Raw genomic sequence first — 115343 nt, 5'->3', positions numbered from 1 at the left:
CTCAACTATCCCATTGATACTTACTGCTTTGGTAAGCAGATCAGGAGAAACAATCTGTCGTGTTAGTGTTTGCTGTGCAGGATAGTAAAAAACGGTGAAAATGGAACGAACCATTAATGCTAACAAAAGCCAATGAATATTTTGGACAAATAAAAGAACAATTGTTAATAAACCAACCATTAGATTACAAAACATCATAATTGGAATTTTTCTAAAGCGATCAGCAATCACGCCTGCCCATGAACTAAATATAATCCCAGGAAGTGCATACGCAACAGGAATTAATCCAATCATGATGGGGTCTACTTCCCATTCAAAACTAACAATGGTCATAATGGCTAACATGTCAATAAATACTCCGAGCATAAGCAGTGAATATGCAGAGAAAACTTGTAAATAAATTGTATTTCCCCATAGACTTTTTGATTCGGTAGTTTTCATAAAAACGAGCTCCTTAAGTTTACTAAATAGGGACGATAGAAACTAATTGGGTGGAATAAGAGACTTCTCCCGCCTCTTCAACCCTATTCTTTTTTTGCAGTTCGTTTGTGATGGTAATGAAATCAATAGCTTGCTTAGACTTTCTCACAGACACTAACGCTCTAAAAGTGAGATATTGACTAACAATTAAATCATAACACTCCTATTAATGGGATTATTTTCTAAAAATAATATAGAAAACAATGAATATTCCGATTATTTTTTCTGAAAACCAGAAATATTTCTATAAAACAACTAAATTAAGATTAAATCGTATCGCAGATTTTAAATAATATTAATAAATAGAATCTATTTTGAACGTAAGAAATTTGTAAGGAATGGGTAAGGAAAAAGAGAGTTTCATTGTATAGGATAAAAATATTACGAGGCGTGAAAGGCGGAACAGATATGACTTATATATGAAAAACAAACTAGTAACAAAAGTGTTTCAAGGAAAAGAAGTAATTTCTGTGGTTTACAAACATGTGGAAAAAGAGAGATTTACCGTTTGTTAGGGCAGAATGGCGTTGGTAAAATAATACTTATGAAGATGATTACAAATTCAATGTTGACCTTTTGTAATCGGTGAAGATGATAGCTGTGTGGTTAGTATGAAACAGCAAGCAACCACCTATACAATATGAATAGAGGAGAGGAATGCCTTATGAAAACACGTAGTCAAATTACATTTGCAAGTCTTGCCATTTTAATAGCTGGGAGTTCCCTGTTATACACAACACCAACATCAATTGTAACAGCAGAGTCCACTGAAAATGTATCTAGTTCCTCACACACAAGCACTCAACGAGATCGTAATTCCGTCAAACAAGCAATGCGAGATACATTGCATCTTGGATTCCCGGGGATACTTGTTAAAACCTATGAGGGTGGAAAAACGTGGGGTTATGCCGCTGGGGTAGCGAATCTGAGCACCAAGAAACCAATGAAAACAGATTTTCGCTTTCGTATTGCCAGCGTAACGAAGACGTTCACCGCAACGGTTGTACTTCAATTAGCTGGAGAGAATCGCCTGAATCTAGACGATTCCATCGAAAAATGGTTGCCTGGTGTTATTCAAGGAAACGGATATGATGCTAAACAGATTACTATCCGGCAGATATTGAACCATACAAGTGGTATCGCTGAATACTCAAGGACAAAAGAAGCTGATTTTTTTAAGAATAGAAATAAATCGTTTACTGCTGAAGATCTAGTGAAGTTGGGACTTTCGCTGCCCCCAGACTTTGCCCCAGGAAAGGGCTGGTCTTATTCAAACACAGGATACGTATTACTGGGTATCCTTATCGAAAAAGTAACTGGAAACAGCTATGCGGAAGAGATTGAAAATCGAATTATTGAACCACTTGAATTGTCAAATACATTTCTACCTGGCAATTCAAGCGTTATTCCAGGCACCAACCATGCCCGTGGATATTTCCAACCAGACGGAGCAAGTGAGCTAAAAGACATTACGTATTATAATCCAAGTATAGGTAGCTCGGCTGGAGATATGATTTCTACTGCTGACGACTTAAACAAATTCTTCTCTTACTTACTCAGTGGTAAATTACTGAAGGAACAGCAACTAAAACAAATGCTTACTACAGTTCCTACAGGAAGTGCTGAAATCGTCGGATATGGTCTTGGAATCTATGAAACTAGGCTTCCAAACGGTGTCTCGATATGGGGGCACTCAGGTGGCATTCCAGGGTTTAGTACTTTTGCTGGAGGTACACTTGGAGGTAAGCATACGTTAGCTGTCAATTTTAACAGTTTAGGAAAAGCTGACAATCCTGATCCTTTTAAAAATATTTTACTTGCTGAATTTAGCAAGTAGGAAAAAAGGAAAAATTTATCGTAGTTTTCATAGTTAAAAATATACTTTTCTGGTTCAAGAGCCCTAATTTATTTTCAAGAAAAATTTGGGGCTTTTTTTTGTTTTGGTGGCGTTTATTCTTCTTAAGTTGATGGATGTACGGTGCTACCCCATGCCCATCAACTTAAGAAGTTGGTTGTTCCCCAAAATGAAAAAATGAATTGAACTTTCATAAATAACTGTAGGGATATAAAATTTTCGTTTTGGGGGTTATTTCAAAATCTTAGGTTGATGGGTATGTGGTAGGGCCCTGTATTTGACTCTTTTTCTACACCTAGATATTCTAGTGTTCGTTCTAACACAAGTGCAGCCTGTTGATGTGTGAGTGTGCCATGTTGGTTAAACTTAGTAGCCGAAACACCTCGGATAATTCCTGCATCGTATAGGGCTTGTACATCATAATGCCGGCTGCGAACGTATTTACACCGAGAAGATGAGTGGGGCAAAAGATGATTGCCCAGAACTGGTATGCTAGCTGTTCTTGCAGAGTTTGAGCGTGATATTATTCGTGGAAAGCCTCTTCGTAAAGATCATACGTAAATACAAACAAAACCAGCAAAACACCTCTTCTGTGTCGTACTGGTTTTGTTGAAGTCCATCTAGAATTGTAGCTAGTTCAACGTGATTGCAAATTCCGAGTTCGGCGCGCCAGCAAATACAACCGTTCCGTTCTTCGGCAGTTTTACTTTGTTATTGCCGCTCACAACGGTAAAATTGACACATACTCCCTTCTCATGATTCTGGTGCAAAAATAAAATATAGGAGAATAAAGCACATATATTCCTAACGGAATCGTATCTTATGCTGCAAGTCCAAACAATTGATGGATGAATTCTTTCTGATTTTGGACAGACTGGTCCCGTAAATCAAGCTGCTCTTTTTTAATCATATGCATGGCTTCTACTCCAGAAAGAACGGATGTAGCTGTGTCAAACATAGAACGGATTCGCTTCTTTATAAAGCGATGATCTTGTTCTACTATGTTATTCAAGTACTTTTGTTGTCTAAATTGCATACCATCAGGTATTCTTTTTTCTTTTTTCAACTGTTCAATTGCTATAGGATAAGCCGGGTTCTTATCGACTGTTATAACACGTGGCTTTGAAACATGAAAAGACCGCAAAGCTTTCTTGAAAAAGCGCTTTGCAGCCTTCTGGTCTCTTGTTTTGTTTAGGAAAAAATCAATTGTGTTTCCTTTCGAATCAACAGCACGATACAGATACATCCATTGACCTTTTACTTTGATATATGTTTCATCGACTCTCCAAGAGTCATTTGTTTGTTTGAGGTGACGGCGGATTCGTTTGTCCAATTCAGGACCATACTGATGAACCCAACGCATAATCGTTGTATGAGAAATGGATAAACCCCGTTCTTCTAGCATTTCCACCAAATCACGAAAACTGAGGTTGTACCGTAGGTACCATCTTACCGTTAACAAAATAATATCAGGCTGATAATGCTTCCATTTGAATACATTTTCCTTTTCCATACCAATCACGCACCCTTTTTAAAGTCATAGTAACAGTATGTCCAAGATTTATAGATTCATTGCAATTGTCCTTAAGTTTTTGCACCAGAACCAACGAACGCGTTTTGAGAGAGTATCTCCATGTTTTAAATACCTTCGTTGCCTTAAAGAAGCTGTTCTTTATTCAAGAATAGCTTCTGGTTGTTTAATAATTTTTATCCAAGAACAAAAGTAGATAACTACCTGCACAAAGAAAAAATGCAACTCGGGTTATGATATAAATTGAAAATTCAAATGAAGTTAGTATTCTTTCTCTCTTAATCTTTTTAAAATGCCTGTAATAATAAAATGAACATAAGAGTAGTATTATTGCTGATAATTGGAATGTATTTTCCAATAGATTAACCAAAAAATCAACTCTCACAATGACGGTAGAATATGTCCTATTACAATAATCCACTCGTAAAATCCTGCTTATTTCTAATCTAGTCCTAAAATAAGCACAATATAATAAAACAAATGAAATTACAAATATTGTTCGTTTAGACCAGATCTTAAGTATTAGGGCGATTATCCCTAAAATTAAACTGCTAATGCTTAAGGCTAATTCGATGTATGCAACCGCATATATACTAAACTGCTGCGAAAATAAACTTTTGAATAGAAGTTTACTTTCCAATAATCATTAAAACGGACGTATACGTCATATGTATCAAGCCTTTCTTTTTTGGTGTAAAAATTGTTTTATCACATTAAGAGCATCCTACACAAGGATTCTCTTAATGTGATAAGGAGTTAGATATGAGTGAATAAGGAACAACGTAGGGTTGTCCCTATACTTGTCCTTATCAAAAGGTGACATAATAACAGCACTCGTTTCCGCGGGTACTTTGGTAAAAAAGGGATTAGATGAAATATAACTTGTTTTATACTATATGCTTGTCTCCTTTAAAGTGTGAAAATGAAAAAGAGCACTCTCCTTAAGTGCTCTCTCGCAAAGAATATCGGTAATTATATTTGCAACCGTTCTATATAAGTGTATGCCTCTGAATTATCTTTATGTCTGAAATTGTTATTATATAATCCATTACGGCAGGTGATATTTCGTATAAAAAAGAGCAACCATACATCACTTGCTCTCATACTGTTTACTTTTAATATATATTATTATATTTTAGTAAACAAAACTACTAAAGGAGGAAATCTATGATTAACGCAATAGGTATAGCTTTCATTATTTCCTACGATTTGGCTAATACAGATAGTTTTCAAATCGAACAAAGTAATGCGCTTATTGAATCCATCAGTTCTCGAAAAATGATAAATAATGAAGGAAAGCCTGTATTAGAAATAGCATGTAAATATAACATTCTAATGAATGAAGATACTGAATGCATAACTATTAATGATTACACAGGAAAGATATCACCTTTTCTTCGTTCAATAGTAGGACCAGGTCTTGTCATAACTGAAAATTATTATTTAAACCATGTTGATAAGCCCACTAAGCATATAAAAGAAATTATAAAGGAACTTTTAGAATAATAAGGGCAACCATGCATTCGGTGCCCTTTCGTCAAATGTCTATGTTATTACTATAAATCATTTTTTCAATAGGTAACATTCACGGAACCCAACATTGGAAAACCACTTTATTTTATTGGCTGTAATTTCCGTTTTGGAGGCACTTCAAAATGTTAGCTTAATGGGAATGAGGGAAACCCCATAATTACCCTCAACATTTGGGCGTAGTTTCAATATATATTAGACCCCTATGTTAGTGGCTTCCATAATGCCAAAGCGAATATCCAATTTGAGTCACCATTTCCTTGATGATTTTGAACAGCTTCATACACTTTCCCTTGATGTTCTACTTTGTCGCCCTTTGTATATGCCTTCCTCGGATCCCATTTTTCATAAGATACATTTTGATCTTTTGTTTTTATCAGAAGAATGTTACTTTGATTTGATGTATTTCCAGCTGTATCTACAGCCTTCACTGCATATTTATATTCCTTATTAACTTTTAGGTTTTGATCAGTAAACGTCGTTCCTTGTACCGTTTGAATCAATTGTCCATCACGTAATACCTGATATTCTTTTACACCTACATTATCTGAAGAAGGATTCCAATTTAGCTCTACACTGTTAGAAGTAACATTGCTTGCATATAATCCTTGTGGCTGTGTTGGAGCCTCTGTATCTGGCTTAGGATTAACAATTTGATTTACTTTCTTCAGGCCATCCTTTGTAACCTCATACATTACCTTTTTATCAAAGCTTTCGTGCTTATTATTATCTAAATTTATTAACGTTGCTCTCTCTTCACCTTCTAGGTGTGTAAGTTCAATAAAATCGCCCACTTTTACTGGGACTGTTTTTGATTCAGCATTTTGCTGTTTATTCCCATAAACCTCTTTGTTATAGACCAATTTACCTGATGTGTTTTGCACTTTAATACTTGCATATGTGCCATCAAAGTAATGGTGTGGTACACCTGCTTTTAGGTCAATTTGCATTTCTTCTGTTGATTTATTTAAATTTACTTTTGCGAATTCAAAATCTCCAATCCCTTTCAGTGACCATGAAAACTGTTTTCCTTCCAAGATATCATCTGTATTTGGTACATGGCTTTTTATTTGAGTAAGAAGATCCATCATCGGTCGCGGTTCATTCGCAAAAACAGAAATGATACTGTTATTTAATTCTTTCCACTCAGCATCTGTTACATTTGGATTTTGTAACATAAGAGAAACGTAATCTTTCCATACTAAAAAATTGATTGGTAAAATATTGGTGGATATTTTATAAATTGCAATTTTATTATCTGCTGAAGTGATCGCTTTCGCTAACCAGCGTAATCGCTCTGATTGATCTAGTTTTACTGGGTCACGTTCAGCATTTTCAAATAGTAGCATATACGGTACTTGATTTGTCGGGCTATTATCTGACCAAGGAATAACAGTTGCATCATGACGGCTCGATTCACCCCATCCGGATATATCATTTCCTAAATTCCAAGAAGATGGTTTGTTATTCCATATGAGTGCACAATGTCCAGGTTGTCCAACAGGCATAGCTGCCACTCCAAAGGCTTGGCTTACTTGCGTACCAAACTTCGAAATATTACCGCATACCCCGCCAAATCTGTAAATGGAAGAAAGATTCCAACCTAAACCGTAGAATGCATCATTTCCAGCGTGAATGCTAACTCCATCTTTGTTATGGGTTACATAATTAATCAAATATGCACTTTCCCCTACCTTATCTTGATTTTTAAGTTCTGGATGTTCCGTATTAATCATATTCCTTGCCCAAGTTAAATCTTCTTCTGGTGACCAAGTATTCACTACTAACCTTAAATGCCAAACATCATATGTTCTAAAGCAAGGAAGTAACTCATTATTTTGATCTGCTGATTTATAATGTTGGTACCTTGTTAATGGATTAATAGGTTGATTGTTTGTCCAATATTTTATAGGTTCAGCATGAGCTAACGATGTAGCTATCGCTAGTTTTAAATACAATCCTTCGTGAGAATTTGCATCCGCATTCCAGATTGTATTCCATATCTCAAGTGCATTTACAGGATTTTTTCCAGTTGGACTACCACCTTCAAGATAGGTATTCATGACACCTGTATTTTTCATAGCCCAGCCAAGAAATTTCTGATGGTTAGCATCTTTTTTAGCAAATGTAGCCATTGTTGCAGCACCTGTTTGTGATATGAATTGCCACTGAGCCAAAGCTGCTGCAAATACTGGGTCTGCAAGCTTCTTTTTCAAGTTCTCTTCAGTCATACCCCCAACATTTCCATTCAAATATGCTGTGAGATTATTCAAATGAGCTTCAAAATTACCATTTGTAATTGCTTGATCCGTCTGTTGGTTCAATGTTTCTAAAGTGAATGTTTCTTGATTGAATGATATTGTTTCGGCTGAAACCTTTGTATGCGGAATCGTAGCAATACTTCCTAAAATAATCGGCATTGTTAATAATAAAGATGAAATCCTTTTCAAAATAATTCCCCCTTTTTTGTTTTTGACCTTTGACTGCTGCATGATTCTCGTTTATATAAAATAATTTCCATACTTAAAGGCATGAGGAATTAAACAGCCAACATGAATATAATTTGGTAGTTTCCTAACCTTTCGCAACTGGCTGACATAGTGGAATGCACCTTAGTCCCTATAACTTTCACTAATTTTACCTTTATCGAATTTCATTTTATAACGTGGTATTCCCACGCCCATCAACTTAAAAATTCAAAGTAAGTGGTTTCCATAACGATAAGGCAAATATCCAATTCGGATCACCATTTCCTTGATGATTTTGAACAGCTTCATACACTTTCCCTTGATGTTCTACTTTGTCGCCCTTTGTATATGCCTTCCTCGGATCCCATTTTTCATAAGATACATTTTGATCTTTTGTTTTTATCAGAAGAATGTTACTTTGATTTGATGTATTCCCAGCTGCATCTACAGCCTTCACTGCATATTTATATTCCTTGTTAGCTGTTAAGTTTTGATCAGTAAACATCGTTCCTTGTACCGTTTGAATTAGTTGTCCATCACGTAATACCTGATATTCTTTTACACCTACATTATCTGTAGAAGAATTCCATTTTAGCTCTACACTGTTAGAAGTAACGTTACTTGCATATAATCCTTGTGGTTGTGTGGGAGCTTCTGTATCTGGTTTCGGATTAACAATTTTATCTACTTTCTTCAATCCCTCTTTTGTAATCTCATAGACCGCTTTATTCCCAAAACTTTCCCGAATGTTCTTTTCCATATTTGTAATAGTAGCTCGGTTCGCTCCTTCTAAATGTGTGAATTCGATAAAATCGCCTACTTTTACCGGAACTTTGGCTTGCTCAGCATTTTGTTGCTTATTTCCATAAATCTCTTTGTTATATACTACTTTACCTGATGTGTTTTGCACTTTAATACTTGCATATGTACTATCAAAGTAGTTATGTGGTACACCTGCTTTTAAATCAATTTGCATTTCTTCTGTTGATTTATTTAAATTTACTTTCGCAAATTCAAAATCTCCAATCCCTTTTAGCGACCATGCAAATTCGTTACCTTCTAAAATGTTTGGAGATTCATTTTTGATTTGTACCTTTTTCTCAACAGTTTGATCAAATAAATCTGTTAATATAATTTTTGCATAAGCATTTGTAGATAATAGTATAGATTGACTAATCTCACTTTGATAAGATTTAATATTATCAATTATCTCGATTGGTTGTCCTGTCATATTTTCATCATTATAAATTTCAATTTTACCTTTAAATTGTGGTGTGCTATTTTCTTTTAGTTTCCAGGATACATTTAATTTTTCATTTTCATAATATATAGATTGTATATCAAAATCTAGTTTTCCTATTTCAGGTTGAGTAGGTTGATTTAGTGTGAATATTTTTCCTGTTCCAATGGTAGATTGAGTATTACCTCCTGCTTTGACCCATACATATTCTGAAGTCGCTCCTCCATCATATTGATAAGAAGTATCATGCTGTCCAGAAATACTTTGATTATTCCAAGAATTCCATTGTTTATCTAATAACTTTCGACTATAACCATTTTTTAGGCGTGCTTCTCGAACATCCTGTCCATTACCAGCCCAGTCTTCTTGAAACATTCCTAATCCATGATTAAATGCAACATTAGCAACCGGAAAGTCCATAATTGCAATTAGATGCCATTTATTCTTTGTTACATCTTTCATCCATTGTCCAAATTTAGTATGACCATTTTCTTGCCATGAACGCATTGTCATTCTGTACCAATTGTGGTCTTTCCAACCATAAGTTGTTTGAACCTTCAGTCCTGTTCCTTCTCCTCCAAAGAGTCCAGCTTGTGAATTCGGAGATAAGTATTCGGCCTTTATTGCTTCTTTAGAGGCAATTGGATCCCATAAGGCAAAATGTAAAGTACGCTTTCCTTTTTCATCAGACCCACTTTGTTGTTGAAAACCAGCATATCCTCCAGCTTCACCACCTGCATTCCAGTTGTGTACAGCCCAATACGTATAAGGTGCAGTCTGAACTGGTGACCAGTCTATACTAATAATATCTGAGGAAGCTGTATTTTGTGGACTCACATAAACTGAAGGAGCAGCTGAACGTGTTACTGCTTTAGTGTGCGAAATAGACGTTCCAAACATAGAAAACATGCTACATGCTGCGGTAATTATAATAACTTTATTAAATCTTTTTTTCGTTTTCTGACTAATCACTAATCTACTTCCTTTTCTAATTTTTATTATTAAATAATAACTTAGTAGAGAAATCTATCAAAATTCAAGCAACATCCAGTAATTCTTTAAAATACTGCCCCAATCTATGATGTTCTATATTCACATCTGATTCTTACATATTAATTGATTGTAAGTGGTTTCCATAAAGATAACGCAAATATCCAATTCGGGTCACCATTTCCTTGATGATTTTGAACAGCCTCATACACCTTCCCTTGATGTTCTACTTTGTCTCCCTTTGTATATGCCTTCTTCGGATTCCATTTTTCATAAGATACATTTCGATCTTTTGTTTTTATCGGAAGAATGTTACTTTGAATTGATGTATTTCCAGCTGCATCTACAGCCTTCACTGCATATTTATATTCCTTGTTAGCTGTTAAGTTTTGATCAGTAAACATCGTTCCTTGTACCGTTTGAATTAGTTGTCCATCACGTAATACCTGATATTCTTTTACACCTACATTATCTGTAGAAGAATTCCATTTTAGCTCTACACTGTTAGAAGTAACGTTACTTGCATATAATCCTTGTGGTTGTGTGGGAGCTTCTGTATCTGGTTTCGGATTAACAATTTTATCTACTTTCTTCAATCCCTCTTTTGTAATCTCATAGACCGCTTTATTCCCAAAACTTTCCTGAATGTTTTTTTCCATATTTGTAATAGTAGCTCTGTTCGCACCTTCTAAATGTGTGAATTCAATAAAATTGCCTACTTTTACCGGAACTTTTGCTTGCTCAGCATTTTGTTGCTTATTTCCATAAATCTCTTTGTTATATACCACTTTACCTGATGTGTTTTGCACTTTAATACTTGCATATGTACTATCAAAGTAGTTATGTGGTACACCTGCTTTTAGATTAATTTGCATTTCTTCTGTTGATTTATTTAAATTTACTTTCACAAATTCAAAATCACCAATCCCTTTCATCGACCATGCAAACTGGTTTCCTTCTAAAATATTCGAAAAATTCGGTGTATCCGGTTTAACCGGATTAGAATCTGTACTTTTCCAAATTTCAGCCGTTAAATTTGGATACCCTAGTGCCGCTACTTTTTGGATTGTATCATTATTTGGGCGTAATCCCCATTTCTCAAAAAACGGAATTAAATTTTGTTTTGCTGCCTTTGATGCTGAAATCATAAATAATTGTTTTTTCGTTTCATCAGTTTGTGGAATCTCATTTGAAGGCATGTCTCTATACAGCTGATGCAACTTAGGATAGAAGTCTTCTCCGTACGCTAGTTGTAATTGCCAAAGCATTACAACTTTAACAAAAAGGTCACTAATGTCATCATAATTTTTATTAGGTTGTTCTAAGTATTGAAATGCCTTAGTATAAGCGCCCTCTTGTTGCAATCTAAAAGGTTGATTAGATGTAAATGCTTTTTCTACAGCAAGGCTGTAAAGATTGACTTGTACCTCTGTCATATTTTTAAAGTTCCAAGGCGTTTGTTGTCTCATATGTCCTGCCTCATGCCAAGGTCCCCATCCATCATTTGTAAATTTATTAATGTCTAATACATGTTGGATTGCATCTCCTACATATGCAGTTCTGTGAGGATATGCATACATATAATAATCCAGAGAATGGTTATCCTCCACATAATGCAGATAATGTTTATCTACTTGTTCTTCAGATAATCCAGATATTTTATCTTGAATTCTAGTAGCCTCATCCATTTTTTTTAAGAGTTGTACAGGATCTGTGTTAGAGTCTATCAAATATTTTTTAACACGAACTGGGCTAGCAGTAATCAATACGCGCTCCCCTTTTAATTCCACCGCATGTGCATTTGGATATTGATTGAGCATATTTATTAAATCTTGTTTCGTATGCTTTCCAAGTTCAAAGAGAGGAGTAGCCGTTCCGCCTGTTATTACTGTTGTTTGAATGGTACCACCTTGTTGTTTATTATAAAAATAAATCATTCCTCCATTTGGAGATTGAATTGTGTTTGTACCTGGATTTAAAGTAAATGATTTAATTTTGGAATCTTCCCTCCAAGAAGCATCGAACGAGAAAGTTCCAATATATGCTTGTATACTTTGATTTCCTTGTACCTGAATTGTTATTTGTTCATTTGGCTTAGCATATAACCCTGTTGGCTCGTATGCACTAAAATTTCTTTCCCTTCTTTCAATATTTTGAAGTTGGGAGACATCTCCTTTTCCTGGAACTGCAAATACTCGATTTTCCACATTAACAGAATTTTCATTCTGTAACGTTGTAGATACTTTCTTTTGCTGTGCTTGTTCTTCCGCAAAGACTTCTAATGAAGGCGTTATTCCAGTAGCAAACATAGATAATGTGGCAGTTATCATCACTAAATTTTTTGTTTTTTGTTGCTGTCCCCTTTTCATAATATCCCTCCGCTATATTTCCAAATACTTATAATATGAATATATAAGTAATATCTATTACTTATATATTCATATTATCTATTGACACATATTTACACAATTTAACATAAATATACTCATTTATATAAGATAATGAACATATTTCAATTCACTTGATAAGAAGAATAATCAACTGAATGTATGAGAAAAAGAAGGATTTTAATACGTTTATTATTAAAAACGTATTAAAATCTTTAAAAATGTCAAAATATTAATACATTATGTTTTGGTACAAAAACTTCCAAGCAGTTGTAACTAATCACCTAAACCCGGATATACCAGTACTTTTAACGAATTCCTCGAAAGAATTCTCCTTCCTCAAGCGCGTGAAGGGCGTAGCCCAGCGGTAGGTGGGTGATGAATTTCGGTTTGGCGTAGCCAAAAGGCTTTGCTTTTTATTTTGCCTCTGATATAATCAGTCTTATAAAGTATAAGTGTTGGTATATCAATGAAATTAGACAGCAATAATCATTCAGTGTTCTTGTTGTATTATCATCTTGTGTTGGTCGTAAAATACAGAAGAAATGTGTTTGATGATGATATGTCAGATTATGCAAAAGACATGTTTATCAGGTTATCCGAGAATTACAACATAACACTGGTAGAGTGGAATCATGATGTAGATCATGTTCATATTTTGTTCAAGGCACATCCGAATACAGAAATGACAAAATTCATCAATGCTTATAAGAGTGCAAGTTCTCGACTAATCAAGAGAGACTTTCCACAAGTGAAAACGAAACTTTGAAAAGAGATGTTTTGGTCAAGAAGTTTTTGCTTACTAACTACTGGTGGTTCGCCAATAGATGTAGTAAAGAAATATATTGAAAATCAAGATGAAAAGTGAGGTGAAATGATATGACAAAGCATAATAAAGCATATAAATTCCGTTTGTATCCAACAGAAGAACAAGCATATCTTATGCGTAAAACCTTCGGTTGTGTACGTTTCGTGTATAACAGAATGTTAGCTGAACGGAAAGAAGCGTACGAAAAATACAAAGATGATAAGCAAGAACTAAAGAAACAAAAGCTTCCAACTCCTGCGAAATATAAAGCAGAATTTGAGTGGTTAAAAGAAGTTGATTCATTAGCTTTGGCAAATGCTCAACTACACTTGCAAACTGCCTATAAGAATTTCTTTAGTGGTCAAAATGACTTCCCAGCATTCAAAAGTAAAAAAGACAGAAAGTCTTATACAACGAATGTAGTAAACGGAAATATTATGTTGCTTAATGGTCATATCAAATTGCCAAAACTGAAAATGGTACGTATCAAACAGCATAGAGAGATACCACAAGATTATATGATCAAGTCATGTACGATTTCTATGACACCTACTGGTAAATACTATGTGTCCATCTTGACTGAATACGAAAAAGAGATTGTACAAAAAGAAGTAGAAACAGTTGTTGGATTAGACTTTGCGATGGATGGATTATATGTTAGTTCTGAGGGTGAGAAAGCCAATTATCCTAAGTTCTATCGTAAAATGTTAGACCGATTAGCAAAGGCACAACGAGTATTAGCAAGACGCAATAAAGGGTCTGGGCGTTGGAATAAACAACGTATTCGTGTAGCTAAGTTACATGAGAAAGTAGCTAACCAACGTAAGGATTTCCTTCATCATGAGTCTAAAGAGTTGGCTACTCATTTTGATGTTGTAGCTATTGAAGACCTAAACATGAAAGGAATGTCGCAAGCACTTCATTTTGGAAAAAGTGTCGCTGATAATGGGTGGGGTATATTCATTTCTTTCTTAGCTTATAAACTAAACGAACAAGGAAAACAACTTGTGAAAATAGACAAATGGTTTCCTTCCACAAAAACATGTAGCAGTTGTGGAAATGTAAAAAATATGTCATTGTCTGAACGAGTATATTCTTGTATATGCGGTGTAAATCTCGATAGAGATTATAACGCAGCTATCAATATCAAAAATGAAGCAATACGTCTATTAGTGTTAGCGTAAATAGCAATAAAATAACCTTTGGAACAAGGGAGTTAGCTCGGCTGTCTTAAGACGAATTCGTTAGCTATCAAAAGTAACGACTAACCGAGAAGCCCCCACTTCAAACAGTCCGTTAGGACGTTAAGTGGCGGGTAGTTCACAAGAACGTAATCCTAATTGGGGTCACCATATCATTTCGATAAATTTGTACGCTAAGAAATTTATAAAGGTTGTAGATGTTTAATAAACGTTTAAAAATATTTTATAACACATCTTTAAACATGATAATCCTTGACTATATAAGTAATGTCTTTAAAGGTATACTTCTATAAAAATTTTTGAGGGAAATGAATAAGTTGTGATAAACCTAATTAAATAAATGATTTGAAAGTAAACTAAACGGCTAAAAGTTTACTTTCATTTTTATTAAAAAAAGAACATGTAGAAATTACTACATGTTCTTTTTGAGTTGATGGCAATATTACAACTTGTTTATATTAGTTTGCTACTTTCATACTTTTGTAAAACTCGTTTTCACTATATGGTGCCCCTAATATCCTGTTTACATTTGTACATATTAACAGATTGGTATTGCATAGATCGTAAAATTTGCCTAGGTAGAGCTAAATACTTTATGGTATTACTTAATGATTGTAGAGATGGCTTGTTTGTATACCAGTTGTTGTTTACCATGAACCATCATTAAGACAGTAAATTTATCTGTTGCAAGGATCTGCCCACGTACTGGAACGCCATTCTTTAAAAATACAGTAACTTCCCCTTTTTTCTCTTTCAATTGTTCATACATATCTTCTTGTAAATTAAACATGAAATGCGCCCCCTGGTTTGTTTGTATTTACTTTTCTTCTCATACCTGCTGCTTTTCACTGTTGGATATATGTGATTCCCATTCACTTTCTATTTTTCTAAACCATTTTCCTATTTTGCTTAGATAATATCTTTTTACTTCACCATAAAGAATCCAAATTTCACGTTCCTGCATTTGAATCATCACTTCATGAAGAATCTCATCATGTTCATACTTTCTAGGTTTTCTATGATGTGTTTTTAAAAACTGTGTATATTCTCTACGTAACCAATTAGAAATATGTTCTTTTTGTTTTCGCTTGAGATGTGACCATTTTTTATTTGTTTGAAGGATTTTTCCATTTACTTTTTTGTGGTTTTTCATCGAAACTCATCTCCTTTTACTAGCAAAACGAATATATAACTATCGTATCACATTTAAATTGAAATACTGCTTTAGGGACATATTTCGCAAGAAATCTATGCAAAATAAACAATACATGATCCATTTAGCGGATTAATTCAACATAAAAGTAAATGTAGACTATTTGTGTGGTGTTTTATCTTTTATTAATTATTACGGTACGTGAAATTATAATGTTAAACCTAAAAAAGCCCCTTGAAAGGAGCTTCTTATTTTACAAGGTATTGTTCTATTTCTTTTATTAATAATTCTGCACCTTCTGGACTTAATGCTATCTTACCATTTGCTAATGATATGTTACGATTTGACACTTCTTCTGTTAACGCACAAACACCACCCGGCTGATACCTCTGTAAAATAATGTCTTCACCTTCTACAAAGATCTCTAATGGTGATTTTTCTTTCATACCTAGCGTATTTCTAAGTTCCTTTGGAATTACCACACGCCCTAATTCATCTATTTTTCTAGTTACTCCGGTTGCTTTCATCTAATATCTTTCCCCATTTCATTATCAATTGTACCCAAGTTATTCTTTACTATTGTAACAAGCTTTTCCCATACATGAAAATTTATTTGCATTTACAAAAGAACAAGTAAAATAAATAGAGGATTTTTGGCACGATAACAAGATAAGTAATTGAAATGAAGCAGTTCGTCAGCTCGTAGAGAAAGCGTTACGTCTTAAATAATGACTATCCTTTTTATTACCCCTGATTTCTCCCTGTTAATCAAAACTTCCACTGCAGCATCTGCAATATCCCGACAGTCAATAAAAGATGAATGTTGAAAAAAGAAAAAGACATTTTATACTCTTTTAAATTACTTATAGTATGGTAATCCAGACTTTCCCCATGCAAGGAATCCTCCTTTTAAATTGACTACACCCTTTAAACCAGCTCTTTGCAAAATACTAGCAGCTATAGCAGAACGTAAACCCGTCCGGCATTGTAAAACTATAGGACAACCTGTAGGAACTTGATCTAGCTGCTCAAATAAATTACCTAAAGCAATATGTATTGCATCCTGAAGGTGTCCTTCATCCCATTCTTTTTTACTACGCACATCGATAACCTTAACACTTCCATCCTTTATTAACGGATATAATTCATCTGATGTTTTTTCCTTATAACTCTCTAAACTATGGAATCTTTGAATTACTTTTGAAGGTGCAAAAGCAATAATATTATCTAAGCCAATAGACTCAAAGTCTCTAATAACTTCCTCCACATTAACTTTTTCCATATCTAAAATGATTAATGTTTCTTTTTTATAGTCTAATAACCACCCACACCAAGTTGAAAAAGAATTGTTATACGGAATATTAATGGATTTTTCAATGTGACCCGCAGCAAAACACTCTACATCCCTTATATCAACAATTTGCTGAACTTTTTTAGTGATTTCTTGGAACTCTTCAAATGTATTAATGCTAATAATATCTCTCTTCTTACGAATTGGTGGACCCAATTTATTTAAATACTTCATTAATGAAAAATACTTCGGAGGATCTGGCTGTCCCGTCAATAGAGTAGATATAAAATTACTTTCTTCATTACACTGAAATGCCCAATTGAGCATCTTTTCATAACCTAATGTAGAAGTTGGAATTGCCCCTAATGCTTTTCCACATGCACTTCCTGCACCATGCGATGGCCAGATTTGTAAATAATCAGGTAGTTTTTTTATTTTTTGTATAGAATCAAATAGTTGCTTTGCTCCTTTTTTAGTAGTGTCTTTAATACCAACAGCTGTTTCTAATAAGTCTGGTCTTCCTACATCGCCTACAAATACAAAATCACCCGTGAATATTCCAATAGGTTGTTCATTTGTATAATTATTCTGGCTCGTGTCAGTTACTAAAAAAGAAATGCTTTCAGGTGTGTGGCCTGGAGTATGAATTACTTTAAATTTTATATGACCAATTTTAAATTCAGTTCCCTCTCTGACAAGATGGTATTGAATCTCATTAAGATACTGATATTTCCAATCACAATCACCTTCATCAGATACATATAAATTTGCTTTATAAAGATGAGAAAGTTCTCTAGCCCCAGAAAGAAAATCAGCATGAATATGTGTCTCAGCCGCAGCAATTATTTCCATTCCCTCTTTCCTAGCATATTCTATATATTGTTCTATACAACGGCTTGGATCAATTACAATTGCTACTCCTTCCTTCTGACAACCAACTAAATAGGAAGCATGTGCTAATTTTTCATCATAAAAATATTTTAAGAGCATGGCTATTCCCTCCTATTTCTTATTTCCTATTACTTTTCAGATTTTAAAACAACTTTTTATCTTTCCTCTATAAAATTCCTTTCAACATAAAATTCCAATACATATATGGCAACATATATCTTTTTAGCAAAAACATGCTATACCGTTCTTCCGCTTGATTAAACGGAAACGTTTCTTGAGGCTCATGTTCATAGTTAAATTCAGCTAGTATAAGACTTTTATACCCTGTAACAATTGGACAAGATGTATACCCATCATATTTAGCCTGCATATCTCTTCCATTCAGTACGTCCATAATATTTTGTTTTAAGACAGGTACTTGTTTTCGAATTGCCGCTCCAGTTTTAGATGTGGGTAAATTTGTACAATCCCCTAGTCCAAAAATATTTTTATAACGTACATGCTGCAAAGTATAAGGGTCTATATCAACCCAACCTTGATGATCGCTTATTTCACTATCTTTTATAAAACTAGGCGGTCCCATTGGTGGAACAACATGTAACATGCTATATGACACACTTTCTTTTTTTAGTGTTTGCGTATCCTCAAAAATAGCTTCTCTCTTTTCGGCAATAATTTCTACTAAATTTTTATTATAATTCGTTATAATTTGCTTTCTTTTTAACACCTTATCTAGTGTATCTGCATATCGTGGAACCTGAAATATGTTAGGGTTTGCAGAATAAAACATAACTTCGCTATTCTTTCTTACTTCACTATTACAAAAATGCTCCTCGGCTAAGTACATAATTTTTTGTGGGGCACCACCGCATTTAATAGGGGTGTTTGGGTGGGTAAAAACAGCATTTCCTCCTTTAAATCTTTCAATTTCTCTCCAAGTAGAATCAACATATTTATAGGAATAGTTACTACAAACACCATTAGTCCCAATAGATTCTTTCAACCCTTTAATACCACCCCAATTTATTTGTATACCGGCTGCTACAATAAGAATTTCATACTCAAGCATAGTTTCATCATCTAAAAGAATCTTATTTTCAGATGGGAACAACTTAACAACACGTTTAGGAATCCAGATCGCACCATTAGGAACAAGTGATTCTTGATCACGCATCGTAGACTCCTTTGAAACAATTCCACCACCCACTAAACTCCACAGAGGTTGAAAATAATGTTTTTTAGATGGATCAATAATCGCTATACTTTCTTTAAATAGGGATACATTACGTAATAAATGTGCAGTAAAGGACAGTACCGCAGTCCCGGCACCAATTACAATGATTTTATAACTATCTTTAGTCTTCATTATCCTCTTCCTATCTAAACTTAACTGTTATGAAAAATAGTTATTAGCCTTTTTTAATCGCATTAACATAATTGTAAGTTAAAATCTTGTCATTTTTATCTGATTAAAATGAATTTTTTGTTAATTTTAGCCATTAACATTATTTTATATGCATGAAATCCTTACATTACTTCTATATTTCGTTTAAAACACAAAAAACTTATGTGTTTCAATGTCGCACTGTATCCAACCTCTCTTACATTGTATTTCTAAAGACGATGGGGGTTTCTTGTTCGAAAAGAGCGATAGGGTTACTCAATCCGCATCCATATATGTTTTATTCTTTTTCTTTACTAAATTTGAACTACTTAATTATCTATGAATACCGTATAAACAGAAAATTAGTCACCAAAAACAAGGGCATCAAGCCGTACATGCGAGAACCATTCTATAAAAATCATATATGTAAAAGGAATTTGGACAATTTTATCGAATGGATTTATCTATGAAAACAACACTTTCACATCCAAATCAACCCACAATTGAATCACTTCAAGCTCAAATAGAGGAGCTCACGGCAAAAGTGAGTTGGTATGAAGAACAATTTCGTCTCAGCCAACAAAAACAGTTTGGTACGTCTAACTAAAAAAACCTAATATACCTTATAATATAATTAGTATATATTGGTGATATGATGATTGAACAATTTAGAAAAATCCTCTAAAGTCTTTGTAATTTTTTTTATTTTGCATGTGATATTACTTATATTTTCTCCAAATAGAATAGTAGGTAGGTCAGCTATCCAAAAAGATGACATAAAATTACACGTATACGCACAAGCCATTACGGGAGCACCTCAAAAAATAAGTAAAAGTGATTTAGCTATATTAAAAGAAAAAATTAAAGATACATATCCTAATATAAAATCTACGGACATTGAGCTTGAAGGTGACACACCGTTCCGTCATGTTGATGATCCAGCTTATATCGGAGAATTTACTGTATACAGAAAAGTTATAGGTACAACACTAAATGAAACATCGAGAGAAAATACAGTTGCAGTTTTAAAAGTTTCATATTGGGACATGCCGATGATTCAATACCTGTTTTATGAAGAGGCTATCGCTTATAATTTTGTTACCTATATTTTTTGTTGCACTTTGCATCCTTTGTTTATGTCCTAAGAAAAGCGACCGCCCGTAATAGGCGGTCTTTTTACGTTTACCTGTAACGCCTGCCTTTCGAGTTCGTCTAACTTTTTTAGGAATGTCAATTCCGCTTCTAAAAACGCAATACGTGCTTCCTTTCCCACGGCGTTCTGTATAAAAGCCTTCCTCACCAATCACAGCTAAGTTAAACCCATTCTCTAAAAAGATTTGGATAGGACCTTTTCCTTGTTGATTTTCTTTTACCGCTCTTACTTTGAAATCTGAACAATAGCTAATCTAACATTCCGACATTTTTAATGCATTTTTATTTTTTTCTAGCTGTTTCATTTGAATTTCGTTAAAAATAATCTTACTCATTCTCCGTACCTCATTTCTATCGTTGGTTCCGGTTTTTTGATAAAAATACAAAAAAAACCGAATCATGGGGCTTTTTTTAAGTGTCCATGATTCGGGGTACAGTTCATATAATTATTAGTCTTGGATTAGTATTAGGTGTATTTTTATAGAAAATCATTGAATTACCTAAGAGTCCTGGTCTCAATATCACATCAGATTTGCATCAAAAATGTAAATCAGTATTTTTCTGTTGTTGCTCTTTATTAAGACTTTGTCTTATAAATAATTCGGCAATAATTAAATTTGGCAACCACGCTAACCAAGCAAACAGGTCACCACAAAAATAATGATAAAATGAAATTTTTTGTTTCAAGAAGGCTTTAAAATTTCGTTCTGGGGGTGCCACAAAATTTCAAGTTGATAGCGATGTGTTGCTATCCCAATGAATAAAATTTGATTATATAAAAATAATAAAAACACGACCGTTATACGTAAAGAGGTGTAAATCATGTCTTTAAATGAAAAGAACTTAGAAACCATGGAAAATACCATTGTTGAAACTATCCAGACAAATAATTTACAAGAAATTAAGAATACATTAGAACAGATCTTTGATATTTGTGCCGATTTAGTTGAACATCCATTACAATTAAAAACAAAAACGAATATTTTACTATATTATTTTGAAGGTCTGACAGATGGTTTTGCACTAAAAGGAAATGTCGTTACACCATTATTACAAGAAGTAAATGAAGACAGGCAGGTATTTAATTCTAATATTATTGCTACTTATACAAAAACAGTATATACATGGAATGAAATTAAAAAAGGGCTGCTCGAGGGACAATGTGTACTGTTTATGGAAGGGGAAAAGAAAGCCCTTCTCATAAATACAAAGGGATGGGCAGAAAGATCGATTCAGGAACCTATTTCAGAAGTTACCATTAAAGGTTCTCATGATGGGTTTATTGAGAATGCCACTAAAAACATAGGTCTCATTCGTAGATATATTCCTTCTACTGAGTTAAAAATCAAAAAATTGACAATCGGAGAACGGGCCACTACTTTTGTATATTTACTTTACTTAGGCGATGTAGCTAACGAAGATGTGGTACAGGAAGTGGAGACAAGAATCTGTAAAATTAAAACTGATACAGTATTGAGCATAGGAGAATTGTCCAACTTTACAAAAGATCAAAATTGGACTCCCTTTCCACAGGCTTATTTAAGTGAACGCCCAGATGCTATTTCTAATCATATTCTTGATGGTAAAGTAGCAGTGTTAATTGATAGATCTCCTGGTGCAATGATCGTTCCAATGAATTTAATTGGATTTTTTCAGACTCCCGATGATTATAATGTACATTGGCTGATTGCATCATCTTTTCGCTTATTACGATTTTTAGGATTTATTATAGCTATATTTTTACCCGCAATATATATTGCAATGGTTTCATTCCACTTTGAAATCATTCCTTTAGATCTATATACTTCTATTGCAACGTCAAGAATTAAAGTCCCTTTCTCGCCTTTACTAGAAGCATTTATTATGGAAATCACATTAGAAATGCTTCGTGAAGCGGGTATTCGTCTACCACAACCAATTGGACAAACAATTGGAATTGTTGGAGGTATTGTAATTGGACAAGCAGCTGTTCAAGCAGGACTTGTGAGTAACGTTATGGTTATTATCGTATCTATTACTGCCATTGCATCATTTGTTGTTTCTAATTATGATTTATCAAGTTGTATTCGGCTTATTCGTTTTCCAATGATGTTATTTGCCTACTTTTTTGGAATTGTAGGTATTGTTAGTGGATTAATGCTCTTATTTGCTCATTTTGTTTCATTAACTTCCTATGGTTCACCATATGGATTGCCAATTGCACCATTTCGTCTCCAAGAGTTAAAAGATTCTTTTGTAAGATTTCCCATTTCTATGATCACCACCCGCTCGAGCACGGGACAGCCGAAACAAAGAAAGAAAAAAGAAGGTGGTTCGCATGGGGAATCTTAAATTCCAAAGTATAACCTTATTCGAATATATTGTTTTCATTCATTCACTGCAACTTGCATCAGGTATGTTAATTATGCCAAGCCCTCTTGCCACTACCGCTGGTACAGACGGCTGGATTTCTATCATTCTGGGATGGATAATTACTTCTATAATTGGCGTAATTATTATATTAATGTTACAAAAAAATCCTAACAAAAATTTCTCTCAGATCTTAAATGCATACTTTGGTAAATGGCTAGGGACAATTTTTCTTCTTTTATATGCCTTTTATCTATTTTTTGCTGGTTTTAATACTTTATTAAAGGCAACTGATATTGTAAAAGTGTGGATATTCCCTTCCACTCCTGCTTATCAAATTTCCATATTATTACTATTACCTTTTATTATTTTATCACTGAGTGGGATAAGGGCTCTTACTAGTTACTCTATGCTTGTTTTCTTCTTCACTACTTGGATGCCAATCTTTCTCCTTTTCTCATTACAGAGTATTTACAATCCTTTACACCTACTACCTATTTTTAAAGATGGCTTATATCCTATTGTAAAGGCAACAAAAGAAACCATTACTCCTTATGCGGGCTTAGAAATTGCATATTTTATTTATCCGTTCTTACAAAAAAAACAAAAAGCCATAAAAGGAATACTAATAGCGAATACTGGAACCATGTTTTTCTATCTATATGTGACTATTCTTTCTTATATATACTTTAGTCCGGAGGGGATAAAAGAAGTAATTTGGCCAGTATTTCATCTGTTAAAAGGAGTTCGTTTTTCTTTCATAGAACGATTAGAAATTTTATATATCGCTTACTATTTGATTGTATTTTCCACTACAATATATCCGTATTTATTTTTCAGTTTCGAATCTGTGACCATTTTATTTCAAAAAACCGTTCGCAATTGGGTGCTGGTTGGTTTTATGGTATTAATAGTCGGCTTATTCGTTTTTCTAAATCCCGATGTGGATCAATATTTGTTTATATATTCTCTTATGGATATCTTAAATATCATTTTCTTTATTCTATTACCAATCTTCTTTTTCGCTTACAGCATTGTTTTTACTTGGTTTACTAGGAGGAAACAGCTTTGATTCGAAAATGGATATGGATTGTAATCTGTTGTGTATGTTTAATTGGTTGTGGTCAGAGAATTCCTCTTGAAAAAGTTTCTTTAATCCTTTTAATCGGCTTAGATAGTACTTCTAATGGAAACATAAAAGTGGGCACAAGCATACCACTCTTTCATCATAAACAGCAAAGCAGTACTGTAGAGCATTGGGTTCAGGCGTCAACCATATATGATGGATTTAGCAAAATGGATACGAAATTAACAGGGTATGTGACATCATCCAAAGCTGAAGTTATTTTAATTGGGGATAAATTAGCACAAGAAGAAAATTGGATACAGGCGCTCGATTCCTCTTACCGTGATCCTTACGCTACCATCAATGCTAAAGTGGTGCTTGTTGATGGACCGGCAGAAGATATGTTTAAAGTTAATAGGCCTGATAAGCCATCACTTCCATCTTATATAAATGGTGTAATCGAGTCTTCAATTCAAAATAATCAATCCGTCTCTTCTACAATTCAACAATTAATGAGAGAAAAAAATGAACAGGGAATGACGCAAACTGTTCCCATTATCAAGAAAACAAATAATGAAATTGATACGGTAGGAATTGCATTTTTAAATCATCAAGGAAAGTACTTAACGAAGATTCCTAAAACCGATGTGAAGTTTTTCAACCTTATTAATAAGTCAAAAAATACAGGTCGGATGATACTACACCTTGTTCTTTCTCCAAAAAAATCTGATAAAAAGCCAAATACGTCTGTTTTCGTACAAAATGCAAAGAGAAAAATTAGTGTTGATTTCCAAAAAGGTAAATTTATTTTTAATATAGATGTAAGTATGAATGTATCCTTAATTGAAAAAACCAACGGAAACTTAACTAAAACTCGTTTACATGGTAATAAGAATATAGGTAGATTGGAACATGAAATCCAGGAAGAGTTCAATAAAAAATTACAAGGCATGTTACAGGATATGCAGAGAAATAAAATTGATCCAATTGGTTTATCGTTACACGCTAGAGCTTTTCAATATAAAGAATGGAAAAAGGTAAAAGAAGATTGGTTGCGCGCTTTTTCAAAAGCTAAAATACGTGTGAATACACATGTTAAAATAAAAGATACAGGAACAATTAGGAATTAAACTATCTAGATTATTTTTAGCCAAGAAAACTTCCCCCTCAATTTGTGTGAAGGTGCAAAGTTTCTCAAGAGATAAACAGAGGCATGAATATATGAGGAAATATTATGAGGCTACTAGTAATTCCTGTAATTCATGATATACCGAAAAGGCGAAGTCTCCAAAGAGACTCCGCCTTTTCAACGTACAATGAACTTCAACAAAATGGTTTAGTTTTAAAGCCATCGATTAAACTTCCTGATGTATATTTTCTTTATAATTTCAGTAACTAGAGCATATATTGTTAAAATTCCAAATAACCACGGGAAATAATACAACGGAAGTGGAGTTAAGCCAATTTGGGTACTTAACCTGGTAAATGGAAGGGAAATCCCTATAATCATAACTAAACCTGTAAGTATCAAAACAGGTCTAGCAGCCGTACTTTGTAGAAAAGGAATATGTTGAGTACGAATCATATGCACAATTAATAATTGTGTTAGTAACCCTACTACGAACCAACCCGTTTGAAATAAGGATTGCATTTCAGGAATATTTGCACCAAATATATTCCACATTACAATAAAAATGATTATATCAAAAACACTACTTACCGGCCCAATAAAAATGATAAAACGAAATAAATCTTTTGTATCCCAACTTCTTGGTTTCACTAAAAATTCATTATCTACTTTATCCCATGGAATTGAAAGTTGGGATAAATTATATAGTAAGTTTTGACATAATATTTGAATTGGTAACATTGGAAGAAAAGGAAGAAATGCGCTAGCAATTAATAAACTTAATACATTTCCAAAATTTGAACTTGCTGTCATCTTAATATACTTCAGTATATTTCCAAACGTTGTCCGCCCTTCCACAATAGCATCTTCTAATACATGTAAATTCTTTTCTATAAGTATAATATCTGAACACTCTTTAACGATATCATCTGCTGTATGGATAGATACACCAACGTCAGACTGTTTTAAAGCAAACACATCGTTAATTCCATCCCCCATAAATCCAACTGTATGGCCATTCATTTGAAGTGCCTTAATAATACGAAATTTTTGACTAGGATTTAATTTTGCGAACACACTTGTTTTACTTGCAAGTTTTACTAATGCTTTATCAGGAAGACTATCAATTTCATAACCCAGTACTGGTTCTCCTATATACAAGCCCATTTTCCTACATACATTTCTTGTCACGGACTCATTATCACCAGTTAAAATTTTCACTTGTACCCCTTTCTTTTGTAGAGTATGCAGTGCAGCCATAGCCGATTGTTTGGGTGGATTTGAAAAACCAACATATCCAGCAAGTATCATATCTGATTCATCATCAATAGAGTAACTCCCCACTTTATCACTCTTCAACTGCTTATATGCAACTGCAACAACACGCATCCCCCGTTCCTGCCAGAGTTCAATTAAGTGTTTATTTTTACGTTGGATTTCATCTGTAATAGGAATTATCTTATTATTTTCTTTTATATAACTACAAATTGATATAACTTCTCTAACAGCACCTTTACATAGCATTATTCGTTCGTTAGCATTTGTTTCTACAACAACTGAAATTCGTCTTCGATTAAAATCAAATGGGCATTCATCTATTTTTGAGTATTGAGATATATCATATTCACTACAATCTCTTACATAACGCATAACCGATAGATCAATTTCATTTTTATATGCTGTATGAAAGTAACTATTTAAATACGCTAATTTCAAAACCTTATCCGACTTTTCTCCATTTGTATCTGTATGACGTACCAGGTCCATTTTATCTTCTGTCAACGTGCCTGTCTTGTCGGTACAGAGAATATCCATAGCTCCGAGATTATGGATAGAAGATAGTTGTTTTACAAGTACCTTCTTTTTACTCATATTAATAGAACCTTTAGCCAAATTAGCGGTTACAATCATTGGAAGCATCTCTGGAGTAAGTCCAATCGCTACAGCTAAAGCGAATAAAAATGCCTCATACCAATTCCCATTTATAACTCCATGTATCATCATAACAATAGGTGTCATGATAATCATAAATTTGATTAATAGCCAACTAACTTTGCTTACCCCTTTATCGAATCTAGAATCAGATTTCTTGTTCAGTTTAAATTGATTCTTTGCTATTGAACCAAAGTAAGTATCTGTTCCAGTACCCACAACTATTGCTTTTGCGGTACCACTTATAATATGAGTTCCCATAAAACAGAGATTTTCCAATTCGATCAAATTTTGGATTTTTCTAATTTTACGTTTTTTGTACATATGGAAATACTGATTTGTTTTAACAATGGGTAATGCTTCCCCTGTTAGTGATGATTGATTTACAAGTAAATTTTCCGATGAGATGATTCGTACATCTGCAGGTACAATATTCCCGGCAGATAATTCTATAATATCCCCTGGTACAAGATTCTCAAGAGCAACTTGTACCTTTCCACTTTCTTCTAATACCGCCCTCTTATTTTCCTTATATAAAACATCTCCCCCCCTCAGAACAGTTACCTTTTCATATACAAGATTTTTTAATTTTTCTATAGACTTCTGAGAACGAATTTCTTGTATGAACCGAATTAATACACTTACAGCCACCATAATCCCTACAATAATAGTACCCTTTATATCATTAGTAAGAAAAGATAACATCCCTAATATTATTAGAAGAGAAATAAACGGACTTCTAAAAGAATTAAATAATGTTATATACCATTTTATTCTTTTTTGATAAATCACTTTATTTTCCCCATATACTTCAAGCCGCTTAGTAGCTTCTTCCTGAGAAAGTCCATGAGACGATGTTTTAAAAAAAGCTAACGTCGACTCAACATCACTTTTTGCAATTTCACTTAGCATTTTATAATTTTTTCCTAGTACTTCCTGATTATAAAAAGATTTTTTTTTATTAGATCGCAACAACTTAACCTCCTACCCATTAAATAAAATCCCCCTGTTTTTTCAAAATATAATTTTAACGAATTCCCCGAAAGAATTCTCCTTCCTCAAGCGTGTGAAGGGCGTAGCCCAACGGTAGGTGGGAGATGAATTTCGGTTTGGCATAGCCAAAAACTTTTGATAAACTAGCTATATGAAGTTCTTTGATAACTTGATATATGAGGTTGCAGGAAGAAAATAGAGTGCGAAAACCAAGCCATTCGGTTCCTGCGTAAAATATCAACCGTACCAAAAGAGCGTCCAAGCGTTGGACATCTAGGGGTGGAACACCCCGAAGTAACGCTCAGGGAGACGAAAGGGTACTTTCGTCGTGGAACTGAGAAGCTCCCACTTCAAGCTTTGCTAAGTGGCGAGTAGTTCACAGCTACATTTTTATAATCACCCTGAATTTTTAATCAAATTTAGAAGTGCAATTGCACTTAAATAGTATTATTCTCACCGTAAAAAGTAATTTTTATTTATAAGTTTCCTATTATTAGCAGCAAAACTTTTGAATATAATGTGGTCTGTCGCAAGTATAATAGTGTAGACGCTTTATTTATTATTTTTGAAGTTAGTTTTAACTATATAATGGATTATGAAGGCCCACAAAAATCCTAAAACAGCTCCTATTAATACATCCAGCGGATAATGTACTCCTACCCAGACCCTTGAAAAAGCAATTAAAAAAGCTAACAATAAAAATGCTTTCCCTAAACGTTTTTCATATAAGCATAAAGTTATAGCTATTGCGAAGGCACTTGTAGCATGATCACTAGGAAAAGAAGCATTAGCGGTATGCTCAACAAGTTGTTTTATATTCAACTGAGAAACAAATGGTCGTTCTCTATAAAAAAACAATCCAATAATTCTATTCAACACAAAAGCAAAACAGCATGCTATTATAGCTTGAATTACACAGGTTCTATTTTTATATTTTTTGTTTAACCAAAGAATCATAAATAATAGTATGAACATATACTGAGCATATTCAGCAAAAAAGATCATTAAATAATCGATGTATACATTTCCTTTCACATGCTCATTTATATACCGAAATCCATTATAATCTAGATTGTTTATTAAATTTAACATTTCTCCTCCATAAGCAAATATATTATCTGTTTTTTTATTGAAAATTGAGATATTTATTAACAGTCCCATTGCTATTAAATTAGCCATTAAAGAACTTCCACCAAAACTAATAAATGGAAGGGGGGTGCCTGTAAGAGGGAACATTCCCGTGACACCTCCTAAATTAGCAATAGATTGAAGACCTATCATACTCCCGATTTCTATTGATATTAGACTTCCAAATTGACTTTTACACTCTTGAACAATCTTAAAAGAGCGAAGTACTATAGTTAATAAACCAGTTAATATGATTAGTACCCCTATAATTCCAAGCTCCTCAGATACAATTGACATAATAAAATCAGTATGAGGCTCAGGTAAAAAACCTTCCTTTTGAATACTATTTCCATATCCACGTCCACTAACTCCACCAGATCCTATGGCAATAAATGAATTTACAAGTTGGTAACCATCCCCTTTTGCATCAAGAAATGGATTGAACACCGTTGTAATACGTGCCATTTGAACATCAGATAAACCAAACCTAAAAAGAAAGTATAAAGTCGGTACCCAAACAATTGAAGTAACAGCTATCCATTTCATTAAAATAAAAATGTTTATTCCAGAACATATAAACATACTTGCCCCTATTCCTGAAATTAATAATGCAGAACCTAGATTGGGTTGTTTGTATATCAAAAAGAACGTAAACATTAAAAGCAAAATAACTTTACCACTGCCTTGCCAATATGATTTTTGCACCTCTTGACGCTTTGAAAAAAAACCTGCTAGTACAATAATCACACCCATTTTAATAAGTTCTGCAGGCTGTATTCCAAATATCCAAGATTGTGCATTATTAACAACTTTCCCTTTCCATAAAACTAAAAATAGTAATACAATACTTACAATTACAATACACACGGAAACTATGCGTTTTTTCCATATATGAAAAGGTAGTCCTATACAAATTATTAACCCTATTACTCCTAAAAAAAGTTTATTTAATTGAGAGCGAAAAAAGAAATCACCACTATAACCATAATTTTTTACTGCAACAATTGAGCTAACACTATACATCATCAAAATTCCAAATATAATTGTAACGATAAGCGAAAACACCAACGGATAATCCAGTAACTTGAATACTTTTTTCATTTCTATTCTCTCTTTCTCCATGCCTCCCACAATCTTGTCTACAAACTTTACGGGAACGAACCTAGGTATAAAAACTTAATATAAATTTTTTATAAGCCTAATAACATTTTTGCAATGGTAAAGTACAGAATTAACCCCGTCCCATCGACTAATGTCGTAATGAACGGACCTGAAATAACAGCTGGATCCAACTTTAACTTATTTAGAATCAAGGGTAATACAGATGAAACAATAGACGACCAAATAACAATGAATAATCCAGTTATAGCTACAACTTGTGCGACTTCTGTACCTACGCCTAAAGTGTACGCACGAATTAATGCCGCAACGGCTAATGTAAGCCCGAGTAAAATACCTACTAATGCTTCTTTTTTCATAACACGAAATATATCTTTAAATTTCACCTCATTTAGAGCTACAGCACGAACCAATGTAGTTACGACCTGTGTGCCTGTATTTCCACCAGTTCCAATTAACAATGGAATAAAGAAAGCCAGTGCAACTACATGAGTCAAAGTTTCTTCATAATGTCGAAGTACAGAACCAGTATATGCTTCTGCTACAAACAGAAGTAATAACCAACCTATACGTTTACGGTATATTTGCCAAATAGAGGTTTCGAAATACGGCTTATCTAATGGGGTGCTCCCTCCTAATTTTTGAATATCTTCAGTTGCTTCTTCTTCGAAAACATCCATTGCATCATCGAAGGTTATGATACCTATCATCCGATTATCCATCGTTGTTACAGGTATAGCGGATAAATCATAATCCATTAGCTTTTGTACAGCTTCCTGTTGGTCTAGGTCCACTGAAACTGAAATAACATCCGATGCCATTATTGATGATAAAGTTTTATCATCTGAAGCTAGCAATAATTCACGAATAGAAACAATTCCATTAAGCTGACCACGCGTATCAAGAACATAAATATACGAAATTGATTCTACCCCTGCCCCAATTTTTCTAATATGCGACAGCGTATCTTTCACTTTCCAATTTTCCCTGGCAGCAATATAGTCAATTGTCATCAAACTACCCGCTGTTCCAGATTGAAAAACCAACAGACTTCTAATTCTTTGTTGAGATTCTTTAGACAAAAGTTGTATCAGTTTCTCAGCCTGTAGTGGATGAATTGAAAGAATTACATCAACAAGGTCATCAATAGATTGCCTAGCTAATAGCTCTTCCCCTTTATCCACAGGCACGTTGGTGCAAATATTATATTGCTCCTCTGGAGTAAGGTAACTAAGAATTTTCGCACCTTTTTCAGCAGGAAAATATTTCATTAAAGATATCTGATCTTTATGGTGAAGATCTTTCATTTCCATCGCAATATCATAGGATTGAATTTTTATTAGCTCTCGCACTAAATGTATATCTTTTGTTGCTAATAATTGTTGTAAACATTTTTTCATCGTAATTCCTCCTTAAGGACAGTAGTACTATTTATTCATTTTCCCACTTCTGGGAAAACAAATTTCTTAATAAATATGGGATCAATATCATCAATCATTAGTTTTCCCCCTTTTTTAAGAGATTTATTACAAATAAAATTTTGCATATAAAAAACCTCCCCTAGTGATTCAACTAAAGGAGGTTGATTTAAAAAAGACATAGCTAAATAAAGCTCATTCCCCCTAGTTGAGTTTTGGCACTATACAACGTAAAGGATGAATCATTCATCACTTAGCTATCTTAAGAAGAGCCTTAATCCGACAATTCCTGTTCTACCCATTGGCATCTTTCGATATTTTTGGGCAATAGCCTGTGTTTGTATAGGAGCCTCACCTAACAGGTTATAAATATTTAAAATTTTTGTTCGTTTCGTGTTAAAGCATATCCACTATTTTTGAGCTTGTCAAGTAATAATAAAACTTATTTCTTCATTTTTTGATATCATACCATTCCCAAATCATAGATATAAACAACTGTATACTAATTTATATTTATACAACGAACTTTACAATTCATGCGCTAAATTTTCTAAACTATAAACTATTAAATTAATTTTTTTTATTATTACACGTGTCCTGACGCTTTATAATTGAATATTGGTGTAAAAATAAAATATTTAAAACAAAAACGTCCGATAGATAACAAAAATTTCAACTTGATTTCCTCTCACTTTCGATATAATCTGTATCTTGAAAAGGGATGAATTTTAAACTTATTATTTTCACATTAGATAAACACACAACATTTAATTTGCTTATTAGTGCAAATAAAATATGTCTCTGTTAGGTGAGGCTCCTGTATAGAGAAACGCTGCTACCCAAAAATGTCGAGAGACGCCAATGGGTCAACAGGAACGGTCGAATTAAGGCCCTTCTTAAGGTAGCTGGTTTTAAACCTATGCTGTACAGTGCTAAAACTCAATGAGGGGGACCTTTATGATAAAACGACTTGTTTAGCTTTTTCCTAACAAGGTTTCTTTGTCTTGAAAAAGGCCTTTACTCATATGAGTAAAGGCCTTTTAAATGTGAATATAGTACAAAAAGAAAGGGTGAATCTTCATGAAAAAAATTCAATCTATCAAAATGAAATAAAAGTTCTCCCTCCTCTTCCCATATTCATATTTCTAATAATTACACGCATTTTAGAGTAGCGTATAAAAAAAGAACTACAATGATAAAGAATAATTTACCTCTTGAATTTCAGAGTTTAACAAAATTTTATGCAGTGAATATGGGGAAATTATGTCCGTTATTCGAATTCTAATATTTATTTATAGTAATTATATATTCAAAATAAAATTAACTTATTCAAAACAATATGTAAAATTATTCAAAAATATCATAACCACATTTTTTACTCAATACGCGTGAGAATTGCTCAATGTTTAGAATTAATAATTGAAGTACATATTATCTATGAGGTGCCTGTTCACTCTATTTAGTATGTTTTTTGATTTTCATTATTTAGAGACCTCATAAGCAAGTGGTGATAACGATCACTTGCTTTTAACATTATTATATTCTTAATATGTGATTTATCACATTGATGATACTGCTCACCAAATGTTCACAAAAATACTTACACAGTATTTTTCCGTTCAACTGGGCTTACAAATAAATATATAAATAATATCAATTTTCCATCCCAATTTATTATGTCATTTTTACTTAATCACTTAAAGAAAGCGAAATTACAGCCAACTAACCAATCCATTGAATTCGCCTCTTTTTGCTCGAAAATTGTTCTACAACTATTACTCAAAATAACGTCTATCAAAACATTTCATTATCGAGCAGTTACATTCTACATGAAATTCCTTTCTAATATTCCTCGGTATTGTTTTGTATTCTTCTGCTATAATTCCTTCACTTATGAATGTAATTATCCGTTCTAATTTTAGGTTTTTTTGTAAAAAAACAAAAAATAAGAGCGTATATTGCAAAATAATTCAACATACACTCTTATAAAACCTTATGTGTTTTAATAATTTCAATAATTTAAGGGTATACCAAAATTTTACATTTTAAATCCACCTATTAACTCCTGTAATTCTTCGGCCATTTGTGCTAATTGAATTGCTGAAGAATTTATCTCTTCCATGGAAGCATGTTGTTCTTCGGATGAACCAGCTATAGTTTGCATACTTGTGGTGTTCTCTTTTACAGCTACTGCTATTTGATTAATAGATGTATCGACTTGCATTGCATCAAATGTCATCTTATTTGATAGGTCCACCATACCATGTACTTTGGAAACGATATCATTCGCTGAATTTGAAATCTCATAAAAACTTTGTTTTGTATCATTCGCTACCTTAATTCCCGACTGTACTTCTATTCCTACTTCATTCATAGCTTTTACAGTCTCATGTACATCTAATTGTATTTCTTTAATTAATTTTCCAATTTCCATTGAAGATTGTCCTGATTGTTCCGCTAATTTCCCAACTTCATCCGCAACAATTGCAAATCCACGTCCCTGTTCTCCTGCCCTAGCCGCCTCAATCGCCGCATTTAGTGCTAATAGATTTGTTTGTTCAGCAATATTTTGAATCGCTTCTAATATAGTGCCTATTTGCTGCGATTTCTTATCTAATAATTTAATTACATTATCGGATTGGGAAACAGAATTATGTATAGACTGCATTTGTGTTACAGTTTGTTCTACTAATTGTTCCCCCTCATATGCTTTTTGTTTTGTGTATAAAGATGAGGTCGATACTTCAGAAGCATTATCAGCTACACATTGAATATCTCGTGTTACATCACCTATTAATTTAGCTCCGGACTCAACTTCATTATTTTGAACTTCTGCACTATGTGAAATTTCTTCCATTTCTTTTGTAATTTGTTCTGTTGCAACACTTGCTTGCTCTACACTAGCAGTTAGTTCCTCAGAAGAAGCTGCTACATGTCCTGCAGATGTGTTAATTTGTGAAATAATATTGCGTAAAGACTCTGCCATTGCATTGAAACTATCACCCAATTGACCAAGTTCATCCTTTGAACGAATATCAATTTTCTCCGTTAAATCTCCTCGACTAATTCTTTGAGCTGAAATAACTAATTGTCTTAGTGGATTAATAATAGATCTAAGAATGAAGAAAATTATAATTCCACCTAATAATAAAGAAGCTCCTATTATAGCAAATGTTTTATAAAAAATAGGATTGGTAGCTTCTTCAATTTCTTTCGTAGGCATTACACCAGCTATTTTCCAACCTGTTTTTTTATTTGTCTTAAAGCTTATGCTTCGATCCTCACCATTGAGGCTATACGTAATCTCTCCATCTTCTTTCTTATAAAGTTCATCTGCTAAAGATTTCTCTAATTTTTCACCAGGTTTTAATGTTGGATGAACGACTATAGTTTTATCTTGCCCCACTATAGCTACAAAACCTTGCTTTCCTATTTTTATCATTTTAGATGTTTTTACGATATCATCAATATTCAAGTCCATACCAATGACACCACTTTTATCTTCATTTTGTTTAGCAACTGCTATTACCATATTTCCAGTAGCCTTTGATTTATACGGAGATGAAACAATAATTTCACCATTTGCTTTTACAGCATCCTTATACCAACTACTTTCTAACGGATTAAATCCTTCTGGTATTTCTCCAACAGGCGCATGAATAAATTGATTGTTACTGGATGCGGAATAAATTGTTTCTATCTCTGGATGTAACTGTATATATTGTTCAAATTTACTCTGCACATTTTGTAATTGATCAGGATCATAATTGCCTTGTGTGAGTAATTTTGCAAAATAAGTTACATCTATATATTTGTTTTCTAATTCATCATCAACAATCTTATCTAAAATACTTACATTATCTTTTGCTGTTTGTAGAATTGTTTCATTAAGATCTGTTTTCGCCTCATCATAAGATGTTATTCCTACAATAAGACTAGGTATAATTAATATTGCAATAAATGCCATAGACAACTTCGTTTTTAGCTTTATTTGTTCCAATCTTTTTTTTATATTAAACACGATTTTCTTCTCCTTTTCATTCTTACAACTCATATTATTTATTTAAATGTTTACTCCTTTATCTTTTTCTACAATTATTTATGGTATCATTTGAAATGAACTTACTACTATATCCTTTTACATGCATCTTCAGAGATAGCAATTTAGCTTTCACAAGCGGAGTTTTATTTATCCCCCTTTCAAGTATGTTATTTTTCTATTTTAAGCAAATATAAAAATAAGAATTATTCCAAATAAACCGTATTAAATATATACTTCACTCTATTAAAATGGTTTTTAGTTTTGATTGGATAAAAGGTTTAATTTAGGCCTAATTAAATTGTATGAAATCCTTACCATAAGAAATTCTCTAAAACTTAACTAAGTGAATATATCCCCTGGATAATTCTACTTAATGGCTTTTTAAACTACTCTACATTCTTCACTTCATTAATAAATCTAGTTACTACAGCCACTTTTTTATTGGATTACTGAACCATAAATTCTAAATAGAAGAATACAATAAATTGGAGAACTATATTGTAACATGTATACATAAGTTTTAAATATTAAAATCAAAAAATATATAAATTTTTAATTATACGCATCTTCATATATTACAAATTATTTAGTATGAATTTTAATTTGCTACCATCTATATAGAAAAATACTAGCATTAGAATATATAACCGCAGGAACCAATATGTATTTTGGAGAATGGAACACATCGCTAGCAAGCTAAGGTTTTGAAGTACCCCCTAAACGAAAATTTTCCTTCTCTACAGGTAGCTACTTTGAGAAGTCAGTTCATTTTTTTCGTTTTTGGGGCGTTTATTTTTCTTAAGTTGATGGGCATGGCCTCACCATATCCAAAAAAGAAAATTGTACGTTTATACACAAAATTAACACGTTTCGATTAGTTCCCTGTACGTTAAAGAATTAGTTTGTATAATTGAGGAGATGTATAAGACAGGTGTAAATGTAGGGGAATCCAATATTTTCTATTCAAATATGATAGAATAGAAAGAAATCTAAAACGGAGGAAAAACAACTGAACTCAAACACAAAACAGTTTATTTATGATATCAAGCAAAGAAAGAACAATTATATGGAAGATATAGTGAACTACTCGCCACTTAGCAAAGCTTGAAGTGGGAGCTTCTCAGTTCCACGACGAAAGTACCCTTTCGTCTCCCTGAGCGTAACTTCGGGGTGTTCCACCCCTAGATGTCCAACGCTTGGACGCTCTTTTGGTACGGTTGATATTTTACGCAGGAACCGAATGGCTTGGTTTTCGCACTCTATTTTCTTCCTGCAACCTCATATATCAAGTTATCAAAGAACTTCATATAGCTAGTTTATCAAAAGTCTTTGGCTATGCCAAACCGAAATTCATCTCCCACCTACCGTTGGGCTACGCCCTTCGCACGCTTGAGGAAGGAGAATTCTTTTGGGGAATTCGTTAAAAGCAATACAACACCCTAAAAAAGAGCAAGCTGAACAGGTCATTCAAAATATAGTAGAGAACATGGATATGATGATTAGGTTAGTTACTGCTTACATGACTATTGAATCAGAATCTATGAAAGAATTAAAAGAACTTCAGGAAGACATTATTCATGCTAAAGCATATATTCAAGAACGAAAATTTGAAGAAACAGAGAGATAAAACCCTGTGTTTTTATTTGGTGGTCTATGACACCCATCTGTTATGAATCAAATTAGATGTAAAAGGTGCTGAAAAGAGCTTAAACTTATATACGCTTAGCTTAATAGCAATGTGGCGTGATCCCTATTATCTTGCTTTTATTTTTGCTTATTGCCTTTATTCGGATCATATAATACCATTTGAACTTAAAAAATATCACTGTCCGTGAAACCTAAAACATTCATTTCTTCTTTCAATGAACGCCATGGTTCTATTTTAATGAATTTCGTAATTTTGTCCTTTAGCACACATGCAGATAATATGCTTCTTCTTTCTTTTTCAAAATCCCCCCTACTGCAAAATAATAAACCATATATCTATATAAAAATTATATAATTACTAAGTGCATTATGAAGTAATATGTGTTAGTTAGGTGGTTCATACTTTACTTTATTTCTTCTCTTTATACTCTTTAATTATAGATTCCAACGAAATAAACAAAGACGAAGTCTTCAATCAGACCTCGTCTTTTCGTCGTGTAACGTATTACAAAATTAATAGCGGCTTCATAAAATTCAATTGTAATTTCCTCACCGTTTTATGTGTTAAGAAACTTTACAACAGAACCGTTTCTAGTTTATCAGAAATCTTTTGGCTGCACCAAACCGAAAGATTTCTCCCACCTATCGTTGGGCTATCCCCCTGTACACGCTTGAGGAAAGAGAATTTTTTCGGATAATGTGTTAAAATTTAATTTCAAAATGAATCCAAATTATCACCATTAGAGGCAATAACATTTTTATACCATGCAAAACTTTTTTTCTATAACGTTTTAGGGTTCCATTTCCATCATTATCCTTATCTACATAGATGAATCCATAACGCTTTTTCATTTCTGCTGTTGATGCACTTACTAAATCAATTGGTCCCCATGTAGTATAACCTAATAAATCGACTCCATCAGCGATGGCCTCTTTCATTTCTATAATATGAGATTTCAAATAATTAATTCGATAATCATCATGTACTGTACCTTCTGTATTTAGTACATCTATTGCTCCAAAACCATTTTCAACAATGAATAGAGGTATTTGGTATCGATCATATAACAAATTCAAGGCTATGCGTAAACCTTTTGGATCAATTTCCCATCCCCAATCTGAGACCTTTAGGTATGGGTTTTTAACACCGCCAACCTGTAAGTTACCGGCAGAAGTTTCATGTTTATCAGGAGAAGCAGATGCCGTACCGCTATTATAGTAGCTAAAACCTAGGTAATCTACTTTATGGGATGAGAGAATTTCCTCATCACCAGGTTCCATTGTGATTTGTATTTGATTTTCAGCGAAATATTTTTCAGTATATGACGGATAATACCCTCGAACTTGAACATCAGTAAAGAATACTGTTTCACGATCTAACATCATGGCTTTCCATACATCTTCAGGATTACAAGTATGCGGATAAGTTGGCGCATAGGCAAGCATGCAACCTATCTTACTATTCTTTATCGTTTCATGACCTGCTTTTACAGCTAAAGCGCTTGCGATAAATTGATGATGAGCCGATTGATACTGTATATTTTGCTTATGATCCCCTTCTTTAAACTCGAGTCCCCCACCAGTAAAAGGAGCATGAATTACAAAATTAATTTCATTAAACGTCAACCAATATTTCACGTGTTTATAGCGTTCAAATAAAGTAGTGGCAAAATTTAAATAAAAATCAATAAGTTTACGATTTCGCCATCCTCCATATTTTCTCACTAAATTGAGAGGCATTTCATAATGAGATATTGTTACGATAGGCTCAATGTGGTATTTTTTCAATTCGGCAAATACTTGATCATAGAAAGCTAATCCTTCTATACTTGGTTGAGACTCATCACCATTTGGAAAAATTCGAGTCCATGCTATACTCATACGGAAGCATTTAAATCCCATTTCTGCAAAGAGAACAATATCTTGTTTATAGTTATGATAATAGTCAATTGCAGTATGATAAGGGCAATCTCCATTTAGTAAGAAATTTGGTGGGCTAAAGACACCATTTGGTAGTACATCTGCTGTAGAAAGACCCTTTCCACCTTCTTTATAAGCCCCTTCAATTTGATTCGCTGCTGTTGCTCCACCCCATAAAAAATTTTCAGGAAACGGTTTAGTGAATGGTTTCATATTTAATACCCCCTATTTAACTATTGTTAATAAATTAGCATTAGTTGAGACGGATTGATTCGTCGTTTGAATAATATCTAGAAATTGATTGCTATTTGTCACAATAATAGGTGTCGTTGTTTCATATCCAGCTTCTTTAATTTTATCGATTTCAAATTGAATTAAAGATTGCCCCATCGACACTGAATCTCCTGTTTCTACAAGCTTAGTGTAATACTTTCCATCTAATTGAACTGTATCAATTCCTACATGAATTAAAATCTCGATTCCATCATCTGAGGTAATTCCCACTGCATGTCCAGTTGGAAACATAGTAGTCACAGTCCCGTTTACTGGGGAAATCACCTCACCCTTATTAGGATCAATGGCTATACCTTTACCCATTGCTTCGGATGAAAATACTTGATCGTTTACTTGTGATAATGGGATGACTTGTCCAGATAATGGACTGTTAATTATTTGTTTGTTTAATACTTTTTTCGTGTTATTAGGATTACTCAGCTGCTTAGGTTCCCCTTCCATCTTTCCCTTCTGTTTTGAAGGTTTATCTTCATATCCAAAGAAATAAGTAAGCAGTGTAGCTCCACCAACTGTAAGTAAGATCATTAAAAAATAAGGTAACCATGGAGTGGTAGAACCACCTAGTGTAAAAATACTATGCAGCATAAACGCTTTCGCTTCGGCTTTAAATGACCCAATAAATGCGCCTCCGATAGCACCAACAATAATGACGTAAGCTAGGGTACGTTTATGAGTTAAAATTAAGCCATAAATAATTGGTTCTGTTACACCTGAAAGTAAACCAGTAATTGTAGTAGATCCTGCTAGAGATTTTAGTTTTTTGTCTTTCGTTTTCAGGAAAATCCCTAAAGCGATTCCCATTTGTGCAAATGTACTTGCTGCCCACATTGGATCTATTGGATCTCCACCATTCGTTAAGTTTTCGATACTCATTGGAATGAGTGCCCAATGAAGTCCAAAGACAACTAAAATAATCATTGTACCTCCAATCACAGCACCAGTCAGTAATCCACTGTGTTCGCTTAAAAAGTTAATACTAGAGGTAATCATTTTTCCTACATAAATTCCGAATGGCCCAAACGCTAGTACTGTTAATGGAACTATAATAATCAATGAAATCATTGGAGAAAGAAATAATTGTAAATCTTTATGGATAACTTTTTTTAGGAACTTCTCCAATTGTGCATAAATAAGTACAGCAATAAAGGATGGAACGATACTTGAAGAATAATCCATTAATAGGACAGGAATTCCCAAGAATGAAGTTGTATCTCCATTGCTCATTAGACTAGTAAAATTCGGTTCTAATAATGAAGCTCCAATAATTCCACCCATATATCCATTAGCACCAAGTTTAATAGCAAGAGTAATACCAATCATAACAGGTAAAAAGTATAAAATAGCATTTCCTGCTGCTGCTAGGATTCCATACGTACCACTTTTTTCAGAAAGAACACCAAACATAACTAATACTGCTAATATCGCCTTTAACATCCCAGCTCCAGCAAGTGGTGCTAAGAGCGGTGTAAACGTACCAGAGATTAATTCGAAAATCATTGCTGTGAGCTTTACCTTTTCTTTTGGTTGATTATTTGATTGAACAGATCCACTATTAAAGTTTCCTACTTGAACTAAATCATTGTACACATCTGCAACATTTGAACCAATTACAATTTGAATTTGTCCTGTACTCTCAACAACACTAAGTACCCCTTCTAAATGTTCTAACTTTTCTTTGTCTAAAAGCGTTTTATTATTTAGTTGGAAGCGAAGACGCGTAGCGCAATGGACAACGCTTTTGACATTCTCCTTTCCTCCGATTCCTTGTATAATCTTTTTTGATAATTTTTCATATTTCATTCTACACACTCCTTTATTATTAAAAATTATTATATATATCAAGATAGCCTGAATTTCCTTAGAGATTTGTACTCAAAAGCTTAACCCCTTGGACACAAAAAGAGGAAATTGGAGAAACAAAAGGTTTCTTCTAAGAGAATTTCTTGGTTTTTGATTAGATAAGGATCAATGCTATAAAATGTAGCATCAGAAATATAAAAAACCTGAGTTGAAATTATGTATATACATAAGCTTCAACTCAGGTTTTGCCTGCCAAACAGTCACAATCCTGTAAATTAATCATTTTAATTTTATTTTCTTTGAGTAACACGGTTTATATGAATAACAAAATAAGTAATCTCATTTTTTGTAAGTTTTTGATTGTAGTTAGATTTTAAAAGTGCCATTATCTTCTTTGCACAACCGTAAGCTTCCGGATAACTTTCCTTAACTTGTTGAAATAATAAGCTATCTTCTTCTACTATTTGTTCATTACGAGAGAGACGATAAGCAAAATACCTTAAATGTGTAACAAAACGATTATAGTTCAGAGATTTTTCATCTAATTTGATTCCAAAATAGTAGTTTACAATTTTTAAAATTTCTCCTACTATTTTTGTTACCATAATGGTTTCTTCCATTACTATATTATCTTGTTGTGCATTAATTACATGCAAGGCAATGGAACCAGCTTCTTCTTCTGGTAGTTCAAATCCAGTATGTTCTTTAATTATTGTAAGAGCTGTTAAACTAACATTATACTCTTCTGGATAAAACTTTTTTATTTCCCAAAATAAAGGATTCCTAATAATTTGACCTTGTTGAAATCGATTAATTGCGAAGTTAATATGATCAGTTAAGGTAAGATAAATATTATCACTAATTGAGTTAGAAATTTGTTTCTTTATATATTCCACAATTTGGGTAGTAAGCTCGAAGTGTTCCGTAGGAATCTCATTAATTAATTGTAATAATTTATTCGATACTTGACTTTCCTTCTCTAGCACAAATACTTTATCCACTATGGATTCATCAATATATTCACCTACTTTTTTTTGAAAAGCAATTCCTTTACCCATGACAATCATTTCTGTTCCAGTTCGGTTTACCAAAGCAACATTATTATTAAAAACTTTTTTTATGAGCATATATCATCACCTTATTAGGTTTTTAGATATTGATTGCTCAGCAGCAGCTACATACTTTAGAGTATAAAAAAACCTAAATTAATTAGAATCCAGTATTTCAAAATCTGGTTTCACCATAATTTAGGTTTTGCCTGCCGAACAGTCACAATCCATTTGAAGTTTTATACCCTGATTATAGCCAACTATGTTAGCGTTTTCAATAAGTTTTTATAATTACATATTATTTCCTGTTTTTTTAACTAGTTTGACAGTACATGTTGACCATAAGGTTCGTAGCATAAATTGAATACGAATCATAGCTAGCAATACTTCACTATGCTTTGATTTGAACTACTCACCGCTTCAAACAGTCCGCGAGGATGTTAAGTGGTGAGTAGTTCAAAGAACCTTACCCTTATTAAAAAACTTTACAATAAAACCTTAATTTGTAATAGCGTATATTTTCACTGTAAATTTGCTAGTTGCGCCACTTGGGTTTGCAATATAGTATTTAGAATTTGTATATGCTTCAGTCTTAGATCCATTCGAAATGTTTCCCCAACGAACAGAATCCGTCCCCAGAGAAACATCGATCATAACATTGAAGGAAATAGTAGATGCATTATCTTTTTCTGTAGGCTCGATAACCCATTTTAACCCCTTTGTTCCTGTAGGTAAATTATTAATGCTAAAGTTTTGACTTGATCGATTTTTTTGTCCAGATAATGGCTTCGATTCAGAAGAAATTTGGGAAATTAATATTTCTTTTTCACTTGAGTCTATCCCATTTAATCTGATAATACTATCTATTAAACCTGGTCCAGGAAAATCAACAGCAATAATACCAGAATGCTTAATACCACCTTGTTGTATGAAATCAGTTCCAAGTGTATTCATTCCCCCATAAAATACTTGTCCATTTATGTCTCGAGGGAAATCTCTCCATTCATTTGTTACATTTTTTTGAATCAGTTTTGGATTACTATTAGTATTTCTGCTCTCTTTTCCGCTTGCGACAAACCAAGGGTAACAATTATTCAATAATGCTGCTGCACCACCCGTGCCACTAAAATGGTTGAGATAGATCTTACCATTGTTAAAGTTATTATTTGCATTTAGAAGATGGGTTTTCACCGCATTCCATTTTTCATACATTCCGTCTGGTCCAGTGCCAACTTCAAACTTATCTTGGGTATTCAAAGATTCATAATTAATACCATATTCTTGAGATGACGAGAAATTTTGTAATATTACAATTTTCCCTCGAACATCTCCTAACTTAGGATTATTTTTTTCTGAGGATGGTACAGAATTCGGATCCCAAAAATAGGAAGCATTACGGTCTTTATAATTTTTAAATATTTCCTCGAATGATAGCGAGCCACTTTCAGGATCAGTATCTTCCTTTAAACGCATTAAAATAGTTTCTTTAGGATTATCTCTTAGAAATTGAAGTGTCTCTTTTAATACATCTTCAAACATTGCTTTTTGATTTACAATTCCATGGTGCATCGCAAAAGAATCTTTTACACGTTTAACACGCATGTCTACATAACGAATTCCTGCATTGAATTGTTGAGATAGGGTCATTGTTTGATTTCTTGTCAAATTTTCATCAATAAAACTTGCCCCATGTAAAGCCATTGAACCATGAGTCCCCGGGATAGATACTTCGCTTATTCTTTTTGTATCTTCTAGTTTTGACATCCATGTTGGATTTTGATAGCCTATATTGGATTCATAGGAATAACCTGGATGACTATCAGCAAATACTGTAGAAGTCGTACATAAACTTGCAAGTGTAAAACAAGTAAGGATTCCACTTTTTAAGATGTTTTTCATTTTTATTTTCTTCATTATATCTCTCCTAATTTTTAATAGATTCGTCTCATAAAATAAGGTACGTTTTTTTACAATATACATTGCTTCTTTTCCCAGAATAATGAGATTTTCTGCTTAAAAATATTTTTTGATAGCGGTCTGTTACTTGAAATTTTGAAGGGCCATAGCGGTTCATCCAACAACCATCAGATTCATGCATATACAAATTTCATAGAGCCGAACCATAGACATGTAAAGACACCATTCTTCATCATACTTCACGGATCTTAAAAAGAATCGAAGCCACTCATTTTTTATACAAACAAAACAGAAGTCTTAAACAAGACTCCTATTTTGTGACATATAATGATAGACAAGATGGTTAACAAATTAAGAAAATATAACAGGTGTGTTAATACATGTTTTATATTTATTTAAAAGCTTTTTATAACAAGTATACTTACGAAAAATGGGCTTCTGCAAAACTAAACAAAAACTTATTTCCCCTTCAATTTCTACTCATTAAAAGTTAAACTAACTACAGTGGCAATAGATTGTGCTGCTTGTTCCCAGCTTCCATCTATAACTTTTCCCATCTGTTGACCAAGTGAGTTTAAATCGTTTGGATTAACTGGGATTCCATTATACGCAGCAAGAATTGATAAAAGCGGAGCCACAAATGGTGTAAAACCACCCCTATCAATATTAAATACAGGCTTATCTATCACCTTTCCATCTTGTACTGTAAACTCATAATAAAATTGATCATCTGGACGAAAACTTAAATGATGAGAAATTTGTCCCTTAACATATTTTTTACCGCCAGCTAAATTTACAACTTCAATTGGTTTTACATTAAATTCGTGCTCGAATACTTTGATTTTTTTGACTTCGGGACCATGTAAAGCAGCATTAACAGCTGTTTCCAAATTATTCTGTGCAAACGGTTGAATACTAATTTGTGACTCTTTTTGTTGAATAGGTGCTTCTTTTTCTGCAGCAAATACCGATGTAGTAGGTAATGCACCTGTAGCTAAAGTAGCTGCAAGCGCTGTTGTCATGATCATCTTACTCTTCATTTTCATAGTTTTCTTCCCCCTTTAAGTTATGATATATAACCTTTTAAATACTGACACCGTACATTGTATTTATCACAATATACGCCAAAGATTATTATAAGAATACCGATAATTAATGTCAGAAAATTAAAATGAATTATATATGTATTTACAATAATATCTATCTACACACCTTTTCGCAATTTTCAGATAAATGATTAGGTAATAGCCTTTTATAAGATAGTTTATCATCTTAAATTTTTATATATACTCTATAAACATAGTAAAATCATATTGCTAATACTATAATTGAAGCGAAAAATCATATTAAAGTTAATAAATTAACACAAATTTTCATATTTATTTTTAGGTTCTGTTACAAACTTTCTTAACAGATAAAAGATGAGAGGGTTTACAAGGTGAGTATCGTGAACTACTCGCCACTTAGCAAAGCTTGAAGTGGGAGCTTCTCAGTTCCACGATGAAAGCAACCTTTCGTCTCCCTGAGCGTTACTTCGGGGTGTTCCATCCCTAGATGTCCAACGCTTGGACGCTCTTTTGGTACGGTTGATATTTTACGCAGGAACCGAATGGCTTGGTTTTCGCACTCAATTTTCTTCCTGCAACCTCATATATCAAGTTATCAAAGAACTTCATATAGCTAGTTTATCAAAAGCTTTTAGCTATGCCAAACCGAAATTCATCTCCCACCTACCGTTGTGCTACGCTCTTCACACGCTTGAGGAAGGAGAATTATTTCGGGGAATTCGTTAAAAAGATTACCTCATCAAATGTATTTTCGATTTCTTCTATTAAATAATTTTTTACACCATAACACAAAAAAGACATGAGTCTATACTTCTCAATGACTCATGTCTTTTCTTTTTAAAGTTTATTCTACCGTTTTTATTAAAAGCAAATACTTCTACTTTGTGCTACTATATCGAAACACATACTTTATTTTATAAAAAGTATTATTTTAATTTTGTCAATTCCCAACATTGAGCATCTGTACCATTGTCTGGCCATTGTTGAATATTAGCACCATTGTTTTGTATACTACTCTTCAGATCAAGTAATTGGCCGCTATGCTTAGCTATCAATTTAAGCGTTCCATCCGAATTTTTTTCGATTTTCCATTTTTGATTATCTCCACCAATGTCTTCCCATTGTTCTACATTCGCACCATCACTGTTTGAAGCTCCGGACACAGTAAGCAATTTCCCACTATGAACTGCTTTGATTTTATAATACCCATCTGCCATCTTCTCTAGTTCCCATTTTTGATGATCTCCGCCGTTATAATCCCATTGTTGGACGTTTACACCATTATCCATTGAGGCGCTAGATATATCTAATACTTTTTGACTTCCTTTATTTTTGATGATATAGACACCACTGTAGTCAATCCCTTCAATACCATCGCAACAAAGTATTTTTGCTTTTTGCAATGTATCTTGTTGCAATTTTTCGTCTAAAATTATTTTTGTTAGTTTGTGGGTCAACTGTTCATTCTCATTGAGTAATTCTTCTGCACTCTGCTTCCCTTCGTTGAAGGCCCGAATTGCATCTTGTATTTTTAATTTTTCTGCTACGATTACTCCTGCAGCCGCTAACTCAGCTTCTCCAATACCTGTCACGATTTTCTTCTGTGCTTCTTTACAATTGCTTTCGTGAATAGCTGTCACTTCATTCGTCATTTCTACTTTACGATAAATTTGTCCATCAGGAATAAGCTTATATTTATAATCAACTTTTGCTTTGTTTGTCACTTTCTTAGGCACTGGGTTATCAATCAACACTTGGAAGGTGACTCTTGTCGTCGTCCCGGGCTCTACCGTACCAATATTCACGCCACTTTCTATATTGCCTGAGAGAGGGCGCCCATCTATCTGTAAACTGCCTGGAACCAACTTCGTTCCATTTGGAATTTGATCCTCAATTACGACATCGGTCAGTTGTGTATCACCTGTATTAGCAACTTCAATGGTATAGGTTATAATGTTACCTGCCTTGACATAAACTGACATGTCTTGCCGTTTCACTACCTCTACCTCTACTTTTCGAATGACCGTAATGGCTTCATTACTATCTGCTGTACCTGAAGAGACCGGTAAGCCTGGGGCACTTTGGAAATCATACACGACAGTAGCTTTATTCACCGCTCTATTGTCTGGTGGCACTTTTAATACTAAGGCTTGAAAGGTAACTTCCGTCGGTCCTTCGATAGATATGGAACCAATGTCTACTCCTTTTGTCGGATCTCCACCAGGTATAGGAACGCCATCGACTTGTAAGCTGCCTTCAACAAACTTTAATTCTGGTGGAAGAGTATCTTTTAAAATAGTTTTTTGTGCTTCGGTCATTCCACTGTTTTCAATTAATAGAGTGTAAGTAAGGATTTCACCCACGATAGCTGCTTCTTTATCTACTTCTTTATCTACTTCTTTATTAATTTTAATTTCTGGACTATTCACATCAATTTGAACACCCAGACCTGTCACGATATAACCATCTGATTTCGAAGTCAGTTGAACTAATGCCTCCGTTTGTGAGTTCTCCATAGCTGTAGAAGCGTCCACATTGGTAATATCCCAATTATAACGAACTGCTGGTCCGGCACTTCCTGGTGTGACATTTACATTCCCATAGGTACCACTCGTATCTAGATTCCCTGCATCATCATTAATTTGTGAAGCAAAGAAGTTGTCAATCGGATTATTGGGACCTGAGATGGGCTTTAAAGAAGAAGCATCTTTTCCAAAAAGTAACTGATCTCCTGGAATCTTTGAATCTCCTTCCATTGCGGTTAGCAACAATCTTGCTTTGACATCACCAAGTTCAGGCGTAGAGAAGCCAGAAATTTTCTGGCTTACTGATCCCGTTTTCTCAATCGATGCTGTTCCGACATGAATGTTCATATTTCGAAGAGGCAGTGTAGGATCTTTATAAACCACAGATAAAGTCCATCCCCCCACGTTGTTCCCTTTATATCTTTGTACTGTCGCTGGTACACCACTGACAGTATAATTACCAGCCCCACCTGCATCTATAAAACTAGTAACATTGGCAGAGCGAACATAAAATATTTGGTTCGCCTGAGCTACTTGCTGACTCGTAGTCGGATCTGGCGTAATGAGGGTACTCCCTTTTGGCGAGATTAACGTTATGGCCCGATCTATTTCACTCGTCACATCCTCGGTACTCGTTTTTGTTGATCCACCCCAAATTAACTCTGCATATAATACTATGCTTCCCGTTGGTAAGCGAAGCTGTGCAGCAGAAGCATTTTCTTTCCAATCCAGTGTGGTACCTGCAGGATATCCTGGTACCTGCTTAGACAAATCTAATGTGATAAATGCACCAATATCTGTATAACTGATATTGGTATTACTTAGACCCAGTGTGTTGCCAGTAAAAGTAACCGCTCCGTTAGTCGTGGTTGAATATCGCTGAATAAACGCCATGATTCTCACCCTTTCTCTATTTATCTATTCCTATCCCTACTTACAACCACAACATAGGTCTTTAACTTGATCTAACTTTTTCTTCAACTCTTTTTCCAGATTAGCAATTTGCTGAACTGCTTTCTTTGCACTCTTGTTAATTGCTAGCAAATCCGTCACTTTAATCTGGCCACCTCGAAATGAATTAATTGCTGCTTGAATCTTTTCGCCTTCCATGTAAAGAATCGTGGCTAGGCCTTTTTCCTCTTGTGCGATGGAATGAATGATTAAGTCACGTGACCATTCACAGGTTGTTCGTCCTGCTGGCACATTGGTTTGTACTTCGTTACTGACCGCATCTACATAACCACCTGAATACTGAGAACCCATGTAAGCTTTATTCCTAATCACTCCACTAGAATGAGGTTTAATCACTTCAACTTTAAATGTAATGATGATAGGCCCTTCAATGGATAGTCTATCAAGTACAATCGTTTTCGTTGGATCTTCACCAGGTTTTGATTCACCGTCAATTTCCACACTATTCGGGACAAACTGCACCTCTTCTGATAGAAAATCCTTAAAATGACAATTAGTAACATCAATTAGACTATCATTGGAAATGGTAAACGTATATGTTAGAATATCTCCTACCACCGCATCAATTTTGTCTACTTCCTTTTCTATACTCACTTTCGGAAAATTAGACATGTGCCTCTCCCTTTCTTTTCTGTAATTCATACCTTATTAGTGATGAATCAGATTCCCTATTTTTCAAAAGCATCTGAGGGAAAGTAAGACATCCTCTTCTTCTCTACTTACAACCACTACATAAATCCTGAATCGTATTTCTCTTGTTCTGTAGTTCTTGTTTCAATGTAGATAATGTTTGAGAAACACTATTTTCACTCTGAATAATCAAATTCTGTTCATTTTTTGTAATCCTGCCACTATTAAAGGCTTGATTTGCCGTCTTTATTTTTTCTGCTTCTGCATCCAGTAACTCCTGAATGGCCTTCTCTTCCTGTTTAATTGAAAATTCAATGGTACTTTGATTGTTCTCACAGTTAGTAGGAGGACGCACAATCACTTTTGTCTCTGTTATATTACTGGCCGCTTCTCCTTTTTTGATAGGCGTTCCAGAAGCACTTTCAAATTCATAATTTAAGGTGGCTTTATTTTTCACTAGCTCATCTGGAGGAATATTGATTACTTTCGCTTGAAATGTCACTTCAATCAGTTCTCCTGTTCCTACCATTCCTAGCTTAATCCCATTATTTACACTCACACTAGGTTGAGGCACACCATCCACAAAAACACTACCTGGAACAAACTTCAACTCTTTTGGAAGGATATCTTTCAAGATAGTGTTTTGTGCGTCAACCGGATCCATATTTGTTACAAGAACGGTATAAGTCAAAATATCTTTTACTTTTGCCTCATTTTTGTTTACTTTTTTATTTATTTCCATCTTCAGACTATCCTCCATTAATCTATTCGCCTCAGTTTTCATATTTACATACCCCCGACTTTGAGACATATTTCATCACCCTTTCCATCATCGAATCAAATTATATATGGATGTTATGAGCAAAAATCACAAATTTCTTGGGTAACAGCGAGTTTATCTTTAAGCACTGATTCTAGTACGATTAGGCTGTCTAACATATCCTCCACACTTTCATTGACAGCGATGAGATCTTGGACTCCTATTTTCTTATCTCCAAACGCACGAGCAGCTACTTCAATTTTTTCTGCTTCTGCCCGCATAATCCTAGCAATGCTTTGTTCCGCCTCAGCAATCGTTTGGATAATCTGATTTTTCCCTTCTTCACAGGTAGGTGGCTCAATCACTTCAATCCCAGGTTTGTTACTAATACTCGTCGCTGTCGAAATAGGTAAATCTGGTCTACTCTGAAAATCAAAGATCATCGATGCTTGATTATGCACCACTTTATCATCAGGCTCTTTCATGATTTTCGCTTGATACGTGATGAGGACTGTTTCTCCTACAGCCAAAGTACCAATGTTCACACCCTTAGCAATATCTTGTCCTGGCCATGCCGCACCTCTGATTCGTAAACTATCTGGTAAATATTCAAGTTCTGGATCTAAGTAGTCCTGAAGAATCACATTAGTCGCATCTACATAGCCATCATTTTTTACTTCCAAAGTGTAAGTTACTATTTCACCTACTACAGCTTGTTTTTTATCCCCCGACTTATTCATTTTTACGATTGGGCTATTGGCGTCAATCTGTACTCCATATCCACTCACCAAATAGGTATCTTGCGCCGTCGCAATACGGGCGATTGCCTCGGTTTGACTATGATGCAACGTGTGAGAAATATCTACATTCGTGATATCCCAACCCGATCGTACGCCAAATCCGTCTGATCCAAGAGGCTTATTGAGCGTTCCAGCAGTTCCACTAGTATCTAAATTTCCTAGATCATCGTTAATCTGCGACGCAAAAAAATTATTTCCAGGATTATTCGGACCAGATATCACCGAAAGCGACGAACGATTGGGACCAAATTCAAAGCGATCGCCAGGAAGATTAGAGTTTCCTTCCAGTGCCGTAAGCATGACACGTCCCTGGATATCCCCACCTTCTGGGGTTTTAAAATTATAAATCAACTCATCCACTGGAGGATTAGACATAGAAATCACTTGAGACCCAACATAAATATTCATATTTCGAATTTTAAGTAATGGATGTTTATAAGCGACAGCCAACGTCCATCCCACTGTATTGGTAGAAGCTAGAAAAAAAGTACAATCTCTTACCGTTCCGGGAATACCACCTACTATATAAGTTCCAGCTCCACCTTTTTGTACAAATTCAGTTACATTCGCAGAGCGAACATAGAAAACTTGACCGCCAAAGACGGACTCTTCTCGTGCAGTGAAGGCATCTGGTGCGATGGATACAGTAGCAGCTGGGGTAGTAAAAGTAATCGAAGTATTGATAGCTGAACGAACATCAGTATATTGATCTTTAGTCGATCCACCCCAGATCAACTCGGCATACAATATTTCACTGTCTGCAGGGATTCTCAGCATAGCCAAAGAGGAATTTTCTTGCCAGTTCATTGTACTTCCAGCTGGATAGCCTGACACTTGTTTAGAACTATCTGTTGTCAAAAAAGCCCCAATATCTGTACTTCCATCTGCATAACCTAATGTATTTCCTGTAAATGTAATCGCACCATTGGTTGTTTGGGTGAAACGATGAATAAATGGCATATTCTTCCCCCTTTTCAATCTAAATAAAGCTATAAATTCTTGTGCTTCTTTCTCATTAATCTACTAACAACAAATCTGCTTAGCAATTTCTAATTTATCTTTTAATAATTTCTCCAACTGTGTAGCTTTTTGGACTACTTTTTCGACACTCTGATTAATCCTAGCAAGTTCTTGGGCAGAGATTCGTTCTTCTTCAAATGCCTTTACCGCTTCTTGTACTTTTACACTTTCTGCTTGAAGGATTTTCATCAAACCGAGCTCTTGTTGTGCTACTGATTCAAAAATCTGATTTTGTGCTTTTTGACAATCGGTCTCCAACCACGCCGTAATTAGGTTACTTGTTACTATTTCCTCACGCACATTGCTACCTGGTTTCAGCTGAAATTGATAAATTGCCTCTGCTTGGTTATCTACTTTCACTGGCAACGGACTCTGTAACGCTACTTGAAATGTAATCACAGCTGTTTGGCCAGGAATTAATGTACCAAGAGGAATTCCTGTTGTTAAATCATCAAGCACCGGTGCACCATTTACTTTTAAACTCCCTGGAACGAGTACCGTTCCTGTAGGTATGACATCTTTAATAGAAATTGCATTTACTGAAGTATCTCCATTATTGGTAATATCGAGCGTGTAGGTGATAATATCTCCCTTTTTATCGTAAACCGAACGATCTTCACTTTTCACGAGATCGACTTGTACATGCTTAATGATAGTATTTACTTCATTTGAGCTACTAGATCCTGATGTGAGAGGTAAACCCGCTGCACTTTGGAACTCGTAATCCAGCTTACCCGTATTAGTCACCTTTCCATCTGTAGGGACTGCAATCACTTTCACTTTAAATATGATCTCGACTGGCCCTTCTATGCTTACAAATCCGATATTGACTCCTTTAGCTGGATTTTCTCCGGGTTTGGCTTGCCCATCGATAGTTAAGCTGTTCTGCACAAATTCTAACTCATCTGGAAGAATATCTTTAAAAATGGAATTCTGAGCTTCTACTAGTCCACTATTTTCTACTAAAATTGTGTAAGTTAACTCATCTCCGACTATTGCTATATCTTTATCCACTTGTTTGTCTATCTTGAGCTCCGGACTATTCACATCAATTTGAATCCCTAATCCAGAAAGGATGAATCCGTCCATATCTGTTTTGAACCGAGCAATCGCTTCAGTTTGTGAGATTTCCATGGCGTTTGAAATATCCACATTCGTAATATCCCAGCCATAGCGCTGTGTAGACTGTTTTTGCCCTGGGGTTACATTACTATTTCCCGCTGTCCCACTAGTATCTAAATTTCCACCATCATCATTAATCTGTGAAGCGAAAAAGTTATCCACTAAGTTATTCGGTCCAAAAATGGCTTGTAATTGGCCTGGGGATGGACCAAATAAAAATTGGTCCTTAGAAATGAAACTATCGCCTTCGATAGCAGTCAATAAAGCTCTTGCCTGAAACGGCTTGGATTCAGGTGTCCCAAAACCTTTAATTTTTTGATCCACTACATTCCCTCTTTCAACAGATGCCACACCAACATATAAGTTCATATTTCGTGAAGGTAAAGAAGGATTTTTATATATAACAGCAAGTGTCCATCCTGCTGCATTACTTTTACTTGGCCGTTGGATTGTGGCTGGTACCCCACTTACAGTATAAGAACCTGCCCCACTCGCCTTTATTAGTTTAGTAACATCAGCTGTACGAATATAAAATGTGTGATTTTCATGCACTACTACTTGGGCCGTTGTCGCATCAGGAGATATTGTTTGTATTGAACCTTGTGGGTTAGTTAAGGAAATGGGAACGTTAATATCTCCTGTAACATCCACTGCATTAAATTTTGAGGTACCTCCCCAAATCAACTCTGCATACAGCACTTCACTAGCTACAGGAAATTTCAGAACTGCTTGAGAAGCATTCAATTTCCAATTCAATGTACTACCTATTGGATAACTTGGGACTTGTTGGGTAAGATCCAACGTAATGAATGCTCCAATGTCATTATAGCTAGGATTATTCGAACCAAATCCTAGCGTATTACCTGTAAACGTCATCGCACCATTTGTAGTCGTTGTATAACGCTGAACTATTGACATTCTCTTCGTCCTTTCTATAACAACTAGAATAATAACTATTATTTTATTTTTTAATAAAACTTAAGCGGGGATTTTAATTCATATAATTGCCTCCTATGTAAATATTTGATAACACAAATTATATTTCACTCACTGAAAAACTATATCTATAATTAAATGTTCTTTCTATTTATCATTATTTATCTGATTTTTCAGGTAAATATATTTCAAATCCAGTTCTGCTGTTAAAATCATTTAATAGGAATACCACCACATCTCTATTAAGCTAATAATAAAAAAATGATATCATTCAAATTTTTCAGTTAACAATTATAAAGGTTTTGATATTTGGACAGATTGTAACTCCTAGTATTTATCGTTTGAAGGTTGGAACAATACAGACAAAAAAGCAACTAATTGAAATTGGTCGCTTTTTTGTCTTCTATTTACTTGGCCTCTTATAGTGAACAGCCGAGATATGTGTAAAAATAGGTCATAGACTTACTTTTATGGTTCTGGTGCAAAAACTATATGACTTATGTAACTAATCTCTGAAACTTGGACATACTGATACTAGTATTCTAAAAAAGGACGTGATTAGTATGGAAAAGCAAAACCTATTCAAACGGAAACAGATTATTCAGTATTTTCTTTAGGGGATTGAACAAGCATGCACGATTGCCCAAACTGTTCAATTGGACAAAACATTGGAGGAATGGCCTGGTGAAACCCCGGGCGGTGTGCTACGCAATATTGCATCTCACAACTCCTACCATTTAGGAGAAATTGTGCTGATTCGCAGATTATTTAGCGCTTGGCCACCGCCAACAGGCGGATATCCGGCCTAAACAAGGAAAGGGTTCCACCCATCCCCATCAACTTAAGAAAAATAAACGCCCCCAAAACGAAAAAAATGAGCTGACTTCTCAAAGTAACTACCTGTAGAGAAAGTGAATTTTGGTTTTGGGGGTACTTCAAAACCTTAGCTTGATGACGATGGGGTACCGCCAGCATTTCGGAAAAAAACCATGCTAAGAGCATGCAAGGTTTTATACAGTTTTTCGGCTAATCCAGTAACAAACAAGAACCCTAAAACCGCGCCAGGATAGGAATGTATAAAAAAATGCATAGATCCGTAGAACAAAAAAAGGAGGTTCCCTTGTGAGAGTAGGGATCCGCCTTTTTCTTTCTACCCATAATAGGACTTTATGTTAACTTCTATGAATACAATATACATCCATCTCATAAGAAAAACCGCTAGGAAAACATCTTGACGGTCCTTTTGTGTATAAATCCCATGAGGAGTGATAGATATAATCCGGCACTCGTAACCATGTATAAATCGGTATGTTTTCGTTTTCCAAGCAGGTCAAACATATATAATTCACTGTCTGTTTAGACTTGCGTAATGGCTAAATTCCTTATTGATTATTTTATCGTGAGCTGGCGCTACTTGTGGACCTACCGAGTTGATGCACGTTACCAGAATATGCTTCCCGTCTAGAGATCCGACGGCTCTCGATTCATACCCGAAAGTACCTCCGGCATGCCCCCAGTAAGATTGCCCGTCCGCTGTTTTAAATTCATAAATCCCTAGTCCGACTTTACCAAAAGGTCCATCTACTGTTGTGTGCATCTGGTCCATCATCTCTTGAGTCAGAAGCTTCCCGCCCAACAACGCACTGAAGAAGGTAGTCAAATCATTAACTGTTGAGACTATATCTCCCGCCGCATTTGCCCATGATTGATTCATTTCTGTTAAATCATACAAATGACCCGATCTATCCATATTATATCCTGTGGCATGCTTACCCGGAATTTCGTGACTATTTCCCATCACAAATGTCCCTTTCATTCCAAGCGGTATGATAAACCGTTTCCTGATCTGCTCCGCATACGTTTCTCCTGTTACCTTTTGAATAATTTGACCGGCTAGTACAGTATTCATATTGGAATAATTCCAGCCCTTCCCTGGTGCAAATACAGGTGGCTTTGAAAGTCCAAGGTCGATAAGCTCATCGACGGAATAGTAACGGTATGGATTTTGAGGCAAAGTAATATCTCGGAAATCCAAATCTGTATAGCTAGCAAGCCCACTTGTATGATTCAATAACTGACGGATCGTAATTTTGTTGCCATCATACCCTTCACCTTTTATGACACCTGGCAGCCATTTTTCAACCGAATCATCCAGATTCAATTTTTTCTCGTCAGCCAACTGTAATACAACGGACGCTGTGAAAGTCTTTGAAATACTTCCAATACGGAATGAAAAATTGGACTCCACCGGGTTTGGTACTTCATAACTGGCTGTACCTGTAGCGTAAGACCAGCGTTTCCCGTTCTGTAACCCGCCAGCTATGACACTTGGGACTCCTTTGATGGTTACCACCTCATCAATGACGTGTTTGACTTCATCCCGATGCTTGCTTTTCTTTTCCTTCTCTGTCTCCACTTGTACCGCGCCTTCAGTCTGTACCGGGTTTACAGACCCATAAGCAGAAAATACCAGTGTACTCGCCGATATAGCTGTTAATGCAAGTACAGCTCCTTTTTGAATCTTGAGTAATTTCATAACGTATCGCTCCTATTATTTTGGAATGTTGTGTTGCTTTACATCCTCACCTTATCCCCAAAATTGTTAAATCGGATAGTGATGAAACCGCCAAACTTTTGTTGACACTCGAAATTGGACTTGTCACATATACCATATGACAAACTGTCAAATATCTCATGTGACGTGCTTGTTACAGTAAATTCTAACTGTTTACCCTCTCTTTCGCTTGACGGATCAGAAGTTTATGGTGCATGATAGGTTTGATTTATTCAGAATTTATTTTAAAAACTACAAGTAGGTGTGCATAATCCGTGTTCTCTATAATAAAAAAATGGTTCTGGTATGATTGGATATTTGTGGCCATACGAACGCTTTGGATGGTCATTATCATAAGCGCTAGTTTTATCAAACCGTCATTAATCGATGCGTCTTTTTGGGTCTTATTTTCTTTTGCTTTCGTCGTTTATCTCGTTCCATTAATCGCCTGGTGTAGAAATGCAGATTGGTATCTTGCAGTCGACGTCATGGCAGCGGGGGTTTTTCATCTTTATTTAGCCTATACAGCACCGGATTTACTTTGGTCTTTCGTTTTACTTGTGATGAATATCGGCTTGGCCAGCAATCGAAGAACCTATGTATGGACAGGTATCCTCTGTGGAATCATATTGCCGGCATTGAACGGTTGGATCGCTGGTCGTCTCCCGTATGAATTTATCGTTAGCAACGGTTTTGGATTCGCCATCGGCTTCACGTTTAATATATTAATTCAGTCCCATAAGCAAGCCCTAATTATTCATGAGCAAAAGCTATTGTTGGAGCAGCATATTGAGCGGATTGAGGAACTTACGCTGATGGAGGAGCGCAGCCGGCTGTCACATGAGCTGCATGACACGATTGGCCATACGCTTACCTCACTCATCGTCGGCGTCGAATCGCTGCGATCGTCCGTACCGAATTCACAGATAGAGAGGATCGATTCGCTTGTCGGAATCGCCCAACACAGTCTGGTTGATATCCGAAAACATCTGCATCAGCTCTCTCATACTCCATTGAACCATTCGTTAAGTGAATCTCTACGGCAATTTACCGAAGATTTTATGAAGTCAACAGGTATAATGGTCAAATTCCGTGTGATCGGCAGCGAGACTCTCGTTATGCAAAAAATAAACTTTTGTCTATATCGTTGCCTTCAAGAGTCTCTGAACAACGCGGTTCGGCACGGTTCGGCGAGCTTGATATCCGTTCAGTTGTATTTCGAGAGTCAGCAGCTCAGGTTACAGATCGAAGATAACGGCATCGGAATGGAAGAAATCCAATTTGGATTTGAACTTAATGGGATGAAGGAACGACTTAAGCTATTTCACGGCACGGTGTCCGTGCATTCCGAGCCAGAACAAGGAACTTTCGTCATATGTAATATTCCGTTGCAGACAGAGCCTGCACATGATACAATCCGCCTGCTGCTCGTTAACGACCAGGTGATCATTACCGACAGTTTGAAGCAAATTTTGGATCAGCATACTGATTTTAACGTAGTTGGTACAGCCAGTGACGGTGGCGAAGCATTAGAACATTGTGAGCGGTCCCAACCGGATATCGTGCTAATGGATATTAGTATGCAGGGAATGAGCGGGATTGAAACTTTACTTGAGATGAAACAACGATGGCCTGATATGAAGGTTGTGTTCATGACAACGTTTGAGGATTCCTTGCAGGCAGCAACTGCATTGGAGCACGGGGCGGAGGGCTACATGCTGAAGTCGATTCATCCGCGAGAGATGAAGGAAGCCTTGAAACTAATTTATAACGGAGGAATCTGGATCGATCAATCGGTCGCTACGCGAATTTTCGAAGAGATGAAAAGTCAACGCGAGCAATTGGAGAAGATCGGTTCAAGTCAGGAAAACTTCCCGTACGGGCTTACGAAACGTGAAATGGAGATTCTGGAGCATCTGTCAGGTGGACTGCGTTATAAGTCTATCGCCGCCAAATTATTTTTATCGGAGGGAACGATCCGCAATTATTGCTCGACTCTCTACTCGAAGCTCAGCGTCAACAACCGCGAAGAAGCAATAAAAAGGGCCCGAAAGGAAAATATTGTGTAGATGGTACTCAATATATAATCATTTTTCCGTATTCGGGCACGGCAACGATTACTATTTTTTGGGCCACTCATTATTTTAAGTAACAGAATTAGAGTTCCGTTAACTTTTGGAATGAATTTAACAAAATTTGTTTACTGAACACCTGTAAATATTGCCGGAAAATAAGTGGACGGAATACATTTAAAGAAAATCTTCTTGAAAACTTCAAATTTAATTACCTTAAAGTCATTGTTTTATCATACATTTCAAAGTTTTTTACAAGTGGTCCGAAAAAGAACGAATCGTCGTTATCCCCCATGCCCATCAACCCCCAAAAAAACAAATACTCTAAAACGAGAAAATTGGCATCTTTAGGTGAAAATGTACATTTTTTTTGTTTTTGGGGCGTTATAAAATTCTTAAGTTGATGGGCATGTGGTGCTACCCCTACCAGGAGTAACGTTAGGGAAATGCGGATTTACAGCGTTAAGAAAACTGTAGCAAAAAAAATCGATTCCTTTACGTAAAGGAGCCGATTTTTTTAATTTGGTTTATTAAGCTAATGCCCCCGTTAGTTTAATTAAAGGACATTTATTATAGAAAACAGATGAATATTTTATTAGATTCTCATATGAACCATCATTAATTTACAAGTACTATTTGCCCTAACTCTGATACCAATATAAAGCTAGGTCATTCATTGTTGAAGCGTGCCCCTGTTGTCTTAGCATGGCTGTTATGTTACTCGATGATAGGTACCATGGTTAGCAACATGAAATAAAATTTATGAGTATGCAGTCTCTCTAGCACCTGGCCAAGGATTATTCAAATTAATTTTTTGTTCTAAATCTTTTTGGCTATTCATCCATTCTTCATACTGTGAAGCTAGTTTTCAGTGTTATCAGCCGTGATGAGAAATACCATGTTGAGCATTTAACAAAGCTCTTGATCAGTTATGATTCTGATTCTTACAATGGTCTGAATTAGATTACAAAACGGAGTAATTGGAAAATAGGCGCGAATGGAGAGTGTAGCTATAATCAAAAAGTGAGGGGGGTGGGGGTGTTTGTCTGTACAGTTTAAAAGCAATTAAAAACAAGAGGATGGTTAATAAAGTGGAATTGTTGTAAAAATAGTAGGATATATACTTTGGGGTATATATTCTATAGAGGGATGATATTGTATGGTTTCATAATAAGGTATAGCTGGATGTTGATAGTATGGCATATGCTGCATTGCATGATATACTGCATGCATTGTTGCTTGAGCTCCATGGGTTGTATAGACTCCGCCTATTGCCCTGTTTTTAATACAGTAAGGATTTATCATAATAATTCACCTCAGTTAATAATTAAATAAACATTTATATTATATGTCTAAAAACTAAACGGGGTCACGTCAGGATTATGCAGATTTATAACGATATTGAGATAAACCTAGTCATATCAAGCATTATCAATAGAGTATACTCTATTAATAATATAGCAAGTTGTTTATTTTAAAGGCTTTAGAAGCTCTAAAATGGATTTATCAAAATTAAATTGTTGAATTTAATCCTAGATTAGCCCCTGAAATCCATAATTGTTTCCGTACCCCTTTTAGGCTAAAAAGCCTTCTTTACAAAAGTTACCTTTAATCTAAGTACATTCACTTAACCAGTGCATAGGATAATTTTATAAAATCGTGAAGGGTTGAGAAAAATGTACTATATTCCTTTTATGTATCCATATCCTTATTATGTTAATGTACCTATGTATAACTATGGAAGACCGTCTGTTTACTGGACTTTCCCCAATGAGATAGAGTATGCAAACAGATTTGATTCTTTTAGTTTTTCCGATGGTGCTGGAAGTATTTCGTTAACAGATTATGGATCAGAACCATTTGTGGTTAATATAAATGAAGCAACAAAACAAAACAATACGTATCGTACTGCTTTATGGACAGGTAAACATTTACAAGTCACCTTAATGAGTATCAATGTTGGCGAAGATATCGGTTTGGAAATACATCCCAATGTTGATCAATTTTTACGTATTGAACAAGGTCAGGGGATTGTTCAAATGGGCAAGAGTAAAGATAATTTAGACTTTAAAAGAAATGCCTATGATGATTTTGCAATAATGATACCTGCCGGAACATGGCATAATGTAACTAATACAGGTAATATTCCACTAAAACTTTACTCGATATATGCTCCTCCAAATCATCCATTTGGTACCGTTCATGTTACTAAAACAGATGCATTAGCTATGGAAGAAAGTTATAGTTATAGTCATAGTAATAAGAATACAGTTAGTTATTAATCAAGCTTTATTATAAAATCTATAACTGTATTTTAAAGAGCAATGAAATAACATATGTACTGTGAATAAAAAAAGAATGCACATTTTAATCTGTGTGCATTCTTTTTTTATTAATATATACCCAAAGACTTTGCAAGAAAATCTAATAAAGTTGTATTTCCAAAAGTAATGATATTATTTTTTCGCAATTACATCGAAATTCAATCTCTACTTCTTCTGACGGCTTCTTATACTTTATAAAAATCAAAGTATGTCACCTACTTCTGTAAATTGTAGGCGCCGGAAGAACGACATGTCTTGATATAAATTAAAAGTTTCATTGTATAAAGGTTATTTTTGTTATCTCATATTTTAAATAATTCCGCAATAAATGCAATACAAATGAACAATTGAAGTATTAAATTTTTAAAACCGTTTGGAATAAACATTATTTAAAGTACATAAGTAGTGCCTTAGTTGTTCATTTTACATCAATAATATCTATAAACTTCAGTATGAATCTATTGTAAAATTCATCTGTACATACTACAGCACTATTTAACGGATCAATATCAACAACAGTCATATAGCTAGTGAGTAAATAATCGTCTTCATAATATGTAATTAGTATTTCTTCTTCAGATAATAAGGAACATAATAGCATGTTCTCGATCAGTTCTTTTTCTTCAGTGGTTAAGATCGGCCAAGTTAGTTTATTTTTCTCTTTGATGATTTCACGAATAACAGCACACTGTTCAGGCATTGCTGCGAATGGTTATCAAGACCTAAATTGTAAAAATCATAAAGAATAAAGGTTACTACATATTATATATGACTAATATGTAGCAACCTTTTACTTCTTGTTCAACAAACATTACCATTTTGTTGAATCAATAAACGTATTGAACCAAAAATCAATGTCTGAGGATTTATCTGTATTTTTTATGCATTTATAAAAATTCCATGCATGTTTTATTATAAACAGACCGGGTTTTTAATAATAATGGTGACTTACTATTAAGTTACTAAAAATATGTTTCATTCGTTAATCTAATAAATAAACCGAATGGAAAGTTTAACATAACATATAGGAGAAATGACAAAGTCATCTGGTGTCTTGTAGATAAGAGAGAAAACTGTTTTATTTCTCGTTTTTCATAACCTATTCGTATATAGGAAAATTGGTGAAACTCCTCTACATAGACTAATGTAGAGATAAAAGCTATTTCCTCATCCAAGGAATGAGTGTATTCTGTTTGGAGGTAATAATATGTTCGAAAACCAAAATGAGAAAAAGAAATGGGAGGGAATTCAGGCTGCGGCCTTTGATCCTAATCTAGTGGGGCCAACACTTTCATCTATTCCTCCCTTTACTTTTCCAACAGGAGCAACTGGACCTACAGGGGCAACTGGACCTACGGGAGTAACTGGACCTACAGGGGCAACTGGACCTACGGGAGCAACTGGACTTACGGGAGCAACTGGACTTACGGGAGCAACTGGACTTACGGGAGTAACTGGACCTACAGGGGCAACTGGACCTACAGGGGCAACTGGACCTACAGGGGCAACTGGACCTACAGGGGCAACTGGACCTACAGGGGCAACTGGACCTACGGGAGTAACTGGACCTACAGGGGCAACTGGACCTACGGGAGTAACTGGACTTACAGGAGCAACTGGACCTACGGGAGCAACTGGACCTACAGGAGTAACTGGACCTACGGGAGTAACTGGACCTACAGGAGTAACTGGACCTACGGGAGTAACTGGACCTACAGGAATAACTGGACCTACAGGAGTAACTGGACCTACGGGAGTAACTGGACCTACAGGAATAACTGGACCTACAGCGGCAACTGGTACTACGGTTTTAACAGGAGTTGGAGCTCCAACATGTGCTATTGGCAATTTGGGAGATATTTATATTGATTTATTAACAGGAAGCACCTATTATAAGCTATCTCAACCAGTTTCCCCAATGATTAGACCTATTCCTGCTCCAACCGGTGCTACAATACTTGTAGGTTCATCGCAGACTTATACTACGATTGATGCAGCTTTAGCTGCCGCTAATAATGGTGACAGACTATTACTTGATGCTGAGACCTTTATAATTACAACCACTGTTACTGTTAATAAATCGGTAACGATTGAGGGTCAAGGAATAGGGGCAACTACCGTCATTACTACCTTGAATACTGTAATCTCTATGTTTAATGTTACAGTATCCAACGTTATTTTTCGTAACATGTCAATCATCCAAGATTTCCCTTCTGTTTTAAGTGTTGAGTCTGTTATTTCAATTAATAATTTGTTAGCAACAGGAATATATGTTGATAGTTGTGAAATTTCAGTATGCGAACTTGGCATCGCCATTAAAGCAACTGAATTTCAGATAACAAATTGCAATTTTACCTATGCCCCCGCTGCTTCACCTAACAACGGATACTTCTATATCATTATTTCCTCAACTTCTGGGCAAAGCATTATTGACGGTAACACCTTTGTGTCTGACTCAGGTAACACGCGATGCAGATTTATCATCATCACCAATATAACCGTTAATTCAGGCACACTTCAAGGGAATTTAGTAATAAGCAATAATACACAAGATAACCTTTCTCCCGCTACATTAAGACACCTGTTAGATATCGAGGAATTTGTGGGTACAAATTTTGGTTTATTTCTTCTAAACAACACAACAGTAAATGAAGGGAATGTACCTGTTTTATTGTTTAACGCGGACCTTACTATATTTAAATTCATAGAAGTTGTTGGTAACAGTATTCAAAATACTGCCGGAAAGGGACTTATCGGCATTGACTCGAGTTCTATCGGTCAAACACCTATTTTTAGTTCTGGTAATACAATTGCAAACCAATTTTTCACTTTAGGGTGGGCTTCTGCAACTGTTCCACCTAGTTTTATTGTGGGGTATAATACAACAGTAATCCCAGTGCCACCTAACCTTCCATTAACTAATTGTTATTGGCTTATGTTGATTTGATAACGTATAGATGAAATATAGAAGTTTAATATATCTTTTGATTTTTTGTTTCTTACGATTGGCCATTACTGCTATTCCCTTTTGCTACAAAATAAAATCAATCTTCATTATGGGGTACAGCCGAGATACGTGTAAAAATAGGTTATAGGCTTACTTTTATTTCTAATCTGGTTTTTTATAAAATTCCTTTATTCGTCTAAGCTTTCATTTTCGCTTGTCATATAAACAAACGTTTAGGTGACAAATGAGAACCAGGATAAAATAATCATATAAGGGTGTTTTTGCCCATCCCCCGAAAAGTGGGAATAAGTGGTTTATGTAACAATAGAACCAAATAGTGTTGGTTATCATATAGGATTTCTTGTACCAGGGATAACGTGAGGAAAATACGGATTTACAACGTTAAGAAAACTACAGCATAGAAAAATCGATTCCTTTACGTTTAGGAACCGATTTTTAATTTGGCTTATTAAGCTAACGCCACCGTTAGTTTTATTAAAGAACATTTATGTAGAAAGCAGATTAATATTTTATTTGTATTCTCATATGAACTATCATTAATTTACAAGGGTTGCCACCACATCACCATCAAGCTAAGATTTTGAGGTACCCCCAAAACGAAATTTTTATCTCTTGGCAGTTATTTATGTAAATTTAACTCGTTTTTTTCGTTTTAGGGAACAACCGATATCTTAAGTTGATGGCTATGGGTATTAATTTTTTCTTAGCTTGATGGGCATGGGGTATTTGCATTTCTTAGGTTGATAGCGATGTGGTGCTACCCCTAAAAGTAAATTATATAACAGAAATAAGATATACATAAGAAATAGAGTCCCTTATTATTAGGACTCTATTTTTATGATTGCTCATGTATTCTTTCATGAGATCACACTTCCATTAGCAATTGTTTAAGTTTTTAGGAAGCCTGTTTTTTATAAGAACGAATTTTTTTATAGCGACCATATTTTACAACATGACGAACGTCTAATTCTTTATAACCCTTATTTTGGATAGTTTCTGAAACATCTACGATAATTGTGTTAGTTAAATATCATATATCGGTCTTTGACGATCGGATTAACATATTCATAAAGTCCTTTATAAACAAGGTTGCTAACTTCAAGATCAGTTTCCTCTTTAACTTCTCTAATGGCACTATCAACAATACTTTCCGGAAATTCCAAAACTCATTACTAAAAACACAGTATCATACGGAACATTAAACACCGTTTATTGATTGTAGTGCTAGTCCATTTATTATTTCCAAACCCATTTAGAATGATCAATAAATGGGGGCAGATTATGTTGATATTTCGTATAAATAATATCATTACATTAATTTTCTTTCGGAAGTACAATTCTTTTATACAATTGAACTGTAATAAAATAGTAAATCGAGTAAATCACTACGAAAATAATAATTGGTAGCCAAATACGAAAGTACGGATCAACCAAAAGAACTCTGAACATATTCATACCAACTAATACGTGAACAATACCCACAATTGCTGGGACTAAAAATATAAAGAATAACTCCTTATAAATCGATTGTATTAATAACTCCCGGCGAACACCGATTTTACGAAGCATTTGATAACGTGTGCTATCTTTGGATGCACCAGATAGAATTTTAAACATTAAGCAACTTGCCATCATTGCTAAGAACGCAATTCCAACGAAGAATCCCATAAACATTATTCCGCTGGTGAAATCACGATTATTATTATATGTTTGATACTTACTATTCAGTTCTTCAGATTTCATATTTTTATATTTAACTACCTGTAATTCATCAAGTTGTTTCCATTCTTTTAAGAATTTCTCAAAATCACCTGTTTTCCCAATAAACACAGTATTTTCTTTACCCTTCATACCATCGTATATGTTTTGATCTACAACTTTTATTTCATGATCAGGATACATATAATCTGGCTGGATTGTTCTGAAAGCCTGGATCCATTGTTTTGTGTTCCTCTCTCCTTTAACCCATTTTATTGAAAATGCACCAATTGGTAATCTCTCTGAAACTTTTTCTATTTTCATACCTTGTATGAAAGGGCGATTTTTCTCTATATCTTCTTTTAGATAATAAACATACCTATCATCAACTTTGTAATGATATTCAAACTTTTCTTGAAATAGGATACCACTCAAAATTTTCTTTTCTTCCGCTGTTGGATTATGAATGACTGAATCGTAAATTCTTATTTGATCAGTCATTTTTAGAATGTTGTTTTTAAATGCCATACCACACGCAATTCCACCAGCACCAAGAGCCACTAAGATTGCTACTGTTGCAAGCACATTTGTTAGGCCATTAATGCGGAAATTTAATTGTGCAAAAGTAAAAGCATTGAGGCCTTTTTCACTACATTTTTTATTACTCTTTAACTTGTTAATCATAACTGGGAGAAGTGATCCAAATATAAGGTAAGTACCAACGGTTGCTGTGATTAATCCAATGGCCATTAATCCCAGACCAATTAGCGGGTTTGCATATGACATATAGATCAGTGATCCATAACCAATACCCAATAAAATCACACCAAGGGATGCAACTACAACTTTCATTTTTCCTTTTATGGCGACACGTTCTGTTTGTGCATCTGCATGTACAAGTTGTAATACAGAAAAACGCGCTAGCTTAATACTACTTATACTTGCTGATAGTACAAATAATACAAAGAAAAAGATGCAAGTATAAGTCATAGATGGCATGTAAAATGCTTGATAACCACTAACAGGAAGTTCTAATTGTTTCATTAATAACTGACCGACACCTTCTGCAAGCCCTACACCAACTGTAATTCCAATCACAAGAGACGCGGCACCTAATATGATTGTTTCGATAAACATAAGTAAGGTAACTTTATGCTTTTTTGCTCCTAACATCATATACATACCAAATTCTTTTTGGCGAAGAGCTGATAAGAAAGAGTTTGCATATAAAATATAGAAAAATGTGATAACTGCTAACAAGAAGGAACCAATTTTAAATATAAATGCAATATCCCTAATAGAAGAGTTAGATTCAAGGAACGTTTTATTGGATGCTAGCGTTTGAAACATATAAAAAGTTGAAATAGAGACAATAAGACCAACAAGTAAAACAATGTAATCTTGCAACTTACTTTTTAGGCCTGACATGGAAAGCTTAAATAACATGATTGAACTTCCTTCCTTACGCTTTTTGTGTGCCTAAGTTTGCAAGCACGTCTAAAATTTCTTTATAGAATTCTTCACGTGTACCACCGCGATGAATTTCTTTATATAGCTCACCATCTTGAATGAATAAAATACGTTGACAGTAACTTGCACTATATGGATCATGCGTAACCATCATAATCGATACACCTTGTTCTTTATTTAAGTTTGTCATTGCATCAAGTAAACTCGTTGCATTTTTAGAATCTAGAGCTCCAGTCGGCTCGTCTCCTAAAATAATTGCTGGTTCATGAACTAACGCACGTGCTGCTGCGGAACGTTGCTTTTGTCCACCAGATACTTCAGAAGGATACTTTTGAAGTATCGCTGTAATGCCTAACATATCAGCTACTTTTTCTACTTTCCTTCCAATATTACGAGATGAAACACCTTGAAGTGAAAGTGGAAGTGCAATGTTTTCATATATAGATAAATTCTCTAATAAGTTAAAGTCTTGGAAAATGAATCCTAATTTTTGCGAACGGAAATCAGAAAGCTCACCTTGCTTCATTTTCGTAATATCCGTACCTGCAATTTCAACAATGCCGCCCGTTGCTGTATCTAACGTTGAAATTACATTTAATAATGTTGTTTTACCAGAACCAGAAGGCCCCATAATACCAACAAACTCTCCCTCTTGAATCGAGAATGATACGCCTTTTAACGCGTGTGATTGATTCTCACCTTTTTTACCGTACAATTTTTGAATGTTTTTTACATCTACAACTGGTTTTATCATATATATCCTCCTACGTTTTTTTATTTCATTACAATAAGCTACTATGTTTGTTTACTACTAACAAAATAGTCATGTTGCATCCACCCTTAAGCTACAATGAAATCTTTCCTTTTATCTTCTTCACTCACCTCATCATTTTGAATACATTCATGATAAACTATGAAAATTAGGAAACACCCCGTAAAATCCTTAAGATTTCTTAAGTTTTTATAAAAAAAAAGCTTATGGAACCTGTAATTCCATAAGCCATTCTATTTAATTGGATGTTCAACAATAAAGGACATCCAGCCATCTTTATATTCTGCATATATATTACCATGATGAAGTTCAACAATTCTTTTTGAGATAGCAAGCCCCAAACCATTTCCCTGGTCATCTTTTCTTGCCTTGTCCCCCCTGAAAAACCTTTCAAACAATTTATTTGGATCGCTAACAGGCGGCTTCTCGACTTTATTTGATACTTTCAAAATCGCTTTGTTATCTATTAATTCAAGACATACGGATAATCCGGAAGGTTTCATGCTGTACTTTATCGCATTCATAAACAGATTTTCATAAACACGTACCATTTTTTCTACATCCATGAAAATAGGTATTATTTCTTCCGTGATTGATTTTTGAACGATTAAACTTTCCTTTTCAAATATAGGAATGTATTCTCCAACTATTTGCTCCAACAAACCTGATAAATCGACTTCATTAAAGTTTAAATTAGCATCTATGCCTGATAAACGAGTATATTCAAACAGCTCATCAATTAAATATTTCAGTCTCTGTGACTTTGAATACGTGGTTTCAAGGTATTCCTGTAATTGTGTTTTACTGTTGTATTGCCCTCTTTTTAATAAATCTATATAGCCAATAATAGATGTTAACGGTGTGCGTAAGTCATGAGATACATTGGTTATAAGTTCATTTTTTGTACGTTCTAATCGTCTTTCTTGTTCAAATGTATTTTCCAATTCCTTGGACATATAGTTGATATTTTGAGCAAGTTGGGTCAATTCGTCCTTCCCCTTAATCCCAATTGTCAGACCTAGTTTTCCATTGGCAATATCATTCACATTATCAGAAATGAGCTTCAAATATACTATTTTCTTTCGAACCAATATCAAAAAAAGTATTATAAAGGTAAAGATTGCGAACGCGAATAAGAACAACATTGCGATATTGAATTCAAACAAACCCCAATGGTCGTATTTTCTAAATAATGGATCTAAAATGAATAGAAAAGTGAGGATTGTAAAACCAAACGAGATAAAAAAACTTACTGCAACAGCAACCAAAAGCTTTATAATTATTTTATTTCTAAAACTAATCTTCTTCATATTTTATACCCAATTCCCCACACAGTTTTAATATAAATGGGATGTTTAGAATCCTCTTCTATTTTGTCTCTTATTTTTGTAATATGCACCATGACGGTATTATCTGATTTATAAAAAACCTCTTTCCAAACAGCTTCATATATTTTTGCAACGCTCAGGACAACCCCTTTGTTACGGGCAAGTAGTTCGAGAATATCAAACTCTTTTGGAGTTAACCTTGTTTGCTTTCCTCTTACCCATACTTGACGTGTATCTGTACTCACGGTTAAATCACCAATTTCTAGGATACTTTTATTATGATCTATTGACGCATTGTATTTTTTAAACCTTCTTAATTGGGATTTTACCCTAGCAATTAATTCCAATGGGTTAAACGGTTTTGATAAATAATCGTCTGCACCAGAGGCTAGACCCTGAATTTTGTCTATATCCTCAGATTTTGCAGATAGCATAATGATAGGCATATTGCGGTCTTCCCTAATCTTCATACACGCTTCAATACCATCCATATTAGGCATCATAATATCTAATATAATCAGATCAAACTCCTTTTCTTCTAACAGTTGTAAAGCTTCAATAGCATCTTCAGCCTTTTGAGTTTTCAGACCTTCATTTTCTAAATAAACAGAGATAAGATTTCTAATCTCTTTATCATCATCAACAATAAGAATTTTTGACTCCATATTATTCCTCCACATTTTTTCTAATATTGAACAATTAAAGACATTTGCAGGTGAGACATGTCTATCGTCGCTTTATTGTTAACTTGCAAACGGAAAACAAGAAATAACATAATGAATATAGTGATATCAATCCCCTAATATATTGTTCAATATATACTGCTAAGCCATTTTACAATTCATAAGATTCCTTCTTCTTATAATTAATTTCCCTTTTAATACACGTGTGCTTGGCCCATATTTGACAATGTAATTTACTTTCTTCAAATCAATTCCTTCAATCATTTTATCTCCAATAAACCTTAAACTAGGAAGGGCTGCACCAACTGATTTTTGGCTCATTATATACAGAAATAAGAAAGTGAATTGTATTCATACTTAATCACCCCACTGGTAAGAATTCATACTCATACTCTAGAATCCAAACCTTAAGAAAAAGGGGCAAAAGTTCTTAAGAATTCTTAATCTTTCTACAGCAGTTTGTCTTAAAAATATATAGTCACTCTTGAAATGTTCACTATTAGCTTCTCATTGTAATAATATTTATTAATAACACCTAAAAAATAAAGTAAAGTATTAGATTCAACTTCCAATAATCCAAGAGGGAGTCCATAGTAATTTATAGAAGATTCTGGGGTAGGCATTACATTAAATAATATCGTAAAGAAATTCGTAAATTTAGAAAGATATATACGCTAGCCCAAAAGGAGACTGGTGCAAATTTTCTTAGCAGATAAAAAGTTGGTATGATTGCAAATGGATTTTATGCGATCGTTAGTAATTGATGTAATTCATCGTACACTAAAAAAACGAAATTTCGTTGTTGCAAAAGGATTATGAATATCTAATCCAATTAGAAGAATACAATAATCAATTATCGAAGTTAACTTCATACAAAACTAATAACAAGCATTAAAAAACTTTGCCTACTCTTTAAAATGGAAACATAATCTATTTATCAAGTAGTCAATAATGAATAGAAATTTTGTTTAGGGGGTACTCCAAGGCCATGGCTTGATAGTGATGGCCTTGGAGTACCCCCTAAACATAGAAAATTGGACATTTATTCACAAACTCTACAAATTTTAGGGCGCTTTACAAAGAGACTCCGCCTTTTCAGCGTACAATGAATCTCAACAATTACTAGCTACTTCCTAAACATTGTTCCTCATTTACCAACCTGTTTATGCTTTTTTTAAAATTTGCACAGAACCAACACTTTCTTCATATTACTTATTATCCATTATCGGCTGGAGCCTCTCCTGTATTCCCATTATTACTTGGTTGCGTTGGCGTTCCATGGCCACCCCCATTGTTTGGCGGCGTTGTATTTCTTTGGCCACTACCATTGTTTGGCGGCGTTGTATTTCCTTGGCCACTACCATTGTTTGGCGGCGTTGTTATTCCCTTGGCCACTACCATTGTTTGGTGGCGTTGTATTTCCTTGGCCACTACCATTGTTTGGCGGCGTTGTATTCCCTTGGCCACTACCATTGTTTGGTGGCGTTGTATTTCCTTGGCCACTACCATTGTTTGGTGGCGTTGTATTCCCTTGGCCACTACCATTGTTTGGTGGCGTTGTATTTCCTTGGCCACTACCATTGTTTGGTGGCGTTGTATTCCCTTGGCCACTACCATTGTTTGGTGGCGTTGTATTTCCTTGGCCACTACCATTGTTTGGTGGCGTTGTATTTCCTTGGCCACTACCATTGTTTGGTGACGTTGTATTTCCTTGGCCACTACTATTATTTGGAGTATTTTGCTTTTGCTCTTCTTGTTTCTTTAATTCCTCTTGTTTCTTTTGCTTTTCTTGTTGCTTATTTTGATTATTATTACTTGGCTTTTCAGTCGTATTTGGAGAAGAATCACGTTTCTCACCTTTAATACGTAATTCGCTACCTTCTTGAACTACACTTTTCGGCATTTTAAATTGCGACTTATCTGTAGCCATCTTGCTCATCATTTCTTTAAAAATCAACTGAGAAATTTTCGTATTTTTACTACTAATATAATCGTCTTTACTATCTTTTATATATCCAGTCCATACTGCCATCGTATATTGTGGTGTATAACCAGCAAACCAACTATCACGAGTTGCACTTTCTGGTAGATTATATTGTGCTATTTGTTCTAAAGAATAGTTTGTTGTACCTGTTTTACCCGCTACATCTAAAGAATCTATATTAGCTGCTGTACCCAATCCAGATGAAACAAAAGTACGAAGCATATCAGTAATCATATATGCTGTAGAATCCTTCATAACTCGTTTTGGCTTTTGCTCAAAGCTTTTTGATTTACCATCTGGATAAACTACTTTCTTAACAAAATGCGGCTTCGTATACTTACCATCATTACCAAATGCCGCATAAGCACCTGCAATTTCAGTTGGTGACGCTTCATTAGTACCAATCGCTGTTGACTCGGTCGGTACTACATTAAAGGTAATACCTAACTTTTCAGAGAAAGCTTTTGATTTATTAATTCCTACTTCTTTTGCAGTTTTAATAGCCGGGATATTTCGGGATGTTTTCAATGCATCACGCATTGTAATTGGTCCTAAATGCTTTCTATCTGCATTTCTAACTTCTTGTCCTGTTGAATACTTAAATGGAGAGTCATCAATTTGATGGTAAGTAGCCCATTTTAAATATTCAATTGCAGGAGCGTAATCAAAAATTGGTTTCATTGTTGAACCTGCTGAGCGATCTAATTCAATTGCTATATTATGTCCTTTAAATACAGCTTTATTTTCACCGCGTCCGCTACCAATTGCACGAACTTCTCCTGTTTTCGTATCCATAAATGTGAAAGCCCCTTGGAATTTCTCATTTGGATAATTTATAATATTTTCATTTAAAAGCTTGTCCGCAAAATCCTGTGCCTTTGAGTCTAATGTTGTATAAATTTCTAAACCGTCAGATCCAATATTAGCATCTGGTAATTCTTTTTCTACTTCTTTCACAACCGCATCCATAAATGCAGGATATGGCATTGCTTGAAGTTCTGTTGCAGATTTAAGCCCATCTGTTACTTTAACCTGTGAGGCTTTTTCCATTTCTTCTTTTGTTATATAACCATGTCGATTCATTAATTCTAGTACAACGTTTCTTCTTTCTGTTGCCCTTTGAACATTTTCTTTTTTCGTTGGAGCATAGTTATTTGGTGCTTTCGGTAAACCGGCCAACATTGCAACTTCTGGTAATGTTAAATCTTTCAATTCTTTACCGTAGTAGTTTTGTGCTGCTGTTGCGATTCCATATGAACGGTTACCTAAATTAATTTTATTTAAATACATCTCTAATATTTCATGTTTTGAATATTGTTGTTCTAGTTTATACGCCAAATAAATTTCCTGAACCTTACGCTTTGACGTTTTTTCCATCGATAAGAAGTAATTTTTAATAACTTGCTGCGTAATCGTACTTCCACCTTGAGAGCCGTAATCCCCTTTTAGGCTGACTAAAACTGCACGTGCAGTACCTTTAAAGTCTACGCCACTGTGCTCATAAAAACGTGCATCTTCTGTCGCTAAAAAGGCATTTTCTACTAATTTAGGAATTTGATTATACATAATATTCGTTCGTTTTTCTTTCCCATATTCATATATCAATTTTCCATCTTTATCATAAATTTTTGAGGATAACGGATTAACAAGTTTTGCTTTCTCAAGTTTTGGCGCATCCTTGATCATAACGAAAAAGGTAGCAACCCCTGCGACTAATCCTACAATACCAAGTAGTAAGCAACTGATTAAAAATTTGCGAAAAAACGATGTTTTACCTTGTTGTTTTTTAGAAGCGGGGTGTTTTTTCTTTTTAACTTGTCGTCGCTCCTCTCGAGAACGATAATTTTCTGACATGCTACTTTCTCCTGCCTTTCAATTCTCCCTTTGATTTACTTAAAATTATTGAGGTCACCTTCAGAAATATACTTATATTTAAAAAGTGTTTTAATCGGAATCAGTCAATATTTTCCTAATCTATAGACTATAAAACTAAGATTAACTCTTGAACAAACTATTTTCATCTCTATTCTTTATAATAATGCTGCCCCTTAAAGCAAGGAAATTGTGAGCTGTTCCTCATCTCTTTGTACTATATCTAATATTTGTAATAGTGAGTTCTTGGACCACTCGTCTAATATAATGGTTCTTGTTAGCATAATCGTAATGAAATAAAAAGAATGTAAAAAACGATTCTTTTGATGTAAAAAGAATCGACTTCTAATTTTATCCTATAGATGGTATGGAATATAGGGAATCAGAAAGCAAAGGTAAAATCAATACCCTCACTAGAGAGCATCTATTGTAACCTTGGCAGTCTGCGCGATTAGCTCAGTATCATATATAGCATCTTGACTGGACAGAATTGCAATGATAATCGGTTCTCTGGTTCTCTATTCGGTGGCTAAACGATGGCAATATCATTAGGTGTTCCGTAGCTTCCGGCTCCAGATTTATCATCGACTTCCCAATCTTTTGGTACACCAGCATGGATGAGTTCGTCTCCTGTAGCGTTTCCGCGCATCCAATCCGTAGGGGTTTTACGTTTATCAGTTTGGAGTGCATCTCTGACCGTGAAAGCCTTAAGATTGGTAGCAAGTGTTTTTGCTGTACTTGTATCACAAATGTCTCCCGGAGTAGCTTCGTTCAAATCCTTTAGGTCCGTCTAATTTCTTGGATAAAGTGTTCCCCGCAGTGTTATCACTGTAACGAATAGCAGCCTCCGCAATTTCCCCAAGAGTCATACCGCTATCCACATGTTTCTCTGTAATTGGTAAATACTCTACTAAATCATCTTTTGTATAAGTGATAACTTCGTCTAATTTGTCAATTGGATATTGTAGTAACAATATCCCTGTAACCAGAGCCTTAAAGGTAGATGCGTAAACAAACCGTTCATTAGGTGATCGATAAGTAACTGCCCAGTTTGTACCGGTGTCGATTTCATAGACACCCAGTCGAGCGTCAAACTTTTTCTCGAGTTGTGCGAATTCTCAATGAGCCGCATGATTTGTATGTTTAGTTTTCTCTACTTTTTCTTTTGCTTCCACCTACAATGGTTCACCTGTAAAAAGTTTTACACTTGCAAGACTTAAACTTAGTATTCCAACACACATCCCTATTTTTAACATCCTTGTACTTTTCAAGATAATCAGTCCTTTCGTATTCTGCAGTACTTAAAATAGATGTCAAACCAGATTCAGTGTATTAAGTTTGGGCACTAAGTTTTTAGGATTACACTTAATAGACAATCTAAGTAATAAATTTGTTCCACATTTACAAATACATTAAATTTAACGAATTCCCCGAAAAAATTCTCCTTCCTCAAGCGTGTGAAGGGCGTAGCCCAACGGTAGGTGGGAGATGAATTTCGGTTTGGCATAGCCAAAAGCTTTTGATAAACTAGCTATATGAAGTTCTTTGATAACTTGATATATGAGGTTGCAGGAAGAAAATTGAGTGCGAAAACTAAGCCATTCGGTTCCTGCGTAAAATATCAACCGTACCAAAAGAGCGTCCAAGCGTTGGACATCTAGGGATGGAACACCCCGAAGTAACGCTCAGGGAGACGAAAGGTTGCTTTCATCGTGGAACTGAGAAGCTCCCACTTCAAGCTTTGCTAAGTGGCGAGTAGTTCACAGGAATAACTTATTGCCACACAACAGTTCCCTAGTCTATCCTTCAATTCAGATGTTCTTTTCCTTTTTAGTATAAAAATACCCCTTTAGATAACCACCTAAAGGGATAGAGCATCGTATCTTTTTTATAAACATCGCGAATTTATTTTAAAACCATAGTTAACTCTGCCTTCTTGTTATAATCTACTTTTGCGAATTCTCGATCACTATATCCTTTTAAAGACCAAGCAAATTGATTTCCGTCTAATAGTTCATTAATAGGTTCTGTTGAATTGGAATCCCCTTGAACAGTTTTAATTAATAAATCTATGCATCTATAAGTCAATGGAGCCTTATCTTTTAGCTCTTGCTTAGATGATTCGCTAAAATAATAATATGTAAAACATTCCGCAAAATATTCTTCCTTATTTTCGTAATATTTATCCGGGAAAAATTTCTGTCTCTCTTGACTGAAAGTAACATCAAACAAATCAGTATGACTTATATTAAAAAAAACCACTCGATCAATTGCATGCGCTATTTCATGAAGTTCTAAATTAATGGAACCATGCCCCTTTCCTCTTTCACTAAAACCTATTCTAGCCATTACAGGTTTTCCACCAATATCAGATCCCACACCTGGTACATCATCCCAGGTCAATTGTTTTCCTTCGGCATTGGTTTGCCCTTCCCATCCTCGTGGAATTAATCCTTTTAGGTCCCTGTATTCGTCAGACTCAGTGATAGGATAATTAACAAGTTTTACATATGTTCCGTCTGCCACTAATTTATCAAGTATGCCGCTTTTTATTTTTTTTATTCTATCAACCATATGTTGTGCCTCTTGATATTCTTCCACATTATTTCCTCTTATATCAATATGAATAAGCCTTTCATTTTTAGTCTGTTGTTCTTTTATAAACTCAAGGTTGTTTAAAGTTTCGGCTGCAAGGGGATGGTTTGTAAGGGAAATAGACAGAATAAATATCAATAATATCAAAATTGTATTTTTTTCATATAAATCCTCCCGTTATATGATTTTTAATAACCCTTTGATTAAATAGGGATATTTCAAAAAACAAAATTGATAGTGATTGAAGAAATAAGCATTCCTTTTAAAAGCCTCATTTCATGATTCCAATAATTCTGGGTTAATTTTATTTTCCATACTGGCTTGCCTTTTTATATTGTATGTATTGAAGGTCTTTTAAATGAAAACAACCTAAATCTCGGATACATAAATCATTTGCTGTTACAGTTGGGACACACAGAGAGCCGTAAGTGCGATCATGTTGTTTACCTGGACCTGTATGAATATGTAGGAACTGTCCACCTGGATAAACCGATGAAAATACATCTGGGAGTTGAAATGCAGTTGAATCTAAAATACGAGTATGCTTGAAAACAGAAGTGTATGGAGAAGAAATCGGCATAGATGCGGCCAATTTTTTTCTTAGTAGTTCGGCTAGTAGGGGGTGTAAAAGTAGGACGGCCGCCTTATTAAACCGTTGATTCAGTCCCTCAGGACTTGATGAGTGCTTCGATTGATGCGACTTACTTTAAAAACGGACTCAAGTTCATTTAGTGAATAATTACCATCCTCCCATTCTTTCAATATGTTAAATTTATCCTCCGCAGAGTAAACTTTTTTAGACATTAACAAAACTCTCCTTCAAGCAAACAGATTTTTATTTTTTATCTGTCTACCTAAAGGAGAGCATATCAGTTTAGAAAGAATAACGTTTTCTTGGTACTTAGGGGTATTGTTGATGGGCATGTATGGTGCTCCTATCAGTATATCCAAGTTTGATAAACCATTTTTATATGTTTCAAAGTTTTTACATCAGAACCCATATTAGTTTAGCTTTTTTTTGCACCTATAACTTGGACATCATCAAATAATATATTAGATGTTCCATTTGACGTTAGAATCCCAACATGAGTGTTTGCTAAATCCCTACTTGTAATAAATTCTAGTTGTATTTCTTGATAGCCTGCTTTCCCCTTAAGCTCGACTGTTTTTGTTATTCGCTCATGTTTCAAATTATCTGTGAATATCGTTACCTTTTGTCGCTCATTTCCATCATTGGAATTCAATTTCACTTTTATACTCAAGGTATATTTAGAGAATGGTAATACTTGATCTTGAATATAAGTCCAAGTATCTCCATTTGTACCAATCATACCAGCTTTCCCTGTGATACCTCCATTTACAATACCACCTAGGTTAATCCAATTTAACCGTTGATCGTCAAAATTATCCCGCGCTATCACTTGATCCCGTTCCACAGGTTCTAATTCAATTTGATCTAAGGAGAATTTACCTTGTGAATTTTCCAATTTCAAATCATGTGCACCTTTTGTTAACTTAACAATAGGGCCTTCTACAATCTTGTAAGAACCATATTCTCCTTTAACAGTGTCCGCTGCATTTCCAGTAATAGGAATAGTAGTGTCATCTATTTTTGCATAGTTACCACCAGGTTTTCTATGTGAAAGACTGATTTTAGAATTCTCGTTAGCTGCAACCTTATATCTAATTTTATATTCCTGTTCTTTAGAAATTTCGACGCCATATGCTAAATAAGAATTGGTAGTATCAGTTTTCATCGCTTTTTGCTTAGCATGTATAGATTCCACTTGTGGTTGAAAATTGCTCATTCCACGGTTATACTTTGCAGCTGGGATTGTTGTTATCATATTTGTCATTAGATAAGTGGACGACTGTGTAAGATTCTTGTCGACAAACCCAAATACTACTGCATCAATACCTTCAAATCCTGGATAGGTACTTCTGTTAAATGCGTGAATTTGAGAAAGTTTTTGATTCGGATATTCAAAAATATCTTCTTTGTATGATCCGCCTGAAAAATATCTACCAAAGTAAGGGTTATCTCCCCCAGTATCAAATTTAAAGTCAATATAATTAGGAGTACGGCTTGATTGCGCCTTAACTCTAGTAATCGGATTATCAGAAGGATTTATAAGAGTCTTTAAAGCCCCCCCACTTGTATTTCCAGTCCATCCAGGAGTAGTCCAATTGGAACCACCATTCTGCTTATCAGAAAACCATGGTTGAATAGCATCAATACGATCAAAGGATCGTATATCAAGCTTGTGCAGATCCCCTTTATATTCTTGAGAATCTAGGATCTTTTGTATGTTTTCCCATGTTGTTCCTTCCCCTGTTCCTCCTTGTGGTATGACTGCGCCTTTAATAGAAGAATAAATTTGCCTAGAATTTTCTTGCATTACGCCTTTAGAATATGTTTCAGGATTTGTTGCTGGAAACAAGTCTACAAAATCTAAAACGCTTAATGTATATTCCCTTACATAATCATTAATATGATTCCATCTGTCAGTATTTCTATTTGGTTGTTGCGTATTAATCTCTTCAGCTTCTTTTTTCCTTTTTTCCAATCCATCATTATATACTTTCATAGCATAATTCGTATATTCTTGAATAAGTTTTTTCTGATTATCCTTATATCCTTGCCATTGATCTTTATCCATTCCCCATTCTTCACCATATAAAATCATATCTCTCTGTAATAAGAGATGAGCATTTGCAGCTTGCACAAAGATTGGAGCTGTTATTTGTTGATATACAGAATCATTTGATTTTTCAGGCGTTTGAATAACAGCAATAAATTCTTTCAACTTCCTATCTGCTGCTCGGACAGCTTCAATCACTGGTGTGCCAGGCTCTTCTACTCTTTTTAAGCTATTTTTACTGTCATTATATATTTGGAGAACCCGTTGATACTCTTTTATCGCTGACATAGCCCCATTAAATTCAGCACCCATAAGATATTTATGATAATCATTTATTTTACTATCTATTTTTTCATCGATGTATGTTTCTAATTGCCTCCACATATCCGTTCCGTTAGCATCATTAGTAGGAATAAACACACTCCAAATACTTGCTAAAAGACTAGCTGGTGGTGGTAATAATGATAATCCTGTTGTCATCATGCCTTTTAGAAAAGAAATAGTACCCGAACCAGCATCCCCTTTGTTCTTAATATTGACTAATAAAGGTTGCCACTGATTGTTATTAAATGCATCTATAAATTGTGAAAAAGTTACTCCCTTATAAGGGTTCTCAAACCAACCATATGAATCTATCGGAAGGCTATTTTGATTAATATTTTTTGTTTGATTTTCTTGTAAATCTTCTTTTTGTTCATTTTCTGCAAATGCCGTATAAGCAGTTGGAATGTAGGTTCCAGCAAATACACCTGTAGCTAATGCGATAGATAATATTTTCTTTTGTTTCTTTGTCATAAAATCCCCCGTTCCCATAAGTAAATCCCCTTATGCTTTGTTCTTTGGGTGCTTCTGATACAAAAATTCAGAAATATTTTCTTATCAAATTCATGCCTATAGTCTTGAAAATAGAAGAAGTATACTCTAATTTCATTGGGATATAGTCTTAATAGTAATGATTGACACAACATTTAGCAATTCTATGAAAATCCCCGCCTTTGATAGCTATTATGTTTATTTAAAAGTGTATTTTTAAATATTCCTCTTAATAAACGTAGTAAAAAAAGAAAATTTAATGTGAAAATCATACACTAAAGGTTAACTATCATTTAAAAAAGACATAATATTATAACTTTTCTTACATTTGTTGAGTTTTAATAAAAGGGCTAGCGACTCGTTGACTAATCCAGATATAAATGGTGGCTAAATCTGAGCCAGAAAACTTACGTTTCTGCTTTACAAACCCAAGTTCTCTTGCAAGTTCTTCTAAAAATACAGGTGTCACATATCGTTGTAATTCCTCTGCAAATGGTTGTAGTTCATCTTGAATCGAGAGATTCATTAAAAAAAGTCATCCTTTCTAAATAAGCTAGATTAGAAAGGATGACTTTTTTTGGTACTTGAGGGTATTAAAATCTCTTAAGTTGATGGGTAAAGGGTAGCACCACATGGTCATCAAGTTAAAATTTTAATGTACCAGCAATTAGGGGGATTTTATTTTGTTAGCTTGATAGTGATAGGATACAGTCAACATTTCGGAAGTTTTGTATGCTAGACGAATTTCAACCTAATAAAGTCGAATTCCGGTACGTTAAATGCAGTGATATTTCATTCACATAATCCGTATTATCTGAAGTTAATAAAGTCTGTTACACTCTCTTCTTTAGGAATGTTTCCATAATATCCTTCTTGAATCTTTCATAATCAAACTGAAAAACTACATTATGTGTTTTATAGCCTGGATTAGTAACAAAACGAAAGTCTGCAATGCTTTGACCAAATCCCTCCCCTTGATCAGGAATGACTTTAATGGGTACCCTTGAAAGGCTAACAGCCTCTTGATTCAGCAAATACCACACTGTTACAAAATCATGCATAGGACTTCCACTTATACCAGGATTAGACTTAGAATAGAAATTATAATAATAATCTAACATAGGTTTGATGATGAGTCCTGCAAGATCCTGTGTATTCCGATGAAACTCATCTATTTTCTGAACCATTTCGGGTGTAACAATCGCATGTTGAGTCACATTTAAAGGAATAATTGTCAACTTCTTCGCATGCTGCAGAATTAAGTTTGCTGCATAAGGGTCTGCGTAAAAGTTAGCTTCAGCCACGGCAGTTACATTACCTGGATAGAAAAAAGCCCCCCCCATGCAAATACATTCTTTAACATTTCGCATTGTTTCTAAATTCAATACAAAAGTCGTAGCTAGCGAAGAAAGTCTTCCTAAATTGATAATTGTAAGATCTTCTAAATTTGATTCTATAATTTGATAAATATCATTTAAAGGATAAACTGGATATGAAATTTCAGGGGGAATGATAGGTCCTAATCCGACTTTTCCATGTACCTCAGGGAAATACTGAATCAATATACCTGTCAACGGTACAGAAGCACCAAGGAATACAGGTATCTCTTCTCTTCCCGCAATGTACTTCAAATAGTTAATATTTCTTATTGCATTTTCTCTTGATACATTTCCATAATCGGCTACAATTCCTACAAGATGAATGTCTTTACGAAAAAAGGTATACAGTATAGCAAACGCATCATCAATCCCCAAATCTGTAAACAGGAGAACCTTTTTTTGCATATCTCTTCCTCCCAAATCTATAGAATCCTACTTTCACTAATGATGTAGTGATCAGACTAAGCTTGTATGTATATATTTTATGTATTCTTAAAGAGTGGATTCTATTCACTTGAAATAGCTTTGCTCATCTAAATTTGATATTATGTCAAGGGTTCTGTTGCAAAGTTTCTTAACAGAGAAAAAGTTGGTATGATTGCAGATGGGTTTTATTCAATCGTTAGTAATTGTTGTAATTCATTATACGTCGAAAAAACGAAGTTTGGTTGTTGCAAACTTCGTTTTCGTTTATATAAAGCATGAACGGTTTCAATACCTTTCAAGGTACGTGAAGCATGACGAAGGCTTTGAAATCCTGTGGATTTGGCAAAACGCCTTTTTACATGTCTATGGTCTTGTTCAATGAGATTGTTCAAATGTTTGACTGTACAATGAGTTGTACGTCTATAAAAACCTTGTTCTTTTAATTTGTTAAACGCGCAAAGTAGCGCTGGGGCTTTGTCCGTTGTAAGAACCGTTGGTTCTCCAAAAGCCTTCACCAATCTTTTCATAAAGGCATATGCTGCCTGATGATCTCTTGTTTTTCGAAGTTGAATATCCAATGTATATCCATCCTTATCGATCGCACGATATAAATAACGCCATTTTCCTTTCACTTTTATATAAGTTTCATCTAATTTCCACGATGATTGTACCTTTTTGTTTTTCTTTTTCCAGATTTGATAGATCAAATTTCCATATTCATGGACCCAACGCATAATAGTTGTTGGATGAACCGATATGCCACGCTCTCTCAAAAGTTCAGATACATCGCGATAGCTTAAAGAAAAACGACAATAGTAGCTGTTTCTTTTAAATAAAGTTTGATTCAAAACATATTAAAAAGTTGTTTGTATTAAAAGAGAACCCTTCATACTTTGAAAAAAGATTGATTAAAAATAGAATTACTCTTGTGAACTAATACACAATTTTTATAAAAAAGTTTGATTGAAATTCATCATAAATCCTGCTACAACAACATTTCTTTTAAAATGTATTCTTTAAAACGGTTAAACTTTTTTCAAAACGGTACGACTTTATTTCAAATCCACACTTAGAAATTGTTTTTTAATTTTCAACACCTTATATACCGTCTTAGTGCTTGTATTTTAAAAATAGACTATAAAAAATGCACCTCTAATTGTCAATTATGTGACTAACAATTAGGGTGCATTTTTTGATCAAATTAGTTAGTTTTTTCAAAACCTATAACTTTGATTAGAGAAAAGATGAATTGTGTTGATATAAACTTTTTTACACTCAAAATGATGAGTCAATTTCAAAACAAACTGGTACGAAGCCTATATAGGCTTCGTATTAAAACCATCTTATTATAAGATTAAATAGGCTTTGGTACAAAATTTAGATTTAAGTTGATTGCTCTATATAAAAATACAGCCATTTCTGCTCTTGAAACATTCGCTCCTGGATTGAAATTTTTATTTCCTGTACCACTTGCAATCCCATTGCTATATAAAGCTTTTACATATTCATTCGCCCAATGATCTTTCATATCATTAAATTCATAATTAGCTTTGATTTTCAAGTTAAATGCTTTTGTTAACACTACTGCAATTTCAGCCCTTGTCGCAGCGTTTTTTGGATTAAATGTCTTTTCCCCATTTACTGAAAAAATACCGCTCTTCGTTAAGGACAAAATTTATTTTTTAAATGGGCTATCATTTATATCTGTAAAAGGATTATCACTTGTATCCGGCAGTGATAAAGATTTATATAAGACGGCTGCTAATTGTTCACGTGTAAGATTATCATTTGCACCAAAGTAACCATTCCCATATCCATTTATAATTTTATTTCCTGCCATATATGATATTTGTTCATATCCCCAATGACTTTCTGGAACATCTAAAAATACATTAGGAACTTTAATGCCATTTTCATTAAAATAATACCATTTATTATCTACGTCTTTCCAATCTGTAACCATAGTACCATTTTCGTTAAAATAATATACTTGTCCCTTAATAGTTTGTAAGCCTGTTTGCATAACACCATCTTCATTAAAGTAGTATTTGTATCCATTTATAGATTGTAGGCCTTTAACCAGAGGGCCCTCTTTATCACGATAATACCAGTTTCCATCTTTTTGAAACCATTTAACCCAAGGATATTTCTCACTAACTTCTTTTATATTAAAATATTATATTTTTAAAAACAAATAACATCCAGGCTAACTAAAAAAGATAAATGTAAGTTAATATACTACTTTTACGTTTTTATATAATTCTAGTTTTTTATTAGTCCAAACATTTCATATTGTTACCACATACAATATGAAATGTTTGAATTGAATTGAATTATATTAATCAAAACTTAAAGTTAGGAGGGCTTAATATGGCAGAATGTACAGGTTTGGCTTGTTTTTTATTCTCTTCGTGGCCAACAGGAACGGTTGTTACAATTACCACTAAATCAGGACAAATTATTGGACCTGCTACTTTTTCATTGTTCTTTCCGACTATTTGTGCGGTTGTATTAGTTGAAGAAGATGTGATAACCCCCTCTTCTACCAATACCATATTCATAAGTTGTGAAGATATAGAAAGTGTTACTTTAACCACCCCTTAAGATGCTTCAAGTGGTTAAAGTTCAATCCATAGTTAAGACATTCTAATGAATGTCTTAACTATGGATAATCTAATCAAAATGCTCCAAAATGTATTATTCCATTGTATCTATCATTTCAATAAGTTGCTTTAAACTGAATTTTTTCCCTTCTAAAGGTTACTTGTCTACACATCCCTCTACATACTTTCATATGATATAGTATATTGTTTAAAGGAGGGATAAATTTGTTCTTATGTAATTTATTTCGTTGTTCAGGTGGAGTCTGTAGTATTTTTAAAAATTTACAACCAGGCGAAGTCGTTACTGTGACTGGTAAATCTGGAAATATTATTGGACCTGCTATTTTTACAAATTTTAACCCTAATACTTGTATCGTCACATTAGAAGAGGAAAATTCAGTTACTCCTCCTACTACAAGTATTACTAAGATCAGTTGTAAAGAAATAGAAAGTGTTACATTTATCTCATAATATATTTTAAACCTAAAGCAGGGATTGAAATATGAAACTCTTATACATTACTTCTGGTTACTCAAAAATCTATCAATATCTAGATCAAAGCATACAGAGAACACTTATCGATCAAAATTTCGAATGGTTAGCAGTACAGCCGAGTGAATTAATAGAGCAATTGGATTTCATTATAACAACGTTTCATCCTGATATTGTTTTCACCTTATTAGGTAATCATCTACCACAAAAAGCAATTCAATATTTTAAAAAAAGGAACATTAAATTAGCTGTCTGGTTAACAGAGGACCCATTTTATATAGATACCTCTCTTCTTCTATTAAATAACTTCGATTTTATATTTACTATTGATAGTGAAGCACTTAAATATTATTCAGGTTTAGGATATACCAATGTATACCACTTACCATTAGCAACTAATATAGATGTATTTAAGCCTGGTCTAAGAAATTCGAAATATAAAAGTGAAATATTGTTCATTGGATATCCTTATCCAACTCGAGTAAAATTGATGCAGTTTCTTTTGGAAAAAACCCCTTATCACTATACTGTTATTGGTCAACACTGGAGAAATAAGTTAATTAAAAAATGGAAAAATCACCGAAGAATTAAAATTATAGAAGAATGGATTCCACCTCAAGAAGTTGCACTCTATTATAATAACGCTAGTCTTATATTAAACCCTCATCGTAGTCATCTATTTTCACAGAATAAAAATAAAAATAAAGTAAAAAATAATACCATTAATAATCGTACGTTTGATATTGCAGCTTGCCAAGGCTTTCAAATTATTGAAGAAAAATCTGACCTTTCATCTTTCTTCAATAAAGATGAAATTATATCCTATAATAGCTTTGAGGACTGTTTAAATAGAGTATCTTTTCATTTGAATGATACGATTTCGAAAAGATTAATGGTCAAAAAAATTCATACAAAAGTTATTACACAGCATACTTTTCATGAGAGAATCCATTTTATTACGACTATTTTACAATCACAACTTCATTAGGTTATTAAATTAAAAATATCTTTTCTTCTATAATCATTCTGAATAAATTAAAATGCCTTTTCATTAAATTGAAAAGGCATTTTAATTTATTCAACGAATTCCTAGTAGTATCTAATTGTACCCTATCAAATAAGATCCCACGAAACAGGTGTTCCTTTTTCAATGTCCTTATTCGCTTTCTTTCCGATAATTTTGGATAGGTGTTTTGGTAATAAGCCATTACCTGGTCTAATAGCTTTAATATTTTCTATCGTGAAAGCCTCTCCCGCTTTTATGTTTTCTACAACATATAATGACCTTCTAAATTTTAAAGAATCTTTTTCTAAATCAGTAGGGCCATAATATACTTTCCCCAAAGATTCCCATGCTTTTTCAGTTTCGCTTACTAATAATTTAAATTCAGCAGGTTCCATTGAAAAATCAGCGTCAACTCCTCCATCCGATCTCGAAAGCGTTAAATGTTTCTCAATTACTGTGGCTCCCAAGGCGACACTCGCTACAGATACTCCTACCCCAAGTGTATGATCAGACAAACCTACTTCACATTTAAATAACTCCTTCATATGAGGTATCGTAGCTATATTTGTAGATTTCGGAGATGCAGGATACGTACTTGTACATTTTAATAGAATTAATTCTTTACATCCCTCTTCTCTCGCAGCTCTTACTGTTTCATCTAATTCAGCAATAGAAGCCATACCTGTCGAAATGATTATTGGTTTTCCTGTCATTGCTACTTTACGTATGAGGGGAATATCAGTATTTTCAAAAGATGCGATTTTATAACAAGAAACATTCAATGATTCTAGAAAATCTACAGCAGTTTCATCAAATGGAGTACTAAATGGTATCATTCCTAATTCTATACAGCGATCAAAAATGGGTTTATGCCACTCCCATGGTGTATATGCTTCTTTATATAAATGATAAAGTGTTTTACCTTTCCATAAGCTTTTCGTATCCTGAATTAAAAAATCACCATTTTCTATATTTAAAGTCATTGTATCTGGTGTATATGTTTGAATTTTAAATCCTTGTGCTCCAGCCTCTGCTGCTGCCTCTACAATTTGCAAGGCTCTATCTAATGATTGATTATGATTCCCTGACATTTCTGCAATAATAAATGGTGGCGAGCTATTGCCAATCTCTCTACCCCCGATATATAAATTACTCATATTTTTCACCTTCAATTTCTTTTTTTATAGCTTCTTTCCTTTCCATCCATCGTTCATAAAAAAGGGTCATTGTAATAACGTCGATAAATTCATTATCCCTGAAAATATGGTTCACATATCTTCCATCTTCCTGGAAGCCGAGTTTCTGATGAAAGTTTAAACTAATACGATTTGATTCTAATATTTCTGCACATACTTTTTGTATGCCATTTGTTTCAAAAATATAGTCTAATGCTACTATACCTAATACAGTTCCAGCACGCCTTACACTCTGTTTATCTCCTATATAAAATCCCCAATTACAAGTTCGATCTATTTTATTTATTTTTGTAAAATTAACAAATCCAATTGGCTTTTCTTTATATATTAGTAATCTTGCAATCATTGTTTCATCATATTTTAGTTTTTCAAACCATTTATAGTGTTCGTCTATTGTTATTTTATGATCTTCGTACATAACAGAACGAATTTCTTCTGTATTCCTCCACTTTAAAATAAGATTTAAATCTTTCTTTTCTATACATTTCAAATGGAATTTTTCAATGTTTAACATACTATCCTCCTAAAATAATTTTTGTTATTTCATCCGAATTACTGGCACACTTTATGGCAAGAGCTTTATTAGACATTTCTCTCACTTTATCTGAATCTGTTAAAAGTTTGTTTAGACATTTCGTAATGGTTTCATCTGAAACACTTTCAGCTGTACCGATATTCCATGTAGCTCCGGCCTCCGCCACAGCTTTGGTTACTTCTATTTGATTTTGTGCAGTTGTAATTGTTATAGAAGGTAATCCAAGAAAACAGCGCTCCCATGTTGTTGTGCCCCCAGCTCCTATCCCTAAATCCGCTCGTATCATAAACTCTTCAATATTCTCTATTTGACAATAAAATGAAGCGTTTGAAATGCTCTTGCAATAATTTTGAATATCTTTCTTATGAGGATTTTGGCTTCCTACCACTACATCTATTTTTAAAGTATCACTATTAATATTTTGTATAGCTCTTAACGTTTTTAATGTCTCATTCGTTACATCGTGCCCACCAAAAAATATAAAAATATGTTCAACCGCACCCGTTCTTTTTCGTAAAAATTTCTTAGCAGAATGGAACTCTGGCCGTAATATGGCATATTTAGGTCCTAATTTTATTAAAGAGTGCTCTGGTATTAATTCTTTATAGCGTTCATTAAGACTCTCGTATAGATTTTGATCTAATAACAATTCACAATCATGTACTCGATCTGCAAGATCATCGATTACCATAATCTTTTTTACAGTTTTTCTTAAAGCAGTTTCCCACTTTTCATCTAATCCATAATGATCAACAATTAACCAATCAAAATTGGGAAGTTGCGACAAAATATCATTGGTCTGTCGTGCATCAACAAACCAATGACATTTTAGCCAATCCAAATAACTCCCGTGTACTGTACTTAAGAAATTCGTATTTTCACCATCTGCATCTAACAAAAACACATGAAATCCCTTATTTAAAATATATTGCTGCAAATCACCTTGCAGCTTACGACAAATGAAATAAACTTGAGCACCTTTATTCCGTAACTCATGGGCCAGTGTTAAGCAACGCATAATATGACCGGTACCTATTTCAATAGATGCGTCGGCGCGAAAGGCAATTTTTTTCTCAAGCAAGTTACTCCCTCCTCACTAAAAGCACTACAATTTATTAATTTATAATTTCGTTTCTCTATTTAACTCATCCACTAATGATTGTTGATTTGCCCATTTCAATTTCACATGACTATTGATTTGAATAAGTTCAGGATTTCGAAGGATATAATCTTTTATTTGATGAAAAAATAAAGGTTTAGATTTTACATTCAGACTTTTATAAAGTTCATTGAACATATCTAAATCTGGTTGTTCATCTAATGTTAACCTCCAAGTAGGGTAACAAAATGGCGGAGGGAGTTTTACTATATTGACCCGGAATAAATGTGGATTATTAATAAAATAAAACGGAAGGTATTCTGCATAGGTTAAAGTTTTTGGGGTTTGTAGCAATCGTTCGATTGCCTCTAAAGTAAAAATATCGCCTGCTGTTCCGACAGGTAACGTACTTAACTCTGCCTGTGTATAGTCTGCACCGCTTTTCAAATGTTGATCTAGTAAAAAAGTATTAATTTCTGGTGATACAACTGGGCAATCTCCGGTAATCCGTATTACAATATTTGCCTTTTCTTGTTTTGCAGCTTGGAATATGCGATCAGCGGTATTTTCTGGATCACCCCTGAAAATCTTAACTTTCCCATCTAAATCAAATTTTTCCAAAGGATCATCTTGTGCAATATCTGAAGTAGCAAGTATGACCTGGTGTTTCCCTGGAATAGCTAATGTATTTATAAGACATCGTTCAATGGAAGGAACTCCATGTATTGGCAATATTGCCTTTAAAGGTAACCTAGTAGATTTTAACCTACAAAGTACAATAATTACTACTTTAGGAGGTTCAATAACCTCTTTCGTTAATGGAGTTCCTGCTTGCAAATTATATAAAGCTACTTGAGGTAATAATTCCTCAAACTGAAGCTGGTTCAGTGCATTTTCAACGATACCTAGTTCCATATCAACTTTATTAGCTGTAATGATTTCTCCTTTTTTTATATCAACTTTTGTTACTGCTCTTAACAACTTTTTGTTTCGCAATTCTAATAACACCCCTTTCATTTAATGTTTAGCAACTCTATAAAACGAAAGAACTTTTCTTACTGCTTTTATTACATCCCCTACATCACCTTTTGTCATTTTAGGAAATAGAGGAAGTGTAATAATTTCCTCATATAAATTTTCGGCTTGTGGACAAAGGCCTTTTCTATAACCCAAATTTTGATAAAACGGTTGTAAATGTACGGGTATATAGTGCACATTCACACCAATATTTTCTTTTTGTAATGCCTCATAAATTTCTTTTCGATTACCCTTTAATAATTTAGTATTTAACCGAATGATATAAAGGTGCCAACTTGAGTGGGTTTGGGGCAATTGCTTTGGTATGATGATTTCAGGTAAACTATTAAATTCTTTATTATAAATGTCTACATATTTCTTTCTAATCTTAATAAAAGAATCTAATTTACTTAACTGTGATAAGCCAAGAGCAGCCTGTATATCAGTCATCCTGTAGTTGTAACCCAAAAATTGCATTTCATAATACCAAGGCCCATGATTATCAAGAAGTTTTTGAGGATTCCTTTCAATTCCATGTGTACGAAATTGAACAAGCTTTTCATAAAGCAAAGTATTATTTGTAGTAATTACTCCACCCTCTCCTGTTGTAATATGTTTCACAGGATGAAAGCTAAACATTGTCATATCCCCAATTGAACCAATCTTTTGGTTTTTATAAGTGGCTCCTAATGCATGTGCTGCATCTTCAATGATAATCAAGTTATTCTCATTTGCTATTTTTTTTATTTTATCTAATTCTACAGGCTGCCCAGTAAAGTGTACGGGAATAATAGCCTTTGTTTTGTTTGTAATCTTTTCCTCTATAGACCTAGTACTGATATTGTATGTTTCATAGTCTATATCAGCGAAAACTGGCTTTCCACCCTGGTATAAAATACAATTTGCACTTGCTACAAATGTCATTGAGGTTGTAATTACTTCGTCTCCCTCTGTGATTCCAGCTGCATAGCAGGCAGCATGCAAAGCAGCTGTACCACTTGAAAAAGAAACAGCGTATTTTGCCCCAACATATTTTGCTATAGCCTCCTCAAACTGTTGAATCGTTGGTCCTGTCGTTAAAAAGTCTCCTTTTAATATATCTATAACTGCCTGAATATCATGGTCATCAATTTGTTGTTGACCATAAGGCAAATATGTTCCTCTAACAGGATTTCCCCCATGTATACCGAGAATTTCCCTGGCCATTATTCTTTCTCCTTAGGGTTAATTTTTAAAGATTTAATCCACTCTTCTGTTTTAATAACTCCATCTTCTAAAGAAACTTTCGGTTCCCAATTTAATATTGTTTTTGCTTTTTCATAGTTACATAATAATTTTTGAATTTCACTTTGTGGATGGATATGAGTTACATGTTGAATACTTACTTTATTTCCCGAAATCAATTCTGCTAATTTATTAATTGATATATCTTGTCCTGTTCCTGCGTTGATAATATGACCATTTGCTTTAGAAGAATAGCCTGCTTTCACAACGAAATCTGCACAATCTTCAACATATAAAAGGTCTCTCGTTTGTTTCCCATCTCCATAAATATTTACTGGTATTTTATCTAATTTATTATTTATAAAAATGGCAACAACCCCACCTTCACCTCCAGTTTTCTGGAATGGTCCGTACGTATTAAATGGACGAATTACCACAACTGGAAGCTTATAAGCATAATAGTAAGATAAAACCATGTTTTCAGCAGCGATTTTTGATCCAGCATATGGAGAAGCTGGTTTAATCGGGTCTAATTCTGATATCCCTTGTATATTAGTAGCTTTATCATATACCATACAAGTACTCATAAAGACCATTTTGACATGATACTTAAGACATTGTTCTAACAAATTAAAAGTACCTATTGTATCATTTTCAAAAGTTGTTCTGGCATCATCTATACTATCTTGAACATTGATACTTGCTGCTAGGTGATAACAAAGGTCAAATGAATGATCTTTAAATAATTGGTCCACCAATTTTTTATCTTTAATATCTCCTTGTATACATTGCTTCAAGTTTAAATCATGAACGAACTCGATAATATTTGCTGTAGTTGAATTCGCTAAATTGTCTAATATCCATACTTCATGCTTATCTTGCAATAATCGATTTACAACCCACCTACCAATAAATCCTGCACCACCAGTTACTAATATTTTCATAGTTTCTCCCCTCCTGTTAGTAATTGCTGGTTTATAATCAAATTTCTAAGTTCTTCTTTTGAAATCGCATCTTGATGATCTGAGCGATAAAATCCTGGCTTCGCTCTATTGGCATTTTCATATTGAGCACCTTTTTTTAGTGGACTTGGTATGATAAACATATCCGGTAATTCAAAAGCCTGTAAAGATTCATCATGTGTCATAAGTTCTTCATACATTTTTTCACCAGGTTTTAATCCAATTTCTTCAATCTTAATACTATCTTTGGACAAACTATACAACTTTGTAACTTCTTCTATCATCACTTCACTTAAATCTTTTAATGAAATAACTGGCATTTTCAATATGAAAGTTTCACCGCCCTTTGCTATTTTCATTGCTTCAATGGTTAACATCGTTGCTTGTTTCAGTGTCATCATAAATCTGCTCATACTAAGATCAGTTACAGTTATTTTGTGATTTTCTTTAATTTGATTTTCAAATAAGGGAATAACAGAACCTCTCGATCCCATAACATTTCCGAAACGTACACTTGCAAATATTGTTTCACTAGATCCTTTTGAATATTCCGCTGATGTTATCAATCTTTCAGCTGTTAGTTTTGTTGCACCGTAATTATTTGTTGGTGAAATTGCTTTATCAGAGCTTGTGAAAATCACCTTTTTTACTTTCTGGGCAATTGCTGCTTTTATTACATTTTGTGTTCCAAAAATGTTGGTCAATACCGCTTCAAACGGATTATATTCACAAAATGAAACATGCTTCATCGCCGCAACATGGAACACATAATCAATATTTTCCATTGCGCTATATAGGCGATCATAATTTCGAATATCCCCAATTAAATAGCGAATATTTTGATTTTTACCTCTAAACTCTTCTTGTAATACAAATTGATTATATTCACTTCTACTAAAAATTCTTATAACTTTTGGCTTTCCCTCTAAAACATTAGAAAGAATGCTTTTTCCAATTGTTCCTGTTCCACCAATAATTAAAACGTTTTTATTTTTAAAAAACATAGATATGAATACCTCCTCTTTTTAAAATAATGTTTATCCTTGTGCGCTTTGAATTAAGCCTTGCAACTTTTTGGTGCTTACTTCTTGTGGATAATTTTCACTAATAAATTGTTGTCTTAATTCTTTTGCTAGACTTGACTGCAAAGAATCGTTTAGGACCTTTTCAATCGTGCCCACCATATCTTCAATAGAGTGATTTACAAGCCAATCTAATTTATCATAATACTTATAATCTCTATCCTCTAATAACGATTTATAAACAACTACAGGTATATCTAATAACATTGCCTCTAACCCAACTGTTGAATTAGAAATAACCACAAGATTCGCATGTAAAATAACATCATACATGTTCACTTCATTTGTTATATATTTAACATTAGGATATACGTTACTTAACCGAACATATTCTCCCACTAGGTTACGCCCTTTTTCCCAAGGATGAGGCTTTATAATAACTGTGATATTTTTGTTTTTAACTAGTTTTTCTGTCAATTCGATATAAAATGAAGTTTTAAATGGCTGGGTTGCAATAAAAACCACTTTTGTAGAGGGGTCTATTTTTAATTGTTTAAAAAGATTCTTTTTATCCATATATACCCTATCGAAGATATCATCATATCTGGGATGCCCTATAATCTCAATTTGAGATTCACTGACCCCTTTTTGAAGGTACCAATCTCGTTCATATCTTCCATATACAACCTGTTTTGTAGCGAAAACTGGAAAGTATGCTTCTTCACCCATTATCGCACCATGCTGAAGACAATAACTCGGTATCCCTTCACTTTTAGATAGAAAAGTAAGAGCTCTGCTTGCTATATCCTCCGTTGTGCCAACAATCACACCAGAAATAACTTGTTCCTTAAAAATGAAATAAGCCATATTAAGTTTCTCAATCATAATAGGGAGGTCGCTGAGTAATTTTTTTTGAAAAAACATGTTTGAAAATAGTGGATGTTTATTAAACTTTGAATATATTTTCTTAGCCTTTTCGATGAAAACATGTGCAGTATTAGGGGCTTTATTTATATAATCTGGTGCACAAATTGTAGGAAGACCATAAAGTTCTGTCTTTTTTGATCTAGTTAATATCTTTGTATGATTTGGATTAAAGTGAGTAAAATTACTTACTGAAAAACGGAGATAATCTGAATTCAGGAGAATCACTCCATTTTGATTTATTCTTTTTATCTTTGATTGAAATGAAGACATTCTTTTTTCAAACTCTAACTGCAACTGTGTTTCCTCTATAGGTTCAATTGACAGTTGTTTATAAAAATCTTTTTCTTTCATTTTATTTTTTACATCTTCGTCCAAATATTGATAGAAATTACTCAGTAATGGTAAAGGAACATTATAATGCTTTAATTCAGAAAAAACATTTATATATTCTAGATTTAATAACCAGTAATTTTTCAAATAGATGTCACTCAATATTTCACCCTCTTTTTTTCTTAAGTCTTCTCTTAATTCTTTACATGTTCTTTGTGATGGTAATAATTGTACAAATTCATTTTTTTCTTCCGCAAATAACTGCGCATGTATTGAATGTGAAGTAATATAATTGATATCTAAAATTTCATCTAAAGGATAAAAATCCCAATAATGATTTAATCTCCAAAAAAAGCGTGCATCTCCTATACGATAAAACTGAGGGTCTTCATCCCAGTAAGTACTCCACCTTTTTTCAAGAATCGGCAAAACAGATGCTCTATGCATTATAGAACAATGATCAATTGCGCATGGCGCATTATTAGTGACTTTTTTTGCAGGCCTTTCAACAGTTTTGATAGGTAAATCTGATTCATCTAGATGGATCGTTTTTGATGCAGAATATACAATTTGAACATCTTTATTCTCATCAAGATAACTAGACATCATTTTAAGTCGCTCTTTTTCGTATTGATTATCATCTGTAATATAAGTAATATACTCCCCTTTTGCATGTTTAAGTGCCTCGTTAATTAAAGCAGCATATCTGACTTTTTTTGTTCGTTCAGAAATATGGGCTACATTACTTTTATAAAAGTGTACATTTTTCTTGTTTATGAATGGTTGAATCACTTTCTGAGTCAATTCGTTAGAATCATCATCCATAATAAAAAGTTCAAAATCTTGGAAAGTTTGGTTTAATACACTTAATATCGATTTTTCTACAAATGTGGGCTTATTATAACTCGTCATAATAACTGTAATTTTAGGCAAATATTACTCTCCTCCTTATCATTAAATAAAAAATAGTTACGTTATTATATAAAGAGAAAGGACGAACCGTTCCAATAATCTTAAAAAAGATTTATATATGTAATAAAATGATAAAGTAGCTATTTTATTTACCCATGCGTCTTTTTTATAATCCGCTATAGTCTATACCATATCTATGAACAAGTAATAAACTATTTAAATACAAAAAAGAAAATATCAATAGATAGAAACAACTAACTCCAAAGATTCAATTAATATCCACCTGAAAATATTAAGCTATTCAAAATTCTCACAAGAGGTGACAAATTTGAAACCCCTAATTTCAATTATCCTCACTAGCTATAATAAACCTTCTTTAATTAATCAAGTTATTGAAAGTGTTCAGATGCAAACTTTTAAAGAGTGGGAACTTTTTATTATGGATGATAACTCTTATCCAGATACTATAAATATCATAAAAAAGTATTTAGATGACCCTCGAATTTATTATAAGAATAGTTTTATACTAGGTAATGAAAGATATAAAACCACAAGATATGCAACGCTCATTAATGAGGCGCTTCCATTAACATGCGGAGATTATATTTGCTATTTAACCGATGATACTATGTACGTTCCAAATAGATTAGCTGAAATGTTATCTTTCTTACAAAAAAGTCCTGAAATAGATGTGGTGTATTCTTCTCAGCACGTAAAATGTGTTGATTATAATCTACAACCTACTCATGAATATGTAAGGAAAGCCTCGGAAATTTTATATACAGCTGCAAATGTTGTGGATCACTGTTCAGTTATGCATACAAGAAGAATTTTATTAAAGGTTTATCAAAAATACAGTAATTATTGGGAGACCGATCCTCTATATTGGTTTAACGGAGATGCAATGTTTTGGAAACGTCTAAATACATTCCAACCTTTCTATCCTATTAACAAAGTGCTCGATATTACTTTCAAAACACCTTTTTCCTTCCAAAATCTATATGCCAACCTCCCATCTAAAGATTTAAATGGTATATTGCTTAGAAATTCACAAGGTGACGTATTTTTAGTTGATAATTATAAACGTAGGCCCATATCAAAAGAAATGCTTTCTTACTTCAAATATAATGAAAATCAAATTGTCCCAATACCTGAACCATTTATTTACAAATACACAGAAGGACCACCTATATCTCTTACAGAACCCATTCCAAATTTACGTGTTGTAAAAAATGAAAAAGGAGAATTATTTTATATAGAAAATAATCAAAAACGTCCATTTATTAACACTACAGCATTTCGCAAGTTTAAATTTTCAGCTCAAGAAATTATTAAAGTTTCGCAACGTAGTTTAGATGAATTTTCAGATGGACCACTTATTTACCCGAAATTATCTAATTACACGATTCTACCTGAAGGGAAAGTATTTATCTATCATCACAATTATTTCATTATGACAGATCGCATGCTTCACCCAATAGATAAAGACATGTTACAAAAACTGTATCTATTAAAGAACTGTATACCGATTTCAAAAACTAGCTTATCCTACTTTAAAATTGGTCCTCCTATTTCATCATATCCATCTCACTTAGCTGAAGAGTACCAAGAAGACTGACAAACGAGATTGTGCCAAGAAGGACTATCCCCATGCCCATCAACTTAAGAAAAGTAAGCACCCAAAAACAAAAAAATGAGCTATTTTCTCAAAATATCTACCTGTAGAGAAAGAAAGTTTTCATTTAGGGGGTACTTCAAAACCTTAGCTTGCTAGTAGGGGTCACCATCTATCAATATTAGTAATGCAGATAACATCATCCTATCGAATAATAAGAAATATATATAATGCCATACTTCATCATTATTGCATGCTTGTTTCTTTCATCTTTCACAACAAATTCTATATGATAATAGGTGCACTTCTTCTCTTCATGAAGTTTTGATGTACCATTATGACTCTCTCAATTCTGTCAAAACAGTCACTTCTTTTTTTTATTTTTTCTTTCTCAAATAGTTCTGATTTTCCCATTGATTCTTTTAGGTTCTGGTGCAAAAATAAAGTAAAAGAGAATAAAGCATATATATTCCTAACGGAATCGTATCTTATGCTACAAGTCCAAACAATTGATGGACGAATTCTTTCTGATTTTGGATAGACTAGTTCCGTAAATTAATCTGTTCTTTTTTAATCATATGCATGGCTTCTACTCCAGAAAGAATGGATATAGCTGTGTCAAAAGATTTGAGCCCTAGCATAGAACGGATATGCTTCTTTATAAAGCGATGATCTTGTTCTACTATATTATTCAAGTACTTTTGTTGTCTAAGTTGCATACCATCAGGTATGCTTTTTTCTTTTTTCAACAGTTCAATTTCTATTGGATAAGCCGGATTCTTATCGACTGTTATCACACGTGGCTTTGATACATGAAAAGACCGCAAAGCTTTCTTGAAAAAGCGCTTTGCAGCCTTTCGGTCTCTTGTTTTGCTTAGACAAAAATCGATTGTGTTTCCTTTCGAATCAACAGCACGGTACAGGTACATCCATTGCCCTTTAACTTTTATATATGTTTCATCAACTCTCCAAGAATCATTGGTTTGCTTAAGGTGACGACGAATTCGTTTGTCCAATTCCGGGCCATACTGATGAACCCAACGCATAATCGTGGTATGAGAAATAGATAAGCCCCGTTCCTTCATCATTTCCACCAAATCACGAAAACTGAGGTTATACCGTAGGTACCATCTTACCGTTAACAAAATTATATCAGGCTGATAATGCTTCCATTTGAACAAATTTTCCTTTTTCATACTGATCACACACCTTTTCTAGAGTAGTAATATCAGTATGTCCAAGTTTTATAGATTTTTTGCACCAGAACCAGCCAACCCGTTCCTAATCCAAGTGAAAATACTGGAATCCCTATAGGAAGTAGTGCTTTGAAAAACTCCCACTTGTAGTACCAAATAATCTCTAAAACATCCTTAAAACTTGTTGGACCCCACATTCCCCTCACCCCTTATCATCCCCTTAACAACAAACAAGACGGCAGCGCCTACGATAATTGCTATTGGTTTAATCACTACTTCACCAACAATCCTAATTCACGTAGGATTCCTGAGAACTAATAACCATACGCAAAACCTACAATACAAATTCCTGGAGTGTATCTATGTTCTAAATCTTCATTGTACGTTTTCTTATAATAAGCTAGTTTAGAATCAATGTTATGTTTGTCGTTAATAATTACTTCATCGCTAGGAAATCCATCCATTTCAATCTGAACAGCTACATACTCTGCTTCTTCATTTACAGCTTCATTAAAACACTTTTCTAATTCCTCTAATGTTACACCCACCATTAACCTTCTATTTAAATGTACATTTTGCTCAATAAAAAAGAGCACCCACGTCAGTAGATGCTAAAATATGTGAATGGACTTCTCGATGAGCATTGAATAGGATATAAGCGGTTAACTTGTCCTACACTATACTATATGATTTCTTTATCAAAATAGTTCATCAAAAAGGCACCTTATCCAGGTGCCCTTTCGTGAACATAGAGGTAACACTAAAACGCAGCAATAAACTTGAAATCGTGGTGTGTCAATATCATTCTATGCTTGATATTCCCTAATATGCTTAATGGTTAATGTGTAATTTCTATATAACAAAGAAAAAAGCACCCGTTTTGGATGCTTTTTTTGTATTTAATCCTTCTTCTCTTTTACCACTAAAGAGAATACATTGTCCAAATTAACCATACGATCTCCAAATCTGAAGAATCTAGCTTCTCTTGCTTGTATAGAATTTTCTATAGCAGCAACTGTTACTGTCTTTTTATACTCAATTTCAAATTCGTGTTGTTTACCATCGACTGCTTCTATGCTTATTATAAATTTTTTCATTTACTTATTCCCCACCTCTCCCAATCTATCTATTCGACAGAAAAGAAGAATATCCTACAAAACAAAAAGCCATCACCGAAGTGACAGCTCCTGAAGGGGAAGAGAGAGAACAAATGGCAATAAGTATCTCTTCAAGCCTCTGCTATTCTAGATACTCTCAGTCTTCTCGTTTATACTCCGTAGAGTCGGCTACTTAATGTCATTTTCGCCAATGTCGAATTATAAAAGATTTATATCCAGACGCATATGTTTCTTCCTACGCCTTGTTTGAACCAACACATAAAACTGAGGGGAATGTTCAGCTGTATTGGCTCAAACAAAGAGCGGAAGCTCTCTGCTCGGTTAATCGTTTAAGAAGAACAGCCTGACTTATATCGGTGATTGTCGGTAGCAATTACTAATATAATTTATACTTTCCTTCTTTTATGACATGCAGTTCATTCAATCAAACCATCATATCCAATTGGTGCCGATCTAGTTTTAACATAGAAATCAAGAAATCCACATGACAGGCGTGGTTTTACTACCTATGAGCCTACAAACGAAAGGTGGAACGCTTATACACTCAATAAGAAGTAAAATATAAATAATTTCGGGAAGCTCTTATCCCCTCTAGCCTCCGCGTCACCGAGTAACGTTATTATAATGGGAACGCTATCCCCAAAACGTATTCTCTTTTCAAAGAACTGTTTATAGGAATAGCTTATAATTTCCGGCATTTTATTTAGTCCCCAAAAAAGTTCGCCTTTTGTTCGCGTTTTTTAGATAATCCCTAATGCTGTAGCAATCAGTTTCACTGCACTTTGCTTCTTCTCATAGAAGTAAGTCTTCTTGAGTAGTAGGTCATGATAAACATCTGAATCTTTTACTCTTTCATTCGTTAAGAACTTCATTGTAATAATGTCTCTTTCTTCCTTATCTAAGATATGCTCCAAAGTCTTCTCCATCTGTTTTACCTTTAATTCGCTTATTCTTCTTGAATTTCGTATCTCTGGAAACAATCTGATTCCTTCTTGTTCCACTTCATTATTGAATCGCATCTTGAGTGCTCTGTATTCCTTTAATACGCTCACTACTTCTTTTTGTACTTTCTTATCATCGATCGCTGGTAATAAAGTTAATTGCCTTTCCATGAAGGAATCCCCCTATTTCTGAATTTCTCTTTTTAACATCACATAAGATACGTGAAATTTTACTATCTCATTGTTGAATAAGGGAACGATGACTACAATACAGCCCCCTCCACACTGTTAGTCATTGTTCCGCTATCCATTAAGCTATTTTCTTCTTAGTTGTAATTCCACTACTAAACTGCCACCCATCATTTAAATGATCCATTAAACCCTGATACACAAATACATCAAACAACCAAACTTTTTGATTATCTCCAAACCCTGGTTCTTTTCGAAACAACATATATTTTCGTGTACCTTCGTATCTTTTTATAACACTCACCCCTTTATGATCTTGTCCGTTCACCTAACTTCTTAAGTAACGGAAATCCTTCATTGATAGCTCGTTTACTTCCTTTCACATCAACCACTTCTACACGCCCATCTGAGTACGTTATTTTAAAGTCCGTTGTAAACTTCATAGCTGCCTTTTTCGACTTCCCTGACTTTGTTATACTGCTCTTAATCTCAAAAGAAGGGATTAATGTATAGCTAGGGTGGCACTCTATACAAGTGACTTCACCCTTGCCTTTTAAGTACATGTAATACTCCGACTCAGTTTTAGAATCAAACTATATACCATCAATCATGATCGGCTTGCTCTTAATCTTCGGTTTCCTCTTTTTCTGTACTTTCACTTTTTGTTTATTTTTAAGAGGTTTAGTCTTTTTCTTTTTAATCAACTGCTAATCTCACTTTCTAATAGTTGCGATAGGTAAGACTTTGAAGTTATCTCCATCTTTTCCCCCGCTTAGCACTGTACGTGCGACTTTCATCGCATACAGCGCCCCATCTTATCCTTTTATACTAAAGTAACTAGATTACAAGCTTTACGGAGTTTGTTTATTTTCTTCAATTGTTTATCGTTCAATTGAAGAATTCTCATATATGTTCTAATCGTCTCGTCATTTGTAGCGTGAATCAATCTATCTCTCATTGTAGGGATTCCTAATGGGCGTTTCTTCCCATTAGGTTTAGGTATTTCTACCCTACGTACCGTATTTGGTTTGTAATTTGTGAGAGTTTTTCTAATATCGTCAACGAAGGAATTTACATCTTCCATTTTATAATGGTCGATTGTAATACCATCTGTTCCTTCAGTTTTAGAACCACTGTTAGCCTTTATACTTCTATATGCCAATAGAATATTTTCTTTTGATATGATGTATTTATATAGATTTACACCTTTAGTAGCGTTATTTTCACTACGTTGGTATAAATCATCGAACACTTTTTGTATATCGTAATATTCTGCATGTCGTAATGTTGTACTCACCGATGTATTATTTCCCCTTTCTTACGAAAAGTCCCATCATCTTACTCGATCCTGTGAGTTACATCTAGTTAATTTAGTTTTCAAAGAACAAGACTAGGGACTATCCCTCCACATTCGTTACATGCTTCGTCGGTACTTTGTCCCCACCTTCACAAGAATGAAGCAATTTCGGTTCGTTAGAACCTTATATGCATCTGTCCGCTAGTAGGCGTTGGTGACAGTTTCTTGCTTACCACGTTCCGATTGACTTAGCTATACATATATCCTTAGGTGCTTGCTTTAAGCCTGTTATCTTTACACCCTCATCGTTAGATGTTCCGAATTTCGTATCCTTTACTCTTACTTTTCGGTAGATAACGTCATCATTGACGACATACAAATTTCTATTGTATTAATAATTTAGACCCGTACATTCGCAAGTTCGCCAGTCCGTTATTTTAGACATTCTCACCATAGATATTTTGTAGCATCCCGACCTATCCATTACCATATGATTTCTCACTTAGGTTTTGTTCAGCCGACTTCACCTAGCTTCATACAATTTGTGACTACTATCACGCCTTGCATGTAGGAGTATTAGATAAGTAGTTTCAGCTCAACCTGACGGCTTTCATTCCTACTTTCAGTCAAACAGTTGTTGTTATCAAATTAATAACCCTCCTACTTCGTGTTTGCACACTTATGAGGAAACGTGTCGCACAAAGGATTATTTTATTAAGTTCTCTATGAATTATTTTCTTCTATCTCTTGGCTTTCTTCTCTTATTTGACCAATTAATGAAACTACTGAACCGACTGCTTGGACCCAACTCCCCGTAATCACTATAAGTTGTCCATCCTCCTCATCACCTTCCGAAATTCCCTCCACTTTATCCCGACTAGCTTTCAATTCCTATATCCCACCTATTGCCTGTAATGAATCCCCAGTCGCTTGTAACATATTCCCGACAATGTTATACGATTCATCTATATTTGAACTATCCTCTATTTCCCCACCTATTGATGTAACACCACCTAATGCTTGTATCCAATTCCCTGCAATTACTAATTTTTTTTGTGTTTCATCTTCAAAGTCTATAATGAGTCCTGTTAGAACCGTTATATTACCAATTGATTGGATTTCGTTCCCAATCAATTCAAGGGATATTTCTCCTTGTCCATCAGCTTCCAGACCGTTCCCCGTTGCCTGTAATACATTCCCCCATATGTTCAAGTCTTTGCTTAATTCGCTGTTCAATCTTTTTAAAGGTGTACTCCCAATCGCAGCAATAATTGTCCCTACTGCAACAAACCAAGCGCTAGCTATCTCCTTAATCGGATCATCCATTCTCAATCTACCCCGTCATTAATTTATTACTTACAGGATATGAATTTGCGCATATCCATGTTAATATCCTACTTCTCTCCCCTTGAATAAAACTAAATATTACGTCAATAATATAGATGACATTAGATTTTCGCCTTGTTCCCCCTTGGAGATGAGCAGTTAGTTTTTGCTAACTGCTCTTATATTTATAACAAATATAAGATTCTTTATAATGATTCTTCCTTATTTCTCAATATAAGGAGCCTTGGATTTTCATTAAAACTCCTGTAGTATATGAACAAAGAGTAAGGTAAGAGTTACTCTTTGCCATTTTAGGAAAGGTTCTGTTGGAGACAACAGGACCTTTTTCGTAAAGAGATGGTTTTGTTTAATTTTTCGCCACTAACTACAAAAATATATCATAATCTTTATATATTAAATTAATTTAATTTATTAGAAGTAAATCAAATGCCAGTTACACTAGAACTTATTCTTTTCATTCTTATAGCAATTAGTGCTGTTGGCTATTTAATAAAAGAATTTCAAAAAACTAGGAAAAGAAGACTTGGAATTTCAATAGAATTTTTGGTTCTTTTCTGGTCAATATGGAGAATATCGACTATCATAATCTAATTTGTAAAATATAATCTCCCCTGAATAAAACTTAATATTCCGTCAATAATACAGATAGGCTGTTAAACAGCCGGAAATCTCTTGTGTGTAACCTTACTAATCGAGACTTCCTTCAAGACTGAGCAGTTAGCTTTTGCTAGCTGTTTTTCATTTGAAATCAAATAGTGTTTTTGTTCAAAATAATGCCCCATTCATTTGGACACATTTACCACTATTTTTACCAAAAAATTCATGATATGGTTAATTAGTCGAGTACGTCATTACTTGACGATTACCCTTAGAATCCCCGCAGACAAACGGGGGTTCTTTTATTTAAATAGCTTTTTGGTTAAAAACCTTTCACACTTAAACTAGACAAGCATATGTTATTGTATGGAGACCTTCCAAGCATAGCAATCTACCTTTCAAGGAGCATACTTATTAGTGTGCTCTTTTCATTTGCTACTAAATAACGATTTGTTAAATTTTTTCGCCTTTTAACTGGACAAGCATATGTTATTGTATGGAGACTTTCCACTCATAGAAATCTACCTTTCTTGTCAAAGAGCATACTTATATGTGTGCTCTTTTTCGCTTGTTATGAAATAAAGATTTTGTTCATTTTTTTGATACATTTATGAAACATTCATGTGTTATCTTCAGTAAGTCCTTTTAAAAACAGAAAGATTTATTATGTAAAAGACCCTAGTCCCCTCTAGGGCTTTTTACGTTCAAATAAGGATTTTATTAAAAAACTGCACATACATTAATCATGATAGGCTTTTCGATATGAGTCTTGGTCATAGGGCGCCTTAAAAAGCGCTCTTTATTTTTATAGTGACAGGCTCAATAACTCCAAGTAACAAATACAATATAAAAAATTCACTCATGAAAATCTGATTACGATTTTTTGAATTTTTTATATCTCATGAGACATTCACCTATCTTACTAAGAGTGCATATAAAAATGTGCTCTTTTTATTTGTTGTTAAATAAGAATTTTGTTTAATTTCCATTAACCGTTTTATCCACTTTACATATAGTAATATCACATGGAATTTCATAGGTTTCTCTGGACCAGTTACCTTGTATTCTTTGTGAATCTTGTGGAAATAATCCGTTTATGACTAACGGGTTCTTTTATTTATTTTTCATACAACGATTATGCGTTGGGTTCATCAGTATTGAATTGGACAAACGAATCCGTCGTCACCTCAAACAAATGACTCTTGGAGAGTCGATGAAACCTATATAAAAGTAAAAGGTCAATGGATAACTTATTCCTTACAATGGTAAAAGTGCTATAGGAATCTCGCAAATCCAAAAGTTATATGAATCATATTTTGAAGTTTTACGATATGAAATAAATGTCCTTGGATGGAAAGCAACCGAATTAAGACATCTTATAGGTCGTCTAGGTGAATTCTTTTGTGTTCTTTATACGAATGACGAGCTATCCAAAATGACTAATCAGCATGGATATGATGTCATCAAAGATGGGAGAAGAATAAGTTTTAAAACAACTGCCCAAGGAAAAGGTTTTATCACGATCAATCAAAATACATTCTACCAATTCGATGATTTCTTCGTAGTTCAGTACAAAGATGATGATTTAAAACTATTATTTTACGGGCCAAAGGCAGAAATTCCATCGCTTAGACCATATGGGAATAATTACGAGGTCAATATAAGTTCTTTAAAGAGAATAGAAAAGACACTCCTTTAAGAGTGTCTTTTCCTATATTTTTTTAGCAGAAGCAACTGCATCCGATAATGATTAATAGTATAAAGAGTACAACGAGTAAAGCAAATCCGCCACCAAAACCGCAGCCTTCGCCGCAACTACCACCATAGCCCATAACAATAGTTCCTCCTTTAGATAAGAGGGTGAAACTAGGGTTCATTCCATGTATTTTAACGGGTTCACTTTACCTTATGTTTTTATGCCTGAATTGAGCAGGTCCTAAAAAAAAGACGCCATAAGGCGTCCCCCACAATTGGGTAGATAAGGTTTAGTTTTCTAATTTAAAGAAATTATGTATCACACCTTGAGAGTATATCATAATATCTATTAAATTTAATATTCTATGCATTATTACATAAAAGAAAAGAGACCTTAATGTGCCTTTCTACTCTGTAACAAATTTAAATACATAGTACATAAAAAATAAACAAGATAGATATGCTAGTCTGCCAGCAATCAATTCTTTCATAAATTTCATAAGTATCACTTTGACAAGCAATGCTAAGAATAACAGTATAAACAGTACCATAGCAAGTTTGATCGCTATGGCATTTATAGTTGGGTTAAACGGTTCAAAATTAATTATGATATTCACTTACTTTTCCATTTATCCTTTTATTTTTATAATACAATTTATATTGTTTTGTCCACTAAAAAATGACACTTTAAGGTGCCTTCATCTCACTTAAACCACCCAAACTTGAAATTTTTACATTTTAATAGGAAATATCAGGAGGTTAATTTTCATTTTTATGTTAAAATATTCAATATTCGTATTGATATTAGGGAGATGAATAGTATGTCTGGTGATTTCAACATGGATTCTAATTATTATGTAAGTGGTGCTGAAATCTTAGAGTTATTAGGTAGTTTAAGTCGTTTATTAATTGTACGTGAATTGGTTGTAAGTGGGACTTTAACAGTTTCTCAGTTGAGTGCTGCGACGCATATTTCGGAACCTATGATTTTACAACACTTACGCAAACTAACTATAGGTAATATTGTAATTAGCGAGCGCAAGGGTACAAGGCTTTATTGTAGAATAGAAGATAAGAAAGTTATTGATATTATCAATTTATTAGGATTATTATATTAAGTTTTATTTGATGTCTTTTTTTGAATTTAAGCACTTTATAATTGAAACAATAACAAATAAAAAAAACACCCTAAGGTGCCTTCCTGCGACTTGAACCATCGTATTGTAATATGGTATCGGATGCCAATCCAATTATTATTTTACCACGTTAAATAATTTCGGTTATTGAGAAATAATAAAAGCCCTCTTTTGAGTGCCTGTTTCTAATTTATTACATCCTTAATTGATTGTAAATTGATTTGAATACGTGAATTCACCACGATATTTAATTGCAGCTACATAAGTACCACTTGTATAGCTATCTGTGATAGGAGTTTGCCAAATTTCTGTTCCAGGAAGAAATTCTGGTTCTATTGTTTGGAATCGTTCTAGGGTACCATTTGTGTGGACTTTAAAAATTTTCATTTGCGCACCAAAATGTTCTCTACCAAAGTGCTGTGTTAAGTAAAATGTATCACCAGTTATTAAATCCCCAATTTTCCAATCAGGTTGATATGTACTTTCCACGGAACTTTCCAGATCCACAATGGTTTTAAATCCCCAATCATCATTAAATGGATCTGAGTAAGCTGCAGTAACTTGTGAGGTAGGCTTAATCATTTCTATTGCAGTAAACCCGCTAAATGTTAACGCCCCAATTAATACTAATTTTCCTAATTTCATTATTGTTTCCCCCTATTAATTTTCAGAAATATTAAAAATCAGAAGTCATACACACATAATAATATAATTTATTGTATTATATTTCAAATATTTTCTAAAAAAATCCATAAACATAAAAAAGACACCCTAAGGTGCCTTCCTCCGACTTGAACCATCTGAATTTTAATAATATGTATTGGACTCCTATCCGAATATTATCTTATTATTTCTCATGAAAAGACACTCTCAGATTTCATCTGATGACCATATTTTGTGTGATTTTGTAAAAAAATGTAGAAATTTAAGTTGAAATATTACATTATTGTTAGGACTTATTTTTTATATATTAGGGGTTCTACCACATGCCCATCAAGCTAATATTTTGAAGTAACCCTAAAACGAAAATTTTATCTCTCCACACTTGTCTATGAGAATTCAACTCATTTTTTTCGTTTTGGGGAACAATGAACTTCTTAACTTGATGGCAATTTGACAGGATCCTAGGAATAAAGTTGTTAATTTAATGGGCATAATTCTGTCATTCTACCGATGACATCAACAAAATTTTTATATCTATAATACGGTAGTTATTGTTGATGAGCATGTAGTTGAAATGATTCTTTTTTATTTTCCATCTTTCTATGAATAAGGTGGAATAATATGAAGGCAAGAATTCCTATTAAAAAATAAATAAACCACGCCCAATATGTATGATTAAATTTATTTAACCATGCACCAAAATAATTCCCTATAGATCCTCCCAATGCCCAGGAGGTTTGAAACATTCCAAAAAATAATCCAGCAGGTCTATTGGTACTAAATTGAGCTACCGCCATTTCTCCACCTGGTAAAGCCAGTGTTTCCCCCAATGTATAAAGGAAGATGCAACATAGCATCCAATATATAGACGGAATAAAAGGGATCATAGCTATAGATGTTCCCATAATTAAAACCCCTACTTTAACCATTATTATGGGATTCAACTTGATAAATAATTTTCGTAAGAAAAACATGAATATTAGCCCCGAGATTCCATTTACGATAAAAATAGAACTTACTAATTCTTTATTTCCAGATAAAGCATAGGCTTTAATCGGAAATGAAATATTTAATTGAGCGAACATAATCCAAAACAGAATCATAATACCTATGAAAGTTAAGAATAGTGTGTTAGAAAATGCATACTTTACACTTTCCAATATATTTTTATTGTCCTTAATAGTTTCTGGGTATTGTTTACGATATACAAAAATAGCAAATGCTAATATCATCATAGAAATACCAGCTATGGCAAAGGGGTATATGGGATTCATCTTGACTAGTAATGCTCCAATTGCTGGTCCTATAATAACTCCTGCATTCAGCATTTGATTAAAATAAGTAAACGTTTTTTTTCTCAATTCTTCCTTTTGGGAAGCAAAAAAGGCTGTTACTGAGGGATCAAATAGTGCTCCTCCGAGGCCAATACAAAAAGAAGATAATACTATAAACCAAAAATTCTCCGCATAGACAAATAACCAAAAACCTAATCCCCTTACGATAACACCTAACAATACATGTATGGTATGACTTCCTCGATCACCGATAAATCCTGTAATGACTGATAACCCACGTTGTGAAATTAAAATTGTAGTCAATACTGTTCCTAATTCTAAAGGAGAAAAATGTAGACTATCTGTTAAATAAATAGCGAAAAAGGGCATTATCATGAAACTTCCCGTATTCATGAATAGAACAGCTGCAAGCAATATCCTGATGGAGACAGGAATTTTGAGAGTAGTCATGGTAAGAATCCTCCTTTTGTTAACTGTTAAAACATTTAAGTGGTTACACATTGTGTTATAATCGTATCAGTACGAAGAAAAAACGTCAATCATTAAAATAGTTAGGTGGTTAACATGGAACATAATCAATTAGCGCCAGGAAGGTTGGAGATTATACGTACCTTTTTAAATACTTGGGAAATATCTAATGATACAAGACAACCGACAGATCATTTAAAAAACGAAAAAAACTTAGAAGCATTTATTAAGAAAAATTTTTCTAATGTTGATGTTAGTGAGAACTTAGATAACCTATATCAATTTCGTTATGACATTCGAAAATCAGTTGAAAATCATGATATAAGTTATTTAAGCGAATGGTTACTTAGAAATCCTATTCAGGTTGCCCTTATAGATCAAAATACAATTCAATACTCTCCAATGAAAAAACACGACTTCCTTTATGAAATGCTAACAATTATTGTAGAAAGCATTGCATTAAATCAGTGGCAACGTCTTAAAGCTTGTCCTGATTGTCAATGGGTTTTTTATGATTATTCAAAGAACGGAAGTAAACGTTGGTGTAGCATGTATGCGGGTGGACCAAAAGGTAGGGCCTGTGGGACGATTGCTAAGGTGAAAAGATACCGGGGAAAAAATAAATAAGATGAATCCTATCATTTCAAATGAACTAAATCTTTTCGCACAAGAGCTACAATACTTTTTATCTCCAGTAATCCTACAAGACATCGCCAAACAAGTTGGTTTTGTACAACGATCTAGTAAGTATCAAGCAAACGAACTCATTGCCCTTTGCGTATGGCTCAGTCAGGAAATAGCTAGCACATCACTTACACAATTGTGTAGTCGATTAGAATCTTCCACTGGGGTACTGATGAGCCCAGAAGGACTGAATCAACGCTTTAATACAGCAGCTGTCGCATTTCTTCGAGAAGTCTTTACTTCTCTTCTCACACGAAAACTCTGTACAAATCAATCGCTTTCTGCACACATGATTTCTACTTTCAATCGTATCCGTATTTTAGATGCGACAGTGTTTCAACTGCCTGATCATTTCGCCACTGACTATCAAGGTTCAGGTGGAAGTAGTAATACGGCAGGCGTGAAAATCCAATTGGAATATGATTTACTGAGTGGTCAATTTCTTAACGTACAGCTTGGACCAGGAAAGAATAATGATAAAACATACGGTACCATCTGCCTTGAAACCGTAGAGGCGGGCGATTTGTGTTTGCGTGATCTTGGTTACTTTGATTTAGGAGACTTACAATCCATTCATGATAAAGAGGCTTACTATATCTCGCGGTTGAAGCTGAATACACGTATTTATATCAAGAACCTTGAGCCAAAATACTTCAAAAATGGGACATTAAAAAAGCAAACAGAATACATCCAGCTTGATATGACACAAATTATGTTTGGTCTAACCCCTGGTGAAACGATAGAAATCTCTGAGGCATACATTGGCCAAAATCAGAAGCTTCCAACACGTGTCATTATCCATCGTTTAACCGATGATCAAACGCAAACACGCCTGAAAAACCAAGCGATACGTGAAAAGAAGAAAGGCATTGTCATGAAGGATAAAAGTAAACGTTTAATGGGCATGAATGCATATATCACGAACACGTCGCTAGAAGAAGTACCGACGAACTACGTGCATTCATTGTATTCACTTCGTTGGCAGGTTGAGATTTTATTTAAAACGTGGAAGTCATTCTTTGAAATTGATGAATGTAAAAATATTAAAAGAGAACGCCTAGAGTGCCATTTATATGGACAACTCATCGGCATTCTCCTCTGTTCTTCTACGATGTTTCAAATGCGACAGCTTCTGCTTGAAAAGAAAAAGCAGGAGCTGAGTGAATACAAAGCGATTTATATGATTAATGATTACTTTCCGTTACTGTTTCAAGCGATAGCCGTTGGCACAGAAGAACTTTTGAAAATTCTGCATCGCCTTTATCAGCTGCTCAAAAAGAACGGTCGTAAATGTCATCGGTATAAGAAGATGACCGTCTTTGATATTCTAGGGGTTGTGTATGAAACAACGATGAAGCATAGAGAAGCTGCCTAGTGAAAAAATTGCGTTTTAGTAGGCTTCTTTGGCATGCCTAATATTCCATCACTCACTAGTTTTGAAACAAGGATCATTTCGTATCTAGTAATTTACGTTGTTAGCTTGATGGGCATGGGGTTCTACCACATGCCCATCAACTTAAAAATATTAACTACCCTCAAGAGTAAAAAATGCCATCCTTTCCTATGATTCTACAGAAAGAATAGCGTATTTTTTTATTTTAGGGGGCATTTCTTTTTATTAGCTTTAAGCGATGTGGTGCTTTCCCTATGTAAACTTTAATTTCATTCACCTTTATTAATATTATTATATATACATTCATTAATTAACATATCGATGTCTTGACTTAAATACAAAACTTGCTTATGGGTAAACCCATACTTCTCTACAAGTTTAATTAGTTCTTGTTTCTTTGATTCAATTAGTTTTTGTAAATCTCTCATCTCCATATCTTTAAAAGCTCCTTTAATACTATTTAGCAGTTAAATTATAGTATAAATATAAAAATAAGGGAACTGGTAATTTTGGTAATTGAGATTTAAGGTAGAATTAAATATGTAAGAATCTATATATGCAGAATTGCATTTAAAATCTTCTATATTGATGTTATACTAAGATTAATTGAGAAGCATCTAATTAATTATGATTAATCACTACATTTTCTTAAATAGCATGTCAACGTATAAAAAGACACTTTAAGTAGTGTCTTTTTATACGTTTTGCCCCTAATACTAGGGTAGAACTAACACATAGTTATAAACTGTATAGAATCCCCTATTGTATGTTGTTTGTTTTTTTATTATTATTCTGATACGTGAAATTATAATGATTTTGTTTGTTTTTTTTGTCACTTATGAAAATTAATATAGCATTCTATATGGATTATATGGTAATATATAAGTAGAAAATTTGTTAGCATTGTTTATACTCTATTGTACGTAGCGTGAAGGACAAACCTTACGCCCAGTTAACTCGGGCGAGGCTTGTCCTTTTTTTATTTTAAGGAGGAATTTACTATGAAAAAAATGTATAAAATCGGAGCAGTTTTAACAACCTTATGTGTTGCTTGTATCGCGATCTTTACTTTAACTAAGAATGAATCAGTCAAAACAGAAACTGTAACACCAGAAAAAGCAATTGTATCTGCTGCAGATGCAGAAAGAGCACCAAAAAATATAAAAGATATTTCAAAAAAAGAATTAAAGCAAAAAATAGAATCCCATGAAGAGTTTATTGCCTATTACTATCAACCAACCTGTCATTATTGCAAAAAAGCTGCACCGGATATCAATAGTATGTCAAAAAATCATGATAGAACCATCTATCGTATTGATATTTCTACACCAGAAAATCAAAGTGCATTTCAAGAGTTCGACATTCCTGGTACTCCTGTTGTTATAGCCTATAACAGAGGAGAAGAGGTTGAACGCCTTGAAGGAGCAGTGTCAGCTGCTACATATGATGGATTCTTTGCGAGACGTAATTCGAGCGCTAGTTAATATAGTGCTCGTTTTTCTTTGTAAGAAAGGAGAATTTACATGCAACAAAACGCCCGTATTTATTCTTTAGACATAATAAGGGGTATGGCCATACTATGTATCCTATTTGCTAATCTACCTACTATGACGGGACTAGATTCCTTTAATCAAGCAGGTTACTCCGGTATAGATAAAGTAGTTCGTTTTCTAGTAGATTTACTAATATCATCAAAGTTTTATACCATTTTTGCATTCTTATTCGGCGTGGGATTTTATATCTTTATGAGAAATACAGAAAAAAAAGGGTATCCCATATATAAACTATTTAGTCGTAGGTTATGTATTCTATTACTATTTGGTGTAATTCACTTTATCTTTCTGTGGTATGGAGATATTTTACATGCATATGCTATAGCAGGTTTTGTTCTATTGTTCTTTTATAAGCGGTCTACTAAGCTTATTTTTATAACAGGTTGTAGTTTTTTACTTGCTAGTTATACTCTACATGTTATTTTATTTTTACATGCAAGCCCTTCTATTCCTGAAGAGATACCAAAATACTATCAATATATGTTTACAGGCAGCACTACTAATCACACAGTGAATCTATTTTCGAATTATTTACATCAAGTAAAAGCTCGTTTGTTCTTTCTTATGACTCAGGAGTTTCAGCAACTTCTAATAGGAATCCCGGAATATATTGGGTTATTTTTAATAGGTTTATGGGCTGGAAAGAAGAATATTTTTAGACGTATATCGGATCTCAGAGGGAAAATTCAAGTTTTACAGTGGAGTTCGCTATTCCTATCATGTCTGCTCTCCCTCCCTATCATCTATTATTTTATAGAAACAGATGTCTATTACTCTATCCATATCCAGTTATGGATTCTATTTGGAGGAAAATCCCTCGCTATATTCTACATATGTTTTCTCCTTTTAATATGTGAGAATGAAAAATATGTAGGGTGGTTACAACCTTTTATGGCTATTGGTAAATTTTCCTTAACTAACTATATTAGCCAAAGTATACTCACGCTAGTGATTCTCTCAGCGTGCTTCCAGGACATTTCACAAGTAACATACTGGCAACTATGTATCTTTGGGATTCTTATTTGTATCGTACAATGTATATTCAGCACACTATGGAGTAAGTATTTCCGATATGGGCCTATCGAATGGCTATGGAGAAAATGGACTTATAAATAAAGAGACGTGCTGTTTTATCCAGCATGTCTTTTTATTTACTCCTATTTGGGGTCGCACCACATGCCCATCAACTTAAAAATATTAACTACCCTCAAGAGTAAAAAATGCCATCCTTTCCTAAGATTCTACAGAAAGAATAGCGTATTTTTTTATTTTAGGGGGCATTTCTTTTTATTAGATTTAAGCGATGTGGTGCTTTCCCTATGTAAACTGCAACTTCATTCACCTTTATTAACATTATTATATATACATTCATTAATTAATATATCGATGTCTTGACTTAAATACAAAACTTGCTTATGGGTAAACCCATACTTCTCTACAAGTTTAATTAGTTCTTGTTTCTTTGATTCAATTAGTTTTTGTAAATCTCTCATCTCCATCTCTTTAAAAACTCCTTTAATACTATTTAGCAGTTAAATTATAGTATAAATATAAAAATAAGGGAACTGGTAATTTTGGTAATTGAGATTTAAGGTAGAATTATATATGGGGTAGCACCAACATTTCGCGAATTTCGTACGCTAAGGAATTATTCGGTGTCTTTTTTTAATATATAGATTAATAAAATAAGTTATATAAATAATTTGTTGTACTTCCATGTACCCTAGCTGATATAATTTATAAGGCAATTATTGGTTAATTAATAATGCACATATATTAGGGAGGTACATAAGTCATGGAGTTAATAATTTCTTCATTTGTATTAGTGGTAATATTCTTTATTCTTTCGATAGTTTTAAGTGGTAAAGGTCAGCGAATAGCAAAAGAAGTTTTAAAAGAGCTTATTAATGGTCCTGAGGGGAAAATGTTGGTAGGTTTTTTGGGATCTGGAGCAGTTATAGGAGTAATTTTTGTCATTTGGCTTTTATTGAACTAAGCATTCCAGTTACTCAGGCTGATACAAGGTGCAAGAAAATTACTGTTCTGATTTCTCCCTTTCAAATGTTATTAATACATAAAAAAAGACACACCGATGGCAGGTTATGTGCCTTCGGTGTGTCCGTTTAGCTAAAGAATTTATCTATTAATTTGTATATTTATCTTAGTAAATTGTTGTTCATGTATTAGAATACATCTCTGAATTTTAAAAGTCAACAGTTTCAAAAAATCCTAATACTAATATATTCACTTATATTTTTCTTATTTTTTATGTATCTAATCTAAAGAAAACAATATTTCAAATAAAAATATATTCAAGTATTTTATATAAATAATACAAGAATCATATATAACTAAACTCAATTATTAAATATAAAGAGAAAATACAAGTGCTTATGAATCCTTATATACCATACGTTCTTTTATAATAAACCAAATTACATATCGTACTATCCCCATTACATACAAGTAATGAATCATAAAAAACACAAATTAAGAAGCTAAATATCATATTACTAAGAATTCACAGGTTTTTATATATAGTATTAAGATAATCACAAGTATTGAATCGAATTATAAACAAATTGAATCGTATCCAAAAGCAGCATAAAGTGTTTATATATTTACGTAAAAACGCCGGTAAAGACATTTCCTTAATAAAAAAACATGTCAAATAACCCTTGCTTTTATGTGATTTTTTAACAAGGGCTGCTGCTTACTATATTTTTTAAGATTTTATGAAGTCTGGATAGGCACCATTTTGATTATAATAATTCATCATTACATCGTGTTTTTCTTCTACAGACAAGCTTTTTTCCGTAAAATCAGTCCAGAATTCTCTAAATTGCACTCGCATAAATGCAGGAATAGAGAATATTTCTTGCTCTTTCGTATAATTTTCAACCTGATCTAATGCATAAGTCATTGCAGTAATCAGTAATTCGTTTTGTTTTTTCTTTGTTGGCATGTATGCAGCAATGTCCACAATTTCCTGTTTAAATGCAATTATCATATTTTCACGATCTTTCTTTCGTAATGATTGTCCCATATACTTTAAACGAGATACTGCTTCCTTTCTGCATTTCGCTACTGGCCTATGTAAATCTTTTTTATCATTCTCCATTACACAGTTTGAAGAAAACACCACATTGAACTTTTCAATGATGACTTGCTTCACCTGTTTTCTAACACGCGCTATGCGAGAGTCGCTAGACTTCTTTTCCTTAGAATCAATTGCTGTAAATTGCACAATTGGT

Annotated in this window: 82 protein-coding genes, 19 pseudogenes and 2 riboswitches (2 of these 103 cut by a window edge); of the genes and pseudogenes, 26 read left to right on the top strand and 75 right to left on the bottom strand. The window is 34.0% G+C overall.

Features of this window, described 5'->3' with window-relative positions:
* Both JFU20_RS02240 and JFU20_RS30655 read right to left on the bottom strand, forming a co-directional pair.
* Window positions 1–441: the beginning of an MFS transporter gene (locus JFU20_RS02240; RefSeq protein WP_078205050.1), read on the bottom strand. It extends 822 nt beyond the left edge of the window; only the first 441 of its 1263 coding nucleotides appear in the window; it begins with the start codon at window positions 439–441; its stop codon lies beyond the left edge, outside the window.
* A 22-nt stretch (window positions 442–463) separates the two neighbouring features.
* Window positions 464–595, bottom strand: coding sequence for a DnaB-like helicase N-terminal domain-containing protein (locus tag JFU20_RS30655; RefSeq protein WP_078205049.1), 132 nt, complete (start codon window positions 593–595; stop codon window positions 464–466).
* A gap of 549 nt (window positions 596–1144) precedes the next feature.
* Here JFU20_RS30655 and JFU20_RS02230 point away from each other — a divergent pair.
* Entirely contained in the window at window positions 1145–2317 is a 1173-nt protein-coding gene (locus JFU20_RS02230) for a serine hydrolase domain-containing protein (RefSeq protein WP_201038273.1), read from the top strand.
* Window positions 2318–3155: 838 nt separating this feature from the next.
* On the opposite strand, the gene JFU20_RS02225 is transcribed toward JFU20_RS02230, so the two are convergent.
* On the bottom strand, window positions 3156–3848 hold the full coding sequence (locus JFU20_RS02225) for an IS6 family transposase (protein WP_078205933.1): 693 nt from the start codon (window positions 3846–3848) through the stop codon (window positions 3156–3158).
* 184 nt (window positions 3849–4032) lie between these two features.
* Window positions 4033–4236: a hypothetical protein gene (locus tag JFU20_RS30035; RefSeq protein ID WP_080448057.1), complete on the bottom strand. Its 204-nt coding sequence runs from the start codon at window positions 4234–4236 to the stop codon at window positions 4033–4035.
* A gap of 797 nt (window positions 4237–5033) precedes the next feature.
* Between JFU20_RS30035 and JFU20_RS02220 the strand changes: the two genes are divergently transcribed.
* Window positions 5034–5372: a hypothetical protein gene (locus JFU20_RS02220; RefSeq protein WP_078205932.1), complete on the top strand. Its 339-nt coding sequence runs from the start codon at window positions 5034–5036 to the stop codon at window positions 5370–5372.
* A gap of 227 nt (window positions 5373–5599) precedes the next feature.
* Here JFU20_RS02220 and JFU20_RS02215 read toward each other — a convergent pair whose 3' ends face one another.
* From JFU20_RS02215 to JFU20_RS02205, 3 genes are all read right to left on the bottom strand, one after another.
* Window positions 5600–7846 carry a putative mucin/carbohydrate-binding domain-containing protein gene (locus JFU20_RS02215; RefSeq protein WP_078205930.1) on the bottom strand — a complete coding sequence of 749 codons (2247 nt, stop codon included), beginning with the start codon at window positions 7844–7846 and terminating at the stop codon, window positions 5600–5602.
* A gap of 238 nt (window positions 7847–8084) precedes the next feature.
* Window positions 8085–10076, bottom strand: a complete 1992-nt coding sequence (locus JFU20_RS02210) for a DUF3472 domain-containing protein (protein ID WP_201038272.1) — start codon at window positions 10074–10076, stop codon at window positions 8085–8087.
* A 140-nt stretch (window positions 10077–10216) separates the two neighbouring features.
* Window positions 10217–12463 carry a M60 family metallopeptidase gene (locus JFU20_RS02205; RefSeq protein ID WP_201038271.1) on the bottom strand — a complete coding sequence of 749 codons (2247 nt, stop codon included), beginning with the start codon at window positions 12461–12463 and terminating at the stop codon, window positions 10217–10219.
* 487 nt (window positions 12464–12950) lie between these two features.
* Here JFU20_RS02205 and tnpA point away from each other — a divergent pair.
* Together tnpA and JFU20_RS02195 are read left to right on the top strand one after the other, a co-directional pair.
* Window positions 12951–13349, top strand: a pseudogene (gene tnpA / locus JFU20_RS02200) (IS200/IS605 family transposase).
* Window positions 13350–13360: 11 nt separating this feature from the next.
* Complete coding sequence (locus JFU20_RS02195) at window positions 13361–14473, top strand: RNA-guided endonuclease TnpB family protein (protein ID WP_201038270.1); 1113 nt, start codon at window positions 13361–13363, stop codon at window positions 14471–14473.
* 619 nt (window positions 14474–15092) lie between these two features.
* Here JFU20_RS02195 and hfq read toward each other — a convergent pair.
* The 5 genes from hfq to JFU20_RS02170 form a co-directional block, all read right to left on the bottom strand.
* A complete protein-coding gene (hfq, locus tag JFU20_RS02190) occupies window positions 15093–15281 on the bottom strand; it encodes an RNA chaperone Hfq (RefSeq protein ID WP_002203963.1) in 189 nt (62 codons plus the stop codon).
* Between the two features lie 39 nt (window positions 15282–15320).
* Window positions 15321–15644, bottom strand: a complete 324-nt coding sequence (locus JFU20_RS02185; protein ID WP_002069661.1) for a hypothetical protein — start codon at window positions 15642–15644, stop codon at window positions 15321–15323.
* 248 nt (window positions 15645–15892) lie between these two features.
* Window positions 15893–16171 (bottom strand): AbrB/MazE/SpoVT family DNA-binding domain-containing protein, encoded by a 279-nt coding sequence (locus tag JFU20_RS02180; RefSeq protein WP_002069660.1) that lies wholly within the window; start codon window positions 16169–16171, stop codon window positions 15893–15895.
* A 332-nt stretch (window positions 16172–16503) separates the two neighbouring features.
* On the bottom strand, window positions 16504–17925 hold the full coding sequence (locus tag JFU20_RS02175) for an MBL fold metallo-hydrolase (RefSeq protein WP_201038269.1): 1422 nt from the start codon (window positions 17923–17925) through the stop codon (window positions 16504–16506).
* 67 nt (window positions 17926–17992) lie between these two features.
* Window positions 17993–19192 (bottom strand): NAD(P)/FAD-dependent oxidoreductase, encoded by a 1200-nt coding sequence (locus JFU20_RS02170; protein WP_201038268.1) that lies wholly within the window; start codon window positions 19190–19192, stop codon window positions 17993–17995.
* 484 nt (window positions 19193–19676) lie between these two features.
* Here JFU20_RS02170 and JFU20_RS02165 point away from each other — a divergent pair, with 484 nt between their 5' ends.
* Both JFU20_RS02165 and JFU20_RS02160 read left to right on the top strand, forming a co-directional pair.
* The gene (locus JFU20_RS02165) at window positions 19677–19817 is read left to right on the top strand and encodes a hypothetical protein (protein WP_002203961.1); all 141 of its coding nucleotides are present in this window, start codon (window positions 19677–19679) and stop codon (window positions 19815–19817) included.
* 52 nt (window positions 19818–19869) lie between these two features.
* Window positions 19870–20374, top strand: a pseudogene (locus JFU20_RS02160) (transposase).
* Here JFU20_RS02160 and JFU20_RS30380 read toward each other — a convergent pair.
* Together JFU20_RS30380 and JFU20_RS02155 are read right to left on the bottom strand one after the other, a co-directional pair.
* The gene (locus JFU20_RS30380; RefSeq protein WP_265323983.1) at window positions 20352–20483 is read right to left on the bottom strand and encodes a hypothetical protein; all 132 of its coding nucleotides are present in this window, start codon (window positions 20481–20483) and stop codon (window positions 20352–20354) included. The pseudogene JFU20_RS02160 and the gene JFU20_RS30380 overlap by 23 nt on opposite strands.
* A 416-nt stretch (window positions 20484–20899) precedes the next feature.
* Window positions 20900–21007, bottom strand: a pseudogene (locus tag JFU20_RS02155) (DUF2306 domain-containing protein); the annotation flags it as partial.
* A gap of 177 nt (window positions 21008–21184) precedes the next feature.
* Between JFU20_RS02155 and JFU20_RS02150 the strand changes: the two are divergent.
* From JFU20_RS02150 to JFU20_RS02140, 3 genes are read left to right on the top strand one after another with little or no spacing between them, the layout of a single operon-like run.
* Window positions 21185–22693 (top strand): spore germination protein, encoded by a 1509-nt coding sequence (locus JFU20_RS02150; protein WP_151304218.1) that lies wholly within the window; start codon window positions 21185–21187, stop codon window positions 22691–22693.
* Window positions 22680–23783 (top strand): GerAB/ArcD/ProY family transporter, encoded by a 1104-nt coding sequence (locus tag JFU20_RS02145; protein WP_201038266.1) that lies wholly within the window; start codon window positions 22680–22682, stop codon window positions 23781–23783. The genes JFU20_RS02150 and JFU20_RS02145 overlap by 14 nt, the downstream gene beginning before the upstream one ends.
* The gene (locus JFU20_RS02140; RefSeq protein WP_002203957.1) at window positions 23780–24907 is read left to right on the top strand and encodes a Ger(x)C family spore germination protein; all 1128 of its coding nucleotides are present in this window, start codon (window positions 23780–23782) and stop codon (window positions 24905–24907) included. Before JFU20_RS02145 ends, JFU20_RS02140 begins: the two co-directional genes overlap by 4 nt.
* 212 nt (window positions 24908–25119) lie before the next feature.
* Here the strand turns inward: JFU20_RS02140 and mgtA are convergent, their stop codons facing one another.
* The 5 genes and pseudogenes from mgtA to JFU20_RS02120 all read right to left on the bottom strand — a co-directional run bounded on the left by mgtA (window position 25120) and on the right by JFU20_RS02120 (window position 35517).
* A complete protein-coding gene (gene mgtA / locus JFU20_RS02135) occupies window positions 25120–27813 on the bottom strand; it encodes a magnesium-translocating P-type ATPase (RefSeq protein ID WP_201038265.1) in 2694 nt (897 codons plus the stop codon).
* A 570-nt stretch (window positions 27814–28383) separates the two neighbouring features.
* Window positions 28384–28923, bottom strand: coding sequence for an undecaprenyl-diphosphatase (locus tag JFU20_RS30030; protein ID WP_016126998.1), 540 nt, complete (start codon window positions 28921–28923; stop codon window positions 28384–28386).
* Between the two features lie 33 nt (window positions 28924–28956).
* Window positions 28957–30060: pseudogene (locus JFU20_RS02130) on the bottom strand (FtsW/RodA/SpoVE family cell cycle protein); the annotation flags it as partial.
* Window positions 30061–30149: 89 nt separating this feature from the next.
* The gene (gene mgtE / locus JFU20_RS02125) at window positions 30150–31478 is read right to left on the bottom strand and encodes a magnesium transporter (protein WP_151304217.1); all 1329 of its coding nucleotides are present in this window, start codon (window positions 31476–31478) and stop codon (window positions 30150–30152) included.
* Between the two features lie 211 nt (window positions 31479–31689).
* A riboswitch (M-box (ykoK) riboswitch) is annotated at window positions 31690–31866 on the bottom strand.
* A gap of 423 nt (window positions 31867–32289) precedes the next feature.
* A riboswitch (M-box (ykoK) riboswitch) is annotated at window positions 32290–32453 on the top strand.
* Window positions 32454–33534: 1081 nt separating this feature from the next.
* Window positions 33535–35517: a methyl-accepting chemotaxis protein gene (locus tag JFU20_RS02120; RefSeq protein WP_201038284.1), complete on the bottom strand. Its 1983-nt coding sequence runs from the start codon at window positions 35515–35517 to the stop codon at window positions 33535–33537.
* Window positions 35518–36946: 1429 nt separating this feature from the next.
* Between JFU20_RS02120 and JFU20_RS02115 the strand changes: the two genes are divergently transcribed.
* Window positions 36947–37165 carry a hypothetical protein gene (locus tag JFU20_RS02115; RefSeq protein ID WP_078205718.1) on the top strand — a complete coding sequence of 73 codons (219 nt, stop codon included), beginning with the start codon at window positions 36947–36949 and terminating at the stop codon, window positions 37163–37165.
* Window positions 37166–37900: 735 nt separating this feature from the next.
* Here the strand turns inward: JFU20_RS02115 and JFU20_RS02110 are convergent.
* From JFU20_RS02110 to JFU20_RS02065, 10 genes and pseudogenes are all read right to left on the bottom strand, one after another.
* Window positions 37901–39318, bottom strand: a pseudogene (locus JFU20_RS02110) (6-phospho-beta-glucosidase).
* 12 nt (window positions 39319–39330) lie between these two features.
* Window positions 39331–41199, bottom strand: coding sequence for a beta-glucoside-specific PTS transporter subunit IIABC (locus JFU20_RS02105; protein WP_078205716.1), 1869 nt, complete (start codon window positions 41197–41199; stop codon window positions 39331–39333).
* 290 nt (window positions 41200–41489) lie between these two features.
* Window positions 41490–42326 carry a BglG family transcription antiterminator LicT gene (gene licT, locus JFU20_RS02100; protein WP_033707505.1) on the bottom strand — a complete coding sequence of 279 codons (837 nt, stop codon included), beginning with the start codon at window positions 42324–42326 and terminating at the stop codon, window positions 41490–41492.
* A gap of 420 nt (window positions 42327–42746) precedes the next feature.
* On the bottom strand, window positions 42747–44162 hold the full coding sequence (locus JFU20_RS02095; protein WP_201038264.1) for a phosphatidylinositol-specific phospholipase C: 1416 nt from the start codon (window positions 44160–44162) through the stop codon (window positions 42747–42749).
* A 479-nt stretch (window positions 44163–44641) separates the two neighbouring features.
* Window positions 44642–45211 (bottom strand): hypothetical protein, encoded by a 570-nt coding sequence (locus JFU20_RS02090; RefSeq protein ID WP_002069635.1) that lies wholly within the window; start codon window positions 45209–45211, stop codon window positions 44642–44644.
* A 947-nt stretch (window positions 45212–46158) separates the two neighbouring features.
* Window positions 46159–48651, bottom strand: coding sequence for an RICIN domain-containing protein (locus tag JFU20_RS02085; protein ID WP_201038263.1), 2493 nt, complete (start codon window positions 48649–48651; stop codon window positions 46159–46161).
* A 36-nt stretch (window positions 48652–48687) separates the two neighbouring features.
* On the bottom strand, window positions 48688–49341 hold the full coding sequence (locus JFU20_RS02080) for a DUF11 domain-containing protein (RefSeq protein WP_078205712.1): 654 nt from the start codon (window positions 49339–49341) through the stop codon (window positions 48688–48690).
* 103 nt (window positions 49342–49444) lie between these two features.
* The gene (locus JFU20_RS02075) at window positions 49445–50170 is read right to left on the bottom strand and encodes a DUF11 domain-containing protein (protein ID WP_151304213.1); all 726 of its coding nucleotides are present in this window, start codon (window positions 50168–50170) and stop codon (window positions 49445–49447) included.
* Window positions 50171–50214: 44 nt separating this feature from the next.
* Window positions 50215–51879 carry an alpha-helical endospore appendage domain-containing protein gene (locus JFU20_RS02070; protein ID WP_002193452.1) on the bottom strand — a complete coding sequence of 555 codons (1665 nt, stop codon included), beginning with the start codon at window positions 51877–51879 and terminating at the stop codon, window positions 50215–50217.
* Between the two features lie 63 nt (window positions 51880–51942).
* Window positions 51943–53979, bottom strand: a complete 2037-nt coding sequence (locus JFU20_RS02065; RefSeq protein WP_201038262.1) for a DUF11 domain-containing protein — start codon at window positions 53977–53979, stop codon at window positions 51943–51945.
* A 608-nt stretch (window positions 53980–54587) separates the two neighbouring features.
* On the opposite strand from JFU20_RS02065, the pseudogene JFU20_RS02060 reads away from it, so the two are divergent.
* A pseudogene (locus tag JFU20_RS02060) lies at window positions 54588–54806 on the top strand (DinB family protein); the annotation flags it as partial.
* 536 nt (window positions 54807–55342) lie between these two features.
* On the opposite strand, the pseudogene JFU20_RS02055 reads toward JFU20_RS02060, so the two are convergent.
* Window positions 55343–56404 (bottom strand): annotated as a pseudogene (locus tag JFU20_RS02055) (serine hydrolase domain-containing protein); the annotation flags it as partial.
* 422 nt (window positions 56405–56826) lie between these two features.
* Between JFU20_RS02055 and JFU20_RS02050 the strand changes: the two are divergent.
* Entirely contained in the window at window positions 56827–58620 is a 1794-nt protein-coding gene (locus JFU20_RS02050; RefSeq protein WP_078205500.1) for a helix-turn-helix transcriptional regulator, read from the top strand.
* Between the two features lie 644 nt (window positions 58621–59264).
* Here JFU20_RS02050 and JFU20_RS30025 read toward each other — a convergent pair.
* Both JFU20_RS30025 and JFU20_RS30020 read right to left on the bottom strand, forming a co-directional pair.
* Window positions 59265–59491 (bottom strand): annotated as a pseudogene (locus JFU20_RS30025) (DinB family protein); the annotation flags it as partial.
* A 215-nt stretch (window positions 59492–59706) separates the two neighbouring features.
* Window positions 59707–59928 carry a hypothetical protein gene (locus JFU20_RS30020; protein WP_242488136.1) on the bottom strand — a complete coding sequence of 74 codons (222 nt, stop codon included), beginning with the start codon at window positions 59926–59928 and terminating at the stop codon, window positions 59707–59709.
* Between the two features lie 371 nt (window positions 59929–60299).
* On the opposite strand from JFU20_RS30020, the gene JFU20_RS02045 reads away from it, so the two are divergent.
* Entirely contained in the window at window positions 60300–60905 is a 606-nt protein-coding gene (locus JFU20_RS02045) for a cupin domain-containing protein (RefSeq protein WP_088265915.1), read from the top strand.
* Between the two features lie 460 nt (window positions 60906–61365).
* Here the strand turns inward: JFU20_RS02045 and JFU20_RS02040 are convergent, their stop codons facing one another.
* Window positions 61366–61647, bottom strand: a complete 282-nt coding sequence (locus tag JFU20_RS02040) for a YolD-like family protein (protein WP_078204036.1) — start codon at window positions 61645–61647, stop codon at window positions 61366–61368.
* A 507-nt stretch (window positions 61648–62154) separates the two neighbouring features.
* On the opposite strand from JFU20_RS02040, the gene JFU20_RS30375 reads away from it, so the two are divergent.
* Window positions 62155–63894 carry an exosporium leader peptide-containing protein gene (locus JFU20_RS30375; protein WP_201038261.1) on the top strand — a complete coding sequence of 580 codons (1740 nt, stop codon included), beginning with the start codon at window positions 62155–62157 and terminating at the stop codon, window positions 63892–63894.
* 1043 nt (window positions 63895–64937) lie between these two features.
* Here JFU20_RS30375 and JFU20_RS30010 read toward each other — a convergent pair.
* The 17 genes and pseudogenes from JFU20_RS30010 to JFU20_RS30645 all read right to left on the bottom strand — a co-directional run.
* Window positions 64938–65078: pseudogene (locus JFU20_RS30010) on the bottom strand (DNA mismatch repair protein MutT); the annotation flags it as partial.
* A 151-nt stretch (window positions 65079–65229) separates the two neighbouring features.
* Window positions 65230–67059, bottom strand: a complete 1830-nt coding sequence (locus tag JFU20_RS02030; RefSeq protein ID WP_201038260.1) for an FtsX-like permease family protein — start codon at window positions 67057–67059, stop codon at window positions 65230–65232.
* A gap of 16 nt (window positions 67060–67075) precedes the next feature.
* Window positions 67076–67837 carry an ABC transporter ATP-binding protein gene (locus JFU20_RS02025; RefSeq protein WP_201038259.1) on the bottom strand — a complete coding sequence of 254 codons (762 nt, stop codon included), beginning with the start codon at window positions 67835–67837 and terminating at the stop codon, window positions 67076–67078.
* Window positions 67838–68088: 251 nt separating this feature from the next.
* Complete coding sequence (locus JFU20_RS02020) at window positions 68089–69165, bottom strand: sensor histidine kinase (protein WP_201038258.1); 1077 nt, start codon at window positions 69163–69165, stop codon at window positions 68089–68091.
* Window positions 69162–69848 (bottom strand): response regulator transcription factor, encoded by a 687-nt coding sequence (locus JFU20_RS02015; protein ID WP_061675857.1) that lies wholly within the window; start codon window positions 69846–69848, stop codon window positions 69162–69164. The genes JFU20_RS02020 and JFU20_RS02015 overlap by 4 nt, the downstream gene beginning before the upstream one ends.
* A gap of 159 nt (window positions 69849–70007) precedes the next feature.
* Window positions 70008–70187, bottom strand: a complete 180-nt coding sequence (locus JFU20_RS02010) for a ribose ABC transporter ATP-binding protein (protein ID WP_078204041.1) — start codon at window positions 70185–70187, stop codon at window positions 70008–70010.
* 894 nt (window positions 70188–71081) lie between these two features.
* On the bottom strand, window positions 71082–71261 hold the full coding sequence (locus JFU20_RS02005) for a hypothetical protein (RefSeq protein WP_201038257.1): 180 nt from the start codon (window positions 71259–71261) through the stop codon (window positions 71082–71084).
* Complete coding sequence (locus JFU20_RS02000; RefSeq protein ID WP_201038256.1) at window positions 71224–73704, bottom strand: transglycosylase domain-containing protein; 2481 nt, start codon at window positions 73702–73704, stop codon at window positions 71224–71226. Before JFU20_RS02000 ends, JFU20_RS02005 begins: the two co-directional genes overlap by 38 nt.
* 431 nt (window positions 73705–74135) lie before the next feature.
* Window positions 74136–74999, bottom strand: a pseudogene (locus JFU20_RS01995) (serine hydrolase).
* Window positions 75000–75648: 649 nt separating this feature from the next.
* Window positions 75649–76464, bottom strand: a pseudogene (locus tag JFU20_RS01990) (anthrax toxin lethal factor-related metalloendopeptidase); the annotation flags it as partial.
* Between the two features lie 175 nt (window positions 76465–76639).
* Window positions 76640–76993 (bottom strand): annotated as a pseudogene (locus JFU20_RS01985) (IS4 family transposase); the annotation flags it as partial.
* Window positions 76994–77324: 331 nt separating this feature from the next.
* Window positions 77325–79754, bottom strand: a complete 2430-nt coding sequence (locus tag JFU20_RS01980) for an insecticidal delta-endotoxin Cry8Ea1 family protein (protein ID WP_201038255.1) — start codon at window positions 79752–79754, stop codon at window positions 77325–77327.
* A gap of 367 nt (window positions 79755–80121) precedes the next feature.
* Window positions 80122–80298: pseudogene (locus JFU20_RS01975) on the bottom strand (IS4 family transposase); the annotation flags it as partial.
* 307 nt (window positions 80299–80605) lie between these two features.
* Complete coding sequence (locus JFU20_RS01970) at window positions 80606–81556, bottom strand: nucleoside hydrolase (RefSeq protein ID WP_061675856.1); 951 nt, start codon at window positions 81554–81556, stop codon at window positions 80606–80608.
* Window positions 81557–81762: 206 nt separating this feature from the next.
* Window positions 81763–82425 (bottom strand): IS6 family transposase, encoded by a 663-nt coding sequence (locus tag JFU20_RS01965; protein ID WP_151304146.1) that lies wholly within the window; start codon window positions 82423–82425, stop codon window positions 81763–81765.
* Window positions 82426–82931: 506 nt separating this feature from the next.
* The gene (locus JFU20_RS30650) at window positions 82932–83249 is read right to left on the bottom strand and encodes an S-layer homology domain-containing protein (RefSeq protein ID WP_369811991.1); all 318 of its coding nucleotides are present in this window, start codon (window positions 83247–83249) and stop codon (window positions 82932–82934) included.
* Window positions 83250–83252: 3 nt separating this feature from the next.
* Window positions 83253–83744, bottom strand: coding sequence for an S-layer homology domain-containing protein (locus JFU20_RS30645; RefSeq protein ID WP_369811993.1), 492 nt, complete (start codon window positions 83742–83744; stop codon window positions 83253–83255).
* 203 nt (window positions 83745–83947) lie between these two features.
* On the opposite strand from JFU20_RS30645, the gene JFU20_RS01945 reads away from it, so the two are divergent.
* The 3 genes from JFU20_RS01945 to JFU20_RS01935 all read left to right on the top strand — a co-directional run bounded on the left by JFU20_RS01945 (window position 83948) and on the right by JFU20_RS01935 (window position 85660).
* The gene (locus JFU20_RS01945; RefSeq protein ID WP_002016601.1) at window positions 83948–84181 is read left to right on the top strand and encodes a hypothetical protein; all 234 of its coding nucleotides are present in this window, start codon (window positions 83948–83950) and stop codon (window positions 84179–84181) included.
* 224 nt (window positions 84182–84405) lie between these two features.
* Window positions 84406–84651, top strand: a complete 246-nt coding sequence (locus JFU20_RS01940) for a hypothetical protein (RefSeq protein WP_002169373.1) — start codon at window positions 84406–84408, stop codon at window positions 84649–84651.
* A 31-nt stretch (window positions 84652–84682) separates the two neighbouring features.
* Window positions 84683–85660, top strand: coding sequence for a CgeB family protein (locus tag JFU20_RS01935; protein ID WP_151304147.1), 978 nt, complete (start codon window positions 84683–84685; stop codon window positions 85658–85660).
* 125 nt (window positions 85661–85785) lie between these two features.
* Here JFU20_RS01935 and pseI read toward each other — a convergent pair whose 3' ends face one another.
* The 9 genes and pseudogenes from pseI to JFU20_RS01890 form a co-directional block, all read right to left on the bottom strand.
* Complete coding sequence (gene pseI / locus JFU20_RS01930) at window positions 85786–86835, bottom strand: pseudaminic acid synthase (protein ID WP_016093949.1); 1050 nt, start codon at window positions 86833–86835, stop codon at window positions 85786–85788.
* Window positions 86828–87388 (bottom strand): UDP-4-amino-4,6-dideoxy-N-acetyl-beta-L-altrosamine N-acetyltransferase, encoded by a 561-nt coding sequence (gene pseH, locus JFU20_RS01925; protein WP_151304148.1) that lies wholly within the window; start codon window positions 87386–87388, stop codon window positions 86828–86830. Before pseH ends, pseI begins: the two co-directional genes overlap by 8 nt.
* Window position 87389: 1 nt before the next feature.
* A complete protein-coding gene (gene pseG, locus JFU20_RS01920; RefSeq protein WP_151304149.1) occupies window positions 87390–88490 on the bottom strand; it encodes a UDP-2,4-diacetamido-2,4,6-trideoxy-beta-L-altropyranose hydrolase in 1101 nt (366 codons plus the stop codon).
* A gap of 39 nt (window positions 88491–88529) precedes the next feature.
* Window positions 88530–89525 (bottom strand): cytidylyltransferase domain-containing protein, encoded by a 996-nt coding sequence (locus JFU20_RS01915; protein WP_151304150.1) that lies wholly within the window; start codon window positions 89523–89525, stop codon window positions 88530–88532.
* Entirely contained in the window at window positions 89526–90731 is a 1206-nt protein-coding gene (pseC, locus tag JFU20_RS01910; protein WP_151304151.1) for a UDP-4-amino-4,6-dideoxy-N-acetyl-beta-L-altrosamine transaminase, read from the bottom strand. It lies immediately after the preceding gene.
* The gene (locus JFU20_RS01905; protein WP_016097152.1) at window positions 90731–91693 is read right to left on the bottom strand and encodes a dTDP-glucose 4,6-dehydratase; all 963 of its coding nucleotides are present in this window, start codon (window positions 91691–91693) and stop codon (window positions 90731–90733) included. The genes pseC and JFU20_RS01905 overlap by 1 nt, the downstream gene beginning before the upstream one ends.
* Complete coding sequence (locus JFU20_RS01900) at window positions 91690–92715, bottom strand: SDR family NAD(P)-dependent oxidoreductase (RefSeq protein WP_151304152.1); 1026 nt, start codon at window positions 92713–92715, stop codon at window positions 91690–91692. Before JFU20_RS01900 ends, JFU20_RS01905 begins: the two co-directional genes overlap by 4 nt.
* Before the next feature lie 33 nt (window positions 92716–92748).
* Entirely contained in the window at window positions 92749–94152 is a 1404-nt protein-coding gene (locus JFU20_RS01895; protein ID WP_201038282.1) for a CDP-glycerol glycerophosphotransferase family protein, read from the bottom strand.
* 6 nt (window positions 94153–94158) lie between these two features.
* Window positions 94159–94923 (bottom strand): annotated as a pseudogene (locus JFU20_RS01890) (glycosyltransferase family 2 protein); the annotation flags it as partial.
* A 307-nt stretch (window positions 94924–95230) separates the two neighbouring features.
* On the opposite strand from JFU20_RS01890, the gene JFU20_RS01885 reads away from it, so the two are divergent.
* On the top strand, window positions 95231–96520 hold the full coding sequence (locus tag JFU20_RS01885) for a glycosyltransferase family 2 protein (protein WP_201038254.1): 1290 nt from the start codon (window positions 95231–95233) through the stop codon (window positions 96518–96520).
* Between the two features lie 539 nt (window positions 96521–97059).
* Here JFU20_RS01885 and JFU20_RS01880 read toward each other — a convergent pair.
* The 9 genes and pseudogenes from JFU20_RS01880 to JFU20_RS01835 form a co-directional block, all read right to left on the bottom strand.
* Window positions 97060–97713 (bottom strand): IS6 family transposase, encoded by a 654-nt coding sequence (locus JFU20_RS01880; RefSeq protein ID WP_201038253.1) that lies wholly within the window; start codon window positions 97711–97713, stop codon window positions 97060–97062.
* Window positions 97714–97745: 32 nt separating this feature from the next.
* Window positions 97746–97910, bottom strand: coding sequence for a hypothetical protein (locus JFU20_RS01875; RefSeq protein WP_003193050.1), 165 nt, complete (start codon window positions 97908–97910; stop codon window positions 97746–97748).
* A 117-nt stretch (window positions 97911–98027) separates the two neighbouring features.
* A complete protein-coding gene (locus JFU20_RS01870; RefSeq protein ID WP_016097159.1) occupies window positions 98028–98261 on the bottom strand; it encodes a hypothetical protein in 234 nt (77 codons plus the stop codon).
* A 351-nt stretch (window positions 98262–98612) separates the two neighbouring features.
* The gene (locus JFU20_RS01865) at window positions 98613–98810 is read right to left on the bottom strand and encodes a hypothetical protein (RefSeq protein ID WP_002069589.1); all 198 of its coding nucleotides are present in this window, start codon (window positions 98808–98810) and stop codon (window positions 98613–98615) included.
* Between the two features lie 761 nt (window positions 98811–99571).
* Window positions 99572–99943: an ArpU family phage packaging/lysis transcriptional regulator gene (locus tag JFU20_RS01860; RefSeq protein ID WP_151304156.1), complete on the bottom strand. Its 372-nt coding sequence runs from the start codon at window positions 99941–99943 to the stop codon at window positions 99572–99574.
* Between the two features lie 139 nt (window positions 99944–100082).
* Complete coding sequence (locus tag JFU20_RS01855) at window positions 100083–100226, bottom strand: hypothetical protein (RefSeq protein WP_201038252.1); 144 nt, start codon at window positions 100224–100226, stop codon at window positions 100083–100085.
* Window positions 100227–100269: 43 nt separating this feature from the next.
* Window positions 100270–100542: pseudogene (locus JFU20_RS01850) on the bottom strand (DUF1064 domain-containing protein); the annotation flags it as partial.
* A 359-nt stretch (window positions 100543–100901) separates the two neighbouring features.
* Window positions 100902–101258 (bottom strand): annotated as a pseudogene (locus tag JFU20_RS30000) (group II intron reverse transcriptase/maturase); the annotation flags it as partial.
* Window positions 101259–101981: 723 nt separating this feature from the next.
* Window positions 101982–102584: pseudogene (locus JFU20_RS01835) on the bottom strand (DUF6944 family repetitive protein).
* 1731 nt (window positions 102585–104315) lie between these two features.
* On the opposite strand from JFU20_RS01835, the pseudogene JFU20_RS01830 reads away from it, so the two are divergent.
* Together JFU20_RS01830 and JFU20_RS01825 are read left to right on the top strand one after the other, a co-directional pair.
* Window positions 104316–104450, top strand: a pseudogene (locus tag JFU20_RS01830) (IS6 family transposase); the annotation flags it as partial.
* A 19-nt stretch (window positions 104451–104469) separates the two neighbouring features.
* Window positions 104470–104901: pseudogene (locus JFU20_RS01825) on the top strand (DUF6998 domain-containing protein); the annotation flags it as partial.
* A gap of 22 nt (window positions 104902–104923) precedes the next feature.
* On the opposite strand, the gene JFU20_RS01820 reads toward JFU20_RS01825, so the two are convergent.
* The gene (locus JFU20_RS01820; RefSeq protein ID WP_078401698.1) at window positions 104924–105034 is read right to left on the bottom strand and encodes a YjcZ family sporulation protein; all 111 of its coding nucleotides are present in this window, start codon (window positions 105032–105034) and stop codon (window positions 104924–104926) included.
* Window positions 105035–105304: 270 nt separating this feature from the next.
* Entirely contained in the window at window positions 105305–105514 is a 210-nt protein-coding gene (locus JFU20_RS30510) for a hypothetical protein (protein ID WP_151304159.1), read from the bottom strand.
* Between the two features lie 204 nt (window positions 105515–105718).
* Between JFU20_RS30510 and JFU20_RS01815 the strand changes: the two genes are divergently transcribed.
* On the top strand, window positions 105719–106015 hold the full coding sequence (locus JFU20_RS01815) for a metalloregulator ArsR/SmtB family transcription factor (RefSeq protein WP_151304160.1): 297 nt from the start codon (window positions 105719–105721) through the stop codon (window positions 106013–106015).
* 219 nt (window positions 106016–106234) lie between these two features.
* Here the strand turns inward: JFU20_RS01815 and JFU20_RS01810 are convergent, their stop codons facing one another.
* Both JFU20_RS01810 and JFU20_RS01805 read right to left on the bottom strand, forming a co-directional pair.
* The gene (locus tag JFU20_RS01810; RefSeq protein ID WP_151304161.1) at window positions 106235–106678 is read right to left on the bottom strand and encodes a DUF5065 family protein; all 444 of its coding nucleotides are present in this window, start codon (window positions 106676–106678) and stop codon (window positions 106235–106237) included.
* 566 nt (window positions 106679–107244) lie between these two features.
* On the bottom strand, window positions 107245–108441 hold the full coding sequence (locus tag JFU20_RS01805; protein ID WP_201038250.1) for an MFS transporter: 1197 nt from the start codon (window positions 108439–108441) through the stop codon (window positions 107245–107247).
* Window positions 108442–108555: 114 nt separating this feature from the next.
* Here JFU20_RS01805 and JFU20_RS01800 point away from each other — a divergent pair, with 114 nt between their 5' ends.
* On the top strand, window positions 108556–109086 hold the full coding sequence (locus JFU20_RS01800) for a CGNR zinc finger domain-containing protein (RefSeq protein ID WP_048561901.1): 531 nt from the start codon (window positions 108556–108558) through the stop codon (window positions 109084–109086).
* A gap of 1 nt (window position 109087) precedes the next feature.
* The gene (locus JFU20_RS01795; RefSeq protein ID WP_151304162.1) at window positions 109088–110518 is read left to right on the top strand and encodes an IS4 family transposase; all 1431 of its coding nucleotides are present in this window, start codon (window positions 109088–109090) and stop codon (window positions 110516–110518) included.
* A gap of 287 nt (window positions 110519–110805) precedes the next feature.
* Here the strand turns inward: JFU20_RS01795 and JFU20_RS01790 are convergent, their stop codons facing one another.
* Complete coding sequence (locus JFU20_RS01790) at window positions 110806–110970, bottom strand: aspartyl-phosphate phosphatase Spo0E family protein (protein WP_201038249.1); 165 nt, start codon at window positions 110968–110970, stop codon at window positions 110806–110808.
* 567 nt (window positions 110971–111537) lie between these two features.
* Here JFU20_RS01790 and JFU20_RS01785 point away from each other — a divergent pair.
* Both JFU20_RS01785 and JFU20_RS01780 read left to right on the top strand, forming a co-directional pair.
* Window positions 111538–112020, top strand: coding sequence for a thioredoxin family protein (locus JFU20_RS01785; RefSeq protein ID WP_201038248.1), 483 nt, complete (start codon window positions 111538–111540; stop codon window positions 112018–112020).
* 39 nt (window positions 112021–112059) lie between these two features.
* Window positions 112060–113205: a DUF418 domain-containing protein gene (locus JFU20_RS01780; protein ID WP_201038247.1), complete on the top strand. Its 1146-nt coding sequence runs from the start codon at window positions 112060–112062 to the stop codon at window positions 113203–113205.
* A gap of 218 nt (window positions 113206–113423) precedes the next feature.
* Here JFU20_RS01780 and JFU20_RS01775 read toward each other — a convergent pair whose 3' ends face one another.
* Window positions 113424–113588, bottom strand: a complete 165-nt coding sequence (locus JFU20_RS01775) for an aspartyl-phosphate phosphatase Spo0E family protein (RefSeq protein ID WP_201038246.1) — start codon at window positions 113586–113588, stop codon at window positions 113424–113426.
* 296 nt (window positions 113589–113884) lie between these two features.
* On the opposite strand from JFU20_RS01775, the gene JFU20_RS01770 reads away from it, so the two are divergent.
* The gene (locus JFU20_RS01770; protein WP_078205847.1) at window positions 113885–114085 is read left to right on the top strand and encodes a hypothetical protein; all 201 of its coding nucleotides are present in this window, start codon (window positions 113885–113887) and stop codon (window positions 114083–114085) included.
* Window positions 114086–114814: 729 nt separating this feature from the next.
* Here the strand turns inward: JFU20_RS01770 and JFU20_RS01765 are convergent.
* A protein-coding gene (locus JFU20_RS01765; protein ID WP_201038245.1) for a hypothetical protein crosses the window boundary here: on the bottom strand, window positions 114815–115343 show its 3' end. 605 nt of this gene lie beyond the right edge of the window; the window shows 529 of its 1134 coding nt (coding positions 606–1134); its start codon lies off the right edge, out of view; the stop codon is at window positions 114815–114817.

Origin of the sequence: Bacillus sp. TH30 (assembly GCF_016650875.1) — a bacterium.
Taxonomy (GTDB): Bacteria; Bacillota; Bacilli; order Bacillales; family Bacillaceae_G; genus Bacillus_A; species Bacillus_A mycoides.
This window is presented reverse-complemented; position numbering and strand designations above follow the sequence as displayed.

What these genes read in the sequence shown, in the direction of transcription:
- JFU20_RS02230 (WP_201038273.1), top strand. Translation starts at nt 1,145, where the DNA reads ATGAAAACACGTAGTCAAATTACATTTGCAAGTCTTGCCATTTTAATA.
- JFU20_RS02225 (WP_078205933.1), bottom strand. Translation starts at nt 3,848, where the DNA reads ATGGAAAAGGAAAATGTATTCAAATGGAAGCATTATCAGCCTGATATT.
- JFU20_RS02220 (WP_078205932.1), top strand. Translation starts at nt 5,034, where the DNA reads ATGATTAACGCAATAGGTATAGCTTTCATTATTTCCTACGATTTGGCT.
- JFU20_RS02205 (WP_201038271.1), bottom strand. Translation starts at nt 12,463, where the DNA reads ATGAAAAGGGGACAGCAACAAAAAACAAAAAATTTAGTGATGATAACT.
- JFU20_RS02195 (WP_201038270.1), top strand. Translation starts at nt 13,361, where the DNA reads ATGACAAAGCATAATAAAGCATATAAATTCCGTTTGTATCCAACAGAA.
- hfq (WP_002203963.1), bottom strand. Translation starts at nt 15,281, where the DNA reads ATGTTTAATTTACAAGAAGATATGTATGAACAATTGAAAGAGAAAAAA.
- JFU20_RS02185 (WP_002069661.1), bottom strand. Translation starts at nt 15,644, where the DNA reads ATGAAAAACCACAAAAAAGTAAATGGAAAAATCCTTCAAACAAATAAA.
- JFU20_RS02180 (WP_002069660.1), bottom strand. Translation starts at nt 16,171, where the DNA reads ATGAAAGCAACCGGAGTAACTAGAAAAATAGATGAATTAGGGCGTGTG.
- JFU20_RS02175 (WP_201038269.1), bottom strand. Translation starts at nt 17,925, where the DNA reads ATGCTCTTAAAATATTTTTATGATGAAAAATTAGCACATGCTTCCTAT.
- JFU20_RS02170 (WP_201038268.1), bottom strand. Translation starts at nt 19,192, where the DNA reads ATGAAGACTAAAGATAGTTATAAAATCATTGTAATTGGTGCCGGGACT.
- JFU20_RS02165 (WP_002203961.1), top strand. Translation starts at nt 19,677, where the DNA reads ATGAAAACAACACTTTCACATCCAAATCAACCCACAATTGAATCACTT.
- JFU20_RS02150 (WP_151304218.1), top strand. Translation starts at nt 21,185, where the DNA reads ATGTCTTTAAATGAAAAGAACTTAGAAACCATGGAAAATACCATTGTT.
- JFU20_RS02145 (WP_201038266.1), top strand. Translation starts at nt 22,680, where the DNA reads ATGGGGAATCTTAAATTCCAAAGTATAACCTTATTCGAATATATTGTT.
- JFU20_RS30030 (WP_016126998.1), bottom strand. Translation starts at nt 28,923, where the DNA reads ATGTTAAATTTAATAAACAATCTAGATTATAATGGATTTCGGTATATA.
- mgtE (WP_151304217.1), bottom strand. Translation starts at nt 31,478, where the DNA reads ATGAAAAAATGTTTACAACAATTATTAGCAACAAAAGATATACATTTA.
- JFU20_RS02105 (WP_078205716.1), bottom strand. Translation starts at nt 41,199, where the DNA reads ATGAAATATGAAAAATTATCAAAAAAGATTATACAAGGAATCGGAGGA.
- licT (WP_033707505.1), bottom strand. Translation starts at nt 42,326, where the DNA reads ATGCTCATAAAAAAAGTTTTTAATAATAATGTTGCTTTGGTAAACCGA.
- JFU20_RS02095 (WP_201038264.1), bottom strand. Translation starts at nt 44,162, where the DNA reads ATGAAGAAAATAAAAATGAAAAACATCTTAAAAAGTGGAATCCTTACT.
- JFU20_RS02090 (WP_002069635.1), bottom strand. Translation starts at nt 45,211, where the DNA reads ATGAAAATGAAGAGTAAGATGATCATGACAACAGCGCTTGCAGCTACT.
- JFU20_RS02085 (WP_201038263.1), bottom strand. Translation starts at nt 48,651, where the DNA reads ATGGCGTTTATTCAGCGATATTCAACCACGACTAACGGAGCGGTTACT.
- JFU20_RS02080 (WP_078205712.1), bottom strand. Translation starts at nt 49,341, where the DNA reads ATGTCTAATTTTCCGAAAGTGAGTATAGAAAAGGAAGTAGACAAAATT.
- JFU20_RS02075 (WP_151304213.1), bottom strand. Translation starts at nt 50,170, where the DNA reads ATGTCTCAAAGTCGGGGGTATGTAAATATGAAAACTGAGGCGAATAGA.
- JFU20_RS02070 (WP_002193452.1), bottom strand. Translation starts at nt 51,879, where the DNA reads ATGCCATTTATTCATCGTTTCACCCAAACAACCAATGGTGCGATTACA.
- JFU20_RS02065 (WP_201038262.1), bottom strand. Translation starts at nt 53,979, where the DNA reads ATGTCAATAGTTCAGCGTTATACAACGACTACAAATGGTGCGATGACG.
- JFU20_RS30020 (WP_242488136.1), bottom strand. Translation starts at nt 59,928, where the DNA reads ATGATAAATCCTTACTGTATTAAAAACAGGGCAATAGGCGGAGTCTAT.
- JFU20_RS02045 (WP_088265915.1), top strand. Translation starts at nt 60,300, where the DNA reads ATGTACTATATTCCTTTTATGTATCCATATCCTTATTATGTTAATGTA.
- JFU20_RS02040 (WP_078204036.1), bottom strand. Translation starts at nt 61,647, where the DNA reads ATGCCTGAACAGTGTGCTGTTATTCGTGAAATCATCAAAGAGAAAAAT.
- JFU20_RS30375 (WP_201038261.1), top strand. Translation starts at nt 62,155, where the DNA reads ATGTTCGAAAACCAAAATGAGAAAAAGAAATGGGAGGGAATTCAGGCT.
- JFU20_RS02030 (WP_201038260.1), bottom strand. Translation starts at nt 67,059, where the DNA reads ATGTTATTTAAGCTTTCCATGTCAGGCCTAAAAAGTAAGTTGCAAGAT.
- JFU20_RS02025 (WP_201038259.1), bottom strand. Translation starts at nt 67,837, where the DNA reads ATGATAAAACCAGTTGTAGATGTAAAAAACATTCAAAAATTGTACGGT.
- JFU20_RS02020 (WP_201038258.1), bottom strand. Translation starts at nt 69,165, where the DNA reads ATGAAGAAGATTAGTTTTAGAAATAAAATAATTATAAAGCTTTTGGTT.
- JFU20_RS02015 (WP_061675857.1), bottom strand. Translation starts at nt 69,848, where the DNA reads ATGGAGTCAAAAATTCTTATTGTTGATGATGATAAAGAGATTAGAAAT.
- JFU20_RS02010 (WP_078204041.1), bottom strand. Translation starts at nt 70,187, where the DNA reads ATGAGCCAAAAATCAGTTGGTGCAGCCCTTCCTAGTTTAAGGTTTATT.
- JFU20_RS02000 (WP_201038256.1), bottom strand. Translation starts at nt 73,704, where the DNA reads ATGTCAGAAAATTATCGTTCTCGAGAGGAGCGACGACAAGTTAAAAAG.
- JFU20_RS01980 (WP_201038255.1), bottom strand. Translation starts at nt 79,754, where the DNA reads ATGACAAAGAAACAAAAGAAAATATTATCTATCGCATTAGCTACAGGT.
- JFU20_RS01970 (WP_061675856.1), bottom strand. Translation starts at nt 81,556, where the DNA reads ATGCAAAAAAAGGTTCTCCTGTTTACAGATTTGGGGATTGATGATGCG.
- JFU20_RS01945 (WP_002016601.1), top strand. Translation starts at nt 83,948, where the DNA reads ATGGCAGAATGTACAGGTTTGGCTTGTTTTTTATTCTCTTCGTGGCCA.
- JFU20_RS01935 (WP_151304147.1), top strand. Translation starts at nt 84,683, where the DNA reads ATGAAACTCTTATACATTACTTCTGGTTACTCAAAAATCTATCAATAT.
- pseI (WP_016093949.1), bottom strand. Translation starts at nt 86,835, where the DNA reads ATGAGTAATTTATATATCGGGGGTAGAGAGATTGGCAATAGCTCGCCA.
- pseH (WP_151304148.1), bottom strand. Translation starts at nt 87,388, where the DNA reads ATGTTAAACATTGAAAAATTCCATTTGAAATGTATAGAAAAGAAAGAT.
- JFU20_RS01915 (WP_151304150.1), bottom strand. Translation starts at nt 89,525, where the DNA reads ATGAAAGGGGTGTTATTAGAATTGCGAAACAAAAAGTTGTTAAGAGCA.
- pseC (WP_151304151.1), bottom strand. Translation starts at nt 90,731, where the DNA reads ATGGCCAGGGAAATTCTCGGTATACATGGGGGAAATCCTGTTAGAGGA.
- JFU20_RS01905 (WP_016097152.1), bottom strand. Translation starts at nt 91,693, where the DNA reads ATGAAAATATTAGTAACTGGTGGTGCAGGATTTATTGGTAGGTGGGTT.
- JFU20_RS01900 (WP_151304152.1), bottom strand. Translation starts at nt 92,715, where the DNA reads ATGTTTTTTAAAAATAAAAACGTTTTAATTATTGGTGGAACAGGAACA.
- JFU20_RS01880 (WP_201038253.1), bottom strand. Translation starts at nt 97,713, where the DNA reads ATGAAAAAGGAAAATTTGTTCAAATGGAAGCATTATCAGCCTGATATA.
- JFU20_RS01875 (WP_003193050.1), bottom strand. Translation starts at nt 97,910, where the DNA reads ATGTGGGGTCCAACAAGTTTTAAGGATGTTTTAGAGATTATTTGGTAC.
- JFU20_RS01865 (WP_002069589.1), bottom strand. Translation starts at nt 98,810, where the DNA reads ATGAAAAAATTTATAATAAGCATAGAAGCAGTCGATGGTAAACAACAC.
- JFU20_RS01860 (WP_151304156.1), bottom strand. Translation starts at nt 99,943, where the DNA reads ATGGAAAGGCAATTAACTTTATTACCAGCGATCGATGATAAGAAAGTA.
- JFU20_RS01855 (WP_201038252.1), bottom strand. Translation starts at nt 100,226, where the DNA reads ATGTTGTTTCGAAAAGAACCAGGGTTTGGAGATAATCAAAAAGTTTGG.
- JFU20_RS01820 (WP_078401698.1), bottom strand. Translation starts at nt 105,034, where the DNA reads ATGGGCTATGGTGGTAGTTGCGGCGAAGGCTGCGGTTTTGGTGGCGGA.
- JFU20_RS01815 (WP_151304160.1), top strand. Translation starts at nt 105,719, where the DNA reads ATGTCTGGTGATTTCAACATGGATTCTAATTATTATGTAAGTGGTGCT.
- JFU20_RS01810 (WP_151304161.1), bottom strand. Translation starts at nt 106,678, where the DNA reads ATGAAATTAGGAAAATTAGTATTAATTGGGGCGTTAACATTTAGCGGG.
- JFU20_RS01805 (WP_201038250.1), bottom strand. Translation starts at nt 108,441, where the DNA reads ATGACTACTCTCAAAATTCCTGTCTCCATCAGGATATTGCTTGCAGCT.
- JFU20_RS01800 (WP_048561901.1), top strand. Translation starts at nt 108,556, where the DNA reads ATGGAACATAATCAATTAGCGCCAGGAAGGTTGGAGATTATACGTACC.
- JFU20_RS01795 (WP_151304162.1), top strand. Translation starts at nt 109,088, where the DNA reads ATGAATCCTATCATTTCAAATGAACTAAATCTTTTCGCACAAGAGCTA.
- JFU20_RS01790 (WP_201038249.1), bottom strand. Translation starts at nt 110,970, where the DNA reads ATGGAGATGAGAGATTTACAAAAACTAATTGAATCAAAGAAACAAGAA.
- JFU20_RS01785 (WP_201038248.1), top strand. Translation starts at nt 111,538, where the DNA reads ATGAAAAAAATGTATAAAATCGGAGCAGTTTTAACAACCTTATGTGTT.
- JFU20_RS01780 (WP_201038247.1), top strand. Translation starts at nt 112,060, where the DNA reads ATGCAACAAAACGCCCGTATTTATTCTTTAGACATAATAAGGGGTATG.
- JFU20_RS01775 (WP_201038246.1), bottom strand. Translation starts at nt 113,588, where the DNA reads ATGGAGATGAGAGATTTACAAAAACTAATTGAATCAAAGAAACAAGAA.
- JFU20_RS01770 (WP_078205847.1), top strand. Translation starts at nt 113,885, where the DNA reads ATGGAGTTAATAATTTCTTCATTTGTATTAGTGGTAATATTCTTTATT.